The 113,738-nt window shown below is 59.7% G+C and carries 111 protein-coding genes and 1 pseudogene (2 of these 112 only partly in view); 66 read left to right on the forward strand and 46 right to left on the reverse strand.

Features of this window, described 5'->3' with window-relative positions:
- A protein-coding gene (locus ACJ8HB_RS08080) for a phage late control D family protein (protein WP_094859969.1) crosses the window boundary here: on the reverse strand, positions 1-507 show its 5' portion. The gene continues 648 nt to the left of window position 1, outside the view; 507 of the gene's 1,155 nt are visible here — the first part of the coding sequence; the start codon lies at positions 505-507; the stop codon falls past the left edge of the window.
- 151 nt (positions 508-658) lie between these two features.
- Here ACJ8HB_RS08080 and ACJ8HB_RS08085 point away from each other — a divergent pair, with 151 nt between their 5' ends.
- From ACJ8HB_RS08085 to ACJ8HB_RS08110, 6 genes are read left to right on the forward strand one after another with little or no spacing between them, the layout of a single operon-like run.
- The gene (locus tag ACJ8HB_RS08085; protein WP_094859940.1) at positions 659-1,840 is read left to right on the forward strand and encodes a phage tail sheath subtilisin-like domain-containing protein; all 1,182 of its coding nucleotides are present in this window, start codon (positions 659-661) and stop codon (positions 1,838-1,840) included.
- Positions 1,841-2,356 carry a phage major tail tube protein gene (locus ACJ8HB_RS08090; RefSeq protein WP_048233361.1) on the forward strand — a complete coding sequence of 172 codons (516 nt, stop codon included), beginning with the start codon at positions 1,841-1,843 and terminating at the stop codon, positions 2,354-2,356.
- A gap of 58 nt (positions 2,357-2,414) precedes the next feature.
- A complete protein-coding gene (locus tag ACJ8HB_RS08095; RefSeq protein ID WP_048233363.1) occupies positions 2,415-2,714 on the forward strand; it encodes a tail protein in 300 nt (99 codons plus the stop codon).
- Positions 2,715-2,722: 8 nt separating this feature from the next.
- Positions 2,723-2,887 carry a GpE family phage tail protein gene (locus ACJ8HB_RS08100; RefSeq protein ID WP_072055827.1) on the forward strand — a complete coding sequence of 55 codons (165 nt, stop codon included), beginning with the start codon at positions 2,723-2,725 and terminating at the stop codon, positions 2,885-2,887.
- Positions 2,877-5,846 carry a phage tail tape measure protein gene (locus ACJ8HB_RS08105; protein ID WP_094859939.1) on the forward strand — a complete coding sequence of 990 codons (2,970 nt, stop codon included), beginning with the start codon at positions 2,877-2,879 and terminating at the stop codon, positions 5,844-5,846. The genes ACJ8HB_RS08100 and ACJ8HB_RS08105 overlap by 11 nt, the downstream gene beginning before the upstream one ends.
- Before the next feature lie 14 nt (positions 5,847-5,860).
- A complete protein-coding gene (locus ACJ8HB_RS08110) occupies positions 5,861-6,352 on the forward strand; it encodes a phage tail protein (RefSeq protein WP_094859938.1) in 492 nt (163 codons plus the stop codon).
- Positions 6,353-6,459: 107 nt separating this feature from the next.
- On the opposite strand, the gene ACJ8HB_RS08115 is transcribed toward ACJ8HB_RS08110, so the two are convergent.
- The 18 genes from ACJ8HB_RS08115 to ACJ8HB_RS08200 form a co-directional block, all read right to left on the reverse strand.
- Positions 6,460-7,536 (reverse strand): phage tail protein, encoded by a 1,077-nt coding sequence (locus tag ACJ8HB_RS08115; RefSeq protein ID WP_094859937.1) that lies wholly within the window; start codon positions 7,534-7,536, stop codon positions 6,460-6,462.
- 10 nt (positions 7,537-7,546) lie between these two features.
- Entirely contained in the window at positions 7,547-8,263 is a 717-nt protein-coding gene (locus ACJ8HB_RS08120) for a LamG-like jellyroll fold domain-containing protein (RefSeq protein WP_094859936.1), read from the reverse strand.
- Positions 8,260-10,077 (reverse strand): GDSL-type esterase/lipase family protein, encoded by a 1,818-nt coding sequence (locus tag ACJ8HB_RS08125; RefSeq protein WP_094859935.1) that lies wholly within the window; start codon positions 10,075-10,077, stop codon positions 8,260-8,262. Before ACJ8HB_RS08125 ends, ACJ8HB_RS08120 begins: the two co-directional genes overlap by 4 nt.
- Positions 10,070-10,681 (reverse strand): phage tail protein I, encoded by a 612-nt coding sequence (locus ACJ8HB_RS08130; RefSeq protein WP_094859934.1) that lies wholly within the window; start codon positions 10,679-10,681, stop codon positions 10,070-10,072. The genes ACJ8HB_RS08125 and ACJ8HB_RS08130 overlap by 8 nt, the downstream gene beginning before the upstream one ends.
- The gene (locus ACJ8HB_RS08135) at positions 10,674-11,573 is read right to left on the reverse strand and encodes a baseplate assembly protein (protein ID WP_094859933.1); all 900 of its coding nucleotides are present in this window, start codon (positions 11,571-11,573) and stop codon (positions 10,674-10,676) included. Before ACJ8HB_RS08135 ends, ACJ8HB_RS08130 begins: the two co-directional genes overlap by 8 nt.
- Positions 11,560-11,928, reverse strand: a complete 369-nt coding sequence (locus ACJ8HB_RS08140) for a GPW/gp25 family protein (protein WP_094859932.1) — start codon at positions 11,926-11,928, stop codon at positions 11,560-11,562. Before ACJ8HB_RS08140 ends, ACJ8HB_RS08135 begins: the two co-directional genes overlap by 14 nt.
- The gene (locus ACJ8HB_RS08145) at positions 11,925-12,509 is read right to left on the reverse strand and encodes a phage baseplate assembly protein V (RefSeq protein ID WP_094859931.1); all 585 of its coding nucleotides are present in this window, start codon (positions 12,507-12,509) and stop codon (positions 11,925-11,927) included. The genes ACJ8HB_RS08140 and ACJ8HB_RS08145 overlap by 4 nt, the downstream gene beginning before the upstream one ends.
- Positions 12,509-13,147 (reverse strand): phage virion morphogenesis protein, encoded by a 639-nt coding sequence (locus ACJ8HB_RS08150; RefSeq protein ID WP_049300587.1) that lies wholly within the window; start codon positions 13,145-13,147, stop codon positions 12,509-12,511. The genes ACJ8HB_RS08145 and ACJ8HB_RS08150 overlap by 1 nt, the downstream gene beginning before the upstream one ends.
- Positions 13,144-13,605, reverse strand: coding sequence for a phage tail protein (locus tag ACJ8HB_RS08155; protein WP_094859930.1), 462 nt, complete (start codon positions 13,603-13,605; stop codon positions 13,144-13,146). Before ACJ8HB_RS08155 ends, ACJ8HB_RS08150 begins: the two co-directional genes overlap by 4 nt.
- Positions 13,602-13,865 (reverse strand): Rz1-like lysis system protein LysC, encoded by a 264-nt coding sequence (gene lysC / locus ACJ8HB_RS08160; RefSeq protein ID WP_423827081.1) that lies wholly within the window; start codon positions 13,863-13,865, stop codon positions 13,602-13,604. The genes ACJ8HB_RS08155 and lysC overlap by 4 nt, the downstream gene beginning before the upstream one ends.
- Positions 13,750-14,133, reverse strand: a complete 384-nt coding sequence (locus tag ACJ8HB_RS08165; RefSeq protein WP_094859929.1) for a DUF2570 domain-containing protein — start codon at positions 14,131-14,133, stop codon at positions 13,750-13,752. Before ACJ8HB_RS08165 ends, lysC begins: the two co-directional genes overlap by 116 nt.
- The gene (locus ACJ8HB_RS08170; protein ID WP_094859968.1) at positions 14,130-14,624 is read right to left on the reverse strand and encodes a lysozyme; all 495 of its coding nucleotides are present in this window, start codon (positions 14,622-14,624) and stop codon (positions 14,130-14,132) included. The genes ACJ8HB_RS08165 and ACJ8HB_RS08170 overlap by 4 nt, the downstream gene beginning before the upstream one ends.
- Positions 14,625-14,680: 56 nt before the next feature.
- Positions 14,681-14,962: a hypothetical protein gene (locus ACJ8HB_RS08175; protein ID WP_049200211.1), complete on the reverse strand. Its 282-nt coding sequence runs from the start codon at positions 14,960-14,962 to the stop codon at positions 14,681-14,683.
- Positions 14,953-15,153 (reverse strand): tail protein X, encoded by a 201-nt coding sequence (locus ACJ8HB_RS08180; RefSeq protein WP_094859928.1) that lies wholly within the window; start codon positions 15,151-15,153, stop codon positions 14,953-14,955. The genes ACJ8HB_RS08175 and ACJ8HB_RS08180 overlap by 10 nt, the downstream gene beginning before the upstream one ends.
- Positions 15,153-15,650 carry a head completion/stabilization protein gene (locus ACJ8HB_RS08185; protein ID WP_094859927.1) on the reverse strand — a complete coding sequence of 166 codons (498 nt, stop codon included), beginning with the start codon at positions 15,648-15,650 and terminating at the stop codon, positions 15,153-15,155. Before ACJ8HB_RS08185 ends, ACJ8HB_RS08180 begins: the two co-directional genes overlap by 1 nt.
- 103 nt (positions 15,651-15,753) lie before the next feature.
- Positions 15,754-16,623, reverse strand: a complete 870-nt coding sequence (gene gpM, locus ACJ8HB_RS08190; protein WP_094859926.1) for a phage terminase small subunit — start codon at positions 16,621-16,623, stop codon at positions 15,754-15,756.
- A 44-nt stretch (positions 16,624-16,667) separates the two neighbouring features.
- Positions 16,668-17,714 carry a phage major capsid protein, P2 family gene (locus ACJ8HB_RS08195; protein ID WP_094859925.1) on the reverse strand — a complete coding sequence of 349 codons (1,047 nt, stop codon included), beginning with the start codon at positions 17,712-17,714 and terminating at the stop codon, positions 16,668-16,670.
- A gap of 36 nt (positions 17,715-17,750) precedes the next feature.
- The gene (locus ACJ8HB_RS08200) at positions 17,751-18,584 is read right to left on the reverse strand and encodes a GPO family capsid scaffolding protein (RefSeq protein WP_094859924.1); all 834 of its coding nucleotides are present in this window, start codon (positions 18,582-18,584) and stop codon (positions 17,751-17,753) included.
- A 159-nt stretch (positions 18,585-18,743) separates the two neighbouring features.
- On the opposite strand from ACJ8HB_RS08200, the gene ACJ8HB_RS08205 reads away from it, so the two are divergent.
- Positions 18,744-20,465: a terminase large subunit domain-containing protein gene (locus tag ACJ8HB_RS08205; protein WP_094859923.1), complete on the forward strand. Its 1,722-nt coding sequence runs from the start codon at positions 18,744-18,746 to the stop codon at positions 20,463-20,465.
- A 1-nt stretch (position 20,466) separates the two neighbouring features.
- Complete coding sequence (locus ACJ8HB_RS08210) at positions 20,467-21,522, forward strand: phage portal protein (RefSeq protein WP_094859922.1); 1,056 nt, start codon at positions 20,467-20,469, stop codon at positions 21,520-21,522.
- 834 nt (positions 21,523-22,356) lie between these two features.
- Here the strand turns inward: ACJ8HB_RS08210 and ACJ8HB_RS08215 are convergent.
- The 17 genes and pseudogenes from ACJ8HB_RS08215 to ACJ8HB_RS08295 form a co-directional block, all read right to left on the reverse strand.
- Positions 22,357-22,722 carry a type II toxin-antitoxin system HicB family antitoxin gene (locus ACJ8HB_RS08215; RefSeq protein WP_075206973.1) on the reverse strand — a complete coding sequence of 122 codons (366 nt, stop codon included), beginning with the start codon at positions 22,720-22,722 and terminating at the stop codon, positions 22,357-22,359.
- On the reverse strand, positions 22,719-22,994 hold the full coding sequence (locus ACJ8HB_RS08220; protein ID WP_049197967.1) for a type II toxin-antitoxin system HicA family toxin: 276 nt from the start codon (positions 22,992-22,994) through the stop codon (positions 22,719-22,721). The genes ACJ8HB_RS08215 and ACJ8HB_RS08220 overlap by 4 nt, the downstream gene beginning before the upstream one ends.
- 92 nt (positions 22,995-23,086) lie before the next feature.
- Positions 23,087-23,260: pseudogene (locus ACJ8HB_RS08225) on the reverse strand (ClpX C4-type zinc finger protein); the annotation flags it as partial.
- Positions 23,261-23,452: 192 nt separating this feature from the next.
- Positions 23,453-24,148: a DNA adenine methylase gene (locus ACJ8HB_RS08230; RefSeq protein WP_094859921.1), complete on the reverse strand. Its 696-nt coding sequence runs from the start codon at positions 24,146-24,148 to the stop codon at positions 23,453-23,455.
- A gap of 120 nt (positions 24,149-24,268) precedes the next feature.
- On the reverse strand, positions 24,269-26,809 hold the full coding sequence (locus ACJ8HB_RS08235) for a replication endonuclease (RefSeq protein ID WP_141240917.1): 2,541 nt from the start codon (positions 26,807-26,809) through the stop codon (positions 24,269-24,271).
- The gene (locus ACJ8HB_RS08240) at positions 26,806-27,207 is read right to left on the reverse strand and encodes a hypothetical protein (protein WP_094859919.1); all 402 of its coding nucleotides are present in this window, start codon (positions 27,205-27,207) and stop codon (positions 26,806-26,808) included. Before ACJ8HB_RS08240 ends, ACJ8HB_RS08235 begins: the two co-directional genes overlap by 4 nt.
- The gene (locus tag ACJ8HB_RS08245; protein ID WP_239505020.1) at positions 27,201-27,461 is read right to left on the reverse strand and encodes a DUF3850 domain-containing protein; all 261 of its coding nucleotides are present in this window, start codon (positions 27,459-27,461) and stop codon (positions 27,201-27,203) included. Before ACJ8HB_RS08245 ends, ACJ8HB_RS08240 begins: the two co-directional genes overlap by 7 nt.
- On the reverse strand, positions 27,458-28,279 hold the full coding sequence (locus ACJ8HB_RS08250; protein WP_094859917.1) for a Dam family site-specific DNA-(adenine-N6)-methyltransferase: 822 nt from the start codon (positions 28,277-28,279) through the stop codon (positions 27,458-27,460). Before ACJ8HB_RS08250 ends, ACJ8HB_RS08245 begins: the two co-directional genes overlap by 4 nt.
- Positions 28,276-29,124 (reverse strand): 3'-5' exonuclease, encoded by an 849-nt coding sequence (locus ACJ8HB_RS08255; RefSeq protein ID WP_094859916.1) that lies wholly within the window; start codon positions 29,122-29,124, stop codon positions 28,276-28,278. The genes ACJ8HB_RS08250 and ACJ8HB_RS08255 overlap by 4 nt, the downstream gene beginning before the upstream one ends.
- A 3-nt stretch (positions 29,125-29,127) precedes the next feature.
- Positions 29,128-29,346, reverse strand: a complete 219-nt coding sequence (locus tag ACJ8HB_RS08260) for a TraR/DksA family transcriptional regulator (protein ID WP_094859915.1) — start codon at positions 29,344-29,346, stop codon at positions 29,128-29,130.
- Positions 29,339-29,893, reverse strand: a complete 555-nt coding sequence (locus ACJ8HB_RS08265; RefSeq protein ID WP_143128925.1) for a hypothetical protein — start codon at positions 29,891-29,893, stop codon at positions 29,339-29,341. The genes ACJ8HB_RS08260 and ACJ8HB_RS08265 overlap by 8 nt, the downstream gene beginning before the upstream one ends.
- A gap of 159 nt (positions 29,894-30,052) precedes the next feature.
- Positions 30,053-30,250 (reverse strand): hypothetical protein, encoded by a 198-nt coding sequence (locus ACJ8HB_RS08270; RefSeq protein ID WP_033640694.1) that lies wholly within the window; start codon positions 30,248-30,250, stop codon positions 30,053-30,055.
- A gap of 74 nt (positions 30,251-30,324) precedes the next feature.
- A complete protein-coding gene (locus ACJ8HB_RS08275) occupies positions 30,325-30,633 on the reverse strand; it encodes a hypothetical protein (RefSeq protein WP_049300605.1) in 309 nt (102 codons plus the stop codon).
- 229 nt (positions 30,634-30,862) lie between these two features.
- Positions 30,863-31,126, reverse strand: a complete 264-nt coding sequence (locus ACJ8HB_RS08280) for a hypothetical protein (protein ID WP_094859913.1) — start codon at positions 31,124-31,126, stop codon at positions 30,863-30,865.
- Positions 31,123-31,371: a hypothetical protein gene (locus ACJ8HB_RS08285; protein WP_094859912.1), complete on the reverse strand. Its 249-nt coding sequence runs from the start codon at positions 31,369-31,371 to the stop codon at positions 31,123-31,125. Before ACJ8HB_RS08285 ends, ACJ8HB_RS08280 begins: the two co-directional genes overlap by 4 nt.
- On the reverse strand, positions 31,368-31,574 hold the full coding sequence (locus ACJ8HB_RS08290; RefSeq protein ID WP_046687296.1) for a DUF4761 family protein: 207 nt from the start codon (positions 31,572-31,574) through the stop codon (positions 31,368-31,370). The genes ACJ8HB_RS08285 and ACJ8HB_RS08290 overlap by 4 nt, the downstream gene beginning before the upstream one ends.
- Entirely contained in the window at positions 31,571-31,903 is a 333-nt protein-coding gene (locus ACJ8HB_RS08295) for a Cox family DNA-binding protein (RefSeq protein WP_049197979.1), read from the reverse strand. Before ACJ8HB_RS08295 ends, ACJ8HB_RS08290 begins: the two co-directional genes overlap by 4 nt.
- A gap of 94 nt (positions 31,904-31,997) precedes the next feature.
- Here ACJ8HB_RS08295 and ACJ8HB_RS08300 point away from each other — a divergent pair, with 94 nt between their 5' ends.
- The 8 genes from ACJ8HB_RS08300 (at position 31,998) to tcyN (ending at position 38,354) form a co-directional block, all read left to right on the forward strand.
- The gene (locus ACJ8HB_RS08300; RefSeq protein WP_046688501.1) at positions 31,998-32,300 is read left to right on the forward strand and encodes a helix-turn-helix transcriptional regulator; all 303 of its coding nucleotides are present in this window, start codon (positions 31,998-32,000) and stop codon (positions 32,298-32,300) included.
- An 87-nt stretch (positions 32,301-32,387) separates the two neighbouring features.
- Positions 32,388-33,395, forward strand: a complete 1,008-nt coding sequence (locus tag ACJ8HB_RS08305; protein WP_094859911.1) for a phage integrase — start codon at positions 32,388-32,390, stop codon at positions 33,393-33,395.
- Between the two features lie 221 nt (positions 33,396-33,616).
- Complete coding sequence (locus ACJ8HB_RS08310; protein WP_060423661.1) at positions 33,617-34,339, forward strand: RNA polymerase sigma factor FliA; 723 nt, start codon at positions 33,617-33,619, stop codon at positions 34,337-34,339.
- A gap of 55 nt (positions 34,340-34,394) precedes the next feature.
- Entirely contained in the window at positions 34,395-34,904 is a 510-nt protein-coding gene (gene fliZ, locus ACJ8HB_RS08315) for a flagella biosynthesis regulatory protein FliZ (RefSeq protein WP_033647756.1), read from the forward strand.
- A 123-nt stretch (positions 34,905-35,027) separates the two neighbouring features.
- The gene (locus ACJ8HB_RS08320) at positions 35,028-36,020 is read left to right on the forward strand and encodes a D-cysteine desulfhydrase (RefSeq protein WP_025303239.1); all 993 of its coding nucleotides are present in this window, start codon (positions 35,028-35,030) and stop codon (positions 36,018-36,020) included.
- A 115-nt stretch (positions 36,021-36,135) separates the two neighbouring features.
- On the forward strand, positions 36,136-36,936 hold the full coding sequence (tcyJ, locus tag ACJ8HB_RS08325) for a cystine ABC transporter substrate-binding protein (protein ID WP_033653651.1): 801 nt from the start codon (positions 36,136-36,138) through the stop codon (positions 36,934-36,936).
- Complete coding sequence (gene tcyL / locus ACJ8HB_RS08330) at positions 36,936-37,598, forward strand: cystine ABC transporter permease (protein ID WP_033634963.1); 663 nt, start codon at positions 36,936-36,938, stop codon at positions 37,596-37,598. The genes tcyJ and tcyL overlap by 1 nt, the downstream gene beginning before the upstream one ends.
- 3 nt (positions 37,599-37,601) lie before the next feature.
- Complete coding sequence (gene tcyN, locus ACJ8HB_RS08335; protein WP_033647754.1) at positions 37,602-38,354, forward strand: L-cystine ABC transporter ATP-binding protein TcyN; 753 nt, start codon at positions 37,602-37,604, stop codon at positions 38,352-38,354.
- 315 nt (positions 38,355-38,669) lie between these two features.
- Here tcyN and putA read toward each other — a convergent pair whose 3' ends face one another.
- A complete protein-coding gene (gene putA, locus ACJ8HB_RS08340) occupies positions 38,670-42,641 on the reverse strand; it encodes a trifunctional transcriptional regulator/proline dehydrogenase/L-glutamate gamma-semialdehyde dehydrogenase (protein WP_047571556.1) in 3,972 nt (1,323 codons plus the stop codon).
- Between the two features lie 571 nt (positions 42,642-43,212).
- On the opposite strand from putA, the gene putP reads away from it, so the two are divergent.
- The 6 genes from putP (at position 43,213) to lpxO (ending at position 50,893) form a co-directional block, all read left to right on the forward strand.
- Complete coding sequence (gene putP, locus ACJ8HB_RS08345; RefSeq protein WP_039565551.1) at positions 43,213-44,697, forward strand: sodium/proline symporter PutP; 1,485 nt, start codon at positions 43,213-43,215, stop codon at positions 44,695-44,697.
- A 237-nt stretch (positions 44,698-44,934) separates the two neighbouring features.
- On the forward strand, positions 44,935-45,780 hold the full coding sequence (gene efeU / locus ACJ8HB_RS08350) for an iron uptake transporter permease EfeU (protein WP_033647751.1): 846 nt from the start codon (positions 44,935-44,937) through the stop codon (positions 45,778-45,780).
- Positions 45,781-45,800: 20 nt separating this feature from the next.
- Complete coding sequence (gene efeO, locus ACJ8HB_RS08355) at positions 45,801-46,937, forward strand: iron uptake system protein EfeO (protein WP_047571557.1); 1,137 nt, start codon at positions 45,801-45,803, stop codon at positions 46,935-46,937.
- Between the two features lie 11 nt (positions 46,938-46,948).
- Positions 46,949-48,247, forward strand: a complete 1,299-nt coding sequence (gene efeB, locus ACJ8HB_RS08360) for an iron uptake transporter deferrochelatase/peroxidase subunit (protein WP_033647748.1) — start codon at positions 46,949-46,951, stop codon at positions 48,245-48,247.
- A 719-nt stretch (positions 48,248-48,966) separates the two neighbouring features.
- Complete coding sequence (gene phoH, locus ACJ8HB_RS08365; protein ID WP_015378226.1) at positions 48,967-49,755, forward strand: phosphate starvation-inducible protein PhoH; 789 nt, start codon at positions 48,967-48,969, stop codon at positions 49,753-49,755.
- Positions 49,756-49,990: 235 nt separating this feature from the next.
- Positions 49,991-50,893 (forward strand): lipid A hydroxylase LpxO, encoded by a 903-nt coding sequence (gene lpxO, locus ACJ8HB_RS08370; protein ID WP_033634956.1) that lies wholly within the window; start codon positions 49,991-49,993, stop codon positions 50,891-50,893.
- 37 nt (positions 50,894-50,930) lie between these two features.
- Here lpxO and chaA read toward each other — a convergent pair whose 3' ends face one another.
- Complete coding sequence (chaA, locus tag ACJ8HB_RS08375) at positions 50,931-52,034, reverse strand: sodium-potassium/proton antiporter ChaA (RefSeq protein ID WP_033647747.1); 1,104 nt, start codon at positions 52,032-52,034, stop codon at positions 50,931-50,933.
- A 294-nt stretch (positions 52,035-52,328) separates the two neighbouring features.
- Entirely contained in the window at positions 52,329-53,147 is an 819-nt protein-coding gene (locus ACJ8HB_RS08380) for a siderophore-interacting protein (protein WP_033634954.1), read from the reverse strand.
- 130 nt (positions 53,148-53,277) lie between these two features.
- Between ACJ8HB_RS08380 and chaB the strand changes: the two genes are divergently transcribed.
- From chaB to ACJ8HB_RS08425, 9 genes are all read left to right on the forward strand, one after another.
- A complete protein-coding gene (gene chaB / locus ACJ8HB_RS08385) occupies positions 53,278-53,505 on the forward strand; it encodes a putative cation transport regulator ChaB (protein WP_033647745.1) in 228 nt (75 codons plus the stop codon).
- A gap of 253 nt (positions 53,506-53,758) precedes the next feature.
- Positions 53,759-54,448: a gamma-glutamylcyclotransferase gene (locus tag ACJ8HB_RS08390; protein WP_033653657.1), complete on the forward strand. Its 690-nt coding sequence runs from the start codon at positions 53,759-53,761 to the stop codon at positions 54,446-54,448.
- A gap of 302 nt (positions 54,449-54,750) precedes the next feature.
- The gene (gene cbl / locus ACJ8HB_RS08395; RefSeq protein ID WP_033634950.1) at positions 54,751-55,704 is read left to right on the forward strand and encodes an HTH-type transcriptional regulator Cbl; all 954 of its coding nucleotides are present in this window, start codon (positions 54,751-54,753) and stop codon (positions 55,702-55,704) included.
- A 175-nt stretch (positions 55,705-55,879) separates the two neighbouring features.
- On the forward strand, positions 55,880-57,448 hold the full coding sequence (locus tag ACJ8HB_RS08400) for an ABC transporter substrate-binding protein (protein ID WP_047571558.1): 1,569 nt from the start codon (positions 55,880-55,882) through the stop codon (positions 57,446-57,448).
- The gene (locus ACJ8HB_RS08405; protein WP_094859910.1) at positions 57,448-58,503 is read left to right on the forward strand and encodes an ABC transporter permease; all 1,056 of its coding nucleotides are present in this window, start codon (positions 57,448-57,450) and stop codon (positions 58,501-58,503) included. Before ACJ8HB_RS08400 ends, ACJ8HB_RS08405 begins: the two co-directional genes overlap by 1 nt.
- Entirely contained in the window at positions 58,500-59,369 is an 870-nt protein-coding gene (locus ACJ8HB_RS08410) for an ABC transporter permease (RefSeq protein WP_033647740.1), read from the forward strand. The genes ACJ8HB_RS08405 and ACJ8HB_RS08410 overlap by 4 nt, the downstream gene beginning before the upstream one ends.
- Positions 59,359-60,201, forward strand: coding sequence for an ABC transporter ATP-binding protein (locus ACJ8HB_RS08415; protein ID WP_047571559.1), 843 nt, complete (start codon positions 59,359-59,361; stop codon positions 60,199-60,201). The genes ACJ8HB_RS08410 and ACJ8HB_RS08415 overlap by 11 nt, the downstream gene beginning before the upstream one ends.
- Positions 60,198-60,869 carry an ABC transporter ATP-binding protein gene (locus tag ACJ8HB_RS08420; protein WP_047571560.1) on the forward strand — a complete coding sequence of 224 codons (672 nt, stop codon included), beginning with the start codon at positions 60,198-60,200 and terminating at the stop codon, positions 60,867-60,869. Before ACJ8HB_RS08415 ends, ACJ8HB_RS08420 begins: the two co-directional genes overlap by 4 nt.
- Positions 60,870-61,001: 132 nt before the next feature.
- Positions 61,002-62,576, forward strand: a complete 1,575-nt coding sequence (locus tag ACJ8HB_RS08425) for an ABC transporter substrate-binding protein (RefSeq protein WP_047571561.1) — start codon at positions 61,002-61,004, stop codon at positions 62,574-62,576.
- 312 nt (positions 62,577-62,888) lie between these two features.
- Here the strand turns inward: ACJ8HB_RS08425 and ACJ8HB_RS08430 are convergent, their stop codons facing one another.
- Entirely contained in the window at positions 62,889-63,647 is a 759-nt protein-coding gene (locus ACJ8HB_RS08430) for a prepilin peptidase (protein ID WP_223307147.1), read from the reverse strand.
- Positions 63,648-64,076: 429 nt separating this feature from the next.
- On the opposite strand from ACJ8HB_RS08430, the gene ACJ8HB_RS08435 reads away from it, so the two are divergent.
- Positions 64,077-65,588 (forward strand): YchO/YchP family invasin, encoded by a 1,512-nt coding sequence (locus ACJ8HB_RS08435; RefSeq protein ID WP_047571562.1) that lies wholly within the window; start codon positions 64,077-64,079, stop codon positions 65,586-65,588.
- Here ACJ8HB_RS08435 and narL read toward each other — a convergent pair.
- Positions 65,585-66,235 carry a two-component system response regulator NarL gene (gene narL, locus ACJ8HB_RS08440; protein ID WP_016927346.1) on the reverse strand — a complete coding sequence of 217 codons (651 nt, stop codon included), beginning with the start codon at positions 66,233-66,235 and terminating at the stop codon, positions 65,585-65,587. The genes ACJ8HB_RS08435 and narL overlap by 4 nt on opposite strands.
- A gap of 10 nt (positions 66,236-66,245) precedes the next feature.
- Entirely contained in the window at positions 66,246-68,030 is a 1,785-nt protein-coding gene (gene narX, locus ACJ8HB_RS08445; RefSeq protein ID WP_033647735.1) for a nitrate/nitrite two-component system sensor histidine kinase NarX, read from the reverse strand.
- Between the two features lie 351 nt (positions 68,031-68,381).
- Here narX and ACJ8HB_RS08450 point away from each other — a divergent pair, with 351 nt between their 5' ends.
- The 27 genes from ACJ8HB_RS08450 (at position 68,382) to ACJ8HB_RS08580 (ending at position 100,950) form a co-directional block, all read left to right on the forward strand.
- Positions 68,382-69,776 carry a NarK family nitrate/nitrite MFS transporter gene (locus ACJ8HB_RS08450; RefSeq protein WP_047571564.1) on the forward strand — a complete coding sequence of 465 codons (1,395 nt, stop codon included), beginning with the start codon at positions 68,382-68,384 and terminating at the stop codon, positions 69,774-69,776.
- Positions 69,777-70,547: 771 nt separating this feature from the next.
- Complete coding sequence (locus ACJ8HB_RS08455) at positions 70,548-71,447, forward strand: winged helix-turn-helix domain-containing protein (RefSeq protein WP_033653666.1); 900 nt, start codon at positions 70,548-70,550, stop codon at positions 71,445-71,447.
- 180 nt (positions 71,448-71,627) lie between these two features.
- A complete protein-coding gene (locus ACJ8HB_RS08460) occupies positions 71,628-72,590 on the forward strand; it encodes an NAD-dependent epimerase/dehydratase family protein (RefSeq protein WP_033634936.1) in 963 nt (320 codons plus the stop codon).
- Between the two features lie 174 nt (positions 72,591-72,764).
- Positions 72,765-73,814, forward strand: coding sequence for a UDP-N-acetylglucosamine--undecaprenyl-phosphate N-acetylglucosaminephosphotransferase (gene wecA / locus ACJ8HB_RS08465; RefSeq protein ID WP_047571565.1), 1,050 nt, complete (start codon positions 72,765-72,767; stop codon positions 73,812-73,814).
- Positions 73,815-73,859: 45 nt separating this feature from the next.
- Positions 73,860-74,993: a polysaccharide export protein gene (locus tag ACJ8HB_RS08470; RefSeq protein WP_033647730.1), complete on the forward strand. Its 1,134-nt coding sequence runs from the start codon at positions 73,860-73,862 to the stop codon at positions 74,991-74,993.
- A gap of 27 nt (positions 74,994-75,020) precedes the next feature.
- Positions 75,021-77,201 (forward strand): polysaccharide biosynthesis tyrosine autokinase, encoded by a 2,181-nt coding sequence (locus ACJ8HB_RS08475; protein ID WP_033634933.1) that lies wholly within the window; start codon positions 75,021-75,023, stop codon positions 77,199-77,201.
- Between the two features lie 4 nt (positions 77,202-77,205).
- A complete protein-coding gene (locus ACJ8HB_RS08480) occupies positions 77,206-78,504 on the forward strand; it encodes a flippase (protein WP_039565578.1) in 1,299 nt (432 codons plus the stop codon).
- Positions 78,485-79,333 carry an ATP-grasp fold amidoligase family protein gene (locus ACJ8HB_RS08485; RefSeq protein ID WP_048321684.1) on the forward strand — a complete coding sequence of 283 codons (849 nt, stop codon included), beginning with the start codon at positions 78,485-78,487 and terminating at the stop codon, positions 79,331-79,333. The genes ACJ8HB_RS08480 and ACJ8HB_RS08485 overlap by 20 nt, the downstream gene beginning before the upstream one ends.
- A gap of 6 nt (positions 79,334-79,339) precedes the next feature.
- Positions 79,340-80,494, forward strand: a complete 1,155-nt coding sequence (locus ACJ8HB_RS08490) for a hypothetical protein (RefSeq protein WP_094859908.1) — start codon at positions 79,340-79,342, stop codon at positions 80,492-80,494.
- A gap of 3 nt (positions 80,495-80,497) precedes the next feature.
- Positions 80,498-81,403 carry a glycosyltransferase family 2 protein gene (locus ACJ8HB_RS08495; protein ID WP_033647723.1) on the forward strand — a complete coding sequence of 302 codons (906 nt, stop codon included), beginning with the start codon at positions 80,498-80,500 and terminating at the stop codon, positions 81,401-81,403.
- Between the two features lies 1 nt (position 81,404).
- Positions 81,405-82,460, forward strand: coding sequence for a glycosyltransferase family 4 protein (locus ACJ8HB_RS08500; RefSeq protein WP_094859907.1), 1,056 nt, complete (start codon positions 81,405-81,407; stop codon positions 82,458-82,460).
- Between the two features lie 7 nt (positions 82,461-82,467).
- The gene (locus tag ACJ8HB_RS08505; RefSeq protein ID WP_033634927.1) at positions 82,468-83,211 is read left to right on the forward strand and encodes a glycosyltransferase family 2 protein; all 744 of its coding nucleotides are present in this window, start codon (positions 82,468-82,470) and stop codon (positions 83,209-83,211) included.
- 11 nt (positions 83,212-83,222) lie between these two features.
- Positions 83,223-85,082 carry a carbohydrate-binding protein CenC gene (locus tag ACJ8HB_RS08510; RefSeq protein ID WP_094859906.1) on the forward strand — a complete coding sequence of 620 codons (1,860 nt, stop codon included), beginning with the start codon at positions 83,223-83,225 and terminating at the stop codon, positions 85,080-85,082.
- Positions 85,083-85,374: 292 nt separating this feature from the next.
- Positions 85,375-89,136, forward strand: a complete 3,762-nt coding sequence (locus ACJ8HB_RS08515) for a nitrate reductase subunit alpha (protein WP_047571568.1) — start codon at positions 85,375-85,377, stop codon at positions 89,134-89,136.
- A complete protein-coding gene (narH, locus tag ACJ8HB_RS08520; RefSeq protein ID WP_033634924.1) occupies positions 89,133-90,677 on the forward strand; it encodes a nitrate reductase subunit beta in 1,545 nt (514 codons plus the stop codon). The genes ACJ8HB_RS08515 and narH overlap by 4 nt, the downstream gene beginning before the upstream one ends.
- Entirely contained in the window at positions 90,674-91,396 is a 723-nt protein-coding gene (narJ, locus tag ACJ8HB_RS08525; protein ID WP_033647718.1) for a nitrate reductase molybdenum cofactor assembly chaperone, read from the forward strand. The genes narH and narJ overlap by 4 nt, the downstream gene beginning before the upstream one ends.
- A 2-nt stretch (positions 91,397-91,398) precedes the next feature.
- Positions 91,399-92,076, forward strand: a complete 678-nt coding sequence (gene narI / locus ACJ8HB_RS08530) for a respiratory nitrate reductase subunit gamma (RefSeq protein ID WP_025303199.1) — start codon at positions 91,399-91,401, stop codon at positions 92,074-92,076.
- A 276-nt stretch (positions 92,077-92,352) separates the two neighbouring features.
- Entirely contained in the window at positions 92,353-93,360 is a 1,008-nt protein-coding gene (locus tag ACJ8HB_RS08535; RefSeq protein WP_047571569.1) for a 3-oxoacyl-[acyl-carrier-protein] synthase III C-terminal domain-containing protein, read from the forward strand.
- Complete coding sequence (locus tag ACJ8HB_RS08540) at positions 93,357-94,373, forward strand: NAD-dependent epimerase/dehydratase family protein (RefSeq protein ID WP_047571570.1); 1,017 nt, start codon at positions 93,357-93,359, stop codon at positions 94,371-94,373. The genes ACJ8HB_RS08535 and ACJ8HB_RS08540 overlap by 4 nt, the downstream gene beginning before the upstream one ends.
- Positions 94,366-95,172 (forward strand): MBL fold metallo-hydrolase, encoded by an 807-nt coding sequence (locus tag ACJ8HB_RS08545; RefSeq protein ID WP_047571571.1) that lies wholly within the window; start codon positions 94,366-94,368, stop codon positions 95,170-95,172. The genes ACJ8HB_RS08540 and ACJ8HB_RS08545 overlap by 8 nt, the downstream gene beginning before the upstream one ends.
- Positions 95,169-96,455 carry a F390 synthetase-related protein gene (locus ACJ8HB_RS08550; RefSeq protein WP_094859905.1) on the forward strand — a complete coding sequence of 429 codons (1,287 nt, stop codon included), beginning with the start codon at positions 95,169-95,171 and terminating at the stop codon, positions 96,453-96,455. Before ACJ8HB_RS08545 ends, ACJ8HB_RS08550 begins: the two co-directional genes overlap by 4 nt.
- Positions 96,452-97,069 (forward strand): phosphatase PAP2 family protein, encoded by a 618-nt coding sequence (locus tag ACJ8HB_RS08555; RefSeq protein WP_094859904.1) that lies wholly within the window; start codon positions 96,452-96,454, stop codon positions 97,067-97,069. Before ACJ8HB_RS08550 ends, ACJ8HB_RS08555 begins: the two co-directional genes overlap by 4 nt.
- Complete coding sequence (locus ACJ8HB_RS08560) at positions 97,066-98,199, forward strand: sterol desaturase family protein (protein WP_033634917.1); 1,134 nt, start codon at positions 97,066-97,068, stop codon at positions 98,197-98,199. The genes ACJ8HB_RS08555 and ACJ8HB_RS08560 overlap by 4 nt, the downstream gene beginning before the upstream one ends.
- A complete protein-coding gene (locus ACJ8HB_RS08565; RefSeq protein ID WP_041035545.1) occupies positions 98,192-99,274 on the forward strand; it encodes a fatty acid desaturase family protein in 1,083 nt (360 codons plus the stop codon). Before ACJ8HB_RS08560 ends, ACJ8HB_RS08565 begins: the two co-directional genes overlap by 8 nt.
- Entirely contained in the window at positions 99,271-100,356 is a 1,086-nt protein-coding gene (locus ACJ8HB_RS08570) for an acyl-CoA desaturase (protein WP_047571573.1), read from the forward strand. Before ACJ8HB_RS08565 ends, ACJ8HB_RS08570 begins: the two co-directional genes overlap by 4 nt.
- Before the next feature lie 106 nt (positions 100,357-100,462).
- Positions 100,463-100,687, forward strand: coding sequence for a hypothetical protein (locus ACJ8HB_RS08575; RefSeq protein WP_025303190.1), 225 nt, complete (start codon positions 100,463-100,465; stop codon positions 100,685-100,687).
- Complete coding sequence (locus ACJ8HB_RS08580) at positions 100,684-100,950, forward strand: hypothetical protein (protein WP_033634914.1); 267 nt, start codon at positions 100,684-100,686, stop codon at positions 100,948-100,950. Before ACJ8HB_RS08575 ends, ACJ8HB_RS08580 begins: the two co-directional genes overlap by 4 nt.
- A 9-nt stretch (positions 100,951-100,959) precedes the next feature.
- Here the strand turns inward: ACJ8HB_RS08580 and ACJ8HB_RS08585 are convergent, their stop codons facing one another.
- Genes ACJ8HB_RS08585 through ACJ8HB_RS08595 form a run of 3 tightly spaced genes read right to left on the reverse strand, consistent with a single transcriptional unit; the run spans position 100,960 to position 103,537 of the window.
- The gene (locus ACJ8HB_RS08585) at positions 100,960-101,112 is read right to left on the reverse strand and encodes a DUF2474 domain-containing protein (RefSeq protein ID WP_071605360.1); all 153 of its coding nucleotides are present in this window, start codon (positions 101,110-101,112) and stop codon (positions 100,960-100,962) included.
- A gap of 14 nt (positions 101,113-101,126) precedes the next feature.
- Entirely contained in the window at positions 101,127-102,134 is a 1,008-nt protein-coding gene (gene cydB, locus ACJ8HB_RS08590) for a cytochrome d ubiquinol oxidase subunit II (protein WP_033634913.1), read from the reverse strand.
- A gap of 2 nt (positions 102,135-102,136) precedes the next feature.
- On the reverse strand, positions 102,137-103,537 hold the full coding sequence (locus tag ACJ8HB_RS08595; protein WP_033647706.1) for a cytochrome ubiquinol oxidase subunit I: 1,401 nt from the start codon (positions 103,535-103,537) through the stop codon (positions 102,137-102,139).
- Between the two features lie 144 nt (positions 103,538-103,681).
- Here ACJ8HB_RS08595 and ACJ8HB_RS08600 point away from each other — a divergent pair, with 144 nt between their 5' ends.
- Positions 103,682-105,100 (forward strand): aminotransferase-like domain-containing protein, encoded by a 1,419-nt coding sequence (locus ACJ8HB_RS08600; protein WP_164146086.1) that lies wholly within the window; start codon positions 103,682-103,684, stop codon positions 105,098-105,100.
- Positions 105,101-105,115: 15 nt separating this feature from the next.
- On the opposite strand, the gene ACJ8HB_RS08605 is transcribed toward ACJ8HB_RS08600, so the two are convergent.
- Positions 105,116-106,090, reverse strand: coding sequence for an alpha/beta hydrolase (locus ACJ8HB_RS08605; RefSeq protein WP_043147591.1), 975 nt, complete (start codon positions 106,088-106,090; stop codon positions 105,116-105,118).
- Between the two features lie 655 nt (positions 106,091-106,745).
- Here ACJ8HB_RS08605 and ACJ8HB_RS08610 point away from each other — a divergent pair.
- From ACJ8HB_RS08610 to ompC, 6 genes are all read left to right on the forward strand, one after another.
- Positions 106,746-107,960: an aspartate aminotransferase family protein gene (locus ACJ8HB_RS08610; protein ID WP_033647702.1), complete on the forward strand. Its 1,215-nt coding sequence runs from the start codon at positions 106,746-106,748 to the stop codon at positions 107,958-107,960.
- A gap of 52 nt (positions 107,961-108,012) precedes the next feature.
- Positions 108,013-109,047, forward strand: a complete 1,035-nt coding sequence (astA, locus tag ACJ8HB_RS08615; protein WP_033647701.1) for an arginine N-succinyltransferase — start codon at positions 108,013-108,015, stop codon at positions 109,045-109,047.
- Positions 109,047-110,519: a succinylglutamate-semialdehyde dehydrogenase gene (gene astD / locus ACJ8HB_RS08620; RefSeq protein WP_094859966.1), complete on the forward strand. Its 1,473-nt coding sequence runs from the start codon at positions 109,047-109,049 to the stop codon at positions 110,517-110,519. The genes astA and astD overlap by 1 nt, the downstream gene beginning before the upstream one ends.
- 52 nt (positions 110,520-110,571) lie before the next feature.
- The gene (gene astB, locus ACJ8HB_RS08625; RefSeq protein WP_094859903.1) at positions 110,572-111,912 is read left to right on the forward strand and encodes an N-succinylarginine dihydrolase; all 1,341 of its coding nucleotides are present in this window, start codon (positions 110,572-110,574) and stop codon (positions 111,910-111,912) included.
- Between the two features lie 10 nt (positions 111,913-111,922).
- Positions 111,923-112,906: a succinylglutamate desuccinylase gene (gene astE, locus ACJ8HB_RS08630; RefSeq protein ID WP_094859902.1), complete on the forward strand. Its 984-nt coding sequence runs from the start codon at positions 111,923-111,925 to the stop codon at positions 112,904-112,906.
- A 566-nt stretch (positions 112,907-113,472) separates the two neighbouring features.
- A protein-coding gene (gene ompC, locus ACJ8HB_RS08635; protein ID WP_047571579.1) for a porin OmpC crosses the window boundary here: on the forward strand, positions 113,473-113,738 show its beginning. 817 nt of this gene lie beyond the right edge of the window; only the first 266 of its 1,083 coding nucleotides appear in the window; the start codon lies at positions 113,473-113,475; its stop codon lies off the right edge, out of view.

The following is a 113,738-nucleotide window of genomic DNA, read 5'->3' on the forward strand; positions in this document are numbered from 1 at the left end:
CTCTACCTCCATCAGTTGCTGCGAGATGATGGCCTTCAGGTTGTAGCGCCTGGCGATCGCTGACACCACCCGTTCTACGGTGACGTCATGCCAGGACACTTCGCGCTTGACGTTGAACTCGTCGCGAAAATCGGCGCTGCGTGCGGTGATCGTCAGCGTGTCAGGTGGCCCGGCGTGCGCGACTTCATCGACGATAAAAATGCCTTTGTAAACCAGCGCTTCACCATCCCAGCCCATCGACGCGGACACCTCGGCGCCGCGCGGCGGCAGCTGCAGTTGGCCGTCAGTATCGTCCACGGTGATCGTCAGCTCGTCGGCCTCAAAGCCTCGGTTGTCGGTCATTTCCAGCGACAAGATGCGCTCATCCAGCGCTGTCAGTTCCTTACCGCCAAGCAGGATGCTGAACGCCGGCACGCGCGACAGCTCCGCCTGGTAATCGCTGAGCGTACCGGTGCTGCTACCCAGCAGTGATTTGGCCTTGTCGATTGCGTCAGTAGTCAGTGCCATGGCTCCCCCTTTGGCGCTGATGGTTTCATGCGCGCGCGACGGGGAAAACCGCGCGTTGTTGTCGCTGGCGGATGACAACCACCGCCGCGTGTTGCGCCGGCGTTTTTCGGCGAATATCACCACGAACTCACAAGCATGATGGCGGTACAGTATGACCGACAATTTCTTCCATGGTGCACGCGTCAAGGAAAACACCGACCTGCAGACCGCGATCAATGACGTTGACTCAACGGTCATTGGTCTGGTCGCGGTGGCGGATGATGCTGACGCAACCACCTTCCCGTTAGACACTCCGGTACTGATCACGCGGGTAATCAGCGTACTCGGCAAGGCCGGTAAAACCGGTTCACTCTATAAATCCCTGAAGGCCATTTCCGACCAGGTCAGCACCCGCGTGATTGTGGTGCGCGTGGCGGCGGCCGGCACTGAAGACGGCGCAAAAACGCAGTCGCAGCTGATTATCGGCGGCTCCCAGGCGGACGGCAGCTATACCGGCATGTTCGCGCTTTTGACCGCCGAGCAGAAAGTTGGCTACCGTCCGCGCATTCTTGGCGTGCCGATGTATGACACGCAGGAAGTCACAGCACAGCTGCGGGTGATTGCCAAGCAGCTGCGGGCATTTACCTACAACTATTGCGACGGCTGCGAGACGATCGCCGAAGCTAAAACCTACCGCCAGCAGTTTGCCGAGCGTGAGGGCATGCTGATTTGGCCGAACTTCATCGCCTATAACCCGGTGAGCGGCGAAAACGAAGAGTTCCCGGCGGTGGCGTATGCGCTGGGTATGCGTGCGAAGATCGATAACGAGCAGGGCTGGCATAAGTCGCTGTCGAACGTGACGGTTAGCAACGTGCTGGGTATATCGAAAGATGTGTTCTGGGCGTTGCAGGCGGAAGACTCCGATGCCAACGAGCTGAACGCCAACGAAATCACCACGCTGATCAAACGCGGTGGTTTCCGCTTCTGGGGCAACCGCACCACGGACAAAGACGAGTACATCTTCGAGGTGTACACCCGTTCCGCGCAGATCCTGGCGGATACCATTGCGGAAGCGCAATTTACTACAGTTGACAGTCCGCTTACGCCGGCAAACGTCAAGGATGTGACCAGCGGTATCAATGCCAAGTTGCAGGGGGAGGTCACTGCCGGCCGGCTGATTGGCGCTGTGTGCTGGTTCGATATCGTCGATAACCCGACAACCGGCATCCGTCAGGGTTCGGCTGTGGTGCGTTACAACTACAGCCCGGTGCCGCCACTCGAAGATCTGACCATGATCCAGACCTTCACCGATCAATACTATGAAGCGGCCTTCGCGTCTCTGGGAGGGGCATAAGTGGCTATCCCTAAAAAGCTCCGGCTGTTCACACTGTATGTGGACGGCACTAACCACATCGGCAAGATCCCGAGCGTCACCTTGCCAAAAGTCACCCGCAAGACGGAGGACTATCAGGGCGGCGGCATGCAAGGCGCCGTAGCGGTAGACCTCGGCCTTGACGGCGGTGCGCTCGATGCGTCGATGGTGGTCGGCGGCGTCGTTGAAGAGCTGATCCTCAAATATGGCGGCGATATTGACGAAATGCGCCTGCGCTTCGTCGGTGAAATCTACAGCGGCGGCACCAGTTCGCTGATGGAAGTGGAAATGCGCGGCCGCATCACTGAAATCGATCCGGGTGAGGCCAAACAGGGCGATGACACCAACCACACCTACGCCATCAAGAACACCTACTACAAGCTGTCTGTGGATGATAAGGCGTTGCTGGAAATCGACCTTCTGAACTTCATCTACAAGCGCGACGGGAAAAACCTGTATCCCGATCGCATTGTGTCAGCCCTCGGCCTCGGCGGCTGATCGTTAACCCTTAACCTACTTTGAAGGCGTCACGCGTGGCCGCCTGGAGAACATGCACATGTCAGTAACGCTCACCACACCGATCAAGCGCAACGACAAAGAGATCACCATCGTCTCTATCACCGACACCATCAAGCAGGCCGGCTCGCTGCGTGGTCTGCGCCTGGTCGACGTGCTCAACTTCGACTATGACGCCGTTTCAACGCTGCTAACGCGCGTCACTGCGCCGGCACTGACCGCCGCCGAGATCGCCACGCTGGATACCGGTGACTTTGTGGCGTTCATTGAAGAGATGACGCCTTTTTTGACCAAAGCGGCGCCGTCCGTACCGAACGTGGCGGAGACGGGGAACAAGTAAGGGAACCGCTGTTTGTCAGCGTTGACGATCTCATCGCTGACATTGCTGTAGTTTTTCACTGGCCGCCCTCCGAGATGTACGGCATGGAGCTGCGCGAGCTGATGGCATGGCGCCAGCGCGCCGCCATCCGCAGCGGCAACCATGACGATGACGAGGATGACCATGGATCTTAGTATTCGCGTCGCGTTCAACGCGATCGACAAGCTCACCCGCCCGGTTAAAGCCGCTAGCAAAGCTGTTAGCGGCCTTTCTGACTCCCTCAAGAAAACGCAAAACGCCGTTAAAGACCTGGACAAGCAAGCCGCCAGCTTTGACCGCCTGCGCTCGCAGGCCAACGACACGGCGCAGAAGATTAACCGTGCAAAGCGCGAGTTTAACGGGCTGAATCAGACCGTTCGAGAGGGCGGGCAACTGACCGACGCCCAGGCCGCGCACCTGGAAAACCTGCGCGGCAAGCTGTCCCGACTGACGCAAACCTACAGCCAGCAGACGGCCAAACTACGAGAGGCAGCCCAGGCGGTACGGCAGCATGGCGTCAACCTGTCCGCCGGCAGCGGTGCGGTACAAAGCGCCATCCGACGAACAGAGCAATATAACCAGCAGCTTGAGCGCGAGCGGCAGCAGCTGGCCGCTGTTACCCAGGCGCAAGCCGGCTACACCCGCGCCAAAGATGCCGCCGGCAAACTGCGCGGCGCCGGTATAGGAATGGTTGCCGGGGCATCGGTTGCCGGGTATACCGGCGGCCGTTTCCTGGCGCCGGCCGTGGGGTTTGATGCTGAAATGTCGCGGGTGCAGGCGCTGACGCGACTGGATAAAAGCTCCTCGCAGCTGGCCGACCTGCGCGCCCAGGCGAAAAAGCTCGGCGCCGAAACGGCCTTTACCACGCGCGACGCCGCCAGCGGGCAGGCGTTCCTGGCGATGGCCGGCTTTACGCCGCAGGCGATTCAGGCCGCATTGCCTGGCGTGCTCAACATGGCGCTGGCCGGCGGGATGGATCTCGGTGAGTCCGCAGATATCAGTTCGAACATTCTTTCACAGTTCCGCCTCGATCCAAAGGAGATGGATCGCGTCAGTGACGTGCTGACGGGGGCGTTCACCCGCACCAACACCGATCTGCAGAACATCGGCGAGGCGATGAAGTACGCCGGTACGGGGTTATCTAACCTTGGCGTCAGCGTTGAGCAAACGACGGCGATGATCGGCGTGATGGCGAACGTGGGCCTGCGCGGCAGTATTGCCGGTACTGGGTTGCAAACCACGTTCTCACGCCTGGCCGCGCCAACGAAAAAGGCCAACGACGCGCTGAAAGAGTTGGGCGTCACCGTGGCCGACTCCACCGGCAAGATGCGCCCGGCCGAGGACGTTCTCACTGACCTTTACAAATCGGTCAAGAAGTACGGCGCCACTGATCAGCTCTCGTTTTTCAAGGATATCGCGGGCGAGGAAGCCGCGAAGTCCTTCCAGGCGCTGGTTTTATCTGCCGGCAGCGGTGAGTTACAGAAGTTGCTGGCCGACCTGAAGAAATCGCAGGGCGAGGCGCTGAAGGCTGCCAAGGTGATGGCGGATAACCTCGGCGGCGACCTGAAGGAGCTGGACTCCGCCTGGGAAGGTTTTCGTATTCAGGTAGAAGAGACTGCCGACGGCCCGCTGCGCAAACTGACGCAGGGGCTGAGTGAAGCGATCAGCGCCGCGAGCCAGTGGGTGAAAGAAAACCCGCGGCTGGCGCAATCCATTCTGTTGACCGCCGGCGCTGTCACCGCCCTGGTGGCCGCGTTGGGGATCGCCAGCCTGGCGACCGGCCTGCTTATTGGGCCGCTGGCTAAGCTGCGTTTGGGCTTCACGTTGCTGACGGGCGGGCGCGGTCTGATGGGAACCGTTAGCGCACTACGGGGCTTCGTTGGCGCCGGCGGCAACGCCATGGTAAGGATCAGCGGCTGGTCGCGCGTGTTGGCTTCTCTCTCTGGTGGCTTCCGTGGGCTGCTTGGCTCACTGACGCCGCTGCGCAGCATGCTGATGGGCGTATTTATGGCACCGTCGGCAGCGCTGGGTTCATTGGTGCGTAGTGTGATGGGGTTGGCGTTGCGGCTGACGGGCCTGTCAACGCTATGGGGCATTCTCACCGGTGCTATTTCAGCGCTGGGGGCGGCGCTGTCGTTCCTGCTGAGTCCGATCGGGTTGATTGGCGCCGCCTTTGTCGCGGCCGGCGTACTGATTTGGAAATATTGGGAGCCGATCAAGGCGTTCTTTGTCGGCTTTGGTGCTGGCGTCATGGCGGCGCTGGCGCCGCTGCGTGACGCATTTGCACGTATCGCACCGATCTTTGGCGTGATTGGCGATGCCCTCGGCCGCGTGTGGGACTGGTTCACCAAGCTGCTGACGCCGATGCAGACCAGCAAAGACACGCTGGACAAATGCGCCAGCGCCGGCGAGACGTTCGGGCGAGTGTTCGGCACCGCACTGCAGGTGCTGCTGTATCCGCTGTCAAAACTGATGGATGGTGTGGGCTGGCTGCTGGAGAAGATGGGCCTCATCCCGGATGGCATCGAGCAGGCCAGGCGTAAGGCCGAAGAGCTGCGCAATCAGCCCGCGATGTGGGAATGGGATCCGCAGCAGAAAAAAATGGTGAAGAAGGGGTGGAGCTGGTCCGGCCCCGGTCTGCCTACTGGCCCGGCAACTGTTGATCCGAAGCTGGGCGGCTCGCCACCCCCGGCACTGACTGGCGACACGGGCACGCTACGCCGCCTGAACGAGATCGCCGGCAACACCAAGGCGACCGCTGACAATACCAACGCCACCAAACGCATCGGGCCGGGGGACATCGTCTTCAAAAATCTGCCGCGCGCGCTGGCACTACGTGGGGCGTACCAGGACGCGCGGGTGATGCCGCAACCGGTGCCGCGTGTGGCGGCCGCTGCCGGCGGCGGGGTACTCTCGGTGCCGTCGGCGTCACAACCGGCCGCGATGGCGCCCGTGTCCGCACCTGGCGGCGGTGGGCCCATCTTCCAGTTGGTCTTTAACGATGTCGGCCAGCGTTCGGATCAGGAGCTGGAAAGGATGGTGCGCAGCGCAGTGCGTGATGCGATGGCCAGCACAGTCAGAGGTAACCGCGGGTCATTCCGCGATCGAGATTAACGGGAGTCAAAATTATGATGATGGTATTCGGGATGTTCGTTTTTACGCTGCGCACGGCGCCTTACCAGCAGCTACGCCATTCGCAGGACTGGCGCCATGTCAAGAACGATCGCATTAACCAGTCTGCCGGCTGGCAGTATATCGGGGCCGGGGATGACAGTATCACGCTTGATGGCGTGCTCTACCCGGAGATCACCGGCGGCAATCTGTCGCTGTCGAGCCTGGAAACGATCGGCTTTACCGGCCGGCCCTGGCCGCTGATTGAGGGAGACGGGCGTATTTACGGCATGTACGTGATGACGCGGTTAGAACGGGGTAAGTCGGAGTTTGACCGCTACGGCAACCCGAAAAAAATCGAGTTCTCCATCAGCCTGAGCCGTGTCGACAGCGATTTTCGCGAGAAGCTGCAAACGACGTCGGCGAGTGACGTGCTCGGCGAGCTGCGCACCAGCGCCAGCCTGGCGATCAACTCGGTGACAAAATCGGTAAACGGTCTGTTTGGGTGAGGTATAGCGCGATCTGACTGTACTCGATACCGGCAGATATAGACGGCGCCGGCTGTGCTGCAGGAGAAGAAAAAGCCCCGAAAGGGGCTTTGGTTTTTGCTGCCGAGTCAGGCTACGCGATGCCACAGCATTTGTAGCTTGTGGCGCTCGACGACGCTGATCGCCTGGCCCTGGCCGAGCGCTTCGGTCTTCCCTTCAACAGGGTGCCCGTGTGGGCCCAACTCAACCTCATGATAGTGTTCACCAGCCTCATCGGTATCGCCTTCCTCGTAAGGGTCGAAGTTTACCCGGTTGTCGCCCCCTAACTCGTAATCGCTGTTACGTTTCGGGACGCCGTGGTGAACGTGATTACCGCTAAGGGTGGTGCGTTTAGTCCCAAGGTCGGTATCTTGTGCTTCTCCCGACACGCTGATTTCTTCTGCCGGCAGGTTGGCGCGCGTGATGCTCATCGTGTCGCTGCCACCTTTGGTGCCTACGTCGGAGCCGTCAGCTTTGGCTGTCCTGATCGTCAGGTGTTCTCCGGCATACTCCCATGTTGACCACGGCCATAGCTCGTTGGGGTCTACATTCTGGTTGAACAAGCGCGAAGTTCCCAGGGGGTTGTCCTGCTCCCAGGCGTCACGGATTGCAGCTTTTACTGCGGCGGCGATCGCCTTGTTTACACTTTCGCCCAGCTCGCCGATCGCTTCGTCCGTGTAGTCCTTGGCCGCATCTTCCGCGTCCTTGACGCCCTCGGCGGTGGCTAAAATCACCGATGGATCGGCAATCAGCTCCACGTCGGCCGTACTGCTGACTTTCAGCTGCATCCTGATGATCTGGAAACGCCCCGAACCTTCTGCCAGCAATGGCTTGTAGGTTTCCGGCATGTTGCCGACGGCGATGCATTCTCCATCATCGGCGTAAAGCGCCAGCTCACGCAGCCAGAATCCGCCGATCTGCGGCGGCATGATCATTTCAGCTTCGATGACACTGGCGTCACTGTCGGCGATCACCAGTTTATTCAGCATGCCCCGATACTGCTCGTTAATCAGCCCAGCATGGGCGGCGTTCGGCGAGGGCAGTTGACCGCCGGCATCGCCGACGGCCATTTCCGCGATGGCGACCGGCGTTCCCGTCACCGCTGCATTCGCCAGGCGCTCTGCGCCGGCGGCAGTGATCAGCGTGAGAAACTTTTTATCAGCCATATTTCCACCGTTAGTTAACGAACTCGCCGCGCAAGCTCATGATGGTTTTCAGCATGTCGCGCTTTTCGGCTTGCTCCTCGGCAGTCAAGACGCGGTTATAAACGGCGAATGCGCCCATGATGCCGGGTAATCCCATGTTCTGCTCTGGGCTGGGCGAGCCGTTAAGGATAATCGGTCGGGTCGATTTATTGCGTTTTGTGATCGGTGTTGAACGACGAACGCCGCCGGCGCGGGTGATTGAGGCTTCAGTATTTGAAACCGTGACGGTAAACCGCGTCCAGCCGCCGACAGCTCCACCATGTTCAACCGAAGCGACAGCGATCGTTCCGGCCTGCTCGTTGAATACATCACCAGTAGCGATCTGCAAAATCAGTACGCCGTTCGGCTCGATGCGCAACTGAATGCCAGAGAAAGGGGCGACGCCGGGATAGAGGTTTGAGAACAGGCGGCCGCTGACGTCGGGCTTGTTCATATTGATGCACAGCGCGAACGTCATTTCGTCCGTCTCAATGATGCCCGTGTCAGCGCCATGCGCGGCGTCAGCAACGGTGATCATGCCGCGCTTGGTAAACTCGTTTTCTGTTACCAGATCGCGCGCGTTGCCGCTGGAGTCGTATTTATCCTGCATGCTGTAGGTTGCTACGCTGGCATCGTCATTTAGCAGCATTTCTGGCTCAGCCAGTTCCAAATCACCGGCATTAACGACGCCATCACAAATAATAATCATACTGCCTCCTGTTTGAATAAGCCCATCTGTCCGACGCTGATTGTTGCCGCATTGGCCGCGATAATGACGTTTATTTCCGTGACATCTGCGGGGACAATGACGTCATAGCTAAATGTCATGAATCCGTCCGTTGAGTGATTCCACGTCCTGATCCCGGCCAGGTTTGTTTTATTTGTGTCATTGGCTTCGAGATAACAGGCCGTTGAATTTTTATCCGTAACGTCGGCCTTCATCCTGAAGCTGAATGTGCGCACCTCTCCCGGAGAAACCGTTACCGTCTGCGAGACGCGTGCGATTGTCGTCCCTGTTCCGATGACGGTAAGCACATTGCCGACAACGGCGGGATCTGTCGAAATAGCGATGCTGCCGGTCATCACCACCCAGCCGGCCGGCGCGCCGGCGGCGCTATCCAGAAACAGGGGGTTAACGATGGTGTTTGGCCCGTCCTGGGTCGTGGGATTGGCAATCGCCAGCTGTGGGTAGATCGGCATGGTGTAGGGTTCCAGTGCCGATGCCAGCGCTTTACCCATGTGATAAGCGCCCAGCGCGACCGGGTGAGAGGGATCCGGCTGTCCGTTCCCCAGCACGCCGTTATAGCCTTCTTTCCAGCCGTCAGTTGCCGGGTCAACGGTGGCGGCCCGCATATCTACGAACGGGTAGCCCTGCTGGCAGGCGTAAGCCCGCAAAAACGCATTGATGGCGTTCTCGCGGCTTTTAAACTCCGGGTCGCTATTATTTTGTGCCGCCATGCTGCATACGACCGGAATAATCCCGTTTTTCCTGAATTCGGTCAGGATGTATTTGACGTTGCTGGTGATTACAGCGATCGAGAATTTAAAACTGCCGTCGCTGTTTTTTTGGATCACATCATTACGACCGCCGAGAAACGTAATAAAGCGCGGTTTTGCCGCAATAGCGGGTTTGAGATGATCGCGGATCATGTCCGCAGTGGTATAACCGCCGGTCGCCCACTGGCCAACGTATTTTATTCGGCCATTGCTAAACAGCGATGCCCACATCTGCCAGGAGCGCGCGTTATACGTCCAGCCGCGCGGTTTGCCCGCGTCGGCGGGATTGCGGCCGTTGTCGGATATCGAATCTCCGAACCCGCCCAGGGTATTCTGCAACAGCCCAATATGCGTTTCTAACGGTATGCCGCGATATTCAAGTGTGCTGGCGCCATCATCACGCACGGCCAGCAGGCGCTTGCCGCCCGTGACCAGATTAAACAGATACCCAGGACGAGCGCGGCGCAATGCCGACGGCCCGATAATCAGCTCACGTAAGATATTCATGTAGTCGGAGAAGGTTTTACCGGGCATCTCTTTTTCACTGTTCTCATTTATCGAGAACATGCTCGCCCCTTGGCGACTGACAAAATCGACCGGCTTTCTTGTGCGCGGCATAGTCAGCAAGCCCCGCGTGCGCTTGTCGGTTGTTGACGCCAGCAGCTCGACCGCTTCAACGAATGCCGCCGTGACAATTTTCTTACCGGTAGGGGTGGCGATGCCGTTCACATTCTCGTATTGCTCAACCCAATAATTGGTGATGGGGGAGTTAACGGAGAACAGACGGCGGGTTTCGGTGCCGGCGTTGATCGCAGCCTGTGCCTCGTCGACACTGTCGTAAATCTTGGCATCGCTCATCACGGACGTGTTGAGCTTATCCACGTCATTTTTGAGTGACGCAGTGCGGTTTGCTAACTGCCTAGCCTGGATATTCGCCACACCATTTCGCCCGCCGGAGACGTCATCACCGCGCTTGATTTGGTAGATCGATTCTTCCCACTTCGCTTCCTCTTTTAAGTCAGCCATTTGATTCCCCGGAGTAATGGTATCCGCTGCCGAAACGCGGAATACCGTTGTATTTAACGCTGTCGTCCGGCTCGTAGTCGGCCGGGTAAACAGTGACGATATCGCCGTCATGTACCGTGACGGCGGAATAGATAAAACCGCTGACCTTTGTCGCGATGTTCATTTGCGCAAGGTGTCGGCTGACCGGCTTGGCATCCGCCACCAGGCGATTTAATTCGGCCAGCGTTTTTTCAGTTAGTCCGACTTCGTTGACGTCGACCTCAAGTCGGAAGGTGCCCGGCCGATCGCCGGTGTCGAACCATTCGGCAAAGGTGGCCGAAAACCCCATGCTCTCAATCACCCGCCGCACCGCGGCGCGGGTGCCCTTGCGGCGGTGCTGCCAGTAGGATTGCTGGATCGCCGCTATCTTTTTCTCTGCCGGCCAATTCTTGTCCCAGCGGTCGACCGATAGCGCCCAGGCGAGATACGGCAACAACTCAACCGGGCAGGCAGTCGGCGTCCACAGCGTGCGCAGCGCGACCGCGATCGCCGACAGTCGCGCAGTGACCGTTTCGGTGTGGCGCATCCAGGCGCCGGCGGACGGGGGGAGCAGGGTGTTATTCATCCGTCCCGCCGTTCTCTACTGCATAGCCAACGTTGCGTGCGGCTTGCGTGTCGGAGATCTGCAGGTCAGTCGACGGCGAACGCAGCACCACACGTTGTACCCCCTGCACATGCAGTGAGGCGGAGATCGCCGACCTGGCAACGTCACGCCCGATCTTCTTGTCGTTGTCGGCCAAAAAGCCACGCAGCGACGCCATGGCGGCGTTGATGATGGGTTCCGACTCCGGCCCCGGATACAGGAAAAGCTCCGCATCAATTGAATAGTCGACAATATCCGCACTGCGAACCGTCACGCGGTCGCCCAGCGGTCGGACTTCTTCATCGTTAACCGCGGCCGTAACGGCGGCCAGCAGCTCGGGCGAGGCGGTGCCGTCGCCGTCGGTCGACAGGATGGCGATCACCACCTCCGCCGGTTCCGGGCTGGTTGCCCTGGCGTCGGCAACCTTGCCGCTGGCACTGCGGGCGAAATATTCATATGCCGCCGACGGGCCGGCCACGCTCATGCCCTCGAACGCGGACTGCGCGCGCAGGCGCAGGGCTTCGTCACTCTCCATTACTGCGTCGGACGTGTCCGTCTCCGGGGTGATCGTCAGGCGTTCGGTGTCGAGGTTGGCGGCCAGGTTGTCCAGGTCGGTGCCTTCGGCGTGGCTCAGCATGCAGGCGGCTGCCCCCTCGTTGATCCGCCGGCGCAACAGCAATTCGCGGTAGGCCATCGCCTGGGCGATCACGTTGAGCGGTTCAGACTCCAGCGACAGGGCGGCGGCAACCGACGCCTGCTGGTCAGCAGGGAATGCGGCGATCATCGCTGCCTTGACGTCAACGAGGATCGTCTCGAAGTCAAGCGGCTCGATGATCTGCGGCGATGGCAGCTGCGACAGGTCAATCGTTGGCATCGTTGTGGCTCCTTAACTCAATCGTCCCGGTGCTTTTCTCCATGCTTACCGTCAGCATGCCGGCCATCTCGGCCGTGACGGCGCCGGTGGGTGAATAGCTGATGTTGATGGTGTCCAGCGCAAGGCGAGGCTCCCAGGCCGCCAGCGCGATCACGGTCGCGCTCATGAGCTGCAGGCGGGTGACGTCGTTCTGCGGGCTGTCGAGCAGGTCGGGCACAAGCGAGCCGTAGTTACGGCGCATGATGCGCGAACCGATGGGCGTCAGCAGGATGTCATTGGCTGACTGCCAGACGTGATCCGCATCGGTCAGCGTGCCGGTGCCGCTGTTATTCATGCCGCGGTATTTCTCGCTCATTGGGTGCCCTCCGTCCAGTCGCCGCCGCGCTGCACGCCGCCGTGGTCGTGATTGTCGACCTTCACGCCGTTCGACATGAAGGCACCGCCGGTGTGATTGAAGTCGCCGTGCATCTCGCCGCCTTCGCTGACGTCGAATTGCCGGGTCTTCAGCATGTTGGTGCATTCGACGACGGGCGAATCCAGGATCACTTTGACCTCGGCCGTTAATTTGGCGGTCTTGATGCCGCTGACTTCCAGCGCGCCGGCGTCGGCGTCATAACGGAATTTGGCGCCGTCCGGGGCGGTGATCACCATCTCGTTACGCGAGCCGCCGGGGGCGGGGTGATCGTTGCTGTACAGGCTGCCGCCGATAATGGCCGTCTCCGGGTTGCCGCCGATGCACAGCAGCCAGACCTGCTCCCCGAGTGACGGCGGCATCCAGATGTTGAATGCGCCGGCGCGTTGCGCATTCCAGCGCAGCCACGTGGTATCTAACCCGCCGGTAGCGACGCGCACGCGCTTGTTGTCTTCTTCGATCTCCGTGACCACGCCAACGCGGATCAGGTTTTCCAGCAGGCGAATAAGTTCGGCCGCGTCCACTATTTCACCCCCAGCGAATCAATGACCGAACGGGCGATCGCCATGCGGTCGGCTTTGGTGATCCCCAGCACCTCGCGGCGTGGGTAGGACGCCATCGCGCCGGACTTGTTCACCCTGTCGCGCAGGCCGTACTGGTGCGTGCGCGCAATACGGCCCGCAACGCCGGTAAATCCAACGGTGGCGCCGCCGGCATCGGCGCGCGCCTTCAGGAAGCGCGCGGTGCGCAACCGGCGAAACATCGGATCGGCCTTGGTGGTGTCCTTGCGCGTCTGGCTGAAGTTGATATCGAGGTAACGCTCGATATCCTCGCGATAGAAGGAGCGGACGGCGCCGCGACCTTCATCGAAACCGGTCAGCATGCGGCCGCGGCTGCCCTTGGTTGCCCGCCAGTTTTTCAGGCGGCGGGTTTCGCCGTTCCAGATAAAGCCAATCCCGGCCTGTGAGCGCAGCACCTTGCGGCGGCGCTTCTCGAATTTTGAGCCGTCCGGGTTTTCCTGGCGTGCAATGCGCCGCGACTGGCTCTGGCGCAGCATGCGGCCGACCTCGCGCGCGGTGCGTATACGCCCGGCGGGGGACATGCCGCCGAGAATATCGGCGAACACCTGATCCAGTTCATGAAACAGCGCGGCATCGGTCATGGCACCAGCTCCCCGCCACTATCAGGATCGAACACGATTTGCCAGTCGCCGCCGTTGATGCGTGGCTTGTCTTCCGCCAGGTGATGCGCGACGGGCTTGCCGTTCTCGATAGTGACTATCACGCGCTCCCACACAGGCACCTTCAGCAGAATGTCGGCGCTGTCGTCGCTCACGATATCGGCGTCAAACTCAATCTTTTTGTTGCTGTCCGGGTTCAGCAGCAGGTCGGGCTGGTTCTCCCAAATCCACGCTAGCAGCGGCAGCATGAGATCATCGAGCTGGCCGGAAAAGTCCATTGCCAGCACCTGGATCGGGTATACATACATGAACGAGCTTTCACCGGTGGCCTGGATCTCGATATGGCCTTTTTCCACCCATACCGTGAACAGTTCAGGATTGGCCTTGCACCAATCGCAGGCCGCGATCAGCGCGTCGCGCAGCAGCTCGGCTTTTTTCACTTCATCCCCCCCCTGGCAATACGCCGTAGTTCGAGTTCTCGTATGGCTGCCTTGTCGGCGTTGCAGGTGTCCAGCGCATCCAGCAGCCGATCCGCCCAGGGCGCCAGGCTGCCGTAAGTCATCGGTGACGGTGCTGCAGGCACATCAGTGTTTGCCGTCAGGCTGGCCGGCAAAGGCTCCTGAATAATTTGCGGCGCGGACTTCCGCGGCGCGTTTTTGCAGGCTGTCAGCGACAGCAACAGGCACAGGAGTAACGGCACACGTTTCGCCGTCCAGCGCAGTCTTGATGGTTTCACGTCGTTGCTCTCCATTGGTGCCGCGCTTCTCGCTCAGCTTCTTCATTCCGGCCTCAATCTCGCCGACGTCGGCACGAAGGGCGCGCACTTCGGCCAGCACATCCCCGGTTTGCTCGACGGCGCGCTCGGCAATATCGCGGCGCTGTTCGGCCAGTTCCCGCTGATGCTTCTGCCATCCCATCCCAGCCAGTGCCGCCAGGAACAGCAGGATCAATACCGCGGCCGCTTTCATTCGGCGCCCCTGAGTGCCGGGTCAGACAGGCACCAGGCTTTGAACTCTTCCCGACGGTTAACCAGCCCTTGCAGGCGTTTGCCGCCGGAGTTCACAAAGTCGGTCAGGCGCTGGCATACGCCGGGCCAGTTGCCCGCCTGCGCGTATTTCCATAGCGTGGTGCGCTGCTTTTTGCCCTGGCGATCGGTGAACCAACTGATCCCGGTGCAACCCACGTTGAAACTGACGTCGGTCAGCGCTTCAAACACGAATTGCGGGGCGGCGGCGCCGTTAAAGTTGCTGTTGATACACTTTTCCGCGCGTACCAGGTCGTTTACCCAACGCTCGGCGATCTCCGTTTCCGAGTACTGCCGATCTTCGACGCGGGTCGTTGAGCCCATGCCGATGGTCAGCACCCCGGCGGGGCAGTAGTAGGGCGTCTTGCGACAGTCCTCATACTTCGCCATTTTCAACTGTGCCGCCTGGCTGGTGCGCACCTTCTCGGGCCACATGGCACCGGCCAGCGCCACAATGGCGGCCACGCTGCAGGCGATAACGCTTTTTCGTCTCACCGGTGGCCCCCTTTCAGCTCGCTGATAAGCGCCTTCACATCCTGCCGGTTCTCGGCATCGCTGCGCACCGCGTCAACCAGCTGCGCCAGCAGGGCGTTGGTGGTCGCCTGGCTGCGTGCCACCCGGCGGCGGTGGATTTCGCCCAGCGCCGCGGCGATAAGGCCGATCACCAGCCCGCCTGTTGCCAGCCATTCGCGCTGCGTCATCATGCCGATGCCCATCAGCACGGTGGAATAGGAGTAGATCACCCAGCTCCAGAGGCGGTCGATTACGTCCATAGCTGCACCGTCTCCTGTTGGGCTGAGCGTTCGATCTCCGGCAGCTCGACCACCTGGCCGGCGGTCAAAAATATTTGTTCGGCGATCCCCGGATTGGCGGCCAGTACGATTTCTGTCACGCCTTGCGTGGTGCCGTAGTGTCGCTGGCACAGCAGATCCAGCGTGTCGCCCTGCATTGCTTGCACCTTCACTAAAATGCCTCCGCAAAATTGCGCACTTCGTCGCGAATATCGGCGATAGCCCAGCGAGCATCCCGCCACAGATCTGCCGCCTGCAGCGTCAACCCGGCGGCGCGTTTCTCGCCGGCGTCGCCGGTGGTGTCGACGTCGCGATAGTTTTCGATCAGCAGCGCGCGGGTGATGCTGAATACCGCGCGGCGGTAGCGGTGGATCTTCACGCTCACGTCATTGATTTGACGGGCTGGCACGGTCTCCAGCGACGCGAAGCCGGCTTTCATCTGGTTTTCTTGCCAGCCCGTCAACTGGTCGATCACATGGCCTGTCGCTTCAATCGCGGCCTGCTTTAAGCGGGTGGTGGTCACCGCGCCGGTGATGCGCATCTCAAGGCGCACGTCCTTGAGCGCAATCGCGGGCCAGAATGGGCCGGCTGTGATGGTCTCGCCGCCATCGTCGGTATCTGGCACATCGTCAGCGGCGGGGGTGACGGTACGCCCGGCAACAAGGCTCATGGTCCAATCTCCTCAAAAGGTGGCGGTGAGCGGGCGGGGAAAAGCACACGCGAAGCGCTGCAGATCTCCGCCCGCGCCGCCAGCGCACGGGGCGCAAGTCGTTTTATTCGGTGGTGTCCTGCTTGGCTTTCTTACCGGCGGCCTTGCCGGCGGGTTTTTTAGCGGCTGATGGCTTACGTGCGGTGCTGCTGCGCTGCCGGCGCTGGGTGGCCGGTACAGTCGTTTTTGATGCTGCTGCAGCGTCGGTCGTTGTCGCGGCGCCGGAGGTGTCGGCATCGTTATCGCCGGAGCCGCCGGTGTTCTGGCTGGCTTTCTTGACCTGGCGTGCCAGGCTCTCGATCGCTTTCCTAACGCCGGCGTTGGCGTCCAGTTTCAGCGCCTGGCGCAGCAGTTCCAGCGCCTTCGCCTGGGCGACATCATCGCCACCTCGCAAGGCAAAGCCGCGCGCCTTGAACAGCTTGGCGAGCACCACGTCAGGCATATCCTTGCCATCGACGATTTGCGCGAGCTCGTCCAGCACCTGCAGGTGTGCGGTCAAATCGGTGCTCTCGTCGGCCTTGACCTGCACCAGAATGGGATCGCAAAGCTCTTCCACGAGGGCCGTCGCTGCCGTGCGGCGGAACTGGTCAGGCATCGCGAGGTTGTGCTCGATGACATAGCGGCCGATACGCACCGCCAGCGGGTAATCGCCGGCGTCAATCGCCCAGATCATCAGAGTGACGATGACCTCGTCCTGCCGTCCGCTGTTGCCGTCGAGCGTGCCTTCGATCCAGCCTTCATAGTGCGGAAGCAGCTGCTTTTTCATCTCCGCTTTCGCCTGGTCGGACTGCACGCGTTTGAGTGCACTCTGATCCATGCGCAGGCGGTGAAGGATTTGTTCATGCGCGGTGCGGGCGGCTTCTGTGAACTCCTCGGTCTTACCGTGGCGTTCCGCCATCACGCGCTGAAAATGTCGTTGTGCCGGTGTCAGCATTGTCCTGTCCCCAAAGGGGGGCGGGCAGGTGCCCGCCCGGGTAATTAACCGCCGTTCTCAGGCTGTGCGAAGTTGATGCCGTCGATAAAGGCGACGTTGCCGTAGTCCTCGATCACGAAGTCATCGTTCGACGACTGGTAGGTCGCGACGCGGTTGTACTCCGGCTCTTCCTTGATGGTGCGGCGCAGGCTCCCGCGCTGGTAGTACACCGACAGGTTCTTAAACGGCGTGATCAGAATGCCGTTCACCGGGAAGTACGGCGCGATGAAGGTCGGCATGTTCCCGACGCGCTCCTGCGCCACAATGAGCTGACCGGCCAACATTTCGGTATTCGGGTTGGTCTGGCTCATGGCGTTGATTGCCGGGAAATTACTGCTGGTCAGCAGGTCACCGGCCAGGATCACCACGTTATCCGGGTTACGTTTGTGCCATTCGTCCATCAGGCTGTTTTTGGCGTCATAAACTGCTGAAGTCAGGTTGCCGTAGGTGCCTCTGGCGATGATCTTGTTGTCATCATCGCGCGCTGTTACGGTTACGCCGGAGATCATGCGGTGTGGGGCTTCTGTTCGGATTTTTTCCAGCCAGCCGATGCCACAGTCTTGCAGCAGCGGGTTGGCGGCGCGGTTGGACGGATCGGCGTAGCTGTTGCCGTTGAAACCGATCATGATGCGGTCAAGCGACATTTGGCGGCCCATGGCTGCACTGATCATCGGTTGGAACTCTGGCATATGCGCCCAGGTGTCCAACTGCTCATAACCCAGACCGTAGTCGTAGTTGACTTTGCGGCAGGTGTAGTTGAACGGCTCCATTTTGCTGTTATCGGCCGGGTTGCGGCGAGTGGTGGTGCTGTTGTTCACGCCGGCAAGCGGGCCTTTGCTGCCGATCAGCACTTTCTGGCCGATCTGTTGGTTCACGCCGAAAACGTTAATTTTGCTCAGGAAGGAGTCACTTTGTTGCGCGGCAAGCTCCATCTTCTGCTGCCGCGACGGTTCGACAGCGAATTTTGCCGCGACCGCTGCTGGTGACACGCCATTCATTTCGGCTTGGCGTGCAACGTACTGATCAAACAGTTTGCGGGTATTGTTATCCATGCTCTTTTTCTCTCGTAGTCAATATCGGTCGCTGGCTTAGTAGTCAGCCTGCTGCACGTTGCCACCGCCGCCGGCCGGCGGGCGACGGCTGAAATTGCCGTCCGTGGTTTCAACCTGCTGCTTCATCGCAGCCAGGTCAGCGGTCAACTTCGCGATGGCCTGCTTGTTGCTGGCGCTTTCCTGCGCGGTGGCGCTGAATTGGTCGGTCAAATCGGCCTGCGACTGCGCCACAGCCTCTACCGCCTGATGCACCTGGCTGAAGCGTTCATCGTCGGTTTTCTTGCCCTTGCCGAGGATGCCCATGACGCGGGAGAACCACTCGTTGCCGGTGGTTGAGCGCGACTGGTCTGCCTGCATCAACTCAGCTTCGAAAGCAGTGGTGAACATCGTCGGCTCGGCATCTGCGGCATTGAAGCGCATGACTTCCCCGCGCTTCTCGGCGGCAAATTTCAGCTTGTCAGTGCCCAGGCTGGCCGGGGTGTCGGTCATCGCCAGGCCGACCAGGTATGGGCCGTTGGTCAGTGAAAACTTTGGATGGATCTCGACGCTGGAATAAATCTTCTTCCCGTCGTCGGTCATGGTCTTCATGCGTGCCGTAGGCTCGATCTCTGCGTACAACGCAGCTTCGCCAGTCAGCGGGCCGTCGGAAATGTCCTCGGCGGACAGGGCCATCACGTCGCCCATGGCGCAGAAGGTGCTGTCAGGGAACGGGGAAAGGTAGTGCTCGATATTGACGCGGGCGCCATACACCGCCGGGTTATACGACGCCGCCATCGCATGGATCTGATCGCGGGTGACCTGACGGCCGTCGATAGTGACGCCGGAGGTCATAACGCGGAATTTCTTACGGGTGCTCGTTGTGCTTGCCATGTCTGCTTGCTCACGATTCTGTTGAGTTCCCGGTGATGATGGCAGGGCGTTCGGCCCTGTCTCAACGCGTTGTTGTTGTCGGAGAACGGCGACAGCCGGCACCGCGAGAAAGCCCGCGCGTGCGCGGGTTAACCTCCCTGGCAGGACATGGGGGAGACAATGACGGTTCAGGAAACATTCACTAGGCACCGCGCACGACAGCTTTACTGGCAGGGCTACCCGCCGGCGGAAATCGCGCGCCTGATGGGTATCAACCAGAACACGGTTTACGCCTGGAAGAAGCGCGACGAATGGGATGAAACACCACCGATCCAGCGCGTCACCACCTCGATTGATGCGCGCCTGGTGCAGCTGACCGGCAAGGAAAAAAAGAGCGGCGGCGACTTCAAGGAAATCGACCTGCTGACGCGCCAGCTGAAGAAGCTGGACAACGGCACGCCGGCCACCCAGCCGAAAAAGAAGGTGCGCAAGAAGCAAAACTTCTTCTCTGAGTCGCAGATCGCGCAGCTGCGGCAGAGCATTCTGGGGTCGCTGCACTGGCATCAACGGGGCTGGTATGACAATAACCACCACCGCAACCGGGCGATCCTTAAATCTCGTCAGGTGGGGGCGACATGGTATTTTGCGCGCGAGGCGCTGCTCCGCGCGTTATCTGATGATGTGAAAGAGACCTACCAACGCAATCAGATCTTCTTATCGGCCAGCCGCCGGCAGGCGTACCAGTTCCGCAACTTCATTCGTTCCGCTGCGGCGGAGGTCGACGTCGAGCTGAAAGGCGGCGACATGATCCAACTGTTCAACGGTGCCGAGCTGCATTTTCTCGGCACGTCGGCAGCAACGGCACAGTCCTACACCGGAAACCTCTATTTCGATGAATTTTTCTGGGTGGGTCAGTTCGCCAACCTGAAGAAGGTAGCAGGCGCCATGGCGACGCTGAAAGGGCTGACGCGTACCTACTTCTCCACGCCGTCGGCGGAAAGCCATGAAGCGTATCCGTTCTGGACAGGGGAGGCATTCAACAAGGGGCGCGCCAGCAATAGTCGCGTGGAGTTCGACACGTCCTGGAAGACGCTGAACAGCGGGCTGATGTGCCCCGACAAAGTCTGGCGCCAGATCGTCACGCTACAGGACGCCATCGATCACGGCTGGGATTTTACCGATCTCGATGAAATTCACGACGAGAACAGCCCGGAGGAATACAACCAACTTTACGGCTGCCAATTCATCCGCGACGGTGAAGCGGCCTTTGACTACAACATGCTGTTGACCTGTGCCGCTGATAGTTATGACGACTGGCTTGACTGGAAACCCTACGCCATGCGGCCGTTGGCCGACCGGCCGGTTTGGATTGGTTATGACCCTAACGGCGCCAGCGGGAAGGGTGATAGCGGGGGCATCTCCGTCAACGCCGTGCCGCTGGTCGCCGGTGGCAAGTTCCGCACCATCGAGACGCAGCGCATTCGCGGCATGGAGTTCGAGGCGCAGGCCAATCTGATCATTGGCATGCTGGATCGCTATAACGTGCAGCATATCGGCATTGACGGGCAGGGGATTGGTGAGGCGGTCTGGCAATTGGTGAAGAAGCGGTTTCCGGCGGCGGTCTGCTACCAGTTCAACCCGGCCAGCAAGCGCATGCTGGTATTGAAGATGCTTCAACTCGTTCGGGGTGGTCGCTGGGAGTTCGACAGGGGAGAACGTGATCTGCTCACGGCCTTTAGTGCAGTGCGTAAGGTGGTAACACCTGGCGGGGTTATCACCTATGACACCGACCGCAGCCGCGGCGTCAGCCATGGCGACCTTGCCTGGGCGACGATGCTGGCCATTATCAACGAGCCGCTGGGACAAGATGGCGGCAGCACTATGACGGTTATGGAGTATTAACGTGAGTAAACGAAAAACAGCGCGGCAGCGCCAGCAGCCCGCAGCAGACACGCAGCTTGATCTGGCGACCGAGCTGCAAAAACTCCCTGGCCTGAGTACCTTCTCATTCGACGGCCCCTGGCCGGTCAGCTCGTCCTACGATCTGCTCGACTCGATGTACTGCGCCGACAACGGCCGCTACTACGACACGCCGATCAGCTGGTACGGTCTGGCGCGCCAGTTCGGCCACGCCAGCTGGCACCAGTCGGCGCTGATATTCAAGCGTAACGTGCTGGCCGGTTGTTTCACCCCGCACAAGCTGCTGTCGCGCCAGGCGTTCTCGGCCTTCGCCATGGATTGGGTGGTGTTCGGCAATGCCTACCTGGAGCTGCGCCGTAACGTGTTAGGCGGGCCGTTGGCACTGCACCATACGCTGGCGAAGTACACCCGCCGCGGCTCTGACCTGGATACTTACTGGTTTATCCAGGCGGGGCTTGATGATTATCAGTTTCCAACCGGCGCTGTCTGCCATGTGATCAACCCGGACATTCACCAGGAGATCTACGGCATGCCGGAATACTTCGCGGGCCTGCTGTCCGCGAACCTTTCGCACTCGGCCGACACGTTCCGCAAGCTGTACTACGACAACGGCAGCCATGCCGGCTGCATCGTCTACGTCAACAGCGCGATCGCCGATCAGGAGAGCCTCGACAAGCTCAAGAAGACACTGACTGACACGCGCCGCGGCGGGGCATTCAAAAACATCCTGCTGCACGCGCCTAACGGCGGTAAGGACTCGGTGCAGATCCTGCCGTTCAGCCAGATCTCAGCCAAAGATGAATTCCTGGGCGTCAAGTCCGCCACGCGTGACGATATCCTCGCCGCGCACCGCGTACCGCCACAGCTGATGGGCGCCATGCCGGAAGGTAACGGCACCTTCGGCGACGTGGAGAAGGCGGCGCGGGTGTTCGCCATCAACGAGCTGACGCCCATCATGGAAGCCATGAAGCACGTCAACGACTGGATGGGGGAGGAGGTGATCCGCTTTAACCCGTATGCGCTGCTCGACGTAGAATAACCCCGGCGCTGTAGCACGGCCGCCGCTGTCTATGGCGGCCATCCCCCGACAAGTAGCCCCATCACGCGCTACGCCCATCACTTCGAACCGCTCCCCACCGCCAGCCGCGCTATGCGGGCCGCTGGCGCGTTAACGCCTGCTCATCACCTCAATAGCACCACGACGGCGAGAGCCTCACAGTGGCCCATTCAGGCAACATACGCCCCCCTTCCCATACCCCAAAGCGCGCGCTTGCTCCCCCGCCTCGCCTGCGCGCCTCACACCCTCTTTTTTGTGCAAGATCCAAAGTAGATCGAACCCGCGCCAGTACTGGCACAAGTTCGCAATAGGGTAGATCGAATTTTTGTGCAAAATTGTGCGCAACTTTGCAGTTAACTGGATTAAAAAAAAGACCGTCAATTGTGTTATCGATTAACACTATTGGCGGTCTTTATTATATTTTCACTGTTGCCTAAACCAGTTCCACTCAGCATGGAGCCAAATGACAATCATCACGCAGCTTGATATGAACATAATATCAGGCCATTTAGTGAATCCTGTCGAGACTGAGGCAACGGATATTACGCCGGCTAAACGTGTAAACCATCTGCTGTGTATCATAATTTAAAAATTGCATTCCATGTATTGAAAAGCTCACTGTTAATGAGCTTTGTCCTATAGCTTCTTCTCTAGCATCCTGTAAACGTTAACATGCCAAGTTAGATGAGTGAATTCAAATGCACATTTTCCGATTTACTTTTGCTTTGTTGGTCATATTTGGCCACTTACTGTTACTTTTTTGTCACTTCAAATAGCTGACGCTCAGGGACGAGCATACGCTGCATAATTCAAAACTCATGCATGTTTCATGCGTTCATTGAGGGTTTCAACGATGAAAGCATTGACCGAAACCTCATGTTCTGCCGCGGCCTGATTCAGCCGTTCGCCGAACGATTCTGGGTAGCGCAAGGTGAACGTCTTGATTTTCTCCTGGCGTGCGTATGGCTCGATGCCGGCGGCGCTGCAATCGTCCAGATATTCGCGTAAAGAGATCTCGCCCTCTTTTTTCAGCCCCTGGATGCTGTCGGAAACGAAATCGCAGTAACCGGACAGGCCGAGGAATTTACCTCGGAACGCGCCCAGCTCAGGAACAAAGCTGATTACCGCCGGTTGCCCGGCGATCTCCATGGTGTTTGGGGTTGCTGCTGTTGTCTTCGTCATGGCTTAACTCCTATGCTTTCCAGCCATTCGCGGAGGTTGACCACCGCGCCTTTGTCCGTGTCCGGCGATGGGTGGGGGCGGTGAAAGTTGGCGATGCTGCCATTAAGCAGGAACTTGCAACGTGAACCGCGGCCCTCTTTGACTTCGCCACCCAGCGCTTTTATCAGTGATTCCACATCTGACCATTTGATCCCGGAGAGAACAGGCGTTTTAAATATCTGTTCTAACGTGTTTTTTTGTCTCTTCCTTAACGCTGAAACTTGTTCTTTCATGTCGCAGTCCGTGAAGTCACTTTATGAAGTCATTTTGATGATTTGATATTGTGAAGTCAAGTTGTGAAGTCATTTTATTAGCTTGTTCTAAAATCACTGATGATATCCTCGCAAAGATCGACACATTCATTGCAGATGTATACCCGCGGGCCAGCTATCATCCTGTTAACTTGATGATTACTTTTTCCACAAAAGCTGCAAAAGTACTCTTTGATTTCACCGGTTTCTGATGGTGCAGGGGATTGGCGTTGCTCTTTTTCTCCCATTCCTTCAAATAGTTCGTGATTTTTCCTCACGATGCGGGCACACCCAACTAATTCATCTGCGGTGATGTTCGCGGTCAGCATGACGTTTTGTAGGCGGCTGGTGATACCGGCCATCTTTTTGGCGTGGTCGCTGTGATGATCTGGTTCTGGAATGTGGTGACGGTGTAGTTCATGTGGCATAAATCCCCCTTATTACGGTTCTTGATGCGTTTCTAATAATGCGGCCATGATCGCTGCGCGCTCGGCAGCAGGCAGGGCGCTGTAGTTTCGCGCCCAGCGTTCCGCCTTACGCTTGATTCGTTGGCGATCGATGTAGTTCGCGCCGGCAAAGGCGTGGCTGTAGGCGTTCCCTTCGGCAAAGTTCATCCATAGCTGCTCGGTGCGCGGGCCGCCGCGAGTCATCACTTGAAATTGGATGCTGCGCCAGTCGCCGAGCAACTCGTCATAGAGCGCGGACGGATAGCCGGAGATCATGACGTTGGCGGGCACGTTGCGCAGCACGTCGATCATGCGGTGGTGATCGTCGACGGTGTACTCGTAACGATACCGCGCGCGGCTGGTGCGGGTTTCTGGGAGATAGGGCGGGTCGACGTATATCAGCGTGCGGCCGTATTTTTCAAAAGGAACGGCGCGCAGCAACTTAACCGCGTCGCCGATCTCAATCATAAGGTGATCGGCCTGTTCATCCAGATAGTCCGGGTTTCCCTGGCAAAATGCTTCAACGGTTTCCGGATCGATATCCCACCCGATCGTGCGGGCCGCCGGCGGTTTACGTAACATGATGGTGCCGCCGCCGAGGTGCGTTTCGATGTAAGTATCATGCGGCGGCATTTGGCTGATGATCGCCTGGTATGCTCCGCTCGCCGCCTTGCTCCCCAAATATCCCATTTGTCGGTACCTCATAGTTGTTAATGACGGTGCTGCAGCGCAGCTGTTTTTGTCTATGCCGCGTTATGGCCAGAACAGACAAATTCGTCTGTGCTCTCAGGCCTACATCGTCGGCTATGGCTATGAAATGCGGCGCAGCCGCTCGACGCGCGCCAGCAATTCCAGCGATTTGTGAAGATGATCCGGCTGGAGCGCCGACAAACTGCCATCGTGATTTGCGCGATAACGCTGTCCGGCCACGTTTAGCGTGGCGCCGTCAGCCAGGCTGAACGCCTCGCGCGTGGTTAACTCGATGCCAATACTGGATGCGGATTCGGCTATCAGTGCCGCGCGTGGTGCCAGCTGCTCTCGCCGCTTCTGCCGCTGCTCTTTTTGGCGGTGTAAATCATCCTCTGCGCGCAGTTCTTCAGCTGATAACGGCGCTTTCTCCGACGGTGGGCCACTGTCCGGATCGTTTTTCAGTCGCCGGAGCAGTGCCCGCCGTTCTTTGCGGTCGAGGTTTTCAAAATCTATTGGCGCGTCAGCTGGCACAGTCGGCGCTGGCTGTACTCGATGCATTTCACTCGTGGATAAACTGCCGCCGTTTTTGCTCGGTTCTTGCTCAGGCGGACAGTTATTGCCACGAGTCCAAGGGGCGGCGGCTGCGCCGCCACCCTCAACGTCAACCCCCTGGCGCGCGGCTTCGCCACTCGCCGGTTTACGTTTGCGCTTCAGTGTCCAGGTGTCGGGGTGGGTGCAAATACGCGACGCCTCACCGAGCATTGGTGACCAGACGCCGAAGATCTGAATACCGAGTTCGCCGTAATCGTTGGGCTTTTCCGCCTGGAGGTAGGCGGTGTGGACGATGTGATCGCTGCGCGGAGTCAATACGCCGCCTTGCTTCAAGATGTACGTTGCGATGCAGCCGGCATCGGCGGCATTCATCACGTCATCCATGGCTTTATCGCTCAGTCGCTGGGTTTTCTTGGCGTCGATACCCTGCCGATCAAGCTGGGTCGCCAGCCGGCGCAACTCGCGGTAAACCTGGCGTGATGGGATGCCGAAAAACTGAAATTGGTGCACGCGGTGCAGACTGGCCCAGCCGAGCGCATGCTCTACCGTGTCGGCCATGCTTTTGCCGCTTTCGTGGTCGACCGGCGGCTCACCGGTATCTTTGTTCGCTTTACGCAATGGCTCGGCGTCCAAGTTCTTACCGATATAGGTCGCGATGTAGCTGATCGGCGATCCCTTTTCCGCAGTGATCAGTTCGGTCTTGAAGCGCGGTGTTATGTCGTCGCCAAGCTCGGCGCGATCGTCGCGAATGGCGAACTCTTGCAGGATGCTGACAATGTCGTCGCGGTCATCTGGACGGCAAAAAACCATCATGTGCCAGTGGACGGTGCCGTCGTGATGCGGCTCGGCGACGCGAATACCGTACCAGCGCAGCCCCTGACGGTTCAGCTTTTTGCGGACGCTGGCAAAGAATCGGTTAACCAAATAATCGTTACTGTCACGAACGGTTTTCGTTGCCCATTTGGGGTTTAACCGCCCGTCGATCATGGTGGCGTGAAAACGTGACGGGGTGGTTATCGTGCACCAGACTGCGCAATCGCCGCGCATCTCGGCAATATCTTGCATGCCTTTGACCGTGGTCATCATCTCTATGCGGCGGTGGCGTGGATTGCTGGGCCCGGCGTAATAGGCATCTTCAAGATCGATGGAAAAGCCGTCTTCGTTGGTGAGCTCGAAGGCTTTCAGAAATTCACGGGTGCGGCGGCGTTGCTCGCGAAAGTGTGTCAGCGCGTCGGCGCTGATGTAGGCGGAATCCTGCTTACGTACCAGACCGGCGGCGCGCAACAGCTCTTCGCGCCAGCGGGAACGTAGCGCCCACAAATTGGTAAACCACCAGTTCGCGCAGCACATTCTGGCTATAGCGCCGGGGATTTTGTCGTAAGGCGGTTCGCCGCGGCGGCGCAGATAAGGGTTCAGCGAATGCCAGCAGGGCGGCGTCACGTTGAAGCGTTCGGCCTCAGTACCCAGCGACACGTAAACGCGCAGGATTTCGTTTGGCGTGGCGTCAGAGTGAAGTCTGTTTGTGTATTGCTGGTCGAGCAGCGTTTCAAAGTGGGCTGCGGTGAAGGTTGCCAGCAATTTTACCGCGCGCTTGTCCAGCTCAGGCAGGCGCAGCAGATCGTCTAGCCGCTCACGGCGGGCAACCAGCTGCAGGCCAAAAGTGAGCTGTTTGGCCTGCATCTTCTCGACGCGGGCCAGTATTGTCTTGACCGTCCGCAAGATGTAATTGCGGGAGAGTTTCTCACCGTTGCCTTTCTTGCTCTTACGAATGGCACTGATGCGCGCCAGCAGCGGCGAGCGAATAAAATCGGGCTGCGCCATCAGTGCGCCAAGTACCAACTGAATCTTGCCTTCACCGCGGCGCTGTTCCGCCAGAATGGAAAGTTGCGAATCACGATCACGCTCTTGATCCGCAGTGACCTCAAGCCAACGTTGCCGGCGCCGTTGCGCGTCGGTGAGTTTCAGCTCTTTTTCAGCGTCTTCGGTGTACGGGTTGATCCCCTGCTTCGGCGCGTTCCAGGGATAGGGCCAGTCAAAAGCAACTGCGCCGCGTCCCGGATAGGGGCGCGGCGGTGATGGCTGGTATCTTCCGCGGGCTGGTTTACTCACGCCCACGGCCACTCGTCAAAGTAAAACCACGGCGAGTAACGCAACTTACGCGGGCCGTTTTCGGCAGACAGCAGCGTTAAAGCGCCAGTATCTGGATCGCGCCAAAATACGCACTCAACTGACTTTCCTGCACCGCTGGCAGGGTCATAACCGACCATCCTGTCCATAAGATGCTGCTTTCTTCTGGTATGAAGAAGTCGCAGCGTCGCGCCTGCGGAAAGCTTGAACGCTGCGCGGATCAGCTCCTGTTGGTTGGCTGCGTAGGTTTTCCCGCAACGGCGGCCGCCCCAGACGAAGGCACGCACTCGATTGAGATGCGCCAACACATGAAGATCTTGAATGTTATTGTGCCGTGGATAGAGAGCAGCAATCGAGGTTGCGATATATGTCTTCAGCATTTGAAAGGCCCCCGCTCGATACTCAGCATCACGTAACCCGGCGCCCATTCGGCCAGGTCGGTGATGTGGGTGATACGCACCCAGATGTGCTCGCCGGTAAACCCTTCCAGGTGACCAAACTTTGTATAGCCGTTCAGACTCAGCAGATCGCCGACGGCAAAGTCACGGTCGTTAATACGGAATTCGGCTCTTTTCGCGCCACAGTTGACGGCGGCGAGGTGTTCAGGGTGGATCTTCAGGTGGTGTTTTTTCACGATGCCGCCCTCATTGTTGCGATGATCTCGCCGGCGGTTGCGCGGCTGGCAGCTTTGGCGCTGACAGAGCGGCGGGCGGTGATCGAGGTGATAGCGAAATCTGAGTACAGCGCTTTGGCTGCGTCCGTCTCGCTGTTCGAGGCCACAACGTGGCGGCCCAGCTTGGCGGCGATACGTAGCATGCGCGCCAGCTTGCGCTGCTGCTCGCTGGTAAAGCCGTCAGTGTGATAGCTTGTAAAGCTGGCGGTGGCGCTGGCTGGGATGTACGGCGGATCGCAATAAATCACGTCGCCGGCCTGGGCCATCCTGATCGCCTCTGGGAAGCTGCAGCACAGGAAAATAGCTTTCTTGGCCTGCGCCTTTTCTGCGAAGGCTCTGATCTCGTCTTCTGGGAAATAGGGCGCCTTTCGATGACCGAACGGCGAATTAAACTCGCCGCTCAGGTTGTAACGGCAAACGCCGTTGAAGGTGTGACGGTTCAGGTAAAGGAACTGCGCCGCACGGTAGATGAAATTGCTGTCACAGCGCAGATTGAAGTCAGCGCGCACGCCGTAATAGCCCTCCTGATCCGGGTGTGCGTTGAACAGATGGCGCGCTTCGCGGATCAGCACCTCGGGATGGTTTTTGGCGACGTTGTGGAAGTTGATCAGATCGCTGTTGATATCGCACAGCAGATAATTGTCATAGTCGGTATTGAGGAAAACAGCGCCGGAGCCGACGAACGGCTCAACCAGGCGCTTACCTTCCGGCAGGTGTTGGCGCAGAGTGTCGATAATGCGGGCTTTGCTGCCGAGCCACTTTAACGCTGAGCGGTTCATGCGTCACCGCCTGTAACAGCGACATCAGCTACTGCGAACCCTTTCAGCTCATTCCCATCATAAACTGCTGCTATCACTTCGGGAGCGATCAGCGCATTGATGATGCCTATCATGCCGATGATGTAGGCGCTGTCGTTAATACCCACGGTTGCAGCTGTTTCATGGGCGAATTTTTCCGAGCATTCAACGCGATGATCCACCAGTGCGGTTATCGCGTCTGGGTCAGTAACAAATAGCCGATGAAGAATGTCGACAGCCGCTTGCGCGCTCAGCCCCTGCGGTGCGTAACGAGAACCACTGCCCGCCATTGCTTTGATAACGCCGAGCGTGGTCAGGCAATCAGATAGTGCCCGGTGCGGAGTCCCTTCGATAACAACTCCTTGCTGATCAGCAGCGGCAAGAAGCTTTTGCCATTTGTAGCTGCCTCGGTCGCTTTTCTGGCCGTAAAACTCGGCGTACTCATGCATGGCACATACGATCTGTGGCATTACGCTAATTTTCGGCGTTACCTTCCAGATGCGATCTGTCTGCTCAAGCAAACGGAGGTCATACTCAGCATTGTAAATCGCAATCGTTTTTCCACTGATTAAGCTGCACAGCTGAGGGTTGACCTCCGGCCATGTTGGGGCATCTTTTACCATTTCATCAGTGATTCCATGGATTGCGGTAGCTTCTGCCGGAATAGGTTTTGATGGCTTGACCAGCGTGTTCAGCAGCACCTTGCCAGTGGCGTCAATTACGGCTATCTCGATGATCTCGGCTTTATCATCGAGGCCAGTGGTTTCTGTATCCAAAACCAGACAATTTCTATTCAAACATTGCTGTGCTTGCTGTTGTGGTGTCATGACTTACCCCTTGATATGCCGTGCTTTGGCTTCGTGGATTTCCTGGCAGGTAACGCAGCGCGTTACACCATGGACGAGGGCGCGGCGCGCTTCAGGTATCGTCGCGTCACAGGTTTCACAGGTGAAAGCAGAAGGCCCGCATTGCTGCGGGCGGGCGTTGGTGATTTGAGACTCAAGAATCAGCTGGTGCCGTTCTTGCGCCATATCGATCTGATCAGCCATTGCGAGATGCTCCGGCTATGGTTTCGCGATCGTAGTAGGAGCAAGGAATATTCATCAGCACTTTTACCGCTACGGCACCGAGCTGCGCTGCGGTTCTGCGAATATACTCAAGCGAACCACGGTGTAAAATGTGGCTGTCGATTGCTGCTTTTAATTCTGCCGCTTTATTATCAACAACCCAGCTCGCCTCTTCAGGAGCATTCATTTGTCTTGGCAGGCTTTCTATTTCCTCAATAATTTGCTTAATAGCTTCAGTTTTCAGCGGTTCATTAGGTAACGCCCATTCACCGACAAACAGTGTCTTTTGATCGCTTAAACCTGCTGCAAATGCCGCCTTAAACTTGCTAATGGCAGCTTCATCTATGTCTTTGCAATTAATTACTAACTTCAGTTCATTTGCGGCTTCATTTTTTTCCAAGTCTTCAATAAAACTTATTGAGGATTGAAGTTCACAAATTAAAGCACCGCGCACGTCACTTGGTGCATTGGCATAAATAAAGCCAATTGCACGATTTATAGCGTTCATTGCGTCTTGTTTGTTAGCCATCATTTTCACCGTTAATTGATTAATCGTAATTACGTTGTTCAGGCTGCAAACACTGCCGATTGAAGGCGCGGCAGAATTTGCAATAGCGGTAGGCAACCCAGCCAACCAGCCCAAACGCGACAACCGCCCAAACGGCGGCGAGAGTGAAGCAGAAAGCCATCATTGGGGCTTCTCCACTTTTGGTGCGTCGGTAGACCGTCGGATGTTGATCCAGTCCTTCAACGTGCTTAATACCTGATCGCGGGTGAAGTTATCCGCAGCCAGTCGGTCAAGTTTGCTTTCCAACAGCTCAAGCAGTTGCAGCCGCTCAGAGCGGCGGGCATTCATAAACGCTTTGTGTAATTCGTCGTCTTGCATATCCCCCTCCTGATTTCAGGGTGTAAGAAACCCGCCACCATGAAGGCGGCATTATTTTTAACAACGCTATTTAATTAATCGCAGTCAGTAATATTTATTAATGACGGGATATCGCGATTTAACTTTTGCAGAAGTTTTATCCCTCGAAAAACGGCTCGCCTTTCTGCGTAACTCATTTCCTCGAACTTCATTTCGATGTGCCTAGCCGTTAACTTTGTGCGGCTGTCAATATTGCCTAATGTGCAAATGGCTTTTTTTTCACTCGCCATCAGCTTGTTATAAAAACAGGCAGTGTGATTTTTGTTTTTAGCGCGCGCCAGTAATGACTTGGCATTATTGACGAAACACTCAACGGATTTTATTTGCTCAACTGTCATGCTCATAAAAGCCTCCACACTATTGCCTATCTGAGAGCACACCCCGCGACGCCCATCGCCACACATTAAAGGAAGGGATGCGCTCTCAGATATGGCCGGCTACCCGGCCAATACCACCCATAAAAGCTTAAAGATGTTCGTAAGCAGTTCATTAAAATCAAACCCAAGTTTCAACCCCCATCCAAAAACAAAGGCTGGGAATATATAGCGGCTAATCGATTCAAAGAGCCCCATATCACCCCCTTTGCTCAGGTTGCGGAATATCGCCGTTGTTACAGCGCATGATCAAGTGATCGATAACGGTGGCGGCCGGGCCATCGCCAGCAGCCTCTGCCGTACTCAGCAGGCCAGTCAGTCCGATGCACAGGCGGAAGGCGTAATCGTTCAGCGAAACCTGGCGAACCTCTGGCGCCACAGCGGAAGCACTGTGCAGATTGGTCGCTTTGGTGTGGTACTGCAGCAGCAGCGTGTCGATCAGAATGCGGTAAGGCTGTTTCATGCTGGTGTGTCCTCTGAAAATATCGCCGGCTTTTTGCCGTAGCACTGCCAATACTTCGCGGCGTTCTCGATAACGATGCTCGCAGCAGGGTGGCCGGCATAGCGCGCGGCGTCTGCGACACGTCCGAGATTGATCACTGCATTCGCCGATTCGCCGACCGCGCGCTCAGGTTTCATGTACTGCATGCGCTTGTCGTATTGAGCGATCACGGCGTTTGCAGCGTCGTAGAATGGGTTGCCGCTCATGCCGGCCTCTTGCCGTTGATCATCTTGTCCACGGTGCGCATGGCTTCCGCCAGCGCGAAATCACGACCGAAATAATCCCCGTTGCTCACCAGCTGGTAGGCCGTGCGATTCGTTTCGCTATGGCGCGGGCACTTTTGAATAGTGAACCCGCGATAAACGAAAGTGTGTTTCGACAGCTGGATCAGAGCGTGCTGGCGGTTCATGTTGCAGACTCGCTGCTGAACATGTTTACCCCCATATCGTTAGCCAGCTTAGTCGCCTTCTTAATCCAACTGTTGCGCCAGTCCTGGCGCTCTGGCGGCAGTTTGCCCGTGGCTTCGTAAACCATCTCTAGCCACTCATTCCATAGAATCAGGAGGCGGCGGGCGCTGCCCTCTTCGCCAATAACTTCACGCTCTGTGACCAGCGGCAGCTGGCGACGATCAACCATATGACGAACTGCTGACGTAGTCTTGCCAGTGCGTCGGGAAAATTCGTCGGCGGTGATGGGGTCGGGAATCTTAAACAACGCGCTCAAAACTGCATCTTTCATGTGATAATCTCCATGTTTGGGGTATTAGTCAGACTTTATACCCCAATCAGCTACCAATGAATGAAAGATAATCCATATGTCGGAGAATTGCAACATGAGTATGAGTGTGGCGGATAAGTTAAAGGTTATGCGCGAGAGCGAACGACTTACGAGCTTGCCTGATGCGGCAAAGATGCTGGGATTGAATCGTGATGCTTTATGGCGTTATGAGTCTGGAAAAACAACACCTAACACTGAGGTGATCATGAGTATTTTGAACCATCCGAGGTTTGAGAAATACGCCCTATGGTTTATCACCGGAAAAATCGCCCCTGAATCCGGTCAAATTGCGCCGGCTCTCGCACACTTTGGGCAAGAAGAAACAACCTCGCCACACTCAGACCAAAAGACTGGCTAAGTGTTTATCTTGCTTATCTTTATGAAAACTATCGTGTAACAGCTTGTTATGTAGTGAAAAATGATGTGTTTACCGGAGGTGTCAGCTATGACCGTTAAGCTGCTCGAAGGTGGACGCTATAAAGTGGATATTCGACCGCGCGGAGCGGCAGGACGCCGAATCCAGCGGATTTTTGATAAGAAGGCTGATGCTGTTGCTTTTGAAAAATATGTTCTCAGCAACATGCATAACAAAGAGTGGCTGGACAAGCCAGCAGATCACCGGCGCCTGACAGAATTACTTGCCAGGTGGTGGGCCCTCGAAGGCCGCAGCCATAAATACGGCGAAAAGCGGCAGCGAGAGCTGGAGAAGCTGATCAGTGATATGGGTAACCCACGTGCTTCACAACTGGTGAAGGGGTTTATTACTGAATACCGCTCTCAACGTTTATTCGAAGGGATCAAGGCGTCAACAATCAATAGGGAGCTGACGACACTTAGAAGCATGTTCCGAGTGTTGATAGAAGCGGAAGACTATCACCACGAAAACCCGCTGAAGGGCATTCCGGTACTGAAAGAAGAAAAGCCGGAAATGTCATATTTAACGGGGAGGGAAATAGCTCTATTGCTGTCAGTATTGACCGGGGATGCCAGAAGACTCGCCGTGCTATGCCTAAGCACTGGCGGACGATGGGGGGAATCGCACAATATGCTGGCTCAAAATGTAATCCATGGAAAGGTTACGTTCACCAAGACCAAAAACGGCCGGGCTCGAACCGTTCCGATCTCTAAAGAGGTCATGAGCTACGTCAAGACGGTCAAAACAGGCCGCTTGTTTAACGTGAGCTATCGCGAATTTCGCGAAACTCTGAAGGCGTTAAAGACTGATCTTCCGAAAGGGCAGGCAACCCACGTTCTGCGGCATACGTTTGCGGCTCACTTCATGATTAACGGAGGTAATATTCTTACGTTAAACAAGATATTAGGACACGCCACGCTAGAACAAACGATGGCATATGCGCATTTTTCGCCTGATCATTTAAACGATGCATTGGCGCTTAATCCGTTACGGTCTGGCATCCAGATCTCATCCATCGACATGGCGTCTGCTGGTTAACGCTGACACCCCAAAACTGGGACAACCTATTGATAGCTCGTAAAAACCAAGGGTTATCAAGGGCGGAAAACCCCGCTTCGGCGGGGTTTTTTTATGCTCGCGCACCGCACGGTTATTACATGGCGCAAATAAAGCCCGTTTTGTGCGACTGTTCAGCCGATTGGCATTCCGCCCCCTACGCATAATAGCGCTGACTCTCTTATCCGCAGGTTTAAGACATAGTGAGCGATCTGTATACCGCCGAAGGCGTGATGGACAAAAATTCTCTCTGGCTGCGCTACGCCCCGTTAGTGCGCCACGAGGCGTTGCGCCTGCAGGTCAGGTTGCCCGCCAGCGTGGAGCTTGACGACCTGCTGCAGGCCGGGGGAATCGGGCTACTGAACGCCGTTGAGCGTTATGACGCCCTACAGGGAACCGCCTTTACCACCTATGCGGTGCAGCGCATTCGCGGCGCGATGCTCGACGAGCTGCGCAGCCGCGACTGGGTGCCGCGCAGCGTGCGGCGCCATGCGCGCGAGGTCGCGCAGGTGATGCGGCAGCTGGAACAGCGTTACGGCCGCCCGGCGAGCGAGACGGAAGTGGCGCAGACGCTGAATATCTCGCTGGATGAGTACCGTCAAATTCTGTTGGACACCAATAACAGCCAGCTTTTCTCCTACGACGAATGGCGCGAGGAGCATGGCGAGAACGCGGAACCGATGCTGGAAGGGCATGAAGAGGCCAACCCGCTGCATCACCTGTTGGAAGGCAGCCTGCGCCAGCGAGTGATCGACGCCATCGAGGCGTTGCCGGAGCGCGAAAAAATGGTGCTGACGCTGTATTACCAGGAAGAGTTGAATCTCAAGGAGATCGGCGCCGTGCTGGACGTCGGGGAATCCCGCGTCAGCCAACTGCACAGTCAGGCGATCAAGCGCCTACGCGCGCGGCTGGCGAACGATACCTGACGGCGGCCCGCCGCCCCTCAACTCGATGACTCATGCGACAATCGGACTGCCCCTTATGCCAGGAATACTGTTGAAGAAACGGCCGCTTAGCCGTTACCTGAAAGATTACAAGCACAGCCAGACGCATTGCTCCCAGTGCGGTAAGCTGTTGGACCGCATGGCGCTGGTGTTTCGCGGCAAAATCATCAATAAAGAAGCCATCGCGCGCATGGATCAGCCGATCGACGATGCGGTCTGGCAAAACGTGCAGCATGAGCTGACCGCACTGTGCCGCTTTTGCAGCGAGATTTCCTGCAACAGCCACCCGAGTTATTTCGACATCATGGCGTTCAAGCAATATCTGTTCGAACAGACCGAGATGAGCCACAGCACCATTCGCGAGTACGTGGTGCGGCTGCGCCGGTTGGATGAAATGCTGGTGGCGCGCAATTACCCGGCGGACAAATTCGCCAACTGCGCCAGCCATCAGCGCATCATTGACGATCTGCCTAGCGCGGCGCACAACAACTACCGCATTGCGCTGCGCAAATACGATCAGTATCTCGCCTGGCAGCGCAGCTACTGAGACTTTCCCCGGCCGCTGGCCGGGATCTGCGGCTCTCCCCGTGATAAAGGATGATTATTCAGTTCACATCTGCTAAATCTATCGGTTATCAGATGTCGATATTCGATTCCCTGGGGGGAAGTAGTGAACCTGCAACAACAACTGGCGCAATTTCCGCGTCTGGATCTGGTTGGCACCGCCACACCGCTCGAAAAACTGTCCCGTCTCTCCGATTACCTCGGCCGTGAAATTTACCTCAAACGTGACGATGTCACCCCTATGGCGATGGGCGGCAACAAGCTGAGAAAGCTGGAGTTTTTGGCCGCAGATGCGCTGCGTCAAGGCGCCGATACGCTGGTCACCGCCGGCGCTATTCAATCCAACCACGTGCGCCAGACGGCGGCGGTGGCGGCGAAACTGGGCCTGCACTGCGTCGCGCTGCTGGAAAATCCCATCGATACCCGTGCGGAAAACTACCTGACCAACGGCAACCGCCTGTTGCTCGGCCTGTTCAACGCCGAGGTGGTGATGTGCGAAGCGCTGCACGATCCGCAGCAGCAGTTGGCGGAACTGGCGACGCGCCTCGAGGCGCAGGGCTTCCGGCCTTACGTGGTGCCGGTGGGCGGCTCCAATGCCCTGGGCGCGTTGGGATACGTGCAGTGCGCATTGGAAATCGCCGAACAGAGCCAACGCAGCAACGTGGCGTTCAGTTCGGTGGTGGTGGCGTCCGGCAGCGCCGGCACCCATGCCGGGCTGGCAGTGGGGCTGCAACAGCTGCTGCCCGAAACCGAGTTGATCGGCGTGACGGTCTCGCGCACCGTGATCGATCAGCTGCCGAAGGTGGAGCAGATCCAGAAAGCCCTGGCCTGTTCGCTGAATATCGACGAACTGGCGCCGATCGCGCTGTGGGACGACTACTTCGCGCCGCAGTACGGCATGCCGAACGAAGAGGGCATGGCGGCGGTGCAGCTGCTGGCGCAGCAAGAAGGCGTGTTGCTGGATCCGGTATACACCGGTAAAGCGATGGCCGGTTTGATCGACGGCATCGCCCAGCGGCGTTTCCGCGACGAAGGGCCTATCCTGTTCGTTCACACCGGCGGTGCGCCGGCGCTGTTCGCCTACCATCCGCAGGTGTAAATACCGCTTGTTATTCCATTTTGAACTATATTTATAAGGTTATATTCCTTTATGCGGGCGGTCGCACTGTTAAAGTGCTGATATCAAAAAAGATAAATAACACACAGGGGTGTTTATGATGTTTGCGAAAGTTCGTCGTCAATGGCTGTTGGGCGTGGTAGGCGTCGCGTTGGCCGCCGGTTTGGCGACTCAAGCCTACGCCGCCGACAATCTGCTGCAGCAGGTGAAACAGCGCGGCACGCTGATCGTCGGTCTGGAAGGCACCTATCCGCCGTTCAGCTTCCAGGGTGAAGACGGCAAATTGACCGGTTTCGAAGTGGATTTCGCCAACGCGCTGGCGGAACATTTGGGCGTGAAGGCCAAGCTGAACCCGACCAAATGGGACGGCATGCTGGCTTCGCTGGAATCAAAACGCATCGATGTGGTGATCAACCAGGTGACCATCTCTGATGAGCGCAAGAAGAAATATGATTTCTCCACCCCTTACACCGTTTCCGGTATTCAGGCGCTGGTGAAAAAAGGCAACGAAGGCACCATCACCAAGCCGGAAGACCTGAAGGGCAAGAAGGTCGGCGTTGGCCTGGGCACCAACTATGAGCAATGGCTGCGCGCGAACGTGCAGGGTGTGGACGTGCGTACCTACGACGACGACCCGACCAAGTATCAGGATTTGCGCGTCGGCCGCATCAACGCCATTCTGGTGGATCGCCTGGCGGCGCTGGATCTGGTGAAGAAAACCGGCGATACGCTGGCGGTAGCCGGCCCGGCGTTCTCCCGCCAGGAGTCCGGCGTGGCGCTGCGCAAGAATAACCCGGAGCTGTTGGCCGCGATTGACCAGGCGATCGCCGAGATGCAAAAAGATGGCACGCTGGCGAAGATCTCCGAGAAATGGTTTGGCGCGGACGTAACTAAATAATGCACGAAAGTATTCAACTGGCGCTGGATTCAGCGCCATTTTTATTGAAGGGCGCAATACTGACGCTTCAGCTGAGCCTGGGCGGTATGGCGTTCGGCCTGTTGCTTGGTTTTCTGCTGGCGCTGATGCGCCTTTCGCCGCTTTGGCCGCTGGCGTGGCTGTCGCGCATTTACGTGTCGCTGTTCCGCGGCACGCCGTTGATCGCCCAGCTGTTTATGATCTATTACGGTCTGCCGCAGTTCGGCATCGAGTTCGATCCTTTCCCGGCGGCGCTGATTGGCCTGTCGCTCAATACCGCCGCCTACACCTCGGAAACGCTGCGCGCGGCGATTTCGTCGATCGACAAAGGGCAGTGGGAAGCCGCCGCCAGCATCGGCATGACCCGTTGGCAAACCCTGCGCCGGGTGATCCTGCCGCAGGCGGCGCGCACCGCCTTGCCGCCGCTGGGCAACAGCTTCATCGGCCTGGTGAAAGACACCTCGCTGGCCGCCACCATTCAGGTGCCGGAGCTGTTCCGCCAGGCGCAGCTGATCACCTCGCGCACGCTGGAAGTGTTCACCATGTACCTGGCGGCATCGCTGATTTACTGGGTGATGGCGACCCTGCTTTCCGCACTGCAAAACCGTCTGGAAGCCCACGTTAATCGCCAGGATCAGGAGTAGCGCATGAGTGCCATTGAAGTTAAGCAATTGACCAAGCAGTTCAAGGGTCAAACGGTGCTGCATGGGATCGATCTGGCGGTGGACGCCGGCGAAGTGGTGGCGATCATCGGCCCGAGCGGTTCGGGAAAAACCACCTTGTTGCGCTGCATCAACCTGCTGGAGGAGCCGGATTCCGGCACCATTCGCGTCGGCGACATCCTGATCGACGGCAGCAAGCCGTTGAGCAAACAGAAAAATCAGGTGCGTGCGCTGCGTCAGCAGGTCGGTTTCGTGTTCCAGAGCTTCAACCTGTTCCCGCATCGTTCGGTGCTGGAAAACATCATCGAAGGGCCGGTGGTCGTCAAGGGCGAGGCGAAAGCCAGCGCGGAACAGCGCGCCCGCGCGTTGCTGGCCAAGGTGGGGCTGAGCGGCAAGGAGCAGGCTTATCCGCGGCGGCTGTCCGGCGGCCAACAGCAGCGAGTGGCTATTGCGCGCGCGCTGGCGATGCAGCCGGAGGTGATTTTGTTCGATGAGCCGACGTCGGCGCTCGATCCCGAGCTGGTAGGGGAAGTGCTCAATACCATGCGCTCACTGGCGGAAGAGAAACGCACCATGGTGATCGTCACCCATGAGATGAGTTTCGCCCGCGACGTGGCCGACCGGGTTATCTTTATGGATCACGGCCGCATCGTCGAACAGGGACCGGCCAAAGCGCTGTTCGCCAACCCGCAGCACCAGCGCACTCAGCAATTCCTCGACAAGTTCCGGAATCAATAAGGCGGCGGGGGAGCTTCCCCCGCCCGCATTTACTCCGCTTTCAACAATTCGTTTCGCGCTGCGGCTGCCGTATCCCGGATGTTGCCGAACCAGAGAGTCAATGCGAATCGTAGCGGTCTGCTGCGGCTTTCAAGCAACTAATCCGTTCTAAGCTCACCCTATTGTTATCGCCCATGAGGCGACACATCCTCATGCAAGGATAACAAGACGCTAACGGCTGACTGGGCTGCGGGCAATAAAAAACCCTGCACGAGTGCAGGGTTTGCGTAGCGGTGAGCCAATCAGGCGGCAATGTATGGCCGCCTTGACGATGCGTTAACCGATGGTCATCAGGCTGGCGTTACCGCCGGCGGCGGCGGTGTTGACGCTCAGCGAACGTTCGATCAGCAGGCGCTCCAACAGGATGTTGGTTTCACCGTGAGCGAAGCCTTGCACTGAGACGATGGCGCCGCCGCGCTGCGCGATCTGCTCGCACAGGGTGCGTAGCTGGTCAGCATCGCCGTGGTAGATGGCGGCGTCGAACTCGACCTTGTCCTGCTGCCAGTCTTTGCTGAAGGCGATGCGCGCCTGCACATCGTTCGGCAAGCGGCGGAACAGATTGCGCTGCAGTTCCGCTTCCGGCCACAGCGCGCTGCTGCCGACCGCCAGCACGGCGGCCAACTGGATCAGCGCGTCGGCTTCGTTATCCGCCAGGCACAGCACGCGTTCACGCGGCAGCAGGGCATAGGTATTGCGCTCGCCGGTCGGGCCCGGCAGCGGGCGTACGGTGCCACCCTGGCCCAGCTCCGCATAGCGCTGCGCCAGTGCCGCCAGTTCGCCTTGTTGGCTGGTGACCGCCCATTTCTCCAGCGATTGCAGCGCGCCCAGCAGCTGCGGCCGCGCGGTGGCTTCCATCGGGCGCTCTTCGTCCTGACGGTGCAGCGTACGTTGCAGCGCGTCGTCCGGGCGGTTGGCCAGCAGACGGTACAGGTACAGCGGGCCGCCGGCTTTCGGGCCGGTGCCCGACAGGCCTTCGCCGCCGAACGGCTGCACCCCGACCACCGCGCCAACCATGTTACGGTTGACGTACAGGTTGCCGACCTTGGCGCGTTCGGTCACCCGGGCGATGGTTTCATCGATACGGGTGTGAATGCCCAGCGTCAGGCCATAACCGGCGGCGTTGATCTGATCGACCAGCGCGTCCAGATTGTTGCGCTGGAAGCGCACCACGTGCAGCACCGGGCCGAAGATCTCTTTTTGCAGCTCGTCGAAGCTGTCGAGTTCGATCAGCGTCGGCTTGATGAAGGTGCCGCGCGCCCACTCTTTCTCATCCTGCGCGCTGCCTTTGGCGGCCTGGTACACCTTGCGGCCTTTGGCGCGCATCGCCTGGATGTGGCGTTCGATGCCGGTTTTGGCGTCGGCGTCGATCACTGGGCCCACGTCGGTGGACAGGCGCTCCGGGTTGCCCATGCGGCATTCGGCCATCGCGCCGCGCAGCATTTGCAGCGTGTGCTCGGCCACGTCTTCCTGAATGCACAGGATACGCAGCGCGGAACAGCGCTGGCCGGCGCTGTCGAAGGCGGAGGCCACCACGTCGGTCACCACCTGTTCGGTCAGGGCGGAAGAGTCGACGATCATGGCGTTCAGGCCACCGGTTTCGGCGATCAGCGGCGTCGGGCGGCCCTGCGGATCCAGGCGACCGGCGATGCTGCGCTGCAGAATACCGGCGACGTCGGTGGAGCCGGTAAACATCACGCCGCGTACGCGGGCGTCGTTGACCAGCGTTGAGCCGACGGTTTCACCCTGGCCCGGCAGCAGCTGCAGCACGCCTTGCGGAATGCCGGCTTCCAGCAGAATACGCACCGCCTGCGCGGCCACCAGCGGCGTTTGCTCGGCCGGTTTGGCCAGCACGCTGTTGCCGGCCGCCAGCGCGGCGGCGATTTGGCCGGTGAAGATCGCCAGCGGGAAGTTCCACGGGCTGATGCAGACCACCGGGCCCAGCGGGCGGTGGCTGTCGTTGGCGAAATCGTCGCGCACCTGACCGGCGTAGTAGTGCAGGAAGTCGACCGCTTCGCGCACTTCGGCGATGGCGTTGTTGAAGGTTTTACCGGCTTCGCGCACCAGAATGCCCAGCAGGCTTTGCAGCTGGCTTTCCATCAGCTCGGCGGCGCGTTCGAGGATCGCGGCGCGCTCCGTCGGCGGTGTCGCGAACCAGATTGGGCCGGCGGCCGCGGCGGCGTCGAGCGCACGGCTGACTTCGTTTTCGGTGGCTTCACGCACGTAGCCGACCACATCGCCCGGCTCGGCCGGGTTGATCACCGGCTGTTCCACGCCCTGATCCAATTCGGCGTCGATGATAGGCTCCGCGCGCCACGGATGGCTGGCGCTGGTGAGCAGGGCGCTGGAGAGCGAAGCCAGACGCTGTTCGTTGGACAGATCCAGACCGCTGGAGTTGGTGCGCTTCTCGCCGTACAGCTCGCGCGGCAGCGGAATGCGCGGATGCGGCAGGCCAATCTGGCCTTCGCTGGCCGCCAGCGCTTCCACGGCGCTGACCGGATCGGCCACCAGCTCGTCGAGCGGCAGGGTGGCGTCGGCGATGCGGTTGACGAACGAGGTGTTGGCGCCGTTTTCCAGCAGGCGGCGCACCAGGTAAGCCAGCAGCGTTTCATGGGTGCCGACCGGCGCATAGATGCGGCAAGGGCGGTTCAGTTTGCCGTCGGCCACTTTACCCACCACCTGTTCGTACAGCGGTTCACCCATGCCGTGCAGGCACTGGAACTCATACTGGCCAGGGTAGTAGTTGTTGCCGGCCAGGTGATAGATGGCGCTCAGGGTATGGGCGTTGTGGGTGGCGAACTGCGGATAGATCAGGTTCGGCACCGACAGTAGCTTGCGGGCGCAGGCCAGGTAGGAAACGTCGGTATAGACCTTGCGGGTGTAGACCGGGTAGCCTTCCAGGCCGTCCATCTGGGCGCGTTTGATTTCGCTGTCCCAGTAGGCGCCCTTCACCAGACGGATCATCAGGCGACGGCGGCTGCGTTGCGCCATGTCGATCACCGCGTCGATGGCGAACGGACAACGTTTTTGGTAGGCCTGGATCACGAAGCCGATGCCGTTCCAGCCGGCCAACTGCGGCTCGAAGCACAGCTTCTCCAGCAGATCGAGCGAGATCTCCAGGCGGTCGGCCTCTTCGGCGTCGATGTTGATGCCGATATCGTACTGGCGTGCCTGCAGGGTCAGCGACAGCAGGCGCGGGTAGAGTTCTTCCATGACGCGTTCGTACTGCGCGCGGCTGTAGCGCGGGTGCAGGGCGGACAGCTTGATGGAGATGCCGGGGCCTTCATAGATGCCGCGGCCGTTGGAGGCTTTGCCGATGGCGTGGATCGCCTGCTGGTAGGAAACCAGGTAGGCCTGGGCGTCGGCCTCGGTCAGGGCGGCTTCGCCCAGCATGTCGTAGGAGTAGCGGAAGCCTTTATCTTCGAGCTTGCGCGCGTTGGCCAGCGCTTCGGCGATGGTTTCGCCGGTCACGAACTGTTCGCCCATCAGGCGCATCGCCATGTCCACGCCTTTGCGGATCAGCGGTTCGCCGCTCTTGCCGATAATGCGGTTCAGCGAACGGGACAGATTGGCTTCGTTATGCGTGGACACCAGTTTGCCGGTGAACAGCAGGCCCCAGGTAGCGGCGTTGACGAACAGCGACGGGCTGCGCCCGAGGTGCGAGTGCCAGTTGCCGTTGCTGATCTTGTCGCGGATCAGGGCATCACGGGTCGGTTTGTCCGGAATGCGCAGCAGCGCTTCCGCCAGGCACATCAGCGCCACCCCTTCCTGCGAGGAGAGGGAGAACTCTTGCAGCAGGCCTTGCACCATGCCGGCGCGGCCGTTTGCACTTTTTTGGTTACGCAACTTCTCGGCGATGCCATAGGCCATTTTGTGAGTGGCCTGTGCAAGATCGGCGGGTAATCGCGCCTGTTCGAGCAACATCGGCACCGCTTCGGTCTCCGGGCGACGATAGGCGGCGGTGATGGCGGCGCGGGTGACCGACTGCGGCAGAATTTGTTCGGCGAAATCGAGGAATGGCTGGTGTGACTCTTCCTGCGCTTGCGGCATAATGTCGTCCGCTTCAGGCTGGCCCGCAGCGGCCAGCGCTGGAATTTCAGGAATATCGGTACCGCTCTCGAGACGCTCGAGGTAATTAAAGATGGCCTGCTTGATGAGCCAGTGCGGCGTGCGATCGATGCGCTGCGCGGCGCTCTTGATCCGGTCGCGTGTTGCCTCGTCGAGTTTCACGCCCATTGTGGTAGTGCCCATGCCAATCCAACTCCTGTGTTTAGAACCTATCCCATCAGGCTAGACAAACAGCAGGCCGGAAAGCCTGTTGGGATAGGTTCGTGAGATGTGTGGGGTTAAGAATGCAGACAATATCCTGCATGTTGCAACTTTGTGCAACCTTGTTAAATCAGGCTGATGAGCGAAGTGTGAGTTTCATCGATTTTTTAACATCGGCAGTTGGCATGAATGTTGCGTTATTGAGCGAACGCGGCGGGGTTTATGCGGCCGCAGGCGTTTTACCTTGCGGTATATAAGGGTAATGAACGGGTGCAACTCATTTTGCTTGTCGTGAGTGCAACCTTTGAGCTCGGTAAATGTGACGCAGGGTAAACTTTGTGTAACTTTGTTGTTAAATATCTTGTTGGTTGATGAAAGGCTCATCTAGGATAACCGACGGTCAACAATTACGGGCAGAAACTATTTTACCTGCACTCGCTCGCAGGCTGCGCCACGTTCCGGCGCGGCGGCCAGTGAAATGCATTGCGCGTGGGTTTACCGGCGCCGGCGTGGCCGGAGCGAAACGCGAATAATAATGAAAGTGGAGAATTAAATGACAATGAGCACACCTATGCTGGTGACCTTCCTGGTGTACATTTTCGGGATGGTGCTGATCGGCCTGCTTGCCTACCGGGCAACCAACAACTTTGATGACTATATTCTTGGCGGCCGCAGTTTGGGCAGCGTGGTGACCGCGCTGTCCGCCGGCGCTTCCGACATGAGCGGCTGGCTGCTGATGGGCCTGCCGGGCGCCATCTTCCTCTCCGGCATCTCCGAAAGCTGGATCGCCATCGGCCTGACCATCGGCGCTTACCTGAACTGGAAGCTGGTGGCAGGAAGGCTGCGCGTGCATACCGAAGCCAACAACAACGCCCTGACGCTGCCGGACTATTTCACCAGCCGCTTTGAAGACAACAGCAAGCTGCTGCGGGTGATCTCGGCCATCGTCATCCTGGTGTTCTTCACCATTTACTGCGCCTCCGGCATCGTGGCCGGCGCGCGCCTGTTCGAAAGCACCTTCGGCATGAGCTACGAAACCGCCCTGTGGGCCGGCGCCGCAGCGACCATCCTGTATACCTTTATCGGCGGTTTCCTGGCGGTGAGCTGGACTGACACCGTGCAGGCCAGCCTGATGATTTTCGCGCTGATCCTGACGCCGGTGATCGTGATTTTCGCCGTCGGCGGCATCGATACCTCGATGCTGGTGATCCAGGCGCAGAACCCGGCCAACCTCGACATGCTGAAGGGGCTGAACTTCGTCGCCATCCTGTCGCTGCTGGGTTGGGGCCTGGGCTACTTCGGCCAGCCGCACATCCTGGCGCGTTTCATGGCGGCGGATTCCCACCGCACCATCCGCAGCGCGCGCCGCATCAGCATGACCTGGATGATCCTGTGCCTCGCCGGCACCATCGCCGTCGGTTTCTTCGGCATCGCTTACTTCGCCAATAACCCGGATCAAGCCGGCAACGTGTCGCAGAACGGCGAACGCGTGTTCATCGAGCTGGCGATGCTGCTGTTCAACCCATGGGTGGCGGGCGTGCTGCTGTCGGCGATCCTGGCGGCGGTCATGAGTACGCTGAGCTGCCAGCTGTTGGTGTGCTCCAGCGCGATCACCGAAGACCTGTATAAGGCGTTCCTGCGCAAAGGCGCCAGCCAGCGTGAGCTGGTGTGGGTCGGACGCGTGATGGTGCTGGTGGTGGCGTTGATCGCCATCGCGCTGGCGGCCAACCCGGAGAACCGCGTGCTGGGCCTGGTGAGCTACGCCTGGGCAGGTTTCGGCGCCGCCTTCGGCCCGGTCGTGCTGATCTCGGTGCTGTGGTCGCGCATGACCCGCAACGGCGCGCTGGCCGGCATGCTGGTCGGCGCGGTGACGGTTATCGTCTGGAAACAGTACGAATGGCTGGGTCTGTATGAAATCATCCCGGGCTTCATCCTGGGCAGCCTCGCCATCGTGGTGGTGAGCCTGATGGGCCGCCGGCCATCCGCCACCATGACCGAGCGTTTCGATCAGGCGGAAGCCGAGTACAAAACGGTATAACGCCGTTCGATGTCAGTCAGCAAGGGGCGCGTAACGCGCCCTTTTTTTCGCCTGCCGATCGCCGTCATCCAACACCTGGTGACATTTGATTAGAAAAAATCACGCTGGCGCCTCTTGTATTTCTTCTTGGCAGAATGATAATCACTCTCGTTGCATTTTACGTTTCTTTACAGAGTTGCGCAGCGCATGTCGAGCCAGCTTTCTCTGCCGCCGCGGTCTTTTCAGGGGTGATTATTTATGTTCGTTCCCTTTCTTATCATGTTCCGTGAAGGGCTGGAGGCCGCGCTGATCGTCAGCCTGATCGCCAGCTACCTGAAACGCACGCAGCGCAGCCAATGGCTGGGCGCGGTGTGGGTCGGCGTGATTGTCGCCGCGGCGCTGTGTCTGGCGCTCGGCATCTTCATCAATGAAACCACCGGCGAGTTCCCGCAGAAGCAGCAGGAGCTGTTCGAAGGCATCGTCGCGGTGGTGGCGGTGGTGATCCTCACCTATATGGTGTTCTGGATGCGCAAAGTGTCCAAGTCGGTCAAGGTGCATCTGGAAGGGGCGATCGATCAGGCGCTCAGCGCCGGCAAAGGGCAGGGTTGGGCGCTGGTGGCGATGGTGTTCTTCGCCGTGGCGCGCGAAGGGCTGGAGTCGGTGTTCTTCCTGCTGGCGGCTTTCCAGCAAGACGTGGGCGCCGCGGCGCCGATCGGCGCGGTGCTCGGCCTGGCGGCCGCCATCGTGCTGGGCATGATGATTTACTGGGGCGGGGTGAAGCTGCACCTGGCCAAATTCTTCAAATGGACCAGCCTGTTCATTCTGTTCGTCGCCGCCGGGCTGGCCGCGGGGGCGATCCGCGCCTTCCATGAGGCCGGTCTGTGGAACCACTTCCAGGACATCGCCTTCGATTTCAGCAGCACCCTGTCGACCCATTCGCTGTTCGGCACCCTGCTGGAAGGCATTCTCGGTTATCAGGAAGCGCCGACGGTCAGCGAAGTGGCGGTCTACTTCCTGTATCTGATCCCGGCGCTGATTTTCTTTTTCCTGCCGCAGCGCGCGGAGCCGGCAGCGGCCCCGGCGCAACGTAAAATCAATCATTAATGTTTAATAGGGAATCTCGTATGTCTACTCCGTTATTTCGCCGCAAGGCGTTGCACGCAGCATTACTGGCTATCCCGGCGTTTGCGCTGAGCATCGATGCGCTGGCGGCGGACGTGCCGCAGGTCAAGGTCACGGTCAACGACAAGCAGTGCGAACCGATGCAGCTGACGGTGCCGGCCGGCAAGACGCAGTTTGTGGTGCATAACACCAGCCAGAAAAACGTCGAATGGGAAATCCTGAAAGGGGTGATGGTGGTGGAAGAGCGTGAGAACATCGCGCCGGGCTTCACCCAGAAAATGACCGCCACGCTGGAAGCGGGCGAATATGACATGACCTGCGGGCTGCTGAGCAATCCAAAAGGCAAACTGACCGTCACTGCGGCGGCCAACGGCGCCACCGACGGCAAGCCGAGCGCGCTGGATCTGGTTGGCCCGATCGCCGAATACAAAGTCTACGTCACCAAAGAAGTCGACGGGCTGGTGAAACAGACCAAGCTGTTCACCGACGCGGTGAAGGCCGGCAACGTGGAGCAAGCGCGCAAGCTGTATGCGCCGACCCGTCAGCACTATGAGCGCATCGAGCCGATCGCCGAGCTGTTCTCCGATCTGGACGGCAGCATCGACGCCCGTGAAGACGACTACGAGAAGAAATCGGCGGACCCTAACTTCACCGGTTTCCACCGTCTGGAGAAGGCGCTGTTTGCCGACAACTCTACCAAAGACATGGATAAATACGCCGATCGGCTGTATCAGGACACCGTTGAGCTGCAAAAACGCGTGGGTGAACTGACCTTCCCGCCGAGCAAGGTGGTGGGCGGCGCAGCCGGGTTGATAGAAGAAGTGGCGGCCAGCAAGATCAGCGGTGAAGAAGACCGCTATAGCCGCACCGACCTGTGGGATTTCCAGGCCAACGTCGACGGCGCGCAGAAGATCGTCAACCTGCTGCGTCCGCTGCTGGTCAAGGCCAACAAGCCGCTGCTGGACAAGATTGACGCCAACTTCAAAACCGTGGACACCATTTTGGCGAAGTACAAAACCAAAGAGGGCTATGAGTCCTACGAGAAGCTGAGCGAAGCCGATCGCAAGGCGTTGAAAGGGCCGATCACCACGCTGGCGGAAGACCTTTCTCAACTGCGCGGCGTGTTGGGCCTGGACTGAGGCATAGGATTATGAGCAACAAGGCAGGCCCGAACAGCGGGCCGCATCCGCAATCGCAGGGGGCGGCCTCGCCTTCGCGGCGCCGTTTGCTGCAAGGGCTGGGGCTGGGCGCACTGGCGCTGGGCGGCAGCCGCCTGGCGCAGGCGGCGGGCAACGCGGCGGAGCCGTTGGCGACGCCGCAGGATGAGCGTTGGCAGAAACAGCCGTTTTATGGTCGCCATCAGGCCGGGGTGCTGACGCCGCAACAGGCGGCGATGATGCTGGTGGCGTTCGACGTGTTGGCGACCAGCAAAGCGGATCTGGAGCGTCTGTTCCGGCTGCTGACCGATCGCATCGCGTTCCTGACCCACGGCGGCAAGGCGCCGGAAGTGGATGCCAAGCTGCCGCCGCTCGATTCGGGCATCATGGGGCCGGAGATTTACCCGGACAACCTGACCATCACCGTTTCGGTCGGCGCATCGCTGTTTGACGAACGCTTTGGCCTGCAGGCGCAAAAACCGCTGCGGTTGCAGAAGATGACGCGCTTCCCCAACGATGCGCTGGACGCCGCGCTGTGCCACGGCGACCTGCTGCTGCAGATCTGCGCCAACACCAATGAAACCGCTCTCCACGCGCTGCGCGATATCATCAAGCATTCGCCGGATCTGCTCAGCGTGCGCTGGAAGCGGGAAGGGTTCATCTCGGCGCATGCGGCGCGCAGCAAAGGCAAAGAAACGCCGATTAACCTGCTGGGCTTCAAAGACGGCACCGCCAACCCGAAAACCGACGACACACCGCTGATGGATAAAGTGGTTTGGGTTGGCGACGGCGCCGGCGAGCCGGCGTGGACGGCGGGCGGCAGCTACCAGGCGGCGCGCATTATTCGCTTCCGCGTCGAGTTTTGGGATCGCACGCCGCTGCAGGAGCAGGAAACCATCTTTGGCCGCGAAAAGCACAGCGGCGCGCCGCTCGGCATGAAGCATGAACATGACGAGCCGAACTACGCGAACGATCCCGACGGCAAGGTGATACCGATGGACGCGCACATTCGGTTGGCGAACCCCCGCACGCCGGAAAGCCAAAGCAACCTGATGCTGCGGCGCGGCTACAGCTATTCCCTTGGCGTCTCGAATGCCGGGCAGCTGGAAATGGGGCTGCTGTTCGTCTGCTATCAGGCCGATCTGGAAAAAGGATTCCTGACGGTGCAAAAAAGGCTCAACGGCGAAGCGCTGGAGGAATACATCAAGCCGATCGGCGGCGGGTATTTCTTCGTATTGCCGGGCGTGAAAGAGGGCGGCGACTATCTGGCCAGCGGCTTGCTCAAGGCCTGAGTGCGCAATGACGAGGCGCGATCTTCCGCCTCGTTTTACTTTGTATTGCCTATTGCGCGGGACATTGCGCGACGAAGTTCAATTCGATGCTTTGCCTGCGGATTAAAAAAATCTGCACGGCTCACCGGCTTTGAATTGCGCAAAATTTAATCGAGAAACCAAAGTGTTATTTGCGTTTTCTAATTACAATTCATTGATATTGTTGTGGTAAAAATTTTTCTGGAATGACGTGTCGAGCGTGATATAGTGTTTTAGCGCTAACTGAAAACAAAAGATATTAAATTTTTTTACATTTTAGTAACGCGACGAGATTGAATGTCATTATACTGTAATCATCTGGCGGTAGTTTTCACACGGTGCACAGCTTGAAGCTGTAAATATCACTGCGGGGATCGCTAATGGTAAAGTCCTTGGTTGGGCTGGAAAGAAAAAATAACACATCTCCCCTGATTTCTCGTTGTAACGAGGGTTATCTCTCCGACTCTCTTTTACCGGCAACTCCGCACTCTTATCGCTACCGAATCTCATCACTTTTTACTCCACGTTTACAGATGCAGTCCGCGTTGTCCCGTGAAGACACGGCGCTTAAGCGTTGCCGTCAATTCACCTTTTCCCTTGGCTCTTATTGGCTCGGAGGAGGCCAAAACCTAATACGTGTGTGAAACATAATCGCGCGGCCAGGCCGTTGCGGTAGGTGAAACAAACTGTAAGGTGCCACTATGGGTAGACAGAAAGCAGTGATCAAAGCACGTCGTGAAGCGAAACGCGTTATTCGTCGTGACGCTCGTAGTCATCGCCAGCTGGAAGAAGAGTCTGTGACCTCGCTGGTGCAAATGGGGGGAGTCGAGTCTATCGGCATGGCGCGAGACAAGCGCGATAGCTCACCCATCGAGGCTAGAACCGAAGCTCAGGGTCATTACTTATCAGCCATAGAGAATAAGCAGCTGATCTTCGCCACCGGCGAAGCCGGCTGTGGCAAAACATTCATCAGCGCCGCCAAGGCGGCGGAGGCGCTGATTCATAAAGAGGTGGATCGGATTATCGTTACCCGTCCTGTTTTGCAGGCGGATGAAGACCTCGGTTTCTTGCCGGGGGATATCTCCGAGAAGTTCGCGCCTTATTTCCGCCCGGTGTATGACATTCTGGTACGTCGTTTAGGATCTTCCTTTATGCAGTACTGCCTGCGCCCGGAAATCGGCAAGGTAGAGATTGCGCCGTTCGCTTATATGCGCGGGCGCACCTTCGAAAATGCGGTCGTTATCCTGGATGAAGCCCAGAACGTGACCGCCAGCCAAATGAAAATGTTCCTGACCCGCCTGGGAGAAAACGTGACGGTTATCGTTAACGGCGACGTGACCCAGTGCGACTTGCCGCGCGGCGTGAAATCCGGCCTCAGCGATGCTCTGGAGCGCTTCGAAGAGGACGAGATGATCGGCGTTATCCGCTTTGAAAAACAGGACTGCGTGCGTTCCGCTTTGTGCCAGCGCACGCTCAACGCTTACAGTTAACCTATCCGCTACTGGAAAGGCCGCTTCGGCGGCCTTTTTTATCGCCCCTCATTTATCATTTCGTTTAACCTTTGTGTAAATTATTGTGGTTTTTTGTATAGATTTTCGTTGAGTTAGCGTCAATGATTAGTGAGTGCCAGATTGGCGCGCAATTTGCCTGTGCCGCCAAAAGGACATTATCTGGGGTGTGCGCCGCGCGGCGCATAGCGTGTAGGTTCCTTGATGCGATTCAAACATGAAATACATCGTTCTGATTTTGCTTATTTTATGCGTCGTCTATGTGCATTACCGCGGACGGGTGCGCTACAACGTGTGGCGGCAGCTGTCTGACCATTCCACCTTTACCGCACCATTGAACGTCTTCATGTATCTGTTTTCCCGCGTGCCGACCACGCCGTACTTGAAGCCGGAACAGTTTCCTGAGCTGGCGGTGTTGAGAGATAACTGGGAAACCATCCGCGACGAAGGACAGAAGCTGATGGAGATCCAGCAGATCAAGGCGTCCGATCAATTCAACGACGCCGGTTTCAACTCGTTTTTCAAGACCGGTTGGAAGCGCTTTTATCTGAAATGGTATGAAGACAGCCATCCTTCGGCCATGACCCTGTGCCCGCAGACCACGGAACTGCTGCGCAGCCTGCCTTCGGTCAAGGCGGCGATGTTCGCCGAACTGCCGGACGGCAGCCGTTTGCCGCGCCACCGCGACCCTTACGCCGGTTCGCTGCGTTATCATCTGGGGCTGATTACCCCCAATGATGACCGCTGCTTCATTGAGGTGGACGGCGAGCGCTACAGCTGGCGCGACGGGGAAGGCGTGATGTTCGATGAAACCTATCTGCACTACGCGGAAAACCAGAGCGGGCAGAACCGTCTGATCCTGTTCTGCGATATCGAACGGCCGATGCGCTACCGCTGGGCGCAGGCGGTGAACCACTGGCTGGGGCGCAATCTGATGAGCGCTGCCACCGCGCCGAATGAAGAGGGCGATCGCACCGGCGGCGTCAACAAGATGTTCAAATACATCTATGCGATACGCCGGGTGGGGAAACGCCTGAAGGCCTGGAATCGCACCGGTTACTACATCATCAAGTGGATTTTGTTCGGGGGGATCGCCGCGGCGATATTCTTCTCGGTATAAACGAAGGCGGGGGCGCACGGTGTGCGCCCCTTTTTGATCAGGCGAAGATAGTCATCATGTAGGCGGCGAACAGCGCCAGGTGGGCGGTGCCGTTCAGCACGTTGGTGCGGCCGGTCGAGAACGACAGCTGGCACAGCAGCAACACCGTCAGCATCACAACGATATGCGGCGTTTGCAGGCCGAAGATCAGCGTCTGCCCGGTCAGCGTGGCGATGATGGTGACCGCCGGCACGGTCAGGGAGATGGTCGCCAGCACCGAGCCGAAGAACAGGTTCATGGCGCGTTGCACCTGATTGTTCAACACGGCGCGCAGCGCGCCCAGCCCTTCAGGCGACAGGATCAGCAGCGCCACCAGGAAACCGGTGAACTGCGCCGGCGCGTTCATTTTGGTCAACAGACCTTCCAGCGGATTGGCGTTGAACTTGGTGACGGCGATAACCGCGATCAGGTGCACGATGAGCCAGGCGGCATGCCAGGCGCTGCTGTGGGAAGAAGGCTTGCCGTGATGCGGGTCGCCGTCGTCGTCTTCATGTTCGTACACGAACAGGCTCTGGTGGGTTTTGGTCTGGATCACCAGGAACACGCCATACATGGCGGCGGAGATCAGCGCTACCAACAGCGCTTGCCCGGTGCTGAAGTTGCCGCCCGGCAGCGCGCTCGGGAATACCAGCACGATCACCGCCAGCGGGAAAATCGCCATCAGGTACTGTTTGATGCCGCCCAGATTGACGTACTGGGTGGCGAATTTGCGCCCGCCGAGCAGCAGCGCGAAGCCGACCAGGCCGGCGGAAACGATCATGATGATGGAGTACAGCGTGTCGCGCATCAGCGCCGGCGCGGCGTCGCCGGTGGCCATCAGCGCCGAGATCAGGCTGACCTCGAGGATCACCACCGACAGGCTGAGGATCAGCGAGCCGTAGGGTTCGCCCAACCGATGAGCCAGCACGTCGGCGTGGCGCACCACGCTGAAGGCGCTGCTGAGGATCCCCACCAGCGCGAGAATATTGATCCCGACGATCAGCGGAAAGTTAGCGGTGCTGCTCCACAGGTTCAACACCACCAGCGCGGCGATGGGGAAGATCAGCGAGTATTCGGTGTGGCGAGATTTGGTGGATCGGCCAGGATCGTGTTGCGACTTCATGAGGGTGGCACTCCTTCTCAAACAGCGTAGCCCGTCGGCGCCGGTCGCCGTGGCACGGCAACTCTGCGTTTCCAGTAGGTATTTTATATTAGGATACACCCGCGGCGCCGGTGTGATGTTGTTTTTATCTGAGAAAGCAATTGCTTGCTTTATGTGATCAGGGTAGCAAAAAAACCGCACGGGGTGCGGTTTTATTTACTTACTTTTACGCAGTAACGCCAATTTTTAACGTTAGATTTGAGAAAAGTCGTGTTTACTCATTTACCGCTTGGTTAATCAAGGAAAACGAGACCGTCAGTCATCAATATTATCCATGATTTCATGCCGTTTATTGTGGTAACCCTCTTCATTTAGCCCCTCACGCCAGTAAGGTACGGCATAAAGGCGATTGCGATCGCATTGGCGTTCACGGCGCAGGTAGCGGCGCAACCCCACCACCAGGCGATCTTCACCGGCGAGCCAGAAGTGCGCTTCGCCCTGCGGCAGGGACTGTGCGCGGAACTGAGCGATCAGTTCGTCGGTTTTCTCCGTGCCGCCGACGATCCAATTGACTTCAACATCAGCGGGTTTTTTCAGGTCAATCATGTCAGCGGTGCTGTCGACGCGGACGAAAGCGCGCCCGGCGCTGTGCGGCGGCAGGTTTTCCAGCAGCGCGGCCAGCGCAGGCAGCGAGGAAGGATCGCCCGCCAGGCAGTAGAAATCGGCCGCCGGCAGCATCGGTTTGGGGCCGCCCGGGTTGCTGATACCGATTTTATCGCCGATTTTCGCCTGGCGCGCAAAGTCGACCGCTGGGCCTCGGTGATCGTGAATCGCAAATTCGATGTCCACTTCCGCCTGTTCCGGGCGCACGGCGCGAATGGAATAGGTGCGCACGATCGGGCGCACGGCGTCCGCGGCCCAGCGCGGGCCGTTTTCGGTCAGCGTCGGCAGATCCGGCTGAGTTTGGTCGGCGAGCGGCAAAAAGACTTTGATGTGCGCAGCGGCGGCGTTGGCCGGGTAGTAGCGCAGATCGGGCGCGGTAAAGGTGATGCGGCGCAGGTGCGGCGTAATGTCCTGCACGGCGCTGACGGCGATCAGGTAGGGGGCGCGTGAGCGAGGGGCTTCGGTAGTCACGGGGATCTCCTTATAGTTCGTTTGGCGGTGAGTATACCATGCCGTTTGATAATGAGAATTGTTTGCTCATTGAGGCGCAATCGCCTGTGAGCTAGGCTTAAGGCTCACGCAATACGCACGGGAGGACGTGATGCCATACCAAGACACGAACGACTTGCCGGACAATGTGAAGCATGTGCTGCCGGCCCATGCGCAGGCGATCTATAAAGAAGCGTTCAACAGCGCCTGGCAACAATATCGGGATCCTGAAGATCGACGCGGTGACGCCGGCCGGGAAGAGACGGCGCACAAGGTGGCCTGGGCAGCGGTCAAACAAAGCTATCGCAAGGGCGACGATGAGCGCTGGCACAAAAAGTAACGCCTTTCATGCCCCGGTAAAAATCGCGCAGACGTTATGCTGACCTCGGCAATTAATATTATTGCTGCTCAGTACAAATACTTTTCCACGTTAACGCCGCTTTGCAACTTGATTGCGCGGCGGGAAAAGAATATGGTCATTATTAATAGGCGCGGTTATTGAATTAATAAAATTCCGCACCAAAAAATAAAATTGCAAAGGTTCAGTAGTGGCGAGGGAGGACGAGAAATCGTATTCCCGGGAGGTTGTAACAGTGTTAACGCGAGATTTTCTGCAAAAAGCGGATTGCAAAACCGCCTTTGGCGCTATTGAGGAGTCGCTGTTGCTGACGCCTGAACAGCGCGCAGCCTCGTTGGCGTGCACATTATCGCGCCGGCCGGATCACAGCCCGGTATGGGTATTCGGTTACGGTTCGCTGATGTGGAATCCGGTTTTCGAATCGGAAGAAGTGCGGCCAGCCATACTGCAGGGCTGGCATCGGGCGTTCTGCATGCGTTTGACCGCCGGGCGCGGCACGCTTCATCAGCCGGGGCGCATGCTGGCACTGAAAGAGGGCGGCCAGACCACCGGATTGGCGTTTCGTCTGCCGGAAGGCAAGCTGCGCGAAGAGCTGGAGCTGCTGTGGAAGCGCGAGATGATCACCGATTGCTACGTGCCGACCTGGTGTGAGCTGCAGCTGGAGGGCGGTGAGGCCGTCACGGCGCTGGTGTTCGTGATGAACCCGCAGCATCCGCTGTTTGAAGCAGACACCAGCCACCAGGTGATCGCGCCATTGATCGCCAGCGCCAGCGGCCCGCTGGGCACCAACGCGCAATACCTGTTTGCGCTGGATAACGAGTTGAAGCACCACGGCATGCAGGATGATTGCATCGGCGATCTGGTGCGTTACGTGCAGCAATGGTTGCAGCAGAACCGCCCCGGCGCTTTCGGGGCCACGGCCTAAGGCGTTGGCGGGGCGGCAGACAGTAAAGGGCTCAGCGTGCGGAGCCCTTTTTCATATATCTAATACCTCTATTTAATAACTTTATTCTGCATGATTATTTAAGCCTGTCACTTTGTGTGGTTATTTATCTCGTTATTTTTAAAGCCATTCATCATTTTCCTCCGTCTTCACACCCCGAGAGTCACGATAAATAATTCACTTAGTATTAAATTGCATAACTAAAGGCTATTTCTTATTTGTTCAGCCCCGCAGGACTCCGTATCAATATGGCAGACGCTACCGCAAGAAACAGGGAGACGGGGATGAACTTTCAACAATTAAAAATTATTCGCGAATCGGCGCGCTGCAACTACAACCTGACCGAGGTCGCCAATACCTTATTTACTTCGCAGTCCGGCGTCAGCCGGCATATTCGCGAGCTGGAAGAAGAGCTGGGCATTGAAATATTCATTCGCCGCGGCAAACGGCTGCTGGGCATGACCGAGCCCGGCAAAGAGCTGCTGGTGGTGGCGGAACGCATTCTCAACGACGCCAACAACATCCGTCGCCTGGCGGACGTCTTCAGCAGCAACGATTCGGGGCAGCTGCATATCGCGACGACGCACACCCAGGCGCGCTACAGCCTGCCGGGGGTGATCAAAGAGTTTCGCGCGCTTTATCCACGGGTGCGGGTGGTGCTCAATCAGGGCAGCCCAGAAGAGATCGTCTCGATGCTGGCCGCCGGCGAAGCCGATATCGGCATCGCCAGCGAGCGGCTGATGAGCGACGAGTCGCTGGCGGCGTTCCCGTACTACCGCTGGCATCACACCATTTTGGTGCCGGAAGGGCACGAGTTGACGCGCCAGCCGCAGGTGACGCTGGAGATGCTCAGCACCTTGCCGCTGATCACTTACCGCCAGGGCATTACCGGGCGCGCGAAGCTGGATGCGGCGTTCAAAGCGGCGGGCCTGACGCCGGACATCGCGCTCAGCGCGCAGGATTCCGACGTAATTAAAACCTACGTCGAACTGGGATTGGGCGTGGGCGTGCTGGCGGACATGTCGTATGAAAAAGAGCGCGATCGCGGGTTGGTGAGCCTCAACGCCGAGCACCTGTTTGAACCCAATACGGTATGGCTGGGCCTCAAGCGCAGCCAGCTGCAGCGCAACTATGCCTGGCGCTTTATCCAACTGTGCAACCCGACGCTGTCGCTGACCGAAATCAAGGACAAGGTCTTCTCGTCGCAGCTGGATGCGGTGATTGACTACCAGATTTAATCGATAAGCGGCAGGCAACCCCTGCCGCGCATTCCGCATCGCTCCCCTAATAATCAAAATCCCATCTATATACATAAAAAGAATATCTATAGTGATTTAAGTACCTTCAGCTGCCGATCGTGCTCGCATACACTCGCGAAATTATTATAAATTCCATCCGCTTGGAGAGTTTCAGATGAAAGCGCTCGTTCCTTCTTTGCTGTTTTTAGCCGTGGCGGCCAGCGTTAACGCGCAGGCGGCGACGCCGGCCAACACGCTGGTGATCGCGCAGTCTATCGATGACGTGGTCAGCTTTGACCCGGCCCAGGGATTTGAGTTAACCACGGTGCAGTCGTTCAACAGCCTGTATCAGCGTCTGATCCAGTCCGATCCGCACAACCCTATCGATCTCAAGCCAACCCTGGCCAGCAGCTGGCAGGCCGGCGCCGACAATCGCAGCCTGACTTTCAGCCTGCGCCCGGACGCCAGGTTCGCCAGCGGCAATCCGCTGCGGCCGGAAGACGTGATCTTCTCGCTTTCACGGGTGGTAAAACTCAATCTGGAGCCGTCGTTTATCCTGACGCAGCTGGGTTGGAACGCGAAGAACGTGGAGCAACACCTGAGCAAGGTGGATGACCACCAGGTAAAAATCAGCTGGAGTGAAAACGTCAGCCCAGCCTTCGTGCTCAGCCTGCTGTCGGCGCCGGTATCGTCGATCGTCGACGCCAAAGAGGCGCTGGCGCACCAGCAGGGCGACGATCTGGGGCACCAATGGTTGAACAGCCACTCCGCCGGCAGCGGCCCTTACAAAATCCGCACCTATGTGCCGCACGAGGTGGTGGTGCTGGACGCCAACCCAGGCTCGCCGGAAGGGGCGCCGACGCTGAAAACCATCCTGATCAAAAACGTGCCCGATCCGGCCGCGCGCCGTTTGCTGATCGAGCAGGGCGATGCCGATATCGCGCGCAACCTGGGGGCAGACCAGATGGCGGCCCTGAAGGGCAAGCCGGGCGTCAAACCGTTGGCCATTCCTTACGCCTCGCTTTATTTCCTGCAGTTCAACGCCAAGGCGTCGCCGGCGCTCGGCAATCCGGCGTTCTGGGAGGCGGCGCGCTGGCTGTTCGATTACCAAGGCATCGCCGACGATCTGCTGAAAGGGCAGTTCCAGAGCCATCAGGCATTCCTGCCGGACGGTTATCTGGGCGCGCTTAAGGATCAGCCGTACAGCTTCAACCCGCAAAAAGCCAAAGAAATACTGGCCAAAGCGGGGCTCAGCAACGTCAGTTTCCGTCTGGACGTCAACAACCAGCCGCCGTATCTGGATATCGCCCAGGCGTTGCAGGCCAGTTTTGCCCAGGGCGGCGTGAAGGTGGAGCTGGTGCCGGGCATCAGCTCGCAGGTCTCCACCAAGGTGAAAGCGCTTAACTACGATGCGACGCTGACTTCCTGGGGGCCGGATTATTTCGACCCTAACACCAACGCCGCAGCCTTCGCCTACAACCCGGAAGACGGCAGCAAGACGCTGGCCTGGCGCGCCAACTGGCAGATCCCGGCGCTGAGCAAGCTGACGCTGGCCGCCACCGCGGAAAACGACACCGCCAAACGGGTGGCCGATTACCAGCAACTGCAAAAACAGGTGCAGCAAAGCTCGCCGTTCGTCATCGGCCTGCAGGCGCGCAGCCTGATTGCGGTGCGCGACAACCTCAAGGGCTATGTGCAGGGCATCAACCCTGACATGGTGTTCTACAGCAAGGTCAGCAAGTAATGGCCGCTGAACTGTCCGCCTCCGCCGGGGCGGCCCGGCGGTATTGGCGCTGGGGCGGGCGGCTGCTCGGCGGCGCGCTGTCGCTGGCGTTGACGTTGCTTGGCCTGCTGCTGTTCACCTTCATGCTGTCGCATCTGGCGCCGATCGATCCGGCGCTGCAGGTGGCGGGCGATCATGCCAGCGAAGCCACCTACGCACAGGTGCGGCATGAGTTGGGATTGGATCAGCCGTTGCCGGTGCAGTTTTGGCGTTATCTGGTGCACCTGGCGCACGGCGATTTGGGTATTTCGCGCATCACCGCCCAGCCGGTGTTGAGCGATTTGCTGCGTACCTTCCCGGCGACGGTGGAGCTGGCCACCTGCGCCATTATCCTCGGCGCCCTCTGCGGCATTACGCTGGCGTTTCTGGCGGTGCTCAAACCGGGCAGCTGGCTGGATAACGCGGCGCGTCTGCTGTCGCTGATCGGTTATTCGGTGCCGATTTTCTGGCTGAGCCTGCTCGGGCTGCTGCTGTTCTACGCCACGCTGCACTGGTCGGCGGGGCCGGGGCGGCTGGACGACATCTACCTGTACAGCATGGAGCCGCGTAGCGGTTTCGTGTTGATCGACAGCTGGCTGTCTGGCGATCGCGACATGTTCTACAACGCCATCGGCCACCTGTGGTTGCCGGTAGTGGCGTTGGCGCTGTTGTCGATGGCGGGCATTACTCGGTTGCTGCGGGCGGCGATGCTGGAAGAGTGCAACAAGGAATACGTGACGCTGGCGCGTTCCAAGGGGGCCGGGCGCCTGCGCATTCTGCTGCGCCATGTGTTTCCCAACGTGCTGGGCACGCTGATCACCGTACTGTCTCTCTCCTACGCCAGCCTGCTGGAGGGCGCGGTATTGACCGAAACGGTGTTCGCCTGGCCCGGCGTCGGGCGTTACCTGACCTCGGCGCTGTTTGCCGCCGATACGCCGGCGATCCTCGGCGCCACGCTGCTGATCGGCACCTGTTTCGTGCTGTTGAATGCGCTGGCCGACGCCTTGACCTATTTAGTGGATCCGCGAACCCGATGAGCCAATATCTCTCTGAACACGAACCGCAAAGCGAGCCGGCCGTCGGTTACCGCCGTGGCAGGCGCCTGACCACGCTGACGCTGGGCGCGGCGCTGGTGGCGATTCTGATCGTCACCGCGCTGTTGGCCCCGTGGCTGGCGCCTTTCGATCCCAATCTGCAGCATATCGAACTGCGGTTACTGCCGCCTTCCGCCGCACATTGGCTGGGCACCGACGGTTTTGGCCGCGACTTGCTCTCCCGCGTGATTTACGGCGCGCGGCCGACGCTGATTCTGGTGTCGCTGATTCTGGTGTTGACCATTCCCATCGGCCTGCTGGTCGGCATTGGCGCCGGTTACCTCGGCGGCTGGGTAGAGCGCATTTTGATGCGCCTGACCGACATTTTTCTGTCGCTGCCGAGCCTGGTGATCGCGCTGGCGTTCGTGGCGGTCATGGGGCCGGGGCTGATGAACGGCGCGCTGGCGCTGGCATTGACCAGTTGGCCGGCCTTTGCCCGCCAGGCGCGGGCCGAAACCCTGGCGCTGCGCCGCAGCGATTACCTGGCGGCGGCGCGCATGCAGGGCATCAACGGGCTGCGGCTGATGGTCGGCCATATTTTGCCTTTATGCCTGCCGAGCGCGGTGGTGCGCGCGGCGCTCAGCCTGGGCGGCATCATCCTGTCCGCCGCCGGTCTGGGGTTCCTCGGCATGGGCGTCGCGCCGCCGACCGCCGAATGGGGCTCGATGGTGGCCGAAGGCAGTAAAGTGATTTTCGACCAATGGTGGGTCGCCGCCGCGCCGGGCGGGGCGATCCTGTTCGCCAGCCTGGCGTTTAACCTGCTGGGCGATGGCCTGCGCGACAAAATGGATCCTCGTCATGGGCACTGATAACACCTTATTGACCGTCGAACGGTTGGCGATCGGCGTGCCGGGGCCACAGCCGGTGACGTTGGTGAAGCATATTTCGTTCAGCATGGGGCGGGAGCGGCTGGCGCTGGTCGGTGAGTCCGGCTCCGGCAAATCGTTGACCGCGCGTGCGCTGATGGGGCTATTGCCGCCGCCGTTGCAGCTGCAGGCGCAGCGTCTGACGCTGGGCGATGAAGACTTGACGCGCCTGAGCGAGCGCCAGTGGAGCCGGCTGCGCGGCGACCGGGTGGCGATGGTGATGCAAGATCCCAAGCATGCGCTGAATCCCAATCAGCCGATCGGCCGTCAGGTGGAGGAGCCGCTGGTGCTGCATGCGAAGCTGAGCCGCGCCGAGCGGCGTGAAAAAGTATTGGAGATGCTGGCGGCGGTGGGCTTGCCCGATCCGGCTGCGCTGTGCCGCCGCTATCCGCATCAGCTCTCCGGCGGCATGGGGCAGCGGGTGATGCTGGCCATTGCGTTGATCAACGATCCACAGCTGTTGATTGCCGACGAACCGACTTCGGCGCTGGATCACCAGATGCGCGATCAGGTGCTGCAGCTGATAGAAAACCTGGTGGCGCAACGCAATATGGGGTTGATCCTGATCAGCCACGATTTGCAGCAGGTGGCGCACCACTGCGAGCGGGTGCTGGTGATGTACAAAGGCGAGCTGTTGGATCAGCTGCCGGCAGCAGAGCTGGCTCGGGCCACGCATCCTTATACTCGCACGCTGTGGGCGTGCCGGCCGAGCCGCGAGACGCGCGGCAAACCGCTGCCGGTGCTGGATCGCGCGCTGTTGGAGACGTTGAAATGAGCGTGATTGCACTGGAGAACCTGAGCGTCAGTCACCGCCAAGGCTACGAACTGCGCACCGTGGTGCATGAGGTTAACCTGCGCATCGAGCCGGGCGAGTGTTTTGGGCTGGTGGGGCCTTCCGGCTGCGGCAAGTCCTCGTTGCTGTGGGTGCTGGCCGGGCTGAATGGCAGCTGGCATGGCGGCTTTGAGTTGCTGGGGCGGCGCCTGCAGCCGGGCCAGGCGTTTACCGGCGAACTGCGGCGCGAGGTGCAGATGGTGTTTCAGGATCCCTATGCTTCGCTACACCCCAAGCACCGGCTTTTGCGTACGCTGTCGGAGCCGCTCAAACTGCTGCAGGAAAGCGACATTGAACGAAAAATCAGCGCGGGCTTTCGCCAGGTGGGGTTGGATCCGCGCCTGCTGGAGCGCTACCCGCATCAGCTGTCGGGCGGCCAGCGTCAGCGTGTGGCGATCGTGCGCGCATTGTTGCTGCGGCCGAAGCTGCTGTTGCTGGATGAACCGACCTCGGCGTTGGACATGTCGGTGCAGGCGGAGATCCTCAACCTGCTCAACGAGCTGAAACAGGCGGGCGATCTGACGATGGTGCTGGTCAGCCACGATGCGGACGTGATTGACCACATGTGCGATCGTTCGGTGGCGATGGTGCACGGCCGCATCATCGTTTGACCCTATGCCCGCCAACGCGGCGGGCATATCCATCCTGGTAATAAATAAAGCAATTTATCGTCGTTCTTCCGTTAATTCTTACCCCCTACACTCGAAAAACAGCGCAACCGCGTGATAGTGGAGAGTGTATCGATGAAACGGTTAATCCCAACCTTATTGTATGGCGCGCTGGCGGCCGCGTTCGGTGCGCAGGCCGCCACCCCGCAGGACACCTTGGTGGTGGTCAGTTCGCTGGAGGGCATTATCAGCCTCGATCCGGCGGAGAGTTTTGAAACCGTCAGCTCGGCCAATCTGGTCAATCTCTATCAGCGCCTGGTGGCGCCGGATCGCGGTGCGCCGCAAACGCTGGCGCCGGACGCTGCCGCCAGTTGGCAAGCGGGCGCCGATGGCCACAGCCTGATCTTTACCCTGAAACCGCAGCAGCGCTTCGCTTCCGGCAATCCCCTGCGGCCCGAAGACGTGATTTTCTCGCTGGTTCGCGCGGTGAAGCTGAACAAGGCGCCGTCGTTTATTCTCGGTGAGTTTGGCTGGACGCCGGATAACGTTGAGCAGCATTTGAAGAAGGTGGGGGATAACCAGGTGCAACTCAGTTGGCCCGCCAACATCGGCAGCGAGCTGGCGTTGCGGCTGCTGACGGCGAATGTGGGCTCGATCGTGGATGAAAAGCTGCTGAACGAGCATGCGCAGCAGGGGGATTACGGCAATGCCTGGCTGCGCGGCCATTCCGCCGGCGGCGGCCCGTATCGGGTGAACAACTATGTGCCGCACGAAGCGCTGCTGTTTGGCCGCAACGACTATGCGCCGTCGCCGGCCCGGCTGAAAACGGTGTTGTTCAAGAACGTCAGCGACGCCGGCACCCGCCGTTTGCTGTTGCTGAAAGGGGATGCCGACGTGGCCTACGATCTGGGCGCCGACCAGTTCGACTCGCTGCGCAACGCGTCTGGCGTGCGCATCGAGCAGGCCGATGCGCCCCGGGTCTATTACCTCGGTTTCAACACCGGCAGCAAAGACAACCCGGTGCTGGGCAATCCGGCGCTGTGGCGGGCGGCGCGCTGGCTGGTGGATTATCAAAGCATCGCCGAGCAGCTGCTGAAAGGGCAATATCGCGTGCATCAGGCCTTCTTGCCGCAGGGATTGGATGGGGCGCTCGACGATCGGCCGTTTACGCTCGACGTGGGCAAAGCCAAACAGATCCTGCGCGATGCCGGTATTGCCGAAGGTACGCGCCTCGATCTTATTGTCATCAATCAGCCGCCGTACACTGACATCGCGCAGGCGCTGCAGGCCAGCTTTGCGCAGGCCGGGCTGCGGCTGGATATCCATCCGGTGGTGGAGAGCGACCTGTGGGGTAAGATGCGCGGCCGCGATTTTCAGGCGATCTTCACCTACTGGGGCGCCGATTACCTGGATCCGAACACCAACGCCAGCGCCTTTGCCTACAACGTGCCCGGTGGGCCGAAAACCCTGGCCTGGCGCACCCAGTGGGGCATTCCCGCCATCAGCGCGGAAACGCGTGCCGCGGCCGCAGAGGGCAACAGCGCCGCGCGCCGCGCACGTTATGCCGCGCTGCAACGGGAACTGCAGGCCAGCTCGCCCTATGTAGTGGCGCTGCAGGGGCAAACGCTGGTGGCATTGCGCGACAACGTCAAAGGTGCCCGGTTGGATATCGCCAACAGCATGCTGTATCTGGATCGGGTCAGCAAGTAGCGCCAACGCCGCGCGCCTGGCCGAGCTTTCTGTCGCGCCAAAGGCCGCCCGTGCGTGAAATCGCTTGCTGCTGCAACCTGGAATCGTGAGAGGTTTTGTCAGGGTGAAATAAAATGAAATTTCATAACGTGATCACATGGCGCTGATAAATTGGCGCCGAAAGGCGGCGTTGTTTACGCCTTTCACCACGGTCGTCCGCAATGATGCGGACACATCACCTCAGGAGATATTATGGACAATAACGGAAACGCTTCAGTGGAGCGCGCGGCAACCTGGCTCGCCGCCGGTGAGGTTGTGACGCCGGAACAGTTTTTATGGTTTCCAGCCACTGGCCAATCCGGCAACGGCCAGCACGGCAGAAGTGGCCGGATTGCTCAATCGGCTGATCGAGACGCTGAGGAACTCACCGAACAACGCCGGCGCGTTCTGGCCGGCGTTCATCAAGAGCAACAGCCAGCCGGCGGCCGCCAAGGCGATGCCGAAAGGTTGCGGCGTTCGCCAGGCGCGACGGTTGCGCAGGCCGCGCGCCAATGCCATGCCTAATCCGAACATTGCCGCCAGGCAGACCAGCAGCGGCAGCATCGTCCAACCGAGCCAGGCGCCCAGCGCCGCCAGCAGTTTGAAGTCGCCCTGGCCGATGCCGTTACGCCGCCGCAGCTGTCGATAAAGCGCGTTGAGCAGCCACAACGCCCCGTAGCCGGCGGCGGCGCCGATAACCGCATCGTTCAGCGGCGCCCAGCGAGCGTCGAGATTGCACAGCAGCCCGCCCCACAGCAGCGGCTGGGTCAGCCGGTCCGGCAGCCAGCGGTGGCGCCAGTCCAGCCAGGCCAGGGCGATCAGCAGCGCCGCGGCCGGCGGTAACCACAACCGGTGTGCTGCTGGCGGGTCGAAAGGCAGCGTCGCCAACGCCACACCCAAGGCCGTCAGCAGCAGGCTGCGGCGGCGCAATCTCGGCGGGCTGGCGCGCACGGCCGCCGTTCGCTCCAGCCGGGTGATGAGCGCGAAGGCGACCATTCCTGCCGACAGCAGCGCGCTAAAAAACAGCGCGTGCCACAGTGAGAAAAGAAACATCAAGGCTCCGTCAGTCGTGAAACAGATGTTTAAAATAACGGCAAAATGCGTATTTCATCGGAGTGAAATGCGGTGGATTGTGAGAAATGCGCAGTCGTGCGCATTGCCACTTTAGGTATTGCAGAGTGATACAATGCCATGCGCGGTGGCGCGCAGCAGTGGGTTGCTGCGCTTTTTATCGGCAAAATCGGCGCTAAAAGGGTGTGAATTCACCTGGCGGCCGGAATGGAGCGGCCAATGGCGTAAGTGACGGCGTCACTGAGAGGTGATTGGGGTTTATCCTATTGTTTCTGCTCGTCAAGCCGTTAGGCTTTAAGGGAGAGGCGCCCCGACAGGCCGGGACGTAAGGTTTTTCAGATCTGCCGCGGGAAAGGCGGCAGCAAAGCAGTGGGTTGGCATGCTCCAGGAGGGAGGGAGGCCAACGGTGTCATGAAAGACGAAATTCAGGCAGGACTCATCAAAATAAAAAAACGACTCTGGCGCCGCCGCCGGGCGGCCTGGCTGGCCGGGCCGCTGGTGTGGCTGGCCGGCGCGGCGCCCGTGTGCGCTGAATCCCCGCTGGCGCCGGACGCCGTTATTTCTTCCGAACGGCAAGCCGCGGATCCGGCCGAGAGTTTGCCGGAGCTGGGCGGTGCGCCCGACGATGCCGCGCGCGAGAAGCAGTGGGCCGAGATGGCCAAGCAGTTTGGCGAAAAAGATCTGAATAACGTTTCCCGTCAGCAGATGCGCAGCCGCGCCGAGGATTACCTGCTAGGCCAGGCGGCCGACACGCTGCAGCAACAGGCGCAGGAGCTGTTGTCGCCGCTGGGCACCGCACGGCTATCGCTGAAGATGACCGGTGAGGGGGACTTTACCGGCAGCAACGGGCAGTTATTCAGCCCGCTGTACGACGTCGACGGATTGCTGACCTACAGCCAGATCGGCTGGCTGCAGCAAAGCGCCGGGGCGCTCGGCAATTTTGCGCTGGGGCAGCGCTGGATCGTCGGCGACTGGCTGCTGGGTTACAACACGGCGCTCGACAGCGATTTCGCCCGGCAGCGCAACCGCGGCAGCGTCGGCGCGGAAGCCTGGGGAGACTACCTGCGTTTCTCCACCAACTATTACTACCCGCTGTCGGCGCTGTCGCAACAGCCCGGCGATGGCGTGTTTTTCAGCCGTCCGGCGCGCGGTTACGACATCACGACGCAAGGCTATCTGCCGTTTTATCGCCAGATCGGCGGTTCGCTCAGCTATGAGCAGTATCTGGGCGATAATGTCGATCTGTTTGGCAGCGGCAAAAAACAAAACGATCCGCGCGCGATGCAGCTGGGGCTCAATTACACGCCGGTGCCGCTGGTGACGATGAAGGCGCTGCATAAGATTGGCGCGGGCGGGCAGAGCCAGGATCAGGTCGAACTGGCGCTGAGCTATCGGCTCGGGGTGCCGCTGGCGAAGCAGATTTCGTCGGAGTATGTGGCGCAGGCCAAGTCGCTGCGCGGCAGCCGCTACGATCCCATCGAACGCAAGAACGTGCCGGTGCTGGAATTCCGCCAGCGCAAAACGCTGCAGGTGTTCCTGGCCACGCCGCCGTGGAGCCTGCAGGCAGGGGAAACCGTGCCGCTGGTGCTGGAAATCAAGGCGTTGAACGGCATCGCTCACGTCAGTTGGCAGGGGGATACGCAGGCGCTGAGCCTGACGCCGCCGCACAACGCCAACGATCCGCAGGGCTGGACGGCGATTGTGCCGCCGTGGGACGACGCGCCGGGCGCCGCCAACAGCTACCGGCTGTCGGTCACGCTGGAGGACGAAAAGCAGCAGCGCGTGACCTCCAACTGGATAGAGCTGAAAGTGGCGCCGCCGCTGACGGCGACCGCCGGTGATGATGCGAGCCTGCTGCCGATCAAAACCCTGACGCCGCCGCCGATCCCGGCGCAAACCGGGCCGCTGTACGGCGGCGATTAACCGTTTTTACCCTGCAGCACCCACACCGCGGCCTCGACGCGGGATTTTAGCTTCATCTTTTTCAGCAGGTGTTTGACGTGCACCTTGACGGTGCTCTCGGTGATGGTCAGGCGGCGGGCGATCAGCTTGTTCGGCAGCCCCTGGGCGATCAGCTTCAGGATATCCCGCTCGCGCGGCGTCAATTGCTGAATATCGCGATCGGCGCTGGGGCGGTTTTCCCGCAGGCTGGCGGCGAGGATCGGCGTCAGCGTTTCGCTGAGCACCATCTGCCCGGCCGCCGCCTGATGCAGCGCCTTCAGCAGATCCTCCGGCTCCATGTCTTTCAACAGATAGCCGTCGGCGCCGCGTTTGAGCGCGCTGACGACGTCGTCTTCATGGTTGGACACGCTGAACACCACGACGCGCCCCGAGAGGTCGGTCTGGCGCAGGCGATCCAGCGTTTCCAGCCCGTTGATGCCGGGCATGTTCAGGTCGAGCAGGATCAGATCCGGATCGTGCTGCTCCGCCAGCGTGACCCCTTGTTCACCGTTGCTGGCTTCTGCGATGACCTGCAGGCGGGCGTCCATGCCAATCAGCTGTTTTACGCCGTTGCGCAGCATCGGGTGGTCGTCTATCAGTAAGATTGTGGCGGCGGTTTCTGTCGTCATGGTGTCTCCGTTAGTCGATGGCGTGGTTATCCGGCGTGAAGCTGACCCGCACCTCGGTGCCGCCGCCGCTGCGCGGTAAAATATCGCAGCGGCCATGCAGGCTCTTGGCGCGATCGCGCATGATGATCAAGCCGTAATGGTCGGGGCGAGACGTCTCGGCCGGCAGGCCGCGTCCGTTGTCGCATACGCTCAGGGTCACTTCGCCCCGCTTGTTGATGACCTGAATGCTCACCTCGCTGGCGGCGGCATGCTTAAGGATGTTGCTGAGCGCCTCGCGGGCGATCTGCAGCAGGTGAATGGCCTGGTAAGCCGGCACCGTGCGTGGCCCCAGTTGGTAATCGAGGCTGATGGTCAGGCCCAGTTTGGGATTGAACTCCGCCACCGTCGATTGCAGCGCCGCCAGCAGGCCCGGTTCGGTCAGTTGCAGGCGGAAGGTGGTCAACAGCTCGCGCAGCTGGCGATAAGCGCCGTTCAGCTCTTCGCGCATCTGCTGCACCAGCGCCTGGCTGGCGGAAGAGAGCGTTTCGCCCTGCATCTGCAGGCAGGCGATTTGCATTTTCAGGCAGGAAAGCGATTGGGCGATGGAGTCGTGCAGCTCGCGGGCGATCGCCGCCCGTTCTTCCATCAGCATCAGCTGCTGCTGATGGTCGACCTGACGCTCGATGGCCAGCACGCTGGTCAGCTGCTCCACCAGGGTGTTGATCAGCTGGCGGTGCTCATCGTTCAGCGGCTGTTGCGGCGCATGCTGCGCCACGATCACGCCGTAGTCGCCGAGCTTGTCGCTCAGGCTCCAGCTCAGCGACGGATTGTCGGGATGCTGGCGGTCGCTGTCGTTCAGGCAGGCGCTGCACACCGGGTTGTGGCAATGCTCCGGCCGCAGCGGCTGGTTGCCGCTCAGCTGCAGCAGCGGTTCCCGGCTGTCGTTTTCATACAGTCGCACCTGAATGGCGCGCAGCGGCGTCAGGGTTTGCAGCTGGTTGAGCAGCGGCGTCAGGCGGCTGCACAGCGGCTCGCTGGCGTGCAGCAGGCGGCTGGCGCGATAAAGGAAGCTCAGCACCTGATTCTTTTGCTGCAGGTCGGCGGTCTTCTCGGCCACGCGCTGCTCCAGCCCGCTGTAGGTGGCCGACAGTTCGTCAGACATGGTGTTCAACGCGCCGCCGAGCGACGCCATTTCATCCTGGTGCCCGCGCTGCGCGAAGCGGCGGCTAAAATCGCCGCGACCCACCGCCAGCGCCATTTCCACCAGCTGTCGCCACGGATGCAGCAATCGGCGGCGCAGGTAGCAGGTGGTGCCGATCAGCAGCAGCAGGGTCAGCGCGATGAAGCCGGCCTGCACCAGCGTCACCATCAGCAGGCGGCGCTCGGTTTGCCTGTCGATATCCGACACCAGCTTATCCAGCAGCTGCACGAAGTGCGCCACCTGCGGCGCGGCGTCGGCCGGGCGCTGCGCGCTGCGCAGGCGTGGTTGCAGGGTCTGTTGCCAGTAGTCGCGCAAGGCGTCGAAAGGTTGCGTCAACCCTTCCTGCTCCACCGAGCGCTGCAGGTCGGGGCTGTTTTCGTCGCGCTCCAGTTCGCGAATCAACGCTTCATGCCGTTCATCCAGCGGCACCTGCGCCAGCAGACGGTAGCTTTGCATACGCAGTGAGCCGGCCTTGTTGATGGCGTGCGCATTGCCCTGAATGCTCTGCGACATCCAGGCGGAAATCCCCATGCCGGCCACGCCCAGAATGCCCGACAGCAACATCAGCAGGGCGACCTGATTCACGATCGAAAGCGGGGCCAACAGGCGTTTCATAAGCGCGGGTTCCTGGCATTTGGCGCCGCTGAAACTCAGGGGGAGAAGGCGGCGACGGGGTAAACAAGTAACGATTCAGCCGTATTTTTGATTATCCCTGAGCATAACCCCATACCTCGAATGAAGTACCCATTAGTTTCCTGCGGGACGGCGAAGCGGTGAGATTAGCGGCGTGATGTTTTTTAATGCATTGATTTAAATTGATTTAATTTTTATTCGGGGCGTACCCCTAAGGGGATGAAGGCGCTATTTGCGCCGCCAACTACTTGCATTCGGGTTGATATACATCAACTTTGCCGCCGGGGCCGCCCCCTAGGGTGTGCAGAATGATCCCCCGTGTCTGAGGTTTTTATGTCGCAACTTGCAACGCCTTCATCAAAGAAAACCGGTGCGCTGATTCAGGACTGGCGTCCTGAAGACAGCGCCTTTTGGCAGCAGCGTGGCCATCGCATCGCCACCCGCAACCTGTGGATTTCCATTCCCTGCCTGCTGCTGGCCTTCTGCGTCTGGATGCTGTTCAGCGCCGTCGCGGTCAACCTGAACAAGGTGGGCTTCAACTTCACCACCGACCAGCTGTTCCTCCTGACGGCGCTGCCGTCGGTGTCGGGCGCTATTTTACGCGTGCCGTATTCATTCGTGATCCCGCTGTTTGGCGGCCGTCGCTGGACCGCCATCAGCACCTGCTTCCTGCTGGTGCCGTGCTTGTGGCTGGGGTTCGCGGTGCAAGACAGCAGCACGCCGTACAGCGTGTTCGTCATCATTTCCCTGCTGTGCGGCTTCGCCGGCGCCAACTTTGCCTCCAGCATGGCCAACATCAGCTTCTTCTTCCCGAAAGCGCGTCAGGGCGGCGCGTTAGGGCTCAACGGCGGGTTGGGAAATCTGGGCGTCAGCGTCATGCAGCTGGTCGCGCCGCTGGCAATTTCTTTCAGCCTGTTCGGCCTGTTTGGCGGCACGGCGCAAAATCAGGCGGAGGGGGGGCAGCTGTGGCTGGAAAACGCCGCTTGGGTCTGGGTGCCTTTCCTGCTGGTTGCCACCCTGGCGGCTTGGTTCGGCATGAACGATCTGGCGGCGGCCAAGGCCTCGCTGCGCCAGCAACTGCCGGTGCTCAAGCGTGGGCATTTGTGGATGCTGAGTTTGCTGTATCTTGCGACCTTCGGTTCTTTCATCGGTTTCTCCGCCGGTTTCGCCATGCTGTCGAAGACGCAATTCCCGGACATCGTGATCCTGCATTACGCATTCTTCGGCCCGTTCCTCGGTGCGCTGGCGCGGCCGGTCGGCGGCGCGCTGTCTGACCGTTTCGGCGGCGTGCGGGTGACGCTGATCAACTTTGTGGTGATGGCCGTATTCGCCGCGCTGCTGTTCCTGACCTTGCCGACGGCGGGTGAGGGCGGTTCGTTCATCGCCTTCTACGGCATCTTTATGGTGCTGTTCCTCACTGCGGGGCTGGGCAGCGGGTCGACTTTCCAAATGATCGCCGTCATTTTCCGTAAAATCACTGTCGATCGTGTGAAAGCGGCCGGCGGCAGCGACGAGAGCGCGCAGCGTGAAGCGGTGACGGACTCCGCCGCCGCATTGGGCTTTATCTCGGCGATCGGCGCCGCCGGCGGCTTCTTCATTCCCCAGGCATTCGGCACCTCGCTGGCGTTGACCGGTTCGCCGGCGGGGGCAATGAAAGTATTCCTGGTGTTCTATATCTTGTGCGTGGTGATCACCTGGGCGGTGTATGGCCGCAAGAAAAAATCCTGAGTATCAAACGTCTTTCTCAATCCCTCCCGGCAGGGGAGGGATATTTCGCTCATTCCGAGTCATCTCTCCTCGCCTCCTCAGTGAAATTTTCTGTCTTTAGGTAAAATTCTCATCTCCGCTTGCCGTTTTTTTCTTTTTTTATAGCACTATCTCTCAATGTGGGAATATTTTCGCCAAAACGGATTATATTATTTGTACGTTTTTTCCGTTTTATTGAGAGTATTCTTACATTAAGGCGTTAATATCTTTCCGCAGATTAAATGAAATTTCCGGGACGGTAAGGCATAATTAGTGCGATTGTTATAAAATCAGTAATAGGATTTTGTCATAGATGCTGCACGCACTGAGTGGAATGTGTAACGGGGTTAAATCAGATAACTCTCATTCTGTTTCTTCCGGCTTTTTGTAGTCTATCTGACAATCAGATTAGGTGGAAAAACACAATGAATTCACGGGTAAGAATGAAATTTCACAATTTTATTCGATTAACAATCTAACAACACCGCTAGTTTTTCCTTTTTAAATCAATGAGGTGATCATTTGAATTTTACGGTAGCCATGAAAGAAATCCATGTTGCCAGCAGGGAAAAAGAGTCATTTGGGTAAACGGAACATCCTTAATAAGGCCTAATGTAAAAAATGAAATCAGAAAATTTTTATAAAGGCCAATATCCGATGAATGCAACCTGTTGAGTTTACATTTAATTTCTTGAACATTTTTTGATATTTCTATACAAAGTGTGCAGGACAGGCACGCTAAGGAAATTAAAAGTGAATCTTGATAAAAGAATAAAGATTAGGAATCTCGATGTTCTGACTCCTGCCGGGGAGAAATTTCGTCTGCGTTGGAAGGAGTATCAAATTCTTTCGCTGCTTGTCGCCAGATCGCCAGAGCTGGTTACACGAACGGAAATTATAGAAAATATCTGGAAAGGAACTTACTGCTCAGATTCAACGATAAATCAAACAATTAAATCTATTCGCCAAAAAATTAGCGACACGGAACATACGCTTATCAGAACCATTCCCCGTTTGGGTTACAAGGTGGAAAATCAAGCGGCTTTTCACTTTATATCCGAGGATGAGGGCTACGCTGATGATGATATATTAAATGGCGATGAAAATATTGGCGTTGATATTCAAGCGGAACTTTCTGAAAATGAAAGTGAGTCGTCTGAAACAAACGATGAAAAAATAGATAAGCCGCGTAAATCGACGCTGGTGGCTGCGCCTGTTGCAACGGTAGAGTCAGCCCACGAACCCACGCGTGAAAAAAAGTCGACGACGGTGCGGCGCTTTTTCAGCATGCCCGCCAGCCGCGTAGTGAAATATCTGACGGTATTCGCTTCGTTGCTGGTTATTTCACATTTTTCATATGTGCTCGGCAACCAAACTCGTCCACCGGTGATCAATGATATTCAGAACAACACGCGCGTGGTGTTGACGCTGACGCTGAATAATCCCCATACCAACAGCCCGCAAACCCTGCTCTGCCTGTACCAGGGCGAGAGCATGGAGCAGGCGACCATCGAATGTGTCGACCCTAAGCAAGGGCAGCTTAAGTTGCCGGTAAAATATGAGACTTCTTCTACGCCGGGTAAAGGTCGGATTAATCTCATATTGCCGAACAAAACCTTGCAATATCAAGTTGCTTACGATGTTAAAAATTAGCGCTGAATGAGGTTTTATCTTTAGCGATAATTTTACATTTGATGAAATCTTTTATTTCATTATTTGTTATTTGAAAGCCAGGTTTGATTTGTCCAGTCTGGAACTCATTACCTAACGCATATTAGCGTCCTGTTTCCATCGAGGTGACAGGAATAATGAGAACCTGCTGAGTGACAAATTATGGATAAGCGTAAAGTAGCTATTATCGGGGGTTCCGGTTTTATCGGAACACGCCTGGCAAAACGTCTCAGTGCGCGCGATGATCTGACGTTGGTCATCGTTGACAAGCAACCCAGCGCGCATTTTCCGGCGCTCTATCAGTATGGCGACGTGACGCAGCCCCAGACCCTGCAAGAACCGCTGGCGGGCTGTGACGCCATCATTAATCTGGCGGCGGAGCATCAGGACAACGTCGATCCTATTTCGCTCTATTATCAGGTCAATGTCGAAGGTGCACGCCATGTCTGCATGACCGCCTCCGCCTTGAATATCCGCCAAATCATTTTCACTTCCTCGGTGGCCGTTTACGGGTTCGTCGAGCAGGAAACCGATGAAGGGGGACGTTTCGATCCCTTCAACCATTACGGCAAGTCCAAGCTCGAAGCGGAATACGTTTATGAAGCGTGGCGCAAGGCGGATAGCGCAAACAAATTGACCATCATCCGCCCGACGGTGGTATTCGGTGAAGGCAACCGCGGCAATGTGTATAACCTGTTCCGCCAGATCGCCAGCGGCCGATTCGTGATGATTGGCAGCGGCAATAATATGAAGTCGATGGCTTACGTTGAGAATATTGCCGCGCGACTGGAACATGCGTTGGACCAGCAGTCAAGTTATCAGGTCAGCAACTACGTCGATAAACCGGACTTTACGATGAATCAATTGGTCGACGTTATTTCCTCCTCGCTGGGCAGAGAAAATAAGACGATTCGCATTCCTTATGTGGTGGGCATATGCGGGGCGACCGCATTGGATGTCGTGAGTAAAATAAGTCGTAAAAAATTCCCAATCAGCCGCGTCAGAGTGCAGAAATTCTGCGCCAGAACGCAATTTAAAAGTAATGTGCAAAATAATTTCGTGGCGCCGGTTGAACTTGATTCGGCAATCGAAAGAACCATTAAACATGAGTTTTCTGATAGATAACTTAACCGCACGCTGACGTTATTTACGTATTTCCGCCGACAAGCGGATAAATCTGTATTTTTCAGGATTAACTCATGCTGACTTATATCCTGGCCGGATCAATTTTGTTTTTGTTAATAGCGCATTGGGAGCTGTAACTCAAGGGCGGTAGCGTGCTTATTCGCTGGAGGAACGATGTTATATCAACTGAGCGTGATATTTGTGCTGGCGGTCGCCTGGGTGCTTATTGCCCGCCGGGCCGCCTTGACGGTGGGATTGGTGGATAAGCCCAATGCGCGCAAGCAACATCTGGGACATATTCCGCTGGTCGGCGGCATCGCCGTATACCTGACGCTGATGCTGATGACGCTGTGGCAACCCGCCTGGCTGCCCGACAGCACCGTCTATCTGCTGTGCATTACGGCGCTGGTGGTATTGGGCGTGCTGGATGACCGCTTTGATCTGCCCGTGGCGCCGCGCGTCATGGTGCAGGGAGGGATCGCGCTGGCGATGATGCTGGCGGCAGGGATGCAGCTTTCCTCATTGGGCTATGTCTGGGGGCATCAGGAAGTGATGCTCGGCTATGGCGCGTTGCTGCTTACGCCGCTGGCGGTATGGGGAGCGATCAACGCCTACAACATGGTGGATGGCATCGACGGGCAACTGGGCGCTTTGTCCTGCGTTACCTTCGTTGCATTGGCCATCGTGTTCGGATTGGGCGGCCGGGAAGATCTGGCGCTGTGGTGCCTGGGCCTGATCGCTGCGCTGGCGGCTTATCTGCTGTTCAACCTGAGCCTGTTCGGCGCGCGCAACAAGATCTTTATGGGGGACGCCGGCAGCATGGTGATCGGCTTCAGCGTGCTGTGGCTGGTGTTGCTGGCGACTCAGGGGCCGCAGGCGGTAATGCGCCCGGTCACCGCGCTGTGGCTGATTGCCATTCCGCTGATGGACATGGTGACCGTGATGGTGCGCCGCCTGTTGCGCCGTCAAAGCCCCTTCAAAGCGGGCCGCGATCATTTGCATCACATTCTGATGCGTCGCGGGCTCAATGCGCGCCAGACGCTGGCGATGAGCACCATGCTGGCGGTGACGCTGGCCTGCGTCGGCATTTGCAGCGAAGTGTTGCAGCTGCAGGAAAGCCTGATGCTGGTGGCGTTTCTGTTTTGTTTCTGCGGTTATTTCGCCATGTTGCGCGAACCGCGTCAGGCGACGGTGTTCAGCGATAATCCGACCGTCGGCCGTTAATCCCCTCACGGGCTGCGGCAGCAGCCCGCTTATCACGGTACTTCCATGAATTTTCATTTGCCTCTTTTGATGCCGTTGGCCTTCACCTCCGCGTTGTTGAGCGGGTGTACGGTGGTCCCCGGCTCACATTTACCGACCAGCGGAAAAGCCATCGTCGTGCAGCAGGACGACGACTTCGATTTGAATGACCAGGTGCAGGTTTACCGCATGTCGCCGATGCTGCTGCAGAAAATGCGGCGCGTAGAACCGGTCGCCCGGCCGAATCCGGCGCTGGATCAGCGGTTGCAGAACTATCAATACCGCATCGGCGTCGGCGACGTGTTGAACGTCACCGTCTGGGATCACCCCGAGTTGACCACGCCGGCCGGGCAGTACCGCAGCGCCAGCGATACCGGCAACTGGGTGCATGCAGATGGCACGATCTTTTATCCCTATATCGGGCGAGTGGCGGTGGTGGGCAAGACCGTCACCGAAGTACGCAGCCTGATCGCCGGCCGTCTGGCGCAGTACGTGGAAAGCCCGCAGGTGGACGTCAGCATCGCCGCTTTTCGTTCGCAGAAGGCCTACGTGACCGGCGAAGTGAAAACCTCCGGCCAACAGGCGATCACCAACGTGCCGTTGACCATTCTGGACGCGATCAACGCCGCAGGCGGCCTGACGGACAACGCCGACTGGCGCAACGTGGTGCTGACCCATCAGGGCAAAGAGCGGGCTATTTCGCTGCAGGCGCTGATGCAGCGTGGCGACATCAGCCAGAACGCGCTGCTGCAGCCGGGCGACATCCTCTACATCCCGCGCAATGACGAATTGAAAGTGTTCGTGATGGGCGAGGTGGGCAAGCAAGCGACGCTGAAGATGGATCGCAGCGGCATGACCCTGACCGAAGCCCTCGGATCTTCCGAAGGGATCAGCCAGACGGTGGCGGATGCGACCGGGGTGTTCGTGATCCGGCCGAGCGGCGGTAAAACGCCGCAGCGGCTGGCGACGCTGTATCAGTTCGATCTCTCCGACGCCAGCGCGCTGGCGATGGGCGCTGAATTTCAGCTGCAACCTTACGACGTCGTGTACGTCACTGCGGCGCCGATCGCGCGCTGGAACCGTTTGATCAGCCAGCTGGTGCCGACCATCAGCAGCTTTAACGATCTCAGCGAGGCTACCTTGCGCGTGCGCAACTGGTAACTCCGCAGGGTGAATAAGGAACAGAAGATGAAAAACAATGCGCTGTCCGTGATGGTGGCCGAACAAGATGAAAAGCTGGAGTGGGAGCGGCTGATCGGGCCGCTGTGGGATAACCGTTGGCGGATCGCCGTCGTGACCGGTTTGGCCGGCGTGCTGGGCGTCGCCTACGCCCTGTTGGCCACCCCGGTGTATCAGGCCACGGCGGTGGTGCAGGTGGAGAAGCAGCTGTCCGGCGATTCGCTGCTGCGTGAAACGCTGGACAGCACGATGGGGCAAAGCTCGGCGACGCAGGATGAGGTGACGCTGGCCAAGTCACGCTACGTGCTCGGCAAAACGGTGGACGCCCTCGGCCTGACGGTGCGCGTCAGCCCGGACTATTTCCCGGTGTTCGGCAAAGGCCTTGCCCGGTTGAGCGGTGAAAAGCCGCCGGTGCTGAACATCACCACGCTGACGACGCCGGCGGACATGCAGGGCGAAGCGCTGACGCTGACGGTGCGCGACGGGCAGCATTACGAATTGAGCCATGACGGCGACAAACTGTTCAGCGGCGTGGTCGGGCAGCCGGTGGCGCAGGGCGGTTGGAACATGACCGTCTCGGCGCTGGACGCGGCGCCGGGCGCCAGCTTTACCGTGGTCAAAGTCGCGCGTCAAGAAGCGGTGGACGATCTGCGCAAATACCTGGACGTGGTACCGGGCGGCAAGGACAGCGGCATCATGGCCTTTACGCTGCCGAGCGAAGATCCGCAGAGCGCCGAGGCGATGCTGAAGAACATCACCGACAACTACCTGCAACAGAACGTGGACCGCAAAACGGAAGAGGCGCAGCGCATGCTGGCGTTCCTGCAAGAACAATTGCCGCAAACGCAAACCTCGCTGAACAATGCCGAAACCCAGCTCAATCAGTTCCGCCAGCAAAACGACTCGGTGGATCTGTCGCTGGAAGCCAAATCGGTGCTGGATACTCAGGTGCAGCTCGAAGCCCAGCTCAATGAGCTGACCTTCAAGGAAGCGGAGATCTCCAAGCTCTATACCCGCGCGCACCCGGCTTACCGGGCGCTGCTGGAAAAGCGCGCCACGCTGGAGGCGGAAAAGGCGCGGCTGGGTAAACAGGTGCAGACGCTGCCGAAAATGCAGCAGGAGATCCTGCGCCTCACCCGCGACGTGCAGGTGGATCAGCAGGTTTACATGCAGCTGATGAACAAGCAGCAGGAGCTGAGCATCAGCAAGGCCGGCACGGTGGGCAACGTTCGCATCATCGACGAAGCGGAAACCGCTATCCGGCCGATTAAGCCGCAAAAGATGCTGATCGTCTTGTTGGCGCTGCTGCTGGGGGCGGGAGGCGCCGCCTCGGTGGTGCTGCTGCGCGCGGCTTTCCATCGCGGCATCAATGATATCGATACCCTGGAGAAGCGGGGCATCAACGTCTACGCCACGGTGCCGCTGTCGCCGTGGCAGGTCAAGCGCAACCGCGAGCAGCGTCATTTGCTGCCCAAATCCGGCGGCCGGCGCTTGCCGATCCTGGCGGTGGCCGAACCGACGGATCTGTCGGTGGAAGCGATCCGCAGCCTGCGCACCAGCCTGCATTTCGCCATGATGGAGGCCAAAAACAACATTCTGATGGTCTCCGGCGCCAGCCCGGAAAGCGGCAAGAGCTTTACCAGCACCAACCTGGCGGTGGTGGTGGCGCAGGCCGGGCAGCGGGTGCTGTTGATCGACGCCGATATGCGCAAAGGCTTCCTGCACCGCTGGTTGGCGGATGATGGGCATCAGGGCCTGTCCGACATGCTGGTGGGCAACGTGACGGCGGAACAGGCGGTGCGGAAAACCGCCATCGCCAACCTGGACTTCGTGCCGCGCGGCCAGGTGCCGCCGAACCCGTCCGAACTGCTGATGCACCGCCGTTTCGCCGATTTTCTGCGCTGGGCCGGGCAAAACTACGATCTGGTGCTGATCGACACGCCGCCGATTCTGGCGGTGACGGACGCGGCGATCGTCGGCAATCACGCGGGCACCTCGCTGCTGGTGGTGCGCTTTGAGGTGAATACCGTCAAGCAGATCGAAACCAGCATGCGCCGCTTCGAACAGAATGGGGTGACGATCAAGGGCGTGATCCTCAACGGCATGGTGAAGAAGGCGGCAACCGACATGAGCTATTACAACTTCGCCTACCCAAGCCATCGGGAAGAGCTCCCGCAGGCAGGGGAGTAAGCGGGTGAAGGCCATTATCACCAATGCCCTGTGGCTGATGCTCGAACGCGTTTCGCTCAGCCTGTCCGGCATCTTCGTCTCCATTTACGTTGCGCGCTATCTGGGGCCCGCGCAGTTTGGCGCGCTCAACTATCTGTTGGCGACGATCGCCATCGTGGTGCCACTGGTGCAGTTGGGCGCCGACAGCATCATTTTCAACCGCGTCGCCCGCCGACAGCCGAGCGGCATTCGCCTGATGCTGGCGTCAATACGCCTGCGCCGCCGGCTGTTCCTGGTGGTGGCGCTGCCGATACTGATATGGAGCTATTTCAGCCAAACGCCCGCCAGCCAACTGATGACGCTGTTGCTGCTTGTCAGCGCCTATTTCTCGATTCAGGACGTGTACAAGATTTATTACGATGCCCGCCTGCAGTCGAAACGCAATACGCTGATCAACAACCTGGCGCTGCTGCTGTCGATCGGGCTGCGGCTGGCGCTGGTGAGCGCCGCGCTGCCGCTGGTGTGGTTCGCGGTACCCTACATCCTCAGCAGCGCCGTGCCTTACCTGGTGCGCCTCTGGTTATTCCGTGGGGAAGCTGCGGCCTCGCCGCGGGTTACGCCGCGCCAGGCCAGGCGCTACGGCCGTTACTTGCTAAAGGTGGGGCTGCCGTTGGCCATCTCCAGCCTGTCGATAGTGATCTATACCCGCATCGATCAAATCATGCTGGGCAATCTGGTCGGCGAGCAGGCGGTAGGCTGGTTCAGCGCCGCCACCACCCTTAGCCAAGGCTGGGTTTTCGTGCCGATGGCGCTGATCACCTCGTTGATGCCGGGCATTGCCAGCTGCCGCGATCCGTTGGAGCAGGAGTACCGTATCCGGGTGCTATATCTGGTGGTCCTGGGCCTGTCGTTGCCGGTGTTGCTGGGCCTGTGGTGGTTCGCCCACCCGGCCATTGCGCTGCTGTACGGCGCCGCTTTCCAACCGGCCGCCAGCATCCTGGCTATCTGTACGCTGACCTCGCTGTTTTCGGTCATGGGGACGGTTTCGTACCGCAGCATCGTGCTGTTCGCCGGCTATCGCTTTATCGCCATCAAGATGCCGTTGGTGGCTGTGGCGAACGTGGTGATGAATCTGCTGCTAATCCCGCGCTATGGCCTGATCGGCGCGGCGGTGTCTACGCTGCTGGCGGAATTCATTTCGTTCTTCGTGCTGAACAGTTTATTCCGTGGCGGAAAAATTACCCGACTGCAGCTGACCTGTTTTTACTGCCTGCCGCGTCTTGTCAGCAAATTAAGGAGAGAGCATGTTAAACATCCTGGTTAAAAACATTTCCAAGCGCCTGCCCGATGCCTGGCACCATCAGGTTAAATACGCGCTCTATTTCAAGAAGCTGCCGCACCTGTCAAAACCGACCGGCTTCAGCGAAAAGATCATGCGCCGCAAAATTTACCCGCGCAGCATCTACACCACCTTGTCGGACAAGTTCAAGGTACGTGAATTTATCGCCGGTCTGTGGGGCGAGGAGTATCTGGTGGAGCTGTATGCGCATGGCACTGAACTCAGCTACGAGATGTTCAGGCAATTGCCCAACGCCTTTGTGCTGAAGGCCAACCACGGCAGCGGTTATAACCGGTTGGTGTTCGACAAGCGGCAGGTTAGCTACGCGGAGTTGTACGATCTCAGCAACGCGTGGATGCGCAGCAACTTTTATGAGCAGAGTCGCGAAAAGCATTATCTGGATATCGAACCCTGCATCATGGTGGAGCGCATGTTGCTGGATGGCGAACAGGTGCCGAACGATATCAAGTTTCATTGTTTCAACGACAATCATGAAATTCGCATGTTCATCCAGGTGGATTATCAGCGCTTCGGCACCCATCGGCGCGATATTTTTGATGTCGACTGGAACCGCACCGAAATCCGTATCAGCTTGCCCAATGCCGACGAACCGATGCCGCGCCCTACGCGGCTGGATGAAATGATACGTTTGGCTCGCCAGACGGCGCAGCAGTTCTCTTATGTGCGCGTGGATTTCTACCAGGTCGGCGAGAAGGTGTATTTCGGTGAGTTGACATTTACGCCTGGCGCGGGGCTAAGCAAGCTGATGCCGAAAAACATTGAGCAGGAATGGGGCAGTTATTTTACTGAGTAAACGCTTATGCAAAGAGTCGCCTCCAATTTTCAAATGCATGCCAATGCCGGTTATAATCAGTCGCGGGATTTGATCAATCAATCCATCGTATTGACCTTCCTGCTGATGTTTTTCGTGAAAACCTTCCTGACCTCGGGATCGTTCAACAGCGAGCTGATTAATAAAGCCGTGCTGGGGCTGAATGGCCTGATGTTGCTCTATGTCGGCTATGCATTTTTTATCGCTACGCTGGCGGAAAAGGCGGTTGCGGGTTTTTTGGTTCTGCTGTTTCTTATGAATATTGCCACCGGGCATGGTGATTATCTGTTTGGTGCGGTATTCAGCACGGCGGTGATAATTTTATTTCGTCGTATCGAAATGGGGCGTGGCGCTGAAATGTTTGCCATCACCTTTGTGGTGGCAGGGTTGCTGGTGGTTATTCCCTATACCTTTTACACTGATGGGTTTGTTTACCTTGATGAACGTTATGGCAACAGATTAACGCTGGGGTTCGATAACCCGAATACCCTGGCGTATTATTCTTTTGCCTTGTTCGCCACACTGCTGTGCCTGATCGACCATGCGAAATTAACGCGTGGAATGAAAAATATCGCTTCGTTGGCGGTATCGGCGTTAATTCTCCCGGTGCTGATGTATTCCTATTCTCGCACCTGTTTTATGCTGGCGTTGTTGATGCTGCTGCTGTTTTGGCTGGCGCCGCTGCTGCGTGTCGCCCCCAACAGAAAAGTCTGCATCGCGCTGACGTTGGTCATTGTCGGCTTTCAATTCGCCAGCGTTATACGCTGGGGGAACAATCCGGCATTGGACGTGCTCTTGAACCAGGCGCTGACCGGCCGGATCTGGTTCTCCTGGCAGATGTTTCAGGCGGTGGGGCTACCCAATCCGCTGTTCGGCATGAATATAGAGCCGTATAAGCCAGTCGATTTCTTCTTCATCGCCATGTTTTATTCGGCCGGCGGCATCGCCTCTGTCGTCATGCTTTTTTGTTATTTTCACTTGTTGGGCAATATGCGCAGGCTGAGTCTATTCATGCGCTGGGTGGTGGTGGTTTTCCTGTTAACAACCTTGACGGAAACCTATTTTTTGGTCCCGGTATTTAACGTGTCGTTATTGTTGCTTTGCCGTGGAAAAGAAATAATAAATTCTAAGCTGGAGGGTTAAGAAATGGATTTCTCTATCGTGATCCCTATTTATAATAGTTCGCGCTACCTGCCTAAAACGCTGAAGCGAATTTTCAACGCTTGCCAAGGGTTCGACTATCAGGTGATTTTGGTTGATGATTGCTCTGACGAGGATGACATCAAATCTATCCGCCAGATAGCGGCGACCAATAGCAATGTGATGCTGCATGAGAAAAAACAGAAGAGCAATGCGGCGGTATCGCGCAACTTAGGCACCAAGTTAGCGCAATCGGAGATCGTGTTTTTCCTCGACTCCGATGATTACTTCACGACCAACTATATTATTCGCCGTATGAAGAAGCATGAAGATCGCCAGATTGACATTATCTTCGGCAACTATGCGGAGGTGAGCGGCGATTCGGTACGCGACTTCAACTTCCACTACAAATCCGGTTCTTCCGGCGAAGATTTTCTTTTTCTGGAAATGGGCGATATTCGGTCATCCACCATCAGCATGCGTAAAAAAAGCGATCGCCGCTTTTTATTTCCCGAGTTTCTCAATAAGCATCAGGATTGGGGTTTTCTGGTCAACGCCACCAATTTGGGCGCGCAAGTGGCGCATGACGCCGGCGGCGGGGTGTTTCTCGACGTGGGGCGCTACGGGCGCATGACGGCGAAGCTTAATCTGGAGGCCAGCGACCGCTTTATCAATACCTTCCTCAGCCCCAGCGATCGCCATATCAGCGGATTCGCCTGTAAGCATCTGCTGGCCTCGCTGTATTCGGAAAACGCCCAGGCGTTCAATTATTACTCGTCGCGCATCGTGCGGCACAGCCTGAGCGGCAAGTTCAAGATGATCAAATGGTATGGCGATTGTCTGGCGCGGTTGGGGTTGTTCTCGGTTGGCGGCCGGCTGCTGCGCAACGTGCGCCAGGGATTCAGGAGATGACATGCAACCACGCAAGATAATCATCGTTATCGAAAATATGGCGGGCAAGGGCGGTACTGAACGGGTCGCCAGCGGTTTGGCCAATGCGCTGGCGCGTTTGCCGGGTTACGAGGTTGCGGTGTTTTCGCTGTTTGGCGAGCGGAGCTTCTTTCCGCTGGCGAGCGACGTCCGGTTGCGCTGCGGCGGTGGCGATTCGCTGTTCTGGCCGTGGCGGCTGGCGTTCGCGCTGCGGCGTGAACGCGCGGACGTGATCATTACCGTTTCCATGGGGAAACTGTCGGTGGTGATGACGCCTTTCCTGCGTTTGTTCTGTGCCCGCAGCCGGCTGCTGTTGAGTGAGCACGTCAGCTTTCACCAGTATCCGCGCGTATTTAAGTGGCTGAAGTTGCTGGTTTACCGGCTGAGCGATCGCGTGATTTTCCTGACGCGGCAAGATAGCGACGCCATCGCGCGCTGGGTGGGGGCCGGGAAATGTCGGGTGATCGAGAACGTTTCGCCGTTCCGCACACAGGCGCCGACGCCGGCGCTGCAGCAAAAGGTGGCGCTGGCGGTGGGGCGCTTGAGCAATCAGAAGGGCTTCGATCGTCTGATCGCGCTGTGGCGAGGGGTGGCGGCGCAGGTGCCGGATTGGCGGCTGCTGATTATTGGCGACGGCCCGGAACGCGATGCGCTGCTGCGGCAGATTGAAGACGCCGGGCTGGCGCGGCAGGTGAGTCTGCTGCCGGCCACCGCCGACGTGGCGGACTATTATCGCCAGGCCAGCCTGTATTTGATGACCTCTCGCTATGAGGGATTGCCGATGGTGCTGATCGAAGCCATGAGTTTCGGCCTGCCGCTGGTGGCCTACGACTGCAAGACCGGCCCGGCCGAGTTGATAGACGACGGCGTCAACGGCTATCTGGTGCCCGATGACGACGCCGCCGCCTTCAGCGAAGGGGTGATCAAACTGATGCTCGATCCGGGTTTGCGCGAGCACTTTTCTGTCGCCGCGTTAGAGAAGTCTCGCCGTTTTTCTCCCGAACGTATTTATCCCCAGTGGCAACAGCTCACCGAGTGAGGACAAAATGGAAAAGATATCCGTAATCATGCCGGCCTACAATGCCGCGAACTCTATCAAAGAGTCGATTCTAGGCGTGCTGAACCAGCGATTTACCGATTATCACCTGTATGTGATCGATGATGCGTCCACCGACGATACTGCCGAGGTGGTGCGGCCGTTTATCCACGATCGCCTCACCTATATACGCAATGAGCATAATCAGGGCGTGGCGGAAACGCGCAACATCGGCATTGAGGCGGCGAACGGCGACTATATCGCCTTCTGCGACAGCGATGACGTATGGCTCCCCAACAAGCTGTCGCGCCAGGCGAGCATTTTGCAAACCCGCCGCTACGACGTGGTGTGTTCCCATTACTACACCTTCGAAGACGACCTGAAATTGATCAAAAACACCCGTGGCGCGGAAGAGCTTATCGGCTATCAGGACATGTTGAAAAGCAACTGGATCGGCAATCTCACCGGCATCTACAACCAAAAGCGCATCGGCAAGGTGTATCAGCAAAAAGTGGGCCATGAGGACTATTTGATGTGGCTGGCGGTGCTGCAGAAGGCGCGTAACGGCCTGGCCTACTGCATTCCTGAACCGCTGGCCTGTTACCGATTGTCTACCCATTCGCTGTCGGGCAACAAAATCCGCGCCGCTGACTGGCAATGGCGGATTTACCGTCAGCATTTGGGGCTGTCTTATCAGAAATCCTGCTATCTGTTCGCCACCTATCTGTTCAATGCCGTGGTGAAAAGGAAATGACCATGAGGGGGATGTATCAGAGGGTGGTTCTGGGCTGTTGCGCCTTGTGGGGCGCTTCGGCTCTGGCGCAGAGCTGCCAACCCAATCTGTTGGCCAATCCCGGCTTTGAGCAGGGTCTCGGCGGCTGGCGAGCTCAGGGCGCGCAGGCCGACGGCGATACGCACAGCGGCAATGGCAGTCTGCGCTATGACAATGCAGATGCCGCGCAGTACCGCACTTTCAACCAGGCGCTGCAGGTTGCGCCCGGACAGACGATCGATTTCGGCGTCTGGCTCAAGACTCGCGGCGTACGCGGGCAAAGCCGCGACGGCGGCGCCGGGGTTTATCTGCAGAGCTTTGATGCGCAGGGGCGCTTTCTGGAAGGCAGCTATCCGGCTGGGGTGACCGGCGACAGCGGCTGGCGGCAGGTGAACGCCAGCTATACCGTGCCGCCGCAGGCGGCGCGAATCACGTTTGGCGTTTATCTGCGCAAGGGGAGCACCGGTACCGCCTGGTTTGACGACGCCTATGCGTGTGCTCGCGCGTCTATGCCGGCGTTGTATCAGCTCGGCGCGTCGGCGCAGGGGAAGGTCGACACGCTGGTCGTCACTTCGCAGCCGCAGCTTTTGCAGGTCGACAGCGAATTGCTCAATGCCGAGGGGCAGGTTGTTCACCGTAGCCGCGACCGTTATCAGGTTGAAGGGCAGCGCCGTATCGAATACCAACCGCCGACCGGCCTGGCCCAGGGCGAATACCGCCTGCGTCAGCAGGTCACCGGGCAGCAATCCCGGCCGGCACCGGACAGCGAGCTGTCTTTTCGCGTCGGGCAGCCTGCGGCCAAAGTGGCGATCGACAGCGAAGGCTTTACCCTGCGCGACGGTCAACGGCTTTTCCCGTTGGGCATTTACGCCAACGTGGCGACCGATGAGCATTTGGCGCGCATCGCATCGGCGGGATTCAACACGGTGCTGAATTATGATTATGGGGAGAAGAAAGACCCTTACGCCTTTTTCCGCAACGCACGCCAGCGCGGGCTGCTGGTCATTTACTCCGTCAAAGATCAGTACCGCGGCAGCCGTTTCGCTCCGGCCGTGCGCGGTGGCGACTACGCGGCGATGACGGCCTGGTACGTGCAGCGTTTGCGCTCTCAGCCCAACCTGCTCGCCTGGTACATCAACGATGAGCTGGGGCCGGAATATCTCGATAAGATCGAGGAAAAAAACCTGCAAATAAAGCGGCTTGACGGCGATCATCCTACCTTCCAGGTGTTGAACAAAACCGGGGAGTTGGACGCTCACTTCAACAGCAGCGACATTTTGGCGACCGACCCTTACCCGGTGGGGAACGATAGCGATCTGACGCGCACCACGCGTTATACCGAACTGACGGTGCAGGCCGCCCGCCAGGCGCGCGGGGCCTGGGTGGTGATGCAAATCATGGATCATGCCGCTTATGACGCCCGCCGCAAGCCACATCCGCCGTCAGAGGCGGAAATCCGCAATCAGGCCTGGCAGGCGCTGATCGGCGGCGCCAAGGGGCTGTTGTTTTATTCTTATACCGATCTGTTTTACAAGCGCAAAACCGGCCGCTTCGACCAACGGGAGTTTGACGCCACCTGGCGCGGTGTGGCCGCCGTGTCGCAGCAAATCGCCGCCTTCACCCCTTATCTGCTGACGGGAAAATCGACGCCGCTGGCGGGAAGCAACCCTCAAATGCCGGCGCGGATGTTTGTTCTGGGCGATCGAGCCTTGCTGCTGGTAGCCAACCCTTACTATCGAGAGGGAAGCACCCGATTGCGCCTTCCGGCGGGCTGGCGGCAGCAGGAAGGGGGGACGGAGATCCAGCTGGCGTTGCCCGCCGTGGGCACCGCGACGCTGTGGCTCCAACGCTGAATGCGTCGAGTTAGCGTTACGCGGGAGGTTTCTCCCGCGTCCTACCCCCAAATACCCCGTCTTGCCTCCCGCCCGTCAGTCTCCGTCTTCCACTCCTGATTTATTCATTTAAATTCAACATATTAATCTCGTTTATCGCACCTATACTTTGGTGGTATTTCTCACCCGGCGCGTGTATCGCCTCCCGCTTTCTCTTGATCGCAATCAATTTGCCGCCGGTTGGCCGTCAGTAGGCTGGCGGCAGATTGAGCATGTCTTCTTATAACGACAAGAGCCTTCAGGAGCATTCCGGATGAGCAAATTTTTAGACCGTTTCCGCTATTTCAAGCAGTTGGCGGAGCCTTTTTCTGGCGATCACGGCCAGACCTTGAACACCAACCGCGACTGGGAAGACGGCTACCGCAGCCGTTGGCAGCACGACAAAGTGGTGCGTTCCACCCACGGCGTGAACTGCACCGGTTCCTGCAGTTGGAAGATCTACGTGAAGAATGGCCTGGTGACCTGGGAAACCCAGCAAACCGACTACCCGCGCACCCGCCCCGATCTGCCCAACCATGAACCGCGCGGCTGCCCGCGCGGCGCCAGCTACTCCTGGTACCTGTACAGCGCCAACCGGCTGAAATACCCGCTGATGCGCAAGCGTCTGCTCAAGCTGTGGCGCGAGGCGAAAGCGCAGCACAGCGATCCGGTCGCGGCCTGGGGCTCTATCGTCGGCGATGCGGAAAAAGCCAAAAGCTACAAGGTGGCGCGCGGCCGCGGCGGTTTCGTCCGCTCCAGCTGGCAGGAGGTCAATGAACTGATCGCCGCCGCCAACGTCTATACCGCCAAAACCTTCGGCCCGGACCGTATCATCGGCTTCTCGCCGATCCCGGCGATGTCGATGGTGTCCTACGCCGCCGGCGCCCGCTACCTGTCGCTGATCGGCGGCGCCTGCCTGAGCTTCTACGACTGGTATTGCGATCTGCCGCCGGCCTCGCCGATGACCTGGGGCGAGCAGACCGACGTGCCGGAATCCGCCGACTGGTACAACTCCTCCTACATTATCGCCTGGGGCTCCAACGTGCCGCAGACGCGCACCCCGGACGCCCACTTCTTTACCGAAGTGCGTTACAAGGGCACCAAAACCGTGGCGGTGACGCCGGACTATGCCGAAGTCGCCAAGCTGTGCGACCACTGGCTGAATCCGAAGCAGGGCACCGACAGCGCGATGGCGCTGGCGATGGGCCACGTAATGTTGAAAGAGTTCCATCTCGATCGCGAAGTCGGCTACTTCCGCGACTACGTGCGCCGCTATACCGACATGCCGATGCTGGTGCTGCTGGAAGCGCGTGAAGGCGGCCATTACGCCGCCGGCCGCCTGCTGCGCGCCGCCGATCTGGTGGACGGGCTGGGCCAGGAAAACAACCCCGAGTGGAAAACCGTCGCTATCGACAGCCGCAGCGGCGATCTGGTGGCGCCGCAGGGCTCCATCGGCTTCCGCTGGGGCGAGAAGGGCAAGTGGAACCTGGAACAGCGCGAGGGCAAGTCGCAACAGGAAGTCGAGCTGCAGCTCAGCCTGTTGGGCATGCATGACGACGTTGCCGAGGTGGGCTTCCCGTACTTCGGCGGCGCCGACAGCGAGCATTTCAACAGCGTGGCGCTGGACGAGATCCTGCTGCACAAACTGCCGGTGAAACGCCTGCAGCTGGCGGACGGCAGCGAAGCGCTGGTGACCAGCGTGTACGACCTGACGCTTGCCAACTACGGCCTCGAGCGCGGGCTGGGCGACGCCAACTGCGCCGCCGACTATGACGAGGTCAAGGCCTACAGCCCGGCCTGGGCCGAGCAGATCACCGGCGTGTCGCGCCACAACATCATCCGCATTGCCCGCGAGTTCGCGGAAAACGCCGAGAAGACCCACGGCCGTTCGATGATCATCGTCGGCGCCGGCGTCAACCACTGGTATCACATGGACATGACCTACCGCGGCCTGATCAATATGCTGATCTTCTGCGGTTGCGTCGGCCAGAGCGGCGGCGGCTGGGCGCACTACGTCGGCCAGGAAAAACTGCGGCCGCAAACCGGCTGGCTGCCGCTGGCGTTCGGCCTCGACTGGCAGCGTCCGCCGCGCCACATGAACAGCACCTCGTTCTTCTACAACCATTCCAGCCAATGGCGCTATGAAACCGTCGGCACCGACGAGCTGCTGTCGCCGCTGGCGGACAAATCGCGCTTCGGCGGCAGCCTGATCGACTTCAACGTGCGCGCCGAGCGCATGGGCTGGCTGCCGTCGGCGCCGCAGCTGGGCACCAACCCGCTGCGCCTGGCGGAGCAGGCCCGCGCGGCCGGTCAGTCGCCGGTCGAGTTCACCGTCGACAGCCTGAAAAACGGCTCGCTGGGCTTCGCCGCCGAGCAGCCGGACAATCCGCAGAACTTCCCGCGCAACCTGTTCGTCTGGCGCTCCAATCTGCTGGGCTCCTCCGGCAAGGGCCATGAGTACATGCTCAAATACCTGTTGGGCACCGAAAACGGCATTCAGGGGAAAGATCTCGGCCAGCAGGGCGGCGTGATGCCGCAGGAAGTGGAATGGCGCGAGCAGGGCGGCGAAGGCAAGCTGGATCTGGTGGTGACGCTCGATTTCCGCATGTCGAGCACCTGCCTGTACTCCGACGTGGTGCTGCCGACCGCCACCTGGTACGAAAAAGACGACATGAACACCTCCGACATGCACCCGTTCATTCATCCGCTGTCGGCGGCGGTCGATCCGGCCTGGGATTCGAAGAGCGACTGGGAGATCTACAAGGGCATCGCCAAGGCCTTCTCCGAGGTGTGCGTTGGCCATCTGGGCCAGGAAACCGACGTGGTGACCCTGCCTATCCAGCACGATTCCGCCGCCGAACTGGCGCAGCCTTACGGCGTGCAGGACTGGAAGAAAGGCGAATGCGATCTGATCCCCGGCAAAACTGCGCCGCACATCATCGCGGTGGAACGCGATTACCCGGCCACCTACGAGCGCTTCACCTCGCTGGGGCCGCTGCTGGACAAACTGGGCAACGGCGGCAAGGGCATCAGCTGGAACACCCAAACCGAGGTCGACTTCCTCAAGCAGCTTAACTACGTCAAGGCCGACGGCCCGGCGGCGGGGCGGCCGAAGATTGAGAGCGCGATAGACGCGGCGGAAGTGATCCTGTCGCTGGCGCCGGAAACCAACGGCCAGGTGGCGGTAAAAGCCTGGGAGGCCCTGAGCAACGTCACCGGCCGCGATCACCGCCATCTGGCGCTGAACAAGGAAGACGAGAAAATTCGCTTCCGCGACATTCAGGCGCAGCCGCGCAAAATCATCTCCAGCCCGACCTGGTCCGGTCTGGAAGACGAACATGTTTCCTACAACGCCTGCTACACCAACGTGCACGAGCTGATCCCGTGGCGCACCCTCAGCGGCCGTCAACAGCTGTATCAGGATCACGAGTGGATGCGCGCCTTCGGTGAAAGCCTGCTGGTATATCGGCCGCCGATCGACACCCGTGCCGCGCAGCCGTTGCTCAACAGCAAACCGAACGGCAACAAGGAGAAGGCGCTGAACTTCCTGACGCCGCACCAGAAGTGGGGCATTCACTCCACTTACAGCGACAACCTGTTGATGCTGACGCTGTCGCGCGGCGGCCCGATCGTCTGGCTGAGCGAAGACGACGCCAAAGATCTGGGCATCGCGGACAATGACTGGATCGAGGCCTTCAACGCCAACGGCGCGCTGACGGCGCGCGCGGTGGTCAGCCAACGTATCCCGGCCGGCATGACCATGATGTACCACGCGCAGGAGCGCATCGTGAACCTACCGGGCTCGGAGATCACCAGCCAGCGTGGCGGCATCCACAACTCGGTGACCCGCGCCTGTCCGAAGCCGACCCACATGATCGGCGGCTATGCGCAGCTGGCCTACGGCTTCAACTACTACGGCACCGTCGGCTCCAACCGCGACGAGTTCGTGGTGGTGCGCAAGATGAACCGCATTGATTGGTTGGATGACGAAGGCAACGACTACGCGCAGGGCAGTCAGCAGGAGAACAGCAAATGAAAATTCGTTCGCAAGTCGGCATGGTGCTGAATCTGGACAAGTGCATCGGTTGCCACACCTGTTCGGTCACCTGCAAAAACGTCTGGACCAGCCGTGAAGGTATGGAATACGCCTGGTTCAATAACGTGGAAAGCAAGCCCGGCGTCGGGTATCCGCACGCCTGGGAAGATCAGGAAAAATGGAAGGGCGGCTGGATACGTAAAATCAACGGCAAGCTGGAGCCGCGCATGGGCAACCGCGTCGGCGTGCTGGCGAAAATCTTCGCCAACCCGGACGTGCCGGCGCTGGACGACTACTACGAGCCGTTCGATTACGACTACCAGCATCTGCACACCGCCAAACAGGGCAAGCACCAGCCGGTGGCCCGCCCGCGCTCGCTGATCACCGGCCAGCGCATGAACAAGATCGAAAGCGGCCCGAACTGGGAGGAGATCCTCGGCGGGGAGTTCGAAAAACGCTCGCAGGACAAGAATTTCGACAACCTGCAGAAGGCGATGTACGGCCAGTTCGAAAACACCTTCATGATGTACCTGCCGCGCCTGTGCGAGCACTGCCTCAACCCGGCCTGCGTCGCCACCTGCCCGAGCGGGGCGATCTACAAGCGCGGCGAAGACGGTATTGTGCTGATCGACCAGGACAAGTGCCGCGGCTGGCGCATGTGCCTGACCGGCTGTCCGTACAAGAAAATCTACTTCAACTGGAAGAGCGGCAAGTCCGAGAAGTGCATCTTCTGCTACCCGCGCATCGAAGCCGGGCAGCCGACGGTGTGTTCGGAGACCTGCGTGGGCCGCATTCGCTACCTCGGCGTGCTGCTGTACGATGCCGACCGCATCGAGCAGGCGGCGGCGGTGGAGAACGACAAGGATCTGTACCAGAGCCAGCTCGACATCTTCCTCGATCCGCATGACCCGAAGGTGATTGCTCAGGCGCTGGCGGACGGCGTGCCGCAGGGGGTCATTGAAGCTGCCCAGCAGTCGCCGGTGTACAAAATGGCGATGGACTGGAAGCTGGCGCTGCCGCTGCACCCGGAATACCGCACGCTGCCGATGGTCTGGTACGTGCCGCCGTTGTCGCCGATTCAGTCCGCCGCCGACGCCGGCGAGCTGGCGCACAGCGGCGTGCTGCCGGACGTCGAGAGCCTGCGCATTCCGGTGCAGTATCTGGCGAACCTGCTGACCGCCGGCGATACCGAACCGGTGCTGCTGGCGCTGAAGCGCATGCTGGCGATGCGCCACTACAAGCGGGCGGAAACCGTCGACGGCGTGGTGGACACCAGCGCGCTGGAGCAGGTCGGGTTGAGCGAAGCGCAGGCGCAGGAGATGTATCGCTACCTGGCGATCGCCAACTATGAAGATCGCTTCGTGGTGCCGTCGAGCCACCGCGAGCTGGCGCGCGAAGCCTTCCCGGAAAGCAAAGGCTGCGGTTTCAGCTTCGGCGACGGCTGCCACGGCAGCGACGGCAAGTTCAACCTGTTCAACAGCCGCCGCATCGACGCCATCGACGTGACCGCGAAAACCGCGCGGCCGGAGGATGCCTCATGATCAGCCTGAAAGTGATCGCCCGCCTGCTGGATTACCCGGAGCAGGTCCTGTTTGACCATCAGCAGGCGCTGATTGAGGCGCTGGAGCCGGCCAGCGAGCTGGATCTGCACCACAGCGCGCAGCTGATTCTGTTTATCCGCCGCCTGTGCGCCCGCCCGCTGCTGGACGCGCAGGCCGACTATTGCGAGCTGTTCGATCGCGGCCGCGCCACCTCGCTGCTGCTGTTTGAGCACGTGCACGGCGAGTCGCGCGATCGCGGCCAGGCGATGGTCGATCTGATGGCGCAGTACCGCGCCGCCGGGCTGGAGATCGACAGCCGCGAGCTACCGGATTTCCTGCCGCTGTATCTGGAGTATCTGGCCAGCCGCAGCGCGGCGCAGGCGCGGGAAGGGTTGCAGGACATCGCGCCGATCCTGGCGCTGCTGGGCGCGCGCCTGCAACAGCGCGAAAGCCCGTACGCGGTGCTGTTCGATCTGCTGCTATTGCTGTCCGGCAGCGAGGTGCAGGCCCAGACGCTGGAAACCCAGGTGGCGCAAGAGGCGCGCGACGATACGCCGCAGGCGCTGGATGCGGTGTGGGAAGAGGAGCAGGTCAAGTTTCTCGGCGAACAGGGCTGCGCCTCCGCCCAACAGACGGCGCACCAGCGGCGCTTCGCCGGCGCGGTGGCGCCACAGTATCTGGATCTGACGGATGCGTTAACCGGAACCAAAGGACGCTAATCATGCAATTTTTGAATCAGTTCTTCTTCGATATTTACCCTTATCTGGCCGGCGCGGTATTCCTGATCGGCAGCTGGTTGCGTTACGACTACGGGCAGTACAGCTGGCGCGCCGGCTCCAGCCAGATGCTGGATAAAAAGGGCATGCGACTGGCGTCCAACCTGTTTCACATCGGCATTATCGGCATCTTCGCAGGTCACTTCCTCGGCATGCTGACGCCGCACTGGATGTATGAGGCCTTCCTTCCGATCGACGTGAAGCAGAAGCTGGCGATGATCGCCGGCGGCGCCTGCGGCCTGATGACGCTAATCGGCGGTGCGCTGTTGCTGAAGCGCCGGTTGACCAATCCGCGGGTGCGCGCCACCAGCAGCTTCGCCGACATCATGATCCTGACGTTGCTGGTGGTGCAGGTGTGCCTCGGCCTGCTGACCATTCCGTTCTCCGCCCAGCATATGGACGGCAGCGAAATGATGAAGCTGGTGGCCTGGGCACAGGCGGTGGTGACGTTCCACGCCGGCGCCTCTGCGCACCTGGAAGGCGTGGCGATTATCTTCAAACTGCACATGGTGCTGGGCATGACGCTGTTCGTGCTGTTCCCGTTCTGCCGCCTGGTGCATATCTGGAGTGCGCCGGTAGAGTATCTGACCCGCCGTTACCAGCTGGTGCGCAACCGCCGCTGAACCTGACCCCGCCGCCGCCGCCGATCGCCAGCGGCGGCGCTATTCCGATAATTCCCCCGCCGTCTGCCCATTCTCGCCGCCTTGTCGTAAACTAACTATCTCAGTCATGTTACGCTTATGCTTGCGCCGACGGACGTCGGCCCGTGGTAGCCGATAACAAGAGATAGCGCCTTGATGAAAGGCCTTTTGGGACATAAAAACCGGGGATGATCCGCATGGCCTTCGCGCCGCGCGGGAGAATCGCTTTATGGATAGTCAGGTTAATCAATAACAATAATGACCACACAATGTCGCTCACCCGAGCTGTTGCCTCTGAAAATCATCGCCACCGGGGCCGCGTTGCCGCCCAACCGCGTGGCCTCCTCTACGCTCGATGCCCGCCTGGGGAAACCGGCCGGCTACGTTGAAAAGCGCTCGGGCATCGTTTACCGCTATCACGCCGACGACGACGCCAGCCAGGCCGAGCTCGCCGCCGCCGCGCTGCAAGACGCGCTGGCCCGCAGCACTATTCCGGCCGCTTCGATTGACCTGCTGATCTCCGCCTCGGCGATAGCGGTACAGGCGCTGCCGTGCTCTGCCGCGCATATTCTCAAGATCGCCGGATTGGCGCCGGGTACGCCGGGCTTCGACATCAACAGCAGCTGCGTCAGCTTTATCTCTGCGCTGCAGGTGGCGGCGGGGCTGTTGAACGCCGGGACGTATCGGCGTATCGCCATCGTCTCGGCGGATCTCGCTTCGCGCGGCATCGACTGGCAGCACGAAGAGTCGTCGCTGATCTTCGGCGACGGCGCCGCCTGCGCCATCGTGGAGCGCGGTGACGGCACCGGCGGCATCCTCGCCAGCCTGGTGGAAACCTATCCCGCAGGCAGCGAACTGTGCGAGATCCGCGCCGGCGGCACGCGCCGCAACCCGCGTGCCGGGATGTGCGAGCAAGACTTCCTGTTTCATATGCAGGGCAAACCGCTGTTCCGTCAGGCATCGGCGCTGATTGAGGACTACCTCGACCGGCTGCTGAGCGCCAGCGGCTTGACCCTGGGGCAGATCGCCACCGTGGTGCCGCACCAGGCCAGCCATTTGTCGCTCGAACATATGCGCAAACGGCTGCACGTCTCCAGCGAGGCGCTGGTGGATATCTACCGCCATCACGGCAACCAGGTGGCGGCCTCTATCCCGACCGCGCTGCATGCCGCCGTGACCACTGGGCGCTTCAACCCCGGCCAGCCGGTGATGCTGATCGGCACCGCCGCCGGGCTGGCGCTGGCCGGCATGGTGTTGCTGCCATGAGGGTGCTGGTGACCGGGGCGACCAGCGGGCTGGGGCGCAACGCGGCGCAGTGGTTGCTGGAGGCCGGGCATCAGGTGCGCGCCACCGGCCGCGATGAGCGGGCCGGCGAAGCGTTGCGGCAGATGGGCGCTGAATTTTACTCGCGCGATCTGGCGCAGGCCACGCCGCAGCAGTGCCGGGAGCTGGTGACCGACTGCGAGTGGGTATGGCACTGTGCGGCCAAGTCTTCGCCCTGGGGCAGCAAAGCGGAATTTCACCGCATCAACGCCGCGGCGACGGAGAAACTGGCGGAGGCGGCCGGGCGCTGCGGCGTGCGGCGCTTCGTGCATATCTCCACGCCGGCAATCTACTTCGATTTTCAGCCGCATTACGATCTTGATGAGGGTTATCGCGCCCGGCGCTTCGCCAATCACTATGCCGCCAGCAAGCACGCCGCCGAGCAGCGGCTGTTGGCGCAGGCGAAAATCTACCCGCAAACCACCTATATTATGCTGCGGCCGCGCGGCCTGTTTGGCCCGCACGATCGGGTGATCGTGCCGCGGCTGTTGCAACAGCTCGAACGCGATCGCGGCGTGCTGCGGCTGCCCGGCGGCGGGCAAGCGCTGCTGGATCTGACCTTTGCTCCCAACGTGGTGCACGCCATGGAGCTGGCCAGCCGGCAGCGCGGATTGCCGTCCGGCGCCGTGTACAACATCACCAACCACCAACCGCAGCGGCTGGCGGAGATGCTGGATGCGCTGCTGCGCCAGGAGCTGGGGCTGCGTTACCGGCTGCAGGCCGTGCCTTATCCGCTGCTGCATACGCTGGCCGGCGGCATGGAGCTGTGGGCAACGCTGAGCGGCAAAGAACCGCCGCTGACGCGCTACAGCGTGGCGGCGGTGCATTTTGACATGACCCTGAGCCAGACCCGCGCGCTCGAAGAGCTGGGCTATCGGCCGCGTTACTCGATGGAAGAGGGGATCCGCCTGACCGGCGAGTGGCTGCGGCAGCAAGGAGGCATACAGCATGGCTAAGGTCACCGTTTTTGAAGTGGGCTATTGCACGCATATCGGCTGCATGGCGCTGCGCGGCGCCGGGTTCCGGGTGTGTAAATTCCCGGCGCGCGCCTATCTGCTGGAGGTGGGAGAGCGCCGCTGGCTGTGGGATACCGGCTACGCGCATTATTTTCAGCAGCACACGCAGTCGGGGCTGTTCAGCCTTTATCGCCGCATGACGCCGGTCTATTTCGATCCCGCCGAGTCGTTGGCGCATCAGCTGCGCGAAGCCGGTTACGCCGAAGGCGACATCCAGGCGCTGATCGTCTCGCACTTTCACGCGGATCACATCGCCGGGCTGCAGGATTTCAGCCACCTCGACTTTATTTGCTGCGGCGAAGGCTGGCAGCAAACCCGCGGGCTGCGCGGTTTCGCGGCGCTCAAACGCGCCTTTATTCCCGGCCTGATCCCGGCGGATTTCGAGAGCCGCCTGCAGTTTATGGAAGCTTTTCCCTCGGTGGCGTTGCCCGCGCTGCTGGCGCCGTTCGATCGCGGTTACGCGCTGCCGGGCAGTGAAGGGCAGATCGTGCTGGTGCCGCTGCCGGGGCATGCGGCCGGCCATATCGGCGCCTTTATCCTCACCGACGCCGGCTGGACGCTGTTGGCCAGCGACGCCGCCTGGTCGCCGCAGAGTTACCAGACGCTGCGCGGGCCTTCGCGCCTGGCCAATCTGGTGATGGACGATGCGGCGGCGTACACCCGCACGCTGGAGCGGCTTAACCAACTGTGGGCGGGCGGCCAGGTCAACATTTTGCTGTGCCACGAGGGGGACCTGTGATCCCCTTCATGACCCTGTGGCACTACTTCCGCGCCCGGCGCCTGCGCTTTGGCGATCGTGCGGCGCTGGAGGCGCATCAGGCCCGGCAGCTCGCGGGCTTTGCCCGCCGGGTGCTGAGCAAGAGCCCCTATTTTCAGTGTTTCAGCCGCCGGCCGTTCGCCGAATGGCCGCAGATGGACAAGGCGCTGATGATGGCGCAGTTCGACCGGATGAATACCGCCGGGCTGAGCCGGGAGGCGGTGCTGGCCTGCGCGCAGCGCAGCGAGGCGGATCGCGATTTCACGCCGAAGATTGGGCGCTACAGCGTCGGATTGTCGTCCGGCACCTCCGGGCAGCGCGGCGTGTTTGTCGTCAGCCCGCGCGAACAGCAGGTGTGGGCCGGCGGCATGCTGGCGAAGATGCTGCCGGACGGGCTGCTGGCCGGCGAGCGCGTCGCGCTGTTTCTGCGGGCGGACAATAATCTCTATCACAGCGTAAACAACCGTTGGCTGAGCCTGGCGTTTTACGATTTGCTGGCGCCGTTCAGCGAGCATCTGCCCGCGCTGGAACGGCAGGTGCCCAGCATCATCGTGGCGCCGGCGCAGGTGCTGCGCGCCCTGGCGCTGGCGGTGCTGGCCGGGCAGGTGAAGCTGCCGGTCAAAAAAGTGATTTCGGTCGCCGAGGTATTGGAAGAACAGGATCGCCGCCTGCTGATGCAGGTGTTTCCGGCGGTTGGCGAAGTGTATCAGGCTACCGAGGGGTTCCTGGCCGCGACCTGCGCGCACGGCACCCTGCATCTGAACGAAGAGTTTTTGCATATCGAACCGCAGTGGATCGACGAACTGCGTTTCACGCCGCTGATCACTGATTTCACCCGCGGCACGCAGCCGATCGTGCGTTATCGGCTGGACGATGTGCTGGTACTGCGCAAGGAACCCTGCCCGTGCGGGCAGCCGACGCGCGCGATTGCGCGTATCGAAGGGCGGCGCGACGATCAGCTGATGCTGCCCGATGCGCAGCGGCAACCGCAGGCGGTGTTCGCCGATGCCTGCAGCCGGACGATCGCCAATGCGCTGCCGCTGACCAGCGATTACCGCCTGATCCAGCGCGGCGAGCACCGGCTGGAGTTGATCGCCGATTGCAGCCCGGCGGCGTTGGCGCACTGCCAGACGCAGCTGATCGCGCTGTTCGCTCGCCAGGGCATCGCCACCGATCGGCTCGAATGGCGGTTGACGGCGCAGGCGGTGTTGCCGCAGTTCGATCGCAAGCGGCGGCGCATCGTGCGCCAGGCGGAGGAAACATGAAAAATACGTTGTTCAGGCTAGGGCACATGTTGCTCGGCTGGGGGACGGTCGGGGTGGTGTATAGCCTGACCGATCGCCTGCAGGGGACGGGAACTTTGTTGCCGCCGTCGGCGCTTGATCGGGCGATCCCGTTCAGCCCGGCGGCCATTTGGCTTTACCTGTCGTTCTTCCTCATCGTCCCGGCGGGCTATTTGCTGGCGCCGCTGCACCGAATCAAGTGGCTGACGCTGGCGATGCAGCTGACGGCGCTGGGCGCCGGGGCTGTTTACCTGCTGTGGCCGACCACCATGGCCTATCCGCGGAACGATGGCGTTGGGATCAGCGCACAGCTGCTGGCGGCGTTAACCCAGGTGGATTCGCCGCAGAACTGCCTGCCTTCGTTGCATATGGCGCTGACGGTGCTGGCGGTGTGGGCGTTGAGCGACGGCGAGCGCAAAGTGCGAACGGCGCTGTGGATGCTGTGGGGCGTGGCGATCGCGTTCTCCATTCTGCAACTGCGCCGCCATTTGTTTGTCGATCTGGCCGGCGGCGCGCTGCTGGCGCTGTGCGCCGGCGGGTTGGCCCTGCGCATCAAGACCCTGCGCCGGCGCGTGGTTAAAGGAGAAATGGGATGAGCGATCTGGCGTTGCCGATAGTGTTCATGCTGTTCATCGTGGTGGCCGAGGCGGTGGCGCTGCAGTGGGGGCGCCGTGAGCCGGTCAACTGGCACGATCTGGTGTTCAACCTGAACTCCGGCCATATCATGCTGTGGCTGTTCCGCGGGCTGGAGATCACCTGCTACGGCTACGTGGCCGCGCATTTCAGTCTGGGGCTGCTGGATGCCTGGCCGCCGCTGCTGATGTGGCTGTTCGCCCTGCTGGCGTGGGACTTCGGTTTCTACTGGTTGCACCGTCTGCATCACCGTTTCCGCGTGCTGTGGGCGGTACACGTGGTGCACCACCAGGGGGAGCACTTCAACCTGTCGCTGGGGGTGCGCAACTCCTGGTATTCGTCGTTGACGTCGATCCCGTTCTTTTTGCTGCTGGCGCTGGCGGGCGTGCCGCTGTCGGTGTTCGTCACGGTGTCGATTTTTCACTACAGCATTCAGCTGTTCAACCACAATGCGCTAACGCCGAAGCTGGGCGTGCTGGAAAAAATCCTGGTCACGCCGGCGCACCACCGGGTGCACCACGTCAAGGACATGGCGTATTCCAATAAGAACTTCGGCGGCAGCTTTATCTTCTGGGACAAGCTGTTCGGCACGTTCTGCCCGGCGTTGCCGACCACACCGTTCAGCTACGGCGTCAGCGGCGATCGGCCGTCCGCCAACCCGTTCTGGGCGAGCAATCTGCCGTTTCTGCGCTATTTGCGCCTGGCATGGCGCCCGGCGCCGGGCCGGCCGCGCGACCGCCGTTCGGCGCTCAGCGTCTTCAGCGGCGCCATGCTGCTGTTCTCGTTGGTGGTCGGTTACGTCTACCAATACGGTTACGGCTACGGCGACATCAGCTGGCCGCAAATGGCGCTGCTGGTGCTGCTGGCGTTGGGCTCGGTAGCGCTGGGTGGCATGACGGAAGGGCGGCCGTGGGCGAGCGCCGTCTGGCTGCTGATCGCGCTGGGTATGCCGCTGCTGTTTATCGGCTATCTTGGCTGGCCGCAGCGCTATTGGCATATCGCCATGGCCGCCGTCGCGCTGCATGCCCTGTGCGTGGCGCTGGGCTGGGGGCGAGTGGCCGCGCCGGCCGCCGTGGAGGAACCGCATGGCTGACTTATTGCCGCCGCTGCGTTTTCCCGCCGATGGCGAGCAGGCGTTTCACCGCGATCTCAAGCGCGCGGCGCACGCCTGTCTGGCGGGCGATCATCGCTATGCCGATGCCGCGCGATTGGCCAAGGCCGCACTGTTGCTGGCGCTGTGCGTCGGGTTTTATGCCCTGAGCCTGATGCAGCATCAGCCCTGGGCGTTTTTCCTCTGCTATTTCCTGTTCGTGGCCATGGGCATGCTGCTCAACGTCAACGTCAACCACGATGCTTCGCATAACGCCTTCTTGCGCGCGCCCTGGGCCAATCGCCTGGTGGGGCGGCTGGTGACGCTGCCGCTGGGCGTCGATCCGGACTACTGGCGCACGCGGCACGTGGATTACCACCACGTTTACGCCAACGTCGAACACTACGATCTGGACACCGAAGAGAACGGCTTTTTCCGCCAGACGCCGTTCCAGCGCTGGCGGCCGCATATGCGCTATCAGCATCTGTACTGGCCGCTGATCGCCGCGCTCTCGCTGCCCTACATCGCGTGGATTTTCGATTGGTCCGATCGGCTCGATAAAACGCCGCTGCGGGAAAAACGCGTGCTGGCGGGGCGCGGCGGTTGGACGCTGTTCGTGCTGTGCAAATTGCTTCATGTGGCGCTGGTGCTGGTGGTGCCGCTGATCCTGTGCCACCTGCACGGCATCGGTTGGGGCTGGGTGCTGTTGGCTTACGCGCTCAGCCAAATGTTTGCCTCGCTGCTGGTGGTGTTCCTGCTGCTGGGCACCCACTGGGCGCAGGCCGAGTTTTACCCGGCGCCGGCGGGCGACAGCATGCCGCACGGTTGGTACCGGCACAATTTCGCCACCGCCTGCGACTGGCAGCCCGAGCCGCGCTGGCTGGAACACCTGACCGGCGGGCTGAACTATCACCTGACCCACCACCTGTTTCCCGGCTGGAATCACCGCCACTATCCGGCGTTGGCCGCCGCGCTGGCGGAAGTGGCTCAGCGGCACGGCATGGCATATCGCTGCATCGGCTATCGCGAACTGCTGGCGCAGCAACAGCGCTTCTTGCGCCTTATGGGGCAGCCATGAAAGCGCTGCGTCCGTTAGCCTATCGGCGCGACGACGGCGGGCTACATCGCGCGCTGATGCAGGCCGCTCAGCATTATCTGGCGGCCAACGGCGATCACCGCTTCGCTGACGGCGGCATGCTGGCGAAGGTGGCGCTGCTGCTGGCGCTGTGCGGCCTGTGTTACGGGCTGAGCCTGCAGCAGCAAAACGGCTGGGCGTTTTTCGCTTGCTACTTCGGTTTTATCTTTATCGGCATGTTCCTGACGGTGAACGTGGTGCACGATGCCTCGCATAACGCGTTTTTCCGTCGGCCCTGGGCCAACCGCTGGCTGAACGCCCTGGTGAGCGTCCCGTTGGGGCTGGATCCCGACTGCTGGCGCGTGCGACACGTGCTGTTCCACCATGCCCATAACAATATCGAACATTACGACCCCGACATCGACGCCAACGGCGTGCTGCGGCAAACGCCGTTCCAGCGCTGGCGGCCCTTTATGCGCGCCCAGCGCTACTATTGGCCGCTGGTGGCGGCGCTGACGTTCCCGTACTACATCTGGCTGTTCGACTGGCTGGACCGGGCGGGCCGCACCCGCGTGGCGGCACGCATGGCGCAGCAGGGCGTGCGCGGCTGGTGCGGATTTCTGGCGGGCAAGGCGGCGCACCTGCTGCTGGCGCTGGCGATCCCGTGCTGGCTGCTGCCGCCGGCCATCGGCATCGGGCAAATTCTGCTGGTCTATTTGCTGAGCCAGATGCTTTCTTCATTGCTGTTCGTGATGTTGATCATCGGCACCCACTGGGCCAAGGCCAATTTTTACCAGGCGCCGGCGCAGGGTGCGATGCCGCACGGCTGGTATCACCATGTGTTCGCTACCACCTTCGACTGGCTGACCCGGCCGCGTTGGCTGGGATACTGGCTCGGCGGGGCGAACCTGCATTTGACGCATCATCTGTTCCCGCACTGGAGCCACCGCCATTACCCGGCGCTGAGCCGCATCATCGGCGAGGTAGCGCCGCGTTTCGGCATCGACTACCGCCTGCTGGAGCTGGGGGAGCTGTTGCGCCTGCAGCAGCGCTTCCTCAGCGCGATGGGGCGCAAACCGCATTAGCGTTGCATGCGGATTGTGCGAGGCGTTACGCAGTTCACTAATTGAACGATAGTTGCCCTTCCAGTAGACTTTCCCCCTGTGAATCAACGGCCACAGGAGGTGGACTATGCGCAGCTTGCCGATTCGGTTATCGAACAAAATTGATGATGATCTGAACGATATTGCCCGGCGTCATGGGATGGAAAAAACCGAGGTAATCAAAATGGCGTTTGCACTGATTACCCTTGCCGATAAGTACTGGATGAAACAGGATGGTACTTCTCTTGGCATTGTACGGGAGAAGGGTGAACAGCTTGAAGCGGTGGGGCGGGTCGTGGAGATCTTCCCATGAACATCGAAAGCCGTAATCTGCGCGATGAGGCCAGCCAGGTTTATCTGGAGCAGGTGTTGGTCTTCGACGAAATGGAGCGCCTGCGCCTGGCGCGCCAGGTATTGTGCGGGATATTCGCGGTCAGCGTGGGCGTATTCGCCGCCCACGCGTATTGGGACAAAAATGAAGCGCTCGGACAAACGTTCGAACTGGTGAAGATCGGCGCCTTGCCGCTGGTCACGCTGGTGGTTTCCTTCTACTTTCCCACCAGCGCGGCCAGATAAGGCGCCGCGTCAATGCGACTTCATGCCCGCCGCGGTCATCAGCAGGCGGAACAGCGAGGCGACCACGAACAGCCCCAGCACGCTGGCGCTCCAGATGATCACCAGCCAGCCGATGCGTTTCCACCAGGGCGCCGGCGCGGCGGTTGCCGTTTTATCTTGCATAGCGTCCTCCCTTCTCAGTGATAGCCGTGTTCATGGCTGATCTTGCCGCGGAACACGTAGTAGCTCCAGAAGGTGTAGACCAGAATGATCGGGATGATGAACAGCGCGCCCACCAGCATAAAGCCGAGGCTCTGCGGCGGGGCGGCGGCGTCCCAAAGGCTGATGGCCGGTGGGATCAGGTGCGGCCAGATGCTGATGCCAAGCCCGCTCAGGCCGAGGAACACCAGCAGCAGCGTCAGCATGAACGGCGAGTAATGCGCGCCGCGTTTCACCCCGCGCTGAATTCCCCAGGCGCTGAGCAGCACCAGCACCGGCACCGGCAGCAGCCAGAACAGATTCGGCAGCGTAAACCAGCGGGCGGCGATTTCAGGATGCGCGATCGGCGTCCAGATACTGACCGCGGCCAGCACCAGCAACAGGATCGCCAGCAGCGGCGTCGCCAGATGATACATGCGCGCCTGCAGGTCACCGGCGGTTTTCATCACCAGCCAGGTGCAGCCTAGCAGGGCGTAGGTCACCACCAGTCCCAGCCCGCAGAACAGCGCGAACGGCGTCAGCCAGTCCAGTGCGCCGCCGGCGTAGGTGCGGCCTTCGACCGGGAAGCCGTTGATCACGGCGCCCACCACCACCCCCTGGCTGAAGGTGGCGAAGATTGAGCCCCAGATGAACGCCTTGTCCCAGATATGGCGTTTCTCCGGCGTCGCCTTGAAGCGAAACTCGAAGGCCACGCCGCGGAAAATCAGCCCGATCAGCATCAGCGTCAGCGGGATCGCCAGCGCGTCGAGGATCACCGAGTAGGCCAGCGGGAAAGCGCCGAACAGCGCCGCACCGCCCAGCACCAGCCAGGTCTCATTGCCGTCCCACACCGGGGCGACGGTGTTCATCATCAGATCGCGGTCGCCGCTCTCTTTCACCCACGGAAACAGGATGCCGATGCCCAGGTCGAAACCGTCCATCACCACGTACATCATGGTGCTGAACACGATGATCACAAACCAAATCAGCGGAAGATCGATGCCCATGTTCAGCTCCTGTCGTCCAGAGTGTCGTTGACCGCGGACAGCGGACGCGCCGGCCGGCCCTCGGTATTGTCTTCTTGGTGTTCATGCGGCTGCGGCCCTTTGCGGATCAGGCGCATCATGTAGGAATAGCCCACGCCGAACACCGAGCAGTAGACGATGATGAACGCCAGCAGGCTGATGCTCATGTGCAGATCGCCGTGCGCGGAGACCGCGTCCTTGGTGCGCAGCAGGCCGTACACCACCCACGGCTGGCGGCCGATCTCAGTGGTGAACCAGCCCGCCAGCAGCGCCAGCAGCCCGGAAGGGCCCATCCACAGGATGAAGTACAGGAACGGGCGTGACTGATACAGCCCGCCGCGCCAGCGCAGCCACAGGCTCCACACCCCGGCCAGAATCATCAGCATGCCCAGCCCGACCATGATGCGGAACGACCAGAACACCACGGTGGAGTTGGGGCGATCTTCCGGCGGGAAGGATTTGAGCGCCGGTACCTGTTCGGTCAGGCTGTGGGTCAGGATCAGGCTGCCGAGGTACGGTACTTCCAGCTTGAAGCGGGTCTCTTCGCGCTCCATGTCCGGCCAGCCGACCAGGATCAGCGGCGTGGCTTCGCCCGGCGGGTTTTCCCAATGGCCTTCGATGGCGGCGATCTTCGCCGGCTGGTGTTTCAGCGTATTCAGGCCATGCGCATCGCCGATCAGCGCCTGCACCGGCGCGACGATCAGCGCCATCCACATCGCCATCGACAGCATTTTGCGCATCGCCGGGGTATCGCGGCCGCGCAGCAGATGCCAGGCGGCGGAGGCGCCGACGAAGAACGCCGAGGAGAGGAAGGCGGCGGTGGACATGTGCAGCAGGCGGTACGGGAAGGACGGGTTGAAGATCACCTTCAGCCAGTCGACCGGCACCACCTGGCCGTTGATGATTTCATGCCCCTGTGGCGTCTGCATCCAGCTGTTGGAAGCCAGGATCCAGAAGGTGGAGATCAGCGTGCCGAGCGCCACCATGCAGGTGGCGAAGAAGTGCAGGCCGGGGCCGACGCGGTTCCAGCCGAACAGCATTACGCCGAGGAAACCGGCTTCGAGGAAGAAGGCGGTCAGCACTTCATAGGTCAGCAGCGGCCCGGTAATGCTGCCGGCGAACTCGGAGAAGAAGCTCCAGTTGGTGCCGAACTGATAGGCCATCACCAGCCCGGACACCACGCCCATGCCGAAGTTGACGGCGAAAATCTTTGACCAGAAGTGGTAAAGCTCACGGTAGGCTTCATTGTGCGTTTTCAACCATAATCCTTCCAGCACCGCCAGATAGCTGGCTAAACCGATGGTGATGGCGGGGAAGATGATATGGAAAGACACGGTGAAGGCGAACTGTATTCTGGCGAGTTCCAGTGCATCAAGACCCAGCATGGCGCCTCCTAGGGTTGAACATAAATTAACCTCTTGAGTATAGCTGTCATTTTTATGTGAAATACTTGGCGTTAAGTTAAGCACGGAGTACAGTGACTATAATAGTGACAGTTATTTTACTTTTTCATATAACAGTTAATGGTTATGACCCGATACGAGCAGCTCGCGCAGCAGATTAGAGAACAGATCCAGAACCGGGTGTGGCGGGCGGGCGACAAGCTGCCTTCGCTGCGCGAGAGCGGCAAACGCGCCGGATTGAGCCTGATGACGGTGGTGCAGTCTTACCAACTGCTGGAGAGCCAGGGGTGGATCGTCGCCCGGCCGCAGTCGGGCTACTACGTGGCGGCGCGCCCGCAGCCGCTGCCCCAGCCTTCGCGCGGCGAGAAGCTGTTGCTGAGCGAGCAGGTGGACATCAACGCCTTTATTTTCGACGTGCTGCAGGCCTGCAAGGATCCGGATATCGTGCCTTTCGGTTCGGCCTTTCCCGACGCCACGCTGTTCGCCCAGCCGAAGCTGGCGCGCGCGCTGAGCAGCGTGGCGCGCAAGTTCACGCCGCACAGTTCGCTGGCCAATCTGCCGCCGGGCAACGACGCGCTGCGGCGGCACATCGCCCAACGCTATGCGCTGAGCGGCATGCAGGTCGCGCCGGACGAAATCGTCATCACCGCCGGGGCGATGGAGTCGCTCAGCCTCAGCCTGCAGGCGGTGACCCAGCCGGGCGACTATGTGGCGATCGAATCGCCGGCGTTTTACGGCGCGCTGCAGGCGCTGGAACGGCTGCGGTTAAAGGCGGTGGCGATCGCTACGCATCCGCAGGACGGCATCGATCTGGACGCGCTGCAGCAGGCGGTGGACCAGTATCCGATCAAAGCCTGCTGGTTGATGACCCATTTCCAGAACCCGCAGGGTGCCACCCTGCCGGAGGCCAACAAGCAACGGCTAGTGACGCTGCTGCGCGAACGGCAGATCTCGCTGATTGAAGACGACGTCTACGGCGAACTGTACTTCAGCGTGGAACGGCCGCTGCCGGCCAAGGCGCTCGACAGCGGCGGCCAGATCCTGCACTGCTCGTCGTTTTCCAAATGCCTGGCGCCGGGCTTTCGCGTCGGCTGGGTGGCGGCGGGGCGTTATGCGCAGCAGATCCAGCGTTTGCAACTGATGAGCACCGTTTCCACCAGCGTGCCGACCCAGATGGCGCTGGCGGATTATCTGCTGCACGGCGGCTACGATACCCATCTGCGGCGGTTGCGGCGCCTGCTGGCCCAGCGCCAAAGCGCGATGCGTCAGGCGATCGCCCACCATTTCCCGCCGACGGTGAAGGTCAGCCAGCCCGACGGCGGCTACTTCCTGTGGCTGGAGCTGGATCCGGCGCTGTCGTCGATGGAACTGTACCGGCGGGCCCTTTCCCGGGGCATCAGCATCGCGCCGGGGCGCATGTTTACCACCGGCGACCATTTCAACCACTGCTTCCGTCTCAACGCCTCTTTTGAATGGAACGACCGCTTTGAAGAGGCGATCAAAACCTTAGCCAAGCTTATCCGGGGGCTAGCGGCGGCAGGCTGAACGGCACACCTGGCGTCAGGACAGATAGTGCTTCAACGCGCGCCCGGCCTGGTGGATCGCCGAATGCACCGCCGGGACGTGGGCGAGCGGATTCAACAGGCCGTAGTCGTGGATCAGCCCGTTATAGCGGGTGGAGGTGACCTCGACGCCGGCGGCATCGAGCAGACGCGCGTAGGCTTCGCCCTCATCGCGCAGCACGTCCAGCTCGGCGGTTTGCACCAGCGCCGGCGGCAACCCCCGCAGCTGGTCCGGCGTGGCGTTGAGCGGCGAGGCGTAGATATCTTTGCGCTGCGCCTTATCGGGCGCGTAGCTGTCCCAAAACCACTTCATCATGTTGCGGGTCAGGAAATGGCCTTCGGCAAACTGATGATAGGAATCGGTATCAAACTGGGCGCGGGTGACGGGCCACAGCAGGATCTGGCAACGCAGCGCCGGTATGCCTTTCTGTTTGGCCATCAGGCTGACCACCGCCGCCATATTGCCGCCGGCGCTGTTGCCGACCACCGCCAGCCGCGAGCCGTCGACGTTGATCTTCTCGCCGTACTCGGCCACCCATTCGGTGGCGGCGTAAGCCAGGTTGATCGCCTCAGGGTAGCGCACCTCCGGTGAGCGGGGATAATTGACGAACACCGCCGCCGCACCTGAGCTGTGCACCAGATCGCGCACCAGCCGTTCATGGGTGGGAAAATCGCCCAGCACCCAGCCACCGCCGTGGAAGAACATGAATACCGGCAGCGCCTCTTTGACCCTGGCCGGCCGCACCAGCTGCAGCAGAATATCCTGACCTTCTACGTGAATGGTTTTCTCGCTGATCTCGACCTCGCGCAGCGGCACCTCGACGCTGCGTTGCGCGTCCTCCAACACCCTGCGCGCCTCTTTGGGCTTCATCTGTTCCATAGGTTTACCGCCGCCGGCATTCAGCGCGTCGAGAAACGCGCGGATGTCGTGTTGGGCGTGCGGCTGGCTGAGATCGACGGTTTTCTTGGGCATGGGGACTCCTTGTGCGCAGAAGAGAAGGGGCGGTCAGGATCACAGTGTAGTCGCTGGCGCACAAAGCAGGAGCCGCGGCCAGCGTGGCCCCTTTTGGCCGGTGGGGTCTCGCGTCGCTGCCGCGATGCACCATTCTGGCGCACTGCTGCACCCACTGGGGGCAAAAAGTGTGATAGCGAGCAAATCCGGCGAAATTATTTTTGCGAGCCCGATCAGAAATCCTGAAGTTTTTCGCAATTGAATAGGATTTCGCGCGCAATGATGATTTTAGGCCTTATTTTTTAATTTATGCATTACCAATGCATAGAAAATGAATAACCATGCAATATAAGCCGTTGTTTTAACGCCAGAAATAGCAAAATCCGGTAAAAATCCCGTTTTGGCACGATAGCTGCTCTACACTCTTTATCAAACGACATGTATTTTAACTGCTCGTTAACATTTACTCCCCGCTCAGGGACCGGATATACGCCATAAATAGTGAAAAACCGATTTTATGTAACAGATTTGTTTCTAAATCAGCGGTAAGGGGCAGCATTTTCTCCGCCGTGAAAGTCGGTTTTGAACAACGGTTTTTTTGCTATGTGGCGGCCTAGCCGGGCCTGAGCGGCCCTTAAAGTCAAAATTCAGCCTTTGCTGAGATTATGAGGTCACTATGGAACAGCCAATCGCAGTTACCCGCCAGTCTTTCGATGACTGGATGGTCCCGGTTTATGCCCCTGCCGATTTTATTCTGGTGCGGGGAGAAGGCTCGCAGGTGTGGGATCAGCAGGGTAAGTCTTACATCGACTTCGCCGGCGGCATCGCGGTTAACGCGTTGGGGCATGCGCACCCGGCGGTCAAGGCGGCGCTGGTGGAGCAGGCGGGCAAACTGTGGCATCTGGGCAATGGCTATACCAACGAACCGGTGCTGCGCCTGGCCAAAAAATTGATCGACGCCACCTTCGCCGACAAGGTGTTCTTCTGCAACTCGGGCGCTGAAGCCAACGAAGCGGCGCTGAAACTGGCGCGCAAGCATGCGCACGACCAGCACGGCGCCGGTAAAGATCAGATTGTGGCGTTCAACAACGCGTTCCACGGCCGCACGCTGTTTACCGTGTCCGCCGGCGGCCAGCCAAAATACTCGCAGGACTTTGCGCCGCTGCCGGGCGGCATCACCCATACGCCGTATAACGATCTGGCCGCGGCGGCCGAGCTTATCAACGATCGCACCTGCGCGGTGATCGTCGAGCCGATCCAGGGCGAGGGCGGCGTGCTGCCGGCGGAAGCCAGTTTCCTGCAGGGGCTGCGTGAGCTGTGCGATCGCCATAATGCGCTGCTGATCTTCGACGAAGTGCAGACCGGCGTCGGCCGCACCGGCCACCTGTATGCCTACATGCAGTACGGCGTGGTGCCGGACGTGCTGACCACCGCCAAAGCGCTGGGCGGCGGCTTCCCTATCGGCGCCATGCTGACCACCGATGCGCTGGCGAAAACGCTGGGCGTCGGCACCCACGGCACCACCTACGGCGGCAACCCGCTGGCGACGGCGGTGGCGGGGACGGTGTTCTCCATCATCAACACCCCGGAAGTGCTGGAGGGCGTCAAACAGCGTCACCAGTGGTTTATCGACGGGTTGAACGACATCAACCGTCAGTACCCGATCTTCGCCGACATTCGAGGCGGCGGTTTGCTGATCGGCTGCCAATTGACGAAAGACTATGCCGGCAAAGCGAAGCAGATCACCCAACTGGCCAACGAAGAAGGCGTTATCGCGCTGATCGCCGGCCCGGACGTGGTGCGTTTCACGCCGTCGCTGATCATCCCTGAGCAGGATGTGAAAGAGGGGCTGGCGCGATTCGCGCGCGCCGTGGCGCGCATTTGCAGCTAATCAGCGGGCTGCGCCTTCACCGGCGCAGCCTGATTCAGAAGAGGTTCGCATTATGATGATTATTCGCCCTATAGAGCGTCGCGATCTGGCGGATTTATTGACGCTGGCCGGTAAGTCCGGCATCGGTCTCACTTCACTGCCGCAAAATGAAGATACCCTGTCGGCACGCATTGAGCGGGCGTTAAAAACCTGGCAAGGCGAACTTCCGCAAAGTGACCAGTGTTATCTATTCGTGTTGGAAGACAGCGAGCGCCGTCAGGTGGTCGGGGTCTGCGCGATCGAAGTGGCCGTCGGCCTGGCGGAACCCTGGTACAGCTTCCGCGTCGGCACGCAGGTGCACGCTTCCAAACAGCTGAACGTCTATAAATCGGTGCCGACGCTGTTCCTCAGCAACGATCATACCGGCCATTCGGAGCTGTGCACGCTGTTCCTCGATCCGGATTATCGTCACGGCGAGAACGGCAAGCTGCTGTCGAAGGTGCGTTTCCTGTTTATTGCCGCGTTCCGCGAACGTTTCTCCCGGCGCCTGATCGCCGAGATGCGCGGTTTCTCCGATGAAAACGGCCGATCGCCGTTCTGGGAGAGCGTCGGGCGCCATTTCTTCTCCATCGAGTTCGCCAAGGCGGACTACCTGAGCGGCACCGGGCAAAAGGCGTTTATCGCCGAACTGATGCCGAAACACCCGTTGTATGTCGATTTCCTGGCCGAAGACGCGCAGAAAGTGATCGGCGAAGTGCATCCGCAAACCCTGCCGGCGCGCCGATTGCTGGAGGCGGAAGGCCTGAGCTATCAGGGCTACGTCGATATCTTCGACGGCGGCCCGACGCTGGAAGCCGAGATCGACCACATCCGCGCGGTGAAGCAGAGCCGCCTGGTGAAAGTGGTGCTGGATGACACGCCGATGCGCGCCGATGCGCCGGTGCATCTGGTGGCCAACGACAACTATCAGCACTACCGCGCACTGTTGGTCAATGCCGATCTGTATGACGACCGCCTGCATATCAACGCCGCCACCGCCGCGGCGCTGGGCGTCGAACAGGGCAGCCCGGTGCGGGTGCTCCCCCTTATTGCACAGGAGAAAGCATGATGTCTCATCCTGCACTGTTGATTAACGGCGTCTGGCGGCAGGGCCGCGGTGCCGAGTTCGGCAAGGCCGATCCGGTCGGCAACCAGCCGCTGTGGCGCGCCAACGCCGCCGATACCGACGACGTCGCCGCCGCCTGCGAAGCCGCGCGCGCCGCGTTCCCGGCCTGGGCGCGCACGCCGTTCGAGCAGCGCGAACAGCTGGTAAAACGCTTCGCCGCCTTGCTGGAAGAACACAAGCAGTCGCTGGCGGAAACCATCAGCCGCGAGACCGGCAAACCGCGCTGGGAAACGCTGACCGAAATTCAGGCGATGATCGGCAAGGTGGGCATTTCGCTGCAGGCCTATCAGACGCGCACCGGCTTTAGCCAGACGGCGATGGCCGACGGCGCTTCGGTGCTGCGCCATCGTCCGCACGGCGTGCTGGCGGTGTTCGGGCCTTACAACTTCCCCGGCCATCTGCCGAACGGCCATATCGTGCCGGCGCTGTTGGCCGGCAACTGCGTGGTATTCAAACCGAGCGAGCTGACGCCGCTGACCGCCGAGGAGACCCTGAAGCTGTGGCTGCAGGCCGGCCTGCCGGACGGGGTGATCAACCTGGTGCAAGGCGGCCGCGAGACCGGCGAAGCGCTGGCGGCCAGTGCGGATATCGACGGCCTGCTGTTCACCGGCAGCGCCGGCACCGGCTATCACCTGCATCGCCAATTGGCGGGGCAGCCGGAGAAGATCCTGGCGTTGGAGATGGGCGGCAACAACGCGCTGATCGTCGACGGTTTTGACGATCGCGATGCGGCGGTCAACCTGGCTATCCAATCGGCGTTTATCTCCGCCGGCCAACGCTGCACCTGTTCACGCCGTATTCTGGTGAAGCAGGGGGCGGAAGGCGACGCCTTTATCGAACGTTTGGTCCAGGTGGCGGGCGAACTGCGCGTCGGCCGCTGGGATGCCGAACCGCAGCCGTTCATGGGCGGGGTGGTGTCGGCAGCCGCGGCGGAAAACATGCTGAACGCGCAGCAGCGCTTGCTGGCGCTGGGTGGCAAATCGCTGCTGAGCATGCGCCTGCTGGAACCGGGCAGTTCGCTGCTCAGCCCGGGCATCGTCGATCTGACCGGCGTGGCCGGCGTACCGGACGAAGAGTATTTCGGGCCGTTGACCACCATCGTGCGTTACCGCGATTTCGACGAAGCGCTACAGCTGGTCAACCGGACGCGCTACGGCCTGTCGGTGGGGCTGGTATCGCCGCAGCGCGAGTTGTTCGAGCGCTTGCTGCTGGAAGCGCGCGCCGGCATCGTCAACTGGAACAAGCCGCTGACCGGGGCGTCCAGTGCGGCGCCGTTCGGTGGCGTGGGGGCCTCCGGCAACCATCGCCCAAGCGCCTTCTATGCGGCGGACTATTGCGCCTGGCCGATGGCTTCGCTGGAAAGCGAAAGCCTGTCGCTGCCGGCTACGCTCTCGCCGGGCTTGTCGTTCCGTTAATCGCCTGCGGCGGCGCGATGGCGCCGCCGCAGGCCATCCCCAGGGGATAGCCATGTTAGGATATGAAGTCAATTTCGACGGTTTGGTGGGGCCGACGCACCACTATGCCGGGCTGTCGTTCGGCAATGAGGCCTCGACGCAGCACCAAAACAGCGTATCTAACCCGAAGCTGGCGGCGAAACAAGGTTTGCTGAAAATGAAGGCGCTGGCCGATCTCGGTTTCCAGCAAGGGGTATTGCCGCCCCAGGAGCGGCCGCATGTGCCGATGCTGCGGCGCCTGGGTTTCAGCGGCAGCGATGAGGCGGTGCTGGCGCAGGCGATGCGTCAGTCGCCGCGCCTGCTGTCGGCGCTCAGCTCGGCGTCGTGCATGTGGACCGCCAATGCGGCCACGGTGTCGCCTTCGGCGGACAGCGCCGACGGCAAGGTGCATTTCACCGCCGCCAACCTGAACAACAAATTCCACCGCGCCATCGAAGCGGAAACCACCACCGCCGTATTGCGGGCGATGTTCAGCGACGATCGGCATTTCGCCCACCATGAGGCGCTGCCGCAGGTGGCGTTGTTCGGCGACGAAGGGGCCGCCAACCACAACCGTTTGGGCGGCGACTACGCCAAGCGCAGCGTGCAGGTGTTCGTCTACGGTCGGCAGGAGTTCGGCGGCGAAACGGCGCCGGCGCGTTATCCGGCACGCCAGACGCGCGAAGCCGGCGAGGCGATCGCTCGCCTGCACCAGTTGGACGAGCAGCATACGGTCTTTGTGCAGCAAAACCCGGCGGTGATCGATCAGGGCGTGTTCCATAACGACGTGATTGCGGTCAGCAACCAAAATGTACTGTTCCACCACCAGCAGGCGTTTCACCGCCAGCAGCAGGCGCTGGATGAAGTGCGCCGCAAGATGGCGTCGCTGGACAGCGAGCTGGTGGCGATCGAGGTGCCGACCGAGCGCGTTTCGGTGGCGGACGCGGTGGCGACCTACCTGTTCAACAGCCAAATTCTTACCAAACCGAACGGCAGGATGATGATCGTGGTGCCGGAAGAGTCGCGTCAGCACGCCGGCGTGTGGCGTTATCTGAACGACATGGTCGGCAGCGGCGGCCCGATCGATGAAATCCGCGTGTTCGACCTGCGCGAAAGCATGCGCAACGGCGGCGGCCCGGCCTGCCTGCGGCTGCGGGTGGCGCTCAACGAACAAGAGTTGAGAGCGGTCAATCCGCGCGTGATGATGAACGAGCGGCTGTTTGCGACGCTGAACGAATGGGTGGATCGTCATTACCGCGATCGCCTGACGCAGGATGACCTGGCCGATCCGCTGCTGCTGCGCGAAGGGCGCGAGGCGCTGGATGCGCTGACGTCGATCCTCGGCCTCGGTTCCATCTATCCATTCCAACGCTAACGGAGGCGGCATGATCGATCTACTGCCCCTGACGCTGGAAGGGAACGAACCCGTCGAATGGCAGGGTGAAACACCACAGCTGCGCTGGCGCTGGCAGGGGGAAGGGGTGCTGGAGCTCACGCCGCGGCAGCCTTACCGCCAGGCGATGGTGATGTCGGCGGGCGTGCACGGCAACGAAACCGCGCCGATTGAACTGCTCAATCAGCTGGTCGGCGATCTGCTGGCCGGCCGGTTGCAGCTGAAGGTGCGGCTGTTGGTGGTGCTGGGTAACCCGGCGGCGATGCGGGCCGGCAAGCGTTATCTGCACAGCGATATGAACCGCATGTTCGGCGGCCGCTACCGCAACTTCGCCGCCAGCGGCGAAACCGTGCGCGCGCAGCAGTTGGAGCGTGCGCTCGCCGCCTTTTTCGATGGCGAGCAGGCGGCGCGTTTCCACTACGATTTGCACACCGCCATCCGTGAATCGCGTTTGCCGCGCTTCGGCATTCTGCCCTTCCAGAAACGCCCGTACAGCGAGCCGATGTTGCAGCTGCTGGATGCCGCCGATCTGGATGCGCTGGTGGTGCACAGCGCGCCGGGCGGTACCTTTAGCCACTACTCCAGCGAACATCTCAATGCGGCGAGCTGTACGCTCGAGTTGGGCAAGGCGCGGCCGTTCGGCAGTAACGATCTGCAGCAATTCGCCGCCATCGATCGCGCGCTGCGGGCGGCGGTCAGCGAAGGGCCGCCGCCGGTGCGTGCGTGCGCCGAGATTCGGGTTTTCCGTGTGATGCACTCGTTGATCAAGCACAGCGAAGATTTCAAGCTGCACCTGGACGATGACACGGCCAACTTCACCGAGCTGAAACCGGGGATGTTGCTGTGCGAGCAGCCGCAGGAGGAGTATCGCGTGGGCCAGGAGGGGGCGTGGATACTGTTCCCTAACCCCGGTGTGGCGTTGGGCCTGCGTGCCGGTATGTTGTTGAGCGAAGTTTCCCGTTCTACGCTGTATTGATTTATCCACGGCGGCGCCCTCAGCGCGCCGCCGTTATTCCCTTCATTATTTTAGTCTGCTATTTCTCGCTATTTTAATTGCCGTGAGGCGAATTTTATTCGTTCTGAAGAGATTCCCTTATGTGAATGAATAAAAGGCGGTGTCAGATGATTAGCTGAAAGTCTTAATTGCCTGGTGAATATGTTAAGACAAAAATGTGAAATAAGTAACGTTTTTAATAACCATGCTAATTTTATTGTTACTTTTGAATCGCGCAGAAAGCACGCAAAACGAAACCTAAATGCACCATATCGGTGCGTTGCACCATTTTGGTTATAACTTATGTGGCAAAATATTCATATATTCAATGAGTTGTGCGGTGCTTGGTTTGTAATATTTGGTTACAAATAAACATGCTTTCTCCTCGTTGTTTCATGAACTTTTTGATTTTAAGTTTTGATTCATGATGCTAATGTCACATCACCCCCGTATTAGGGGTGCTCATAAAATACCAAAAGATAAAATCACAGCCCAAATTATAAATGGGCGTGACGGGCAGGGTTCTAATTATAATATCTAGGAAAATAATGATGAAACGCAGTGTATTAGCCTTAGCTGTCGCCCTCGGGGCGATCACCTCCTTCGCCAACGCGGCTGAAATCTACAATAAGGATGGCAATAAACTCGACCTGTACGGCCGTGTTAACGCCAAGCATTATTTCAGCGACAGTAAATCCAGCGACGGTGATATGACCTATGTTCGCCTGGGCTTCAAAGGCGAAACGCAAATCAATGATCAGTTGACCGGGTACGGCCAGTGGGAATACAACGTCCAGGCCAATCATGACGAAGC

Origin of the sequence: Serratia sp. CY27727 (genome assembly GCF_052169275.1) — a bacterium.
GTDB lineage: Bacteria > Pseudomonadota > Gammaproteobacteria > Enterobacterales > Enterobacteriaceae > Serratia > Serratia sarumanii.

Coding starts and splice junctions, on each gene's coding strand:
- ACJ8HB_RS08400 (WP_047571558.1), top strand. CDS start 55,880: ATGAAAGCGCTCGTTCCTTCTTTGCTGTTTTTAGCCGTGGCGGCCAGC.
- ACJ8HB_RS08115 (WP_094859937.1), bottom strand. CDS start 7,536: ATGGCTGATAAAAAGTTTCTCACGCTGATCACTGCCGCCGGCGCAGAG.
- ACJ8HB_RS08305 (WP_094859911.1), top strand. CDS start 32,388: ATGACCGTTAAGCTGCTCGAAGGTGGACGCTATAAAGTGGATATTCGA.
- narI (WP_025303199.1), top strand. CDS start 91,399: ATGCAATTTTTGAATCAGTTCTTCTTCGATATTTACCCTTATCTGGCC.
- ACJ8HB_RS08165 (WP_094859929.1), bottom strand. CDS start 14,133: ATGAAAGCGGCCGCGGTATTGATCCTGCTGTTCCTGGCGGCACTGGCT.
- ACJ8HB_RS08430 (WP_223307147.1), bottom strand. CDS start 63,647: ATGTTTCTTTTCTCACTGTGGCACGCGCTGTTTTTTAGCGCGCTGCTG.
- ACJ8HB_RS08425 (WP_047571561.1), top strand. CDS start 61,002: ATGAAACGGTTAATCCCAACCTTATTGTATGGCGCGCTGGCGGCCGCG.
- ACJ8HB_RS08205 (WP_094859923.1), top strand. CDS start 18,744: ATGACGGTTCAGGAAACATTCACTAGGCACCGCGCACGACAGCTTTAC.
- ACJ8HB_RS08260 (WP_094859915.1), bottom strand. CDS start 29,346: ATGGCTGATCAGATCGATATGGCGCAAGAACGGCACCAGCTGATTCTT.
- ACJ8HB_RS08460 (WP_033634936.1), top strand. CDS start 71,628: ATGGATAAGCGTAAAGTAGCTATTATCGGGGGTTCCGGTTTTATCGGA.
- ACJ8HB_RS08505 (WP_033634927.1), top strand. CDS start 82,468: ATGGAAAAGATATCCGTAATCATGCCGGCCTACAATGCCGCGAACTCT.
- ACJ8HB_RS08490 (WP_094859908.1), top strand. CDS start 79,340: ATGCAAAGAGTCGCCTCCAATTTTCAAATGCATGCCAATGCCGGTTAT.
- ACJ8HB_RS08565 (WP_041035545.1), top strand. CDS start 98,192: ATGGCTGACTTATTGCCGCCGCTGCGTTTTCCCGCCGATGGCGAGCAG.
- ACJ8HB_RS08290 (WP_046687296.1), bottom strand. CDS start 31,574: ATGAACCGCCAGCACGCTCTGATCCAGCTGTCGAAACACACTTTCGTT.
- putP (WP_039565551.1), top strand. CDS start 43,213: ATGACAATGAGCACACCTATGCTGGTGACCTTCCTGGTGTACATTTTC.
- astE (WP_094859902.1), top strand. CDS start 111,923: ATGATCGATCTACTGCCCCTGACGCTGGAAGGGAACGAACCCGTCGAA.
- ACJ8HB_RS08420 (WP_047571560.1), top strand. CDS start 60,198: ATGAGCGTGATTGCACTGGAGAACCTGAGCGTCAGTCACCGCCAAGGC.
- ACJ8HB_RS08295 (WP_049197979.1), bottom strand. CDS start 31,903: ATGAAAGATGCAGTTTTGAGCGCGTTGTTTAAGATTCCCGACCCCATC.
- ACJ8HB_RS08540 (WP_047571570.1), top strand. CDS start 93,357: ATGAGGGTGCTGGTGACCGGGGCGACCAGCGGGCTGGGGCGCAACGCG.
- ACJ8HB_RS08585 (WP_071605360.1), bottom strand. CDS start 101,112: ATGCAAGATAAAACGGCAACCGCCGCGCCGGCGCCCTGGTGGAAACGC.
- ACJ8HB_RS08605 (WP_043147591.1), bottom strand. CDS start 106,090: ATGCCCAAGAAAACCGTCGATCTCAGCCAGCCGCACGCCCAACACGAC.
- ACJ8HB_RS08200 (WP_094859924.1), bottom strand. CDS start 18,584: ATGGCAAGCACAACGAGCACCCGTAAGAAATTCCGCGTTATGACCTCC.
- wecA (WP_047571565.1), top strand. CDS start 72,765: ATGTTATATCAACTGAGCGTGATATTTGTGCTGGCGGTCGCCTGGGTG.
- ACJ8HB_RS08135 (WP_094859933.1), bottom strand. CDS start 11,573: ATGCCAACGATTGACCTGTCGCAGCTGCCATCGCCGCAGATCATCGAG.
- ACJ8HB_RS08185 (WP_094859927.1), bottom strand. CDS start 15,650: ATGAGCCTTGTTGCCGGGCGTACCGTCACCCCCGCCGCTGACGATGTG.
- chaA (WP_033647747.1), bottom strand. CDS start 52,034: ATGAAGTCGCAACACGATCCTGGCCGATCCACCAAATCTCGCCACACC.
- ACJ8HB_RS08220 (WP_049197967.1), bottom strand. CDS start 22,994: ATGAAAGAACAAGTTTCAGCGTTAAGGAAGAGACAAAAAAACACGTTA.
- ACJ8HB_RS08415 (WP_047571559.1), top strand. CDS start 59,359: ATGGGCACTGATAACACCTTATTGACCGTCGAACGGTTGGCGATCGGC.
- ACJ8HB_RS08595 (WP_033647706.1), bottom strand. CDS start 103,537: ATGCTGGGTCTTGATGCACTGGAACTCGCCAGAATACAGTTCGCCTTC.
- narJ (WP_033647718.1), top strand. CDS start 90,674: ATGATCAGCCTGAAAGTGATCGCCCGCCTGCTGGATTACCCGGAGCAG.
- cydB (WP_033634913.1), bottom strand. CDS start 102,134: ATGGGCATCGATCTTCCGCTGATTTGGTTTGTGATCATCGTGTTCAGC.
- efeO (WP_047571557.1), top strand. CDS start 45,801: ATGTCTACTCCGTTATTTCGCCGCAAGGCGTTGCACGCAGCATTACTG.
- ACJ8HB_RS08110 (WP_094859938.1), top strand. CDS start 5,861: ATGATGATGGTATTCGGGATGTTCGTTTTTACGCTGCGCACGGCGCCT.
- ACJ8HB_RS08250 (WP_094859917.1), bottom strand. CDS start 28,279: ATGAACCGCTCAGCGTTAAAGTGGCTCGGCAGCAAAGCCCGCATTATC.
- narH (WP_033634924.1), top strand. CDS start 89,133: ATGAAAATTCGTTCGCAAGTCGGCATGGTGCTGAATCTGGACAAGTGC.
- phoH (WP_015378226.1), top strand. CDS start 48,967: ATGGGTAGACAGAAAGCAGTGATCAAAGCACGTCGTGAAGCGAAACGC.
- tcyL (WP_033634963.1), top strand. CDS start 36,936: ATGCACGAAAGTATTCAACTGGCGCTGGATTCAGCGCCATTTTTATTG.
- ACJ8HB_RS08195 (WP_094859925.1), bottom strand. CDS start 17,714: ATGGATAACAATACCCGCAAACTGTTTGATCAGTACGTTGCACGCCAA.
- ACJ8HB_RS08105 (WP_094859939.1), top strand. CDS start 2,877: ATGGATCTTAGTATTCGCGTCGCGTTCAACGCGATCGACAAGCTCACC.
- efeU (WP_033647751.1), top strand. CDS start 44,935: ATGTTCGTTCCCTTTCTTATCATGTTCCGTGAAGGGCTGGAGGCCGCG.
- ACJ8HB_RS08495 (WP_033647723.1), top strand. CDS start 80,498: ATGGATTTCTCTATCGTGATCCCTATTTATAATAGTTCGCGCTACCTG.
- cbl (WP_033634950.1), top strand. CDS start 54,751: ATGAACTTTCAACAATTAAAAATTATTCGCGAATCGGCGCGCTGCAAC.
- ACJ8HB_RS08470 (WP_033647730.1), top strand. CDS start 73,860: ATGAATTTTCATTTGCCTCTTTTGATGCCGTTGGCCTTCACCTCCGCG.
- ACJ8HB_RS08610 (WP_033647702.1), top strand. CDS start 106,746: ATGGAACAGCCAATCGCAGTTACCCGCCAGTCTTTCGATGACTGGATG.
- tcyN (WP_033647754.1), top strand. CDS start 37,602: ATGAGTGCCATTGAAGTTAAGCAATTGACCAAGCAGTTCAAGGGTCAA.
- ACJ8HB_RS08600 (WP_164146086.1), top strand. CDS start 103,682: ATGACCCGATACGAGCAGCTCGCGCAGCAGATTAGAGAACAGATCCAG.
- ACJ8HB_RS08230 (WP_094859921.1), bottom strand. CDS start 24,148: ATGGGATATTTGGGGAGCAAGGCGGCGAGCGGAGCATACCAGGCGATC.
- tcyJ (WP_033653651.1), top strand. CDS start 36,136: ATGATGTTTGCGAAAGTTCGTCGTCAATGGCTGTTGGGCGTGGTAGGC.
- ACJ8HB_RS08515 (WP_047571568.1), top strand. CDS start 85,375: ATGAGCAAATTTTTAGACCGTTTCCGCTATTTCAAGCAGTTGGCGGAG.
- ACJ8HB_RS08095 (WP_048233363.1), top strand. CDS start 2,415: ATGTCAGTAACGCTCACCACACCGATCAAGCGCAACGACAAAGAGATC.
- astB (WP_094859903.1), top strand. CDS start 110,572: ATGTTAGGATATGAAGTCAATTTCGACGGTTTGGTGGGGCCGACGCAC.
- ACJ8HB_RS08120 (WP_094859936.1), bottom strand. CDS start 8,263: ATGATTATTATTTGTGATGGCGTCGTTAATGCCGGTGATTTGGAACTG.
- ACJ8HB_RS08545 (WP_047571571.1), top strand. CDS start 94,366: ATGGCTAAGGTCACCGTTTTTGAAGTGGGCTATTGCACGCATATCGGC.
- lpxO (WP_033634956.1), top strand. CDS start 49,991: ATGAAATACATCGTTCTGATTTTGCTTATTTTATGCGTCGTCTATGTG.
- ACJ8HB_RS08175 (WP_049200211.1), bottom strand. CDS start 14,962: ATGGACGTAATCGACCGCCTCTGGAGCTGGGTGATCTACTCCTATTCC.
- ACJ8HB_RS08265 (WP_143128925.1), bottom strand. CDS start 29,893: ATGGCTAACAAACAAGACGCAATGAACGCTATAAATCGTGCAATTGGC.
- ACJ8HB_RS08535 (WP_047571569.1), top strand. CDS start 92,353: ATGACCACACAATGTCGCTCACCCGAGCTGTTGCCTCTGAAAATCATC.
- ACJ8HB_RS08085 (WP_094859940.1), top strand. CDS start 659: ATGACCGACAATTTCTTCCATGGTGCACGCGTCAAGGAAAACACCGAC.
- narL (WP_016927346.1), bottom strand. CDS start 66,235: ATGACGACAGAAACCGCCGCCACAATCTTACTGATAGACGACCACCCG.
- ACJ8HB_RS08150 (WP_049300587.1), bottom strand. CDS start 13,147: ATGACCGATGCCGCGCTGTTTCATGAACTGGATCAGGTGTTCGCCGAT.
- gpM (WP_094859926.1), bottom strand. CDS start 16,623: ATGCTGACACCGGCACAACGACATTTTCAGCGCGTGATGGCGGAACGC.
- putA (WP_047571556.1), bottom strand. CDS start 42,641: ATGGGCACTACCACAATGGGCGTGAAACTCGACGAGGCAACACGCGAC.
- astA (WP_033647701.1), top strand. CDS start 108,013: ATGATGATTATTCGCCCTATAGAGCGTCGCGATCTGGCGGATTTATTG.
- ACJ8HB_RS08485 (WP_048321684.1), top strand. CDS start 78,485: ATGTTAAACATCCTGGTTAAAAACATTTCCAAGCGCCTGCCCGATGCC.
- astD (WP_094859966.1), top strand. CDS start 109,047: ATGTCTCATCCTGCACTGTTGATTAACGGCGTCTGGCGGCAGGGCCGC.
- ACJ8HB_RS08405 (WP_094859910.1), top strand. CDS start 57,448: ATGGCCGCTGAACTGTCCGCCTCCGCCGGGGCGGCCCGGCGGTATTGG.
- ACJ8HB_RS08475 (WP_033634933.1), top strand. CDS start 75,021: ATGAAAAACAATGCGCTGTCCGTGATGGTGGCCGAACAAGATGAAAAG.
- fliZ (WP_033647756.1), top strand. CDS start 34,395: ATGCCAGGAATACTGTTGAAGAAACGGCCGCTTAGCCGTTACCTGAAA.
- narX (WP_033647735.1), bottom strand. CDS start 68,030: ATGAAACGCCTGTTGGCCCCGCTTTCGATCGTGAATCAGGTCGCCCTG.
- ACJ8HB_RS08270 (WP_033640694.1), bottom strand. CDS start 30,250: ATGCAAGACGACGAATTACACAAAGCGTTTATGAATGCCCGCCGCTCT.
- ACJ8HB_RS08435 (WP_047571562.1), top strand. CDS start 64,077: ATGAAAGACGAAATTCAGGCAGGACTCATCAAAATAAAAAAACGACTC.
- ACJ8HB_RS08500 (WP_094859907.1), top strand. CDS start 81,405: ATGCAACCACGCAAGATAATCATCGTTATCGAAAATATGGCGGGCAAG.
- ACJ8HB_RS08125 (WP_094859935.1), bottom strand. CDS start 10,077: ATGGCTGACTTAAAAGAGGAAGCGAAGTGGGAAGAATCGATCTACCAA.
- ACJ8HB_RS08255 (WP_094859916.1), bottom strand. CDS start 29,124: ATGACACCACAACAGCAAGCACAGCAATGTTTGAATAGAAATTGTCTG.
- chaB (WP_033647745.1), top strand. CDS start 53,278: ATGCCATACCAAGACACGAACGACTTGCCGGACAATGTGAAGCATGTG.
- ACJ8HB_RS08215 (WP_075206973.1), bottom strand. CDS start 22,722: ATGACGAAGACAACAGCAGCAACCCCAAACACCATGGAGATCGCCGGG.
- ACJ8HB_RS08580 (WP_033634914.1), top strand. CDS start 100,684: ATGAACATCGAAAGCCGTAATCTGCGCGATGAGGCCAGCCAGGTTTAT.
- ACJ8HB_RS08240 (WP_094859919.1), bottom strand. CDS start 27,207: ATGCTGAAGACATATATCGCAACCTCGATTGCTGCTCTCTATCCACGG.
- ACJ8HB_RS08170 (WP_094859968.1), bottom strand. CDS start 14,624: ATGTGGCCCGAGAAGGTGCGCACCAGCCAGGCGGCACAGTTGAAAATG.
- efeB (WP_033647748.1), top strand. CDS start 46,949: ATGAGCAACAAGGCAGGCCCGAACAGCGGGCCGCATCCGCAATCGCAG.
- ACJ8HB_RS08285 (WP_094859912.1), bottom strand. CDS start 31,371: ATGAGCGGCAACCCATTCTACGACGCTGCAAACGCCGTGATCGCTCAA.
- ACJ8HB_RS08130 (WP_094859934.1), bottom strand. CDS start 10,681: ATGAATAACACCCTGCTCCCCCCGTCCGCCGGCGCCTGGATGCGCCAC.
- ACJ8HB_RS08140 (WP_094859932.1), bottom strand. CDS start 11,928: ATGAGCGAGAAATACCGCGGCATGAATAACAGCGGCACCGGCACGCTG.
- ACJ8HB_RS08275 (WP_049300605.1), bottom strand. CDS start 30,633: ATGAGCATGACAGTTGAGCAAATAAAATCCGTTGAGTGTTTCGTCAAT.
- ACJ8HB_RS08280 (WP_094859913.1), bottom strand. CDS start 31,126: ATGAAACAGCCTTACCGCATTCTGATCGACACGCTGCTGCTGCAGTAC.
- ACJ8HB_RS08510 (WP_094859906.1), top strand. CDS start 83,223: ATGTATCAGAGGGTGGTTCTGGGCTGTTGCGCCTTGTGGGGCGCTTCG.
- ACJ8HB_RS08560 (WP_033634917.1), top strand. CDS start 97,066: ATGAGCGATCTGGCGTTGCCGATAGTGTTCATGCTGTTCATCGTGGTG.
- ACJ8HB_RS08410 (WP_033647740.1), top strand. CDS start 58,500: ATGAGCCAATATCTCTCTGAACACGAACCGCAAAGCGAGCCGGCCGTC.
- ACJ8HB_RS08450 (WP_047571564.1), top strand. CDS start 68,382: ATGTCGCAACTTGCAACGCCTTCATCAAAGAAAACCGGTGCGCTGATT.
- ACJ8HB_RS08570 (WP_047571573.1), top strand. CDS start 99,271: ATGAAAGCGCTGCGTCCGTTAGCCTATCGGCGCGACGACGGCGGGCTA.
- ACJ8HB_RS08575 (WP_025303190.1), top strand. CDS start 100,463: ATGCGCAGCTTGCCGATTCGGTTATCGAACAAAATTGATGATGATCTG.
- ACJ8HB_RS08300 (WP_046688501.1), top strand. CDS start 31,998: ATGAGTATGAGTGTGGCGGATAAGTTAAAGGTTATGCGCGAGAGCGAA.
- ACJ8HB_RS08555 (WP_094859904.1), top strand. CDS start 96,452: ATGAAAAATACGTTGTTCAGGCTAGGGCACATGTTGCTCGGCTGGGGG.